Source organism: Pseudomonas solani, from assembly GCF_026072635.1.
Taxonomy (GTDB): Bacteria; Pseudomonadota; Gammaproteobacteria; order Pseudomonadales; family Pseudomonadaceae; genus Metapseudomonas; species Metapseudomonas solani.
In genome coordinates this window covers 4,836,909-4,947,551 of the sequence record NZ_AP023081.1, presented here as the reverse complement: position 1 = coordinate 4,947,551, position 110,643 = coordinate 4,836,909, and the positions used below count along the sequence as shown (strand labels likewise).

Genomic DNA, 110,643 nt, shown 5'->3' with positions numbered 1-110,643 from the left:
CGGTGAGTTTCATGCGGATTCCCCTGTTGTTCTTCTTGTCGTCACTTGTCTTTCGGGAAGACGGTGCCGAGGTTGCGCCAGTCCTGCGAGGAATCCGCGGCGTTGGCGTTCCAGTCCTGGTAGGTGCTCATCATGTCCGGCACCTGGGCCGGCCACCAGCAGGGGTCGGAGCAACCGTAGAGGTCGGCTTCCATCGGCTGGCAGAGCGAGGAGACGCCACCGAAGGCGTCCACTTCCCAGCCCGGGTCGGTGGTGGCGGTGCAGCCGGCCACGGCGCTCATGGCCACCACTTCTTCGACGCGGTCTTCGGCCACGGCCTGGTCCAGCAACTGGGCTTTGTTGTTCAGCGGCTTGAGATGCTTCATGTCAGTGCGCCTTCCGCGGGGTGATGTAGCGGCTGATGAAGGCCGGGTTGGCGGCCATGATCCGGCTGTAGACCTCGATGCCGAAGTCCACCCAGTCGCGCATCAGGTCGCAGTAGTGGTAGGTCGGGTGGGTGGGGTCGCCGTAGCGGGCGTAGCTCTCGTGGTAGCAGCCGCCGGAGCAGAGGTTGCGGATGCGGCAGGTGTCGCAGCCGGTGCCTTGCCGGTCCAGGCGCTGGGAGAGGAAGTCGTTGAGCTCGGCCTGCTTCACGCCGCTGTGCACGTCGCCGAAGGTGGGCAGGCTGGAGCCGGTGAAGCGGTGGCAGAGGTTGAGCCCGCCTTCGTGGTCCACGGCCAGCATCTTCAGACCGGCGCCACAGGGCAGCGCCTTCTTCTGCCCCTCGTGGATGTCGGTGATGAGCTGGTGCAGGTTGGAGAAGCCGATGTTGCGGTGCTCCAGCGCCGCCTCCAGGTAGCGCCGGCCGAGGGCCTTCATGTTGGCGAAGACCTGCACCAGTTCCTCGCCCGTGAGGTTGTAGTCGCTGAGGTCGCCCGAGGTGACCGGGGCGAAGCCGACTTCGGCGAAGCCCATCTCGTTGAACAGGTGGTTCCAGATGGTCTCCACATCGGTGACGCCGCGGGTCAGGGTCACCCGCGCGCCCACCGGGCGGCTGCGGTAGCGCGACAGCAGCATGTCGGCCTTGCGCCGCACCACGTCGTAGGTGCCCTGCCCGCCCACGGTGATGCGGTTGCGGTCGTGCACCGTCTTCGGCCCGTCGATGCTGATGGAGAGGCCGAAGCGATGGGCGTCGAGCCAGTCGACGATCTCTTCGGTGAGCAGCGTGGCGTTGGTGGTCATGATGAACTCCACCTGCTTGCCGGCCGCCGCGAAGCGCCGCTCGCAGTAACCCACCATGTGCTCGATCAAGGCGCGGTTGGAGAGCGGCTCGCCGCCGAAGAACACCACGCTGTAGCGGGTTTCGTCGGGGGATTCGCGCAGCAGCATTTCTACCGAGGCTTCGGCGGTCTCGACGGCCATCTTGCGGCCGGCCGAGGGCTTGTCGAGGTCTTCCTTGTAGCAGTAGGTGCAGCTGAGGTTGCAGCCGGTGTTGACGTTCAGCACCACGGTGTTCAGCGCGGTGCGCTCGACCCGCTTGACGCCGATTTCCGGCGTCAGCGGCGAGCCGTCGCTAACCAGCTCCAGCGCGATCAGCTCGCGCAGGGTCTCGCTCACTTCCTGCCCGGGGAAGCGCCCGGCCAGGCGCTGCACCAGGTCTTCGGGCGAGCAGCCCTGCTGGCGCAGCGTGTCGATGATGCCGCCGGTGACGGCGTCGGTGCTGAACAGCGAGCTGCTGGGGATGTGAAACAGCATGCGGTCCGCGTCCACCTGCACTTCATGCAGGTTGCGCTCGACCAGATTCAAGATTGCGCCCATGGCGACCTCCGGGAAATTTGCCCAATCGTCGATGCGGTTCGCGGCCGGTTCATGGCAGCGGCGGGTTGTTCCAGCGCTGCACGGTGACGATCAGGTGGCCTTCACCCTTCTGGCCGCCCTCCTCCAGCTGGGCGATCACCTTCAGGTTGCCGGCGTTGTTGGTCATCATCCGCCGCTCGGGGTTGGGGCCGGCGGCGCCGGGGACGAACACGCCGTCCTTCTGCATCTGCCCGGCGAACTTCACGTCCTGGTCCTCCTCGGCGCGCTCATCGAAGGGCGCGACCGACCAGGTGGCCGGCAGGTAGCCGATGCGATACGGCTGGCCGGCCGCGTCCTTGCCCCAGGCCTCGGCCTCGAAGCGGCCCTGCACCTTGGGCGTGGAGCCGCCGTTCTCGCCCACGCGGGCGATGGAGAAGGCGGGCACCACCTTCACCTCGGCGATGTCCTTGTACACCGCGAGGTCCACGCCCTTGAGCGCACCCAGGGCCACCGCGCGGGTGCCGACCGCGGCATCGGCGGCGGCCTTGACCTTGACCCGCACCTGCCGGGGCGTGACCTCCAGCACCTTGACCACCTCGACGCCCGGGCCGAACTCGGGGGTGCCGGACAGGCCGCTGCCCACCAGGGTCAGCTCGGCCTCGCCACCCGCCTTGAGGAAGGCCGGCTGCACCGAGAGCAACCGGGCGTTGCCGTCCTTCGCGGCGCTGAAGTCGAGGCCGCGCTCATCGTGCTCGGCCTCGAACATGCGGCCCTTCATCTCGCCGTTCAGGGCGGCGAAGATCTGGCGCATGGGGGTGTCGCCAACCTTCACATTGCCGCGCCATTCGTAGCCGTTGTAGAGGATGGCCGAGCCCGAGCCGGTGAAGGGCGTGCCGTCGGCGTACTGGCCCTGCACCTCGACCTTGAAGGTGTCGCCGCTGTCGGCGCTGACCGTCATCACCCCACGTACATCGCCCTTGGCCAGCATGTGGCCGCTGAAGCTCCATTGCCCCGGCAGCGCCTGCGCCTTGGGCCGGGCCTTCTGCCAGTCGGCCCAGGCCTGGTCCTCCAGCGGGAAGCGCTTGGCCAGCTCGGGCACCATCTGCGTGAGGGCCAGCTCCAGCCAGTCGCGATCACGGGACTGGGCCTGGTATTCCAGCGAGGGCCACTGGCCGAGGTGGAAGTTGACCAGGTGTTCCCACTCCTTGGCCGGGCGGCGTTGCAGGGCCACTCGCGCGCCGGAGTGGCAGCGGCCGCACATCTGCGTCAGCTGTTCGTCGAAGTGCTCGACCGTGTTGAGGCGCCGCTCCATGGCGTAGCGCACGCCGTCGGTCTCGCTGGGGGCCAGGCCCTGCTTGTCGGCCAGGTACTTGACCAGGGTGCGGCGGTCGTCGTCGCTGATGGAGAGGCCGTGCATCACCTGCATGCGCGCGATGCTCATCAGCCAGCCTTCGGGGGTCTTGCGCTGGTGGCTGATGCGGCTGTAGCTGTCGCCGCCTTCGTGGATGTGGCACCCCATGCACTTGCCCTTGAGCAGCGCCGGGCCCTCGTCCGCCGCCTGGGCCTGGGTGCACAACAAGGCGGCTGCAGCCAGGACCAGGCTGCCCGCACGCCACCGGAGTCGAATCGTCTTCAAGGTCAGACCTCCACGGTATTGTTCTTATGGTTCGCACCTGTCTCGCCGGCGGTGCGTCTGCCATGGCAAATACACAATGTGTGCCAGTGGCCGGCAGACCCTTGCAGAACAATGGCTTAGGTCATTTCCAGCGCGATATCCGGGCCCTCGGTAACGGGGCCGGGCGTCTAATTTCGCGACAGCTCGTCACAGGCTGAGACAGGAGCACCCACCGCGCTGACTGGGCCGGGCGGCGGGACTGTCCGGCGGTTGTCTCAGGCCGTCTCAAACTGCAACACGCCGGCCTGGCGGGTGCACGCCAGCCCTCGCACAAATTATCGGCAGATCAACGGGATACCGGCTTTCAGGAGCCTTGGCACGGCGGTTGCGCACGCCTGGGGGACGCCCACAGACAGAGGCCCTGACCCATGCATGCCGAACTGCCCGTACTGCCCCAGACCCAGGCTTTCCTGCAACGCCCGCTGAAGATGCTGATCGGCGCCCAATGGCAGGACGCCGCCAGCGGCGCCACCATGAGCTTCCGCAACCCCGCCACGGGCGAGGTGCTGGCCGATGTGCCCTCCGCCGCTGTCGAGGATGTGGACCGCGCCGTACGCGCCGCGCGCCAGGCCTTCGATGATTCGCCCTGGAGCCGCATGCGCCCCCGCGAGCGGCAGAACCTGCTGTGGCGCCTGGCCGGGCTGATGGAGCGCGACGCCCAGGAGCTGGCGGAGCTGGAGTGCCTGAACAACGGCAAGAGCGCCGCCGTCGCCCAGGTGATGGACGTGCAACTGGCCATCGACTTCCTGCGCTACATGGCCGGCTGGGCCACCAAGATCGAAGGCACCACGGTGGAGCCCTCCCTGCCGCTGATGCCCGACGACCGCTTCCACGGTTTCATCCGCCGCGAGGCGGTGGGCGTGGTGGGCGCCATCGTCGCCTGGAACTTCCCCCTGCTGCTGGCGTGCTGGAAGCTCGGCCCGGCGCTGGCCACCGGCTGCACGGTGGTGCTCAAGCCGGCCGACGAGACCCCGCTCACCGCCCTCAAGCTGGCCGAGCTGGTGCTGGAGGCGGGCTACCCGGCGGGCGTATTCAACGTGGTGACCGGCACCGGCCTCAACGCCGGCGTCGCCCTCACCCGCCACCCGGGCGTGGACAAGCTGACCTTCACCGGCTCCACCGAGGTGGGCAAGCAGATCGGCAAGGCGGCCATGGACAACATGACCCGCGTGACCCTGGAGCTGGGCGGCAAATCCCCCACCCTCGTCATGCCCGACGCCAACCTGCAGGAGGCCGCCGCCGGTGCCGCCACGGCCATCTTCTTCAACCAGGGCCAGGTGTGCTGCGCCGGCTCGCGCCTGTACGTGCACCGCAAGCACTTCGACAACGTGGTCGCCGACATCGCCGGCATCGCCAACGCCATGAAGCTCGGCAACGGCCTCGACCCGAGCGTGCAGATGGGCCCACTGATCTCCGCCAAGCAGCAGGACCGCGTCACCGGCTACATCGACCTCGGCCGCGAGCTGGGCGCCACCGTCGCCTGCGGCGGTGAGGGCTTCGGGCCGGGGTATTTCGTCAAACCCACCGTCATGGTCGACGTCGACCAGAAGCACCGCCTGGTGCAAGAGGAGATCTTCGGCCCAGTGCTGGTGGCCATGCCCTTCGACGACCTGGACGAGGCCGTACGCCTGGCCAACGACAACCCCTACGGGCTGGGGGCGAGCATCTGGTCCAACGACCTGTCGGCGGTGCACCGGATGATTCCGCGCATCAAGTCCGGCTCGGTGTGGGTCAACTGCCACAGCGCGCTCGACCCGGCACTGCCGTTCGGCGGTTACAAGATGTCGGGGGTGGGCCGGGAGATGGGGGCAGCGGCGATCGAGCACTACACGGAAGTGAAGTCGGTGCTGATCAGGGTGTGAACGGAGCAGCAGGCCGGTCGCGGGTACCGGCCTGCGATCGGGCTTCAGCCCTTGAAGCCCTTGCCTACGAGGTAGACCTCGCGGGAGCGCGGGCGCGAGGCTTCCGGCTTGCGGATGAAGACCTTCTCGAACGAGGTGCGCACGTCTTTCAGGAACTCGTCCGAGCCTTCGCCCTGGAAGACCTTGACCACGTAGTTGCCATTGGGCTTGAGCACCTGGCGGACCATGTCCAGGGTGAGCTCCACCAGGTACATGGAGGACGCCTGGTCGGCCGCCGCGACGCCGCTGATGTTGGGCGCGATGTCGGAGACGATCAGGTCGGGCTTGCGGCCGTCGAGCTTGTCGAGGAGCTGCTGGAACACGCCGTCGTCGGTGAAGTCGCCCTGGATGAAGTCGACGTTGTCGAGGCCGTCCATCGGCAGGATGTCGGTGGCGAGGACGCTCCCGCTCTCACCCACCAGCTTGCCGGCCACCTGCGACCAGCCACCGGGGGCGGAGCCCAGGTCCATGACCAGCATGCCGGGGCGGATCAGCTTGTCCTTCTCGTTCAGCTCGATCAGCTTGTAGCTGGAGCGCGAGCGCAAGCCATCCTTCTGGGCCCGTTTCACATAGGGGTCATTGACGTGTTCGTCCAGCCAGCGGCGGCTGCTTTTGGATCGTTTCATGAGAGAGCCAACCACGGAAAATCAGTAGAGGAACGGGCCACCCTGGGCACAGCGGGGAGCTGTACGGGCCCGAAGCGGCGGCAATTATAAGCCGAGAATCCCGCTCAGGTTAAATAAGCCGGCCGGCGGCGCCCGGCGCACCCGCGGCAACGCCCGGCGGAAACCTGCAGGCCAGGCCTGACAAGGGCCCGCGGCGCCGAGTACAATTCGCGCCCTACCCCCTCTGTTACCTCCTTTGCCGGATCGACCGGCCAGGATATCGCCATGATTCGCATCAACGAACTGTCCCTGCCCCTCGAGCATTCCGCCGACGAACTGCGCCAGGCCATCGTCAAGCGCCTGAACATCAGCGACGCCGACCTGCTGGGTTTCACCGTATTCAAGCGCAGCTACGATGCCCGCAAGAAGAACAGCGTGATCCTGTTCATCTACATCATCGACCTCGAAGTGCGTAACGAGGCGGCGATCCTCAAGCGCTTCGCCGACGACAACAACGTGCGCCCGGCACCGGATACGAACTACTACCCGGTGGGCCAGGCACCGACCTACCTGGGCGAGCGCCCGATCATCATCGGCTTCGGCCCCTGCGGCCTGTTCGCCGCGCTGCTGCTCGCACAGATGGGCTTCAAGCCCATCGTGCTGGAGCGCGGCAAGGATGTGCGCAGCCGCACCAAGGACACCTGGGCGCTGTGGCGCAAGAAGATCCTCACCCCCGAATCCAACGTGCAGTTCGGCGAAGGCGGTGCCGGCCTGTTCTCCGATGGCAAGCTCTACAGCCAGATCAAGGACCCGAAGTTCTACGCCCGCAAGGTGATGCACGAATTCGTCCGCGCCGGCGCGCCGGAAGAGATCATGTACGTGAGCAAGCCGCACATCGGCACCTTCCGCCTCACCGGCGTGGTCGCCACCATGCGCGAAGAGATCATCGCCCTAGGCGGCGAGGTGCGCTTCGAGAGCAAGGTCACCGACCTGGTGATCGATGACGGCCAGCTCGAAGGCGTGGTACTGGCCAATGGCGAAACCCTGCGCAGCCGCCATGTCGTCCTGGCCCTGGGCCACAGCTCCCGCGACACCTTCCGCATGCTGCACCGCCAGAACGTATTCCTCGAAGCCAAGCCCTTCGCCATCGGTTTCCGCATCGAGCACCCGCAAGGCCTGATCGACGAAGCCCGCCTGGGCAAGTACGCCGGCCACCCGGAGCTCGGCGCCGCCGACTACAAGGTGGTGCACCACGCCAAGAACGGCCGCGCCGTGTACAGCTTCTGCATGTGCCCCGGCGGCACCGTGGTAGCAGCCACCTCCGAGCCGGGCCGCGTGGTCACCAACGGCATGAGCCAGTACTCGCGCAACGAGCGCAACGCCAACTCCGGCATCGTCGTCGGCATCACCCCGGAGCAGGACTTCCCCGGCGGCCCGCTGGCCGGCGTCGAGTTCCAGGAGCGCCTGGAATCCCGAGCCTACGAGCTGGGCGGCAGCGACTACTGCGCCCCCGGGCAACTGGTGGGCGACTTCATCCGTGGCGTGCCTTCCAGCGAGTTCGGCGACGTGGAGCCTTCCTACAAACCCGGCGTGCGCCTGGGCGACCTCGCCCCCTCGCTGCCGGACTACGCCATCGAAGCCATCCGCGAAGCGCTGCCGGCCTTCGGCAAGCAGATCCGCGGCTTCGACCGCAATGACGCCGTGCTCACCGGCATCGAAACCCGCACCTCCTCCCCCGTGCGCATCACCCGCGACCACGAGACGCTGCAAAGCCTCAACCTGCGCGGCCTGTACCCGGCGGGTGAAGGCGCCGGCTACGCGGGCGGCATCCTCTCGGCGGGCGTGGACGGCATCAAGGTCGCCGAGGCCCTGGCCAAGGCGATGCTGGCCGAACTGGGCAACGCCAACGAGCAGAGCAACTGAGCGCCGCATTGATGAAATTCGATGACATCAAGAAGCTCCACCAGAAGAAGTACCGGGCCGAGTTCGGCCACTTCCTGGTGGAGGGCGAGCACCTGCTGCTGGAACTGCAGAAGGCCGCCGAGCACAACCCGCTGCTGCTGCGCAGCCAGCTGTACGTGACCGGCGCCTACGAGCACTGGCACAGCCCGTTCGAAACCCAGGTCATCAGCGACCGGCAGATGGCGCAGATCGCCGACACCAAGACGCCCCAGGGCATCATCGCCCTGGTGCCGATGCTGCCGGCCGCCGCGCCGGCTGCTGCCGCCAACGAACGCGCCATCTACCTGCACGAGATCCAGGACCCGGGCAATCTCGGCACCATCCTGCGCACCCTGGCCTGGTTCGGCGGCTTCCGCTGCCTGCTCAGCCCCGGCAGCGTTGACCCGTACAACCCCAAGGTCGTGCGCGCCAGCATGGGCGCCATCTTCCACGCACCGATGGAACTGGACGTGGAACTGGAATCCCTTGGCAACCGCTTCCAACGCATCGCCTGCCTGGACATGCACGGCGAGCCCGTGCAATCCGCCGCCTTCAAGACCTTCGACTGCTACCTCTTCGGCAACGAAGCCCGCGGCGTCCCCCGCGACCCACTCACCGCACTCAACGCCCAGCCCTTCACCATCCCCGGCAGCGGCGCCATCGAATCGCTCAACCTGGCGACCACGGTGAATATGTGTGTGTATGAGTTGAATCGGTAGCTGGGCTTGGTGGGAGCCTGGCTGGTTGGGGCCAGGTGATACAGGGCAGCGTGGGTCAATCCGGAATCCTGGTGCCTTGATGGAACTCCATCCGCCAAGCCCCCTGCTGCTGCCGCCACACCGAACTGCGCAATGAGCGCACCGTGCCATCGGCACTGGGCGTGGCGCATACATAGGTGGCCAGCACCACATCGTCGGCCAGCAGGCGCACCCGGAAGTCCTCCAGCGTCCGCTGTACGAACGCCTGCTCGAGCAGGCCCTGGATGACCTCGCTTCGGTTCCAGACAACGCCCCGTGCACCGAACTCGATGAAGCCTTCCGCCAACAGTTGCTCCAGGGCTTCGGCGTCTTGCCGTGTATGGGACTGGAGCAGGCGCTCCTCCAGGGCGCGGATGAGATATTCAAGCTGCGCGTCCATCAATGATGGTCATCCCTTTAGCCGCATTGAACCTAGGTTGTAAAGCGCAAATGTGCAGCCATTCGGGCAGTACTGGCCTGGGTGTATCCAGCCACTCGCCTCAAACTCCCTGGCCCCCTTTAGCTTGCAGCGCCGACCGAACTCGATGATCTCCTCGCGGGTGGTCTTGCCGGACAACGCGAAGAACTGAGGTTCGCCGCATCCCTGGCAATGGGTATCGGAACGGTGGAATTCGACTTCCAGTTTTTCCAGCGCCTGTCCCAGCCCTATGAACCCTCGCTGGCTGATCCGCAAATAGACGCCCCGACCAAACGCAGCCTCGACTTCAGAAGAATTTTCAGCCCACCACAGGTCTAGATCGGACGCAGGCCTGCGGCTCTCGGCGATGGCCAACATGGCTTGAAGCAGCTCCGCTCGCATATGAAATCCCTATCAATGAACTGCCTAAAGAACGAGCCCACCCAGATTTGGTCAATGGCTGAATCGCTACGAATGGCTCGCTGCACGCTGCGCTATTCAAACGCAAGGCCAAGGCTCGCCGGGATGCTCGCGCTCCCAGTGATAGAGGAAGAAGTCCGCGCTATCCCACGGAGAGTCGTGATAGACCCAATTAACGTCACTGACGTAGTTCATCAGCCTCGGCACCGAATACCTGCCGCCCTGAGCCTGGAACCAGTCATTGATAGCGTCTTTGACTTCAACCCATCTCAGGTCCCGCATGCAATACAGAAGGACCCAACTGCAGTGCGTCGTGCTCGTCCCAATTTCGATGAACAACTGCTTGAACAGGACGGTGTGTTCCACATGGCCCTTCACCAGTTGCAAAAGCTTGAGGAGATCAGGCTCGAGTTCAGGTATATCGGCATCATTTTCATATAGAGCGGTGACGCTGTCTGCATAGCGCCAAAACAGAGCCTGGGCTTCTTTGGCCGTCATGAGGGGGAGATCCTTAGCAATTGGAGCGCCGTAATGAGTCTTGGAGCTATCTTGGCAATAGCAATACCTCGGCAACTAGTACCATTAAACGCAACGCCAGAGCTGCAAAGGATAGCCAAGACACCCTTGGCAAGTAGGTTTGCCGCATCAGAACACGAGACCTTGACCGACCATAGGTTCCTCCTCATCTACAGAAAAGATTAGGCAATTATAAAAGCAGAGATGAAAATAGCAATTTTATCCACAAGGAAACCACAACCATCCCACTCAGAATAACTTAGGAGCAAAACACCAAACACCCCACCTCGAAACCGCCCACACTTCAGTCAACATACTTACAACTTAAAATTTTCCAGAAAACATAAACGATCCGCATTAAAATGCATACACCATGCACCAACTCAATCAAAAACTTAATTACTGAATATAAGTCGAAATTATCGTTCTATTTAGCGAGAGTTCTAGTGCAGAGCGTGCTCACCAAAGTTTTACCGTAGGCCTTCCGAGTTATGCACGGGATTTTGCCTTACCACTTTAGTGACACAGCTCACGAAACAAAAAAAAACAATTCATTCTCCTGGAGTTTTTTATTAGCGTGACCCACGCACAAGGAGTGCATCACCCGCGCATAGCACCAAGGACTGGACCATGCTTTCTTCTTACACCGACAAGAAGACCGACCTCCTCTATCTGAACAATCCTCTACCGCCCCGAATCAGAGATTCGGACAGATGGCAGCGCTAGAGGCTGCCCCTACTTCCCTCATCTCGCTTAAGTTCTTGAATGGAGATTCAAGCATATGGAAATACTCAGAAGACTACTGATCACCTTACTTCCTTTTAGTGCTCACGCTATCGCAAACACCGAGCAACCATACGAACCATATAAATGGTACTTAGGATATGGTGGCATCTATTACGATACACTCATCGATGCTTGCAACGCACACACCAACACACTGAATGACAACACAGCGAATATAACGTACAGTTTCTCACGAACAGATGGCTATTACGAAGTAAGAGACGGAGTACTGTCAACCCAATGCTTCCATTCTTACTTGTCAGGCAACCCACCACAAAAATTTGAACTCCCATACTGGGTAATGCGAGTGGGGGAAAACTGCTCCTTAGAGTCTGAATACGACCGAGTCACAGGAAAATGTATTGGCGACGAAGAAGAGGGTCAAACCAAAGGAGACGATACAGATACTTGCACTGCAGGAAACCCTATAAATTTTACAACAGGAAATAAAATTCAGCGCATCACAGAGCTACAACCTAGATCCGTTAGCGATATGGAATTATTTTTGGTGTACAACAGCTCCGACAGAGTATGGAGACACAATTACTCAGATCGCCTAGTTGTTAGCCTAGATCAAATAATTCTAATTCAAGCCAATGGCCGAGAAACCCGTTTCAAAATACCGACCAATCTAAATCAATCCTCATCAAACCCACGCGGTTCAATCACAAAATCCGACACAGGATGGTCATATCGCTCACTGCATAACTCAGTATATGAATTCGATAAAAACGGGCAATTAATAGGCATTAATTACAACGACGGACGAAAGGTAACAGTCAACACTTTCGGTCGAGATATTTCGATACAAAATCAGTACGGAAGCACGCTAAATATTTCACAAGACTTAAATCTTAAAATGACTAGCGCCGGTTATTTAGACATGTCTTTCAAATATAAATACGACAACCAAGGACGCCTGATAAAATCCATTTCGTACAAAGGTGACGGCACAACTTCTGAAAAAAAATACCATTATGAAGCTGCTAATGGACAGTTATTGACCGGCATCACTGATGAAAAGGGTGTTCGATACGCCACCTGGACCTATGACGACCAGAACCGCGCCATTTCCAGCGAGCATGCGGGCGGCGCTGAACGCACTCTGGTGAGCTACAACACCGATGGCTCCTCCACTGTTACCAACGCTCTCGGCAAGCGCACCACCTACCGCTTCCAGACCATCCAGGGCATACGGCGCATCACCGCCATTGAAGGCGAGCCCTCGGCCAACTGCCCCAACAGCAATTCCACCTTCACCTACGACGATCGTGGCTTGGTGAAGACCCGTACCGATAACAAGGGCAACGTCACCGCCTTCGACTACAACGACCGTGGCCTCGAGGTGTCCCGCACCGAAGCCTACGGCACGCCCCAGGCTCGCACCGTCACCACCACCTGGCACCCGACCCTGTTCCTACCGGCCACGGTGACCGAACCCGATCGCATCACCACCTACAGCTACGACGATCAAGGACGACCACTCAGCCAGAGCGTAAGCCAGCGCTGATTCGCACAAGGACTTGCCCATGAAACCCCTGCACCACCGCTTGAGCGTCCTTACGCTCGCCCTGGCCGGCACCCTCGCAGCCGCCAGTCTCCAGGCCGCCCCGCGCAATTGGAGCTACACCTACACCGCCAGCGGCCAGATCGACACCGCCGATGGTCCGCGCACCGATGTCCCAGACATAACCCACTACGAGTACGACGGGGGAGATCACCCGATAACCGTTATAAACGCGCTCGGCCATGTAACACAGCTTTCAAACTTCGATATCTATGGAAATCCTGGAGAAGTAATCGACCCCAACGGCACCATCACCACACTCACCTACACCCAGCAGGGCTGGCTCACCTCGATCAGCGTCGGCGGCGGCACCACAGCCTTCGAGCACGATGCCATCGGCCAGATCACCAAAGTCACCCGTGGCGACGGCAGCTGGCTCGCCTACACTTGGGACGATGCCCGGCGCCTGACCAAAATCACCAACAACCTCGGCGAGCAGATCGAGTTCGACCTCGACGCCATGGGCAACCGCACCGCCCAGCGCATCAAGGATGCCTCCAACAACCTCACCCAGCAGCAACAGTGGGTGTACGACGAGCTCGGCCGCCTGCTGCGCTCGGTCGGCGCCGGTGGCCAGCCCCATAGCCAGCAGTACGACCTCAACGACAACCCCACCACCGACACCAACCCGCGCCAGTTCAGCCACACCCAGGCCTATGACGCCCTCGATCGCCTGGTCTCCAGCACCGACCCGCTGAGCAAGGTCACCCGCCTCGGTTACGACGCCCAGGACAACCTCACACAGGTCGTCGACCCACGCGGCGTCACCACCCGCTACGAATACGATGGCCTCGGCAACCTCACCAAACTCATCAGCCCCGACACCGGCACCACCACATACGAGCACGATGCCGCCGGCAACGTCATCCGCAAAACCGACGCCCGCGGCATCGTCACCACCTACAGCTACGACGCCCTCGACCGCCTCACCGGCCGCCAGTACCCCGCCACTCCTGCGCTCAACGTCCAGTACCACTACGACATGACCGCCAACGGCAACAAGGGCATCGGCCGCCTCACGGCGGTGCAGGACGCCAGCGGCGTGCTCGGCTACAAGTACGACGAGCGCGGCAACCTCATCGAGCAGCTGCGCTCCGTTGCGGTGCTGGGGGCGGATCAGTACGACACCCTCGGCTACGCCTACGACGCCGCCAACAACCTCATCCGCATCGACTACCCGGCCGGCTTCAGCATCCATTACAGCCGCAACGCCGCCGGCCAGGTCAGCCAGGTCGGCTTTGCGGTGGGCAGCGCTACGCCCACCAGCCTCGCCAGCAACATCGGCTACGCCCCCTTCGGACCGCTCAAGAGCCTCACCTGGAACAATGGCATCGTCCTCAGCCGCACCTACGACCAGGACTACCAGCTCACCGCCCAGCAGGTCGGCAACTGGCAGAGCAGCTACAGCCACGATGCCAACGGCAACATCACCGCCCATGCCCACAGCCTGTTCGGCAGCCTCGACTACCAGTACGACGCCCTCGATCGCCTGACCGAGGAAAAGGCCGCCGCCAGCCGCAAGGCCTACGCCTACGACGCCACCGGCAACCGCAGTTCGCGCACCACCTACGCCACCACCAACGGCACCGAAGCGCAGACTGCCAAGCAGACCCTGCACTACGCCACCGACAGCAACCGCCTCAGCCAACGCAGCACCAGCTACGCCGTCGAAGCCGATGCCGCCGGCAACTACACCCGCTACAGCCAGAGCCGCCGCTACACCTACGACGACCAGAGCCGCCTCAATGCCGTCACCGACGAGGCCGGTACGCCCATCGCCCGATACGCCTACAACGCCCTCGGCCAGCGCGTGCTCAAGGACGTGCAGCAAGGCACCGCCCACACGCCCTACACCTACCTCTACGGCCCGGATGGCCAGGTGCTCGGCCAGGTGCGCTACACCAGCAACGGCAAGAAGAGCAAAGCCAGCTACTACGTCTGGCTCGACAGCCTGCCCATCGCCCAGATCGACCTGACCTACGACGCCGCCGGCACCACTATCGCCAGCACCACCCTCACCTACCTGCACAGCGACCACCTCAACACCCCCCGTCTGGCCACCAACCAAGGCGGCAACCTGGTGTGGAGCTGGCAAAGCGATGCATTCGGTGTGGGGCAGCCCAACACCTATGGCGGCAATATCGATGTGATCCTGCGCTTCCCCGGCCAAGTCGCCGATGCGCACAGTGCGCTCTACTACAACTACTTCAGGGATTACGACCCGGAGACTGGGCGCTACGTTGAGAGTGATCCGATTGGGCTTGAAGGTGGAATAAACACCTACGGATATGTAGAGGGCAATCCGCTTTCCTATATCGATCCCACAGGAGAAAGTGCCATTGTTGCCGAAGGTGCGATGGCAGGAGCCGCTGCTGCTGGTGCAATGGGGCTTCTCTGCACGCTAAGTCCAACCCACCCCTCATGCGAAGCTATGAGAGATATCGTAGAAAGGTGTGTTGGCTACTTTAAGGAAAAAGGGAATAAAGAACATACGAAGGGCGCTAGGAATAGCACCAAGGGCAAGCATGAAAAAGGGCGGGCTCGTAATCAAAAAGATAGAGGCGGAGAAAAAGGTGATGCAAATCGCCCATATCAGCGCTAAGGAGCATTTGAAATGACTATTAGGACGTCGTTGGAAAAAGCAATGCAGGATAAGCGCATTGTTTCAATTTACACATCAGATGACTGGAGCAGCTATTCCGTTGGATATGTGGTCAGCATTGACGGCACTCACATATGCCTAGAGTCAATAACTGGCTCGGGAGAGTCCATTGGTTTCGAGATCCGATCTCTAGAGGAAATAACAAAAGTTGAGACCTCAGGGAAATACGAGCAGAAAATCGAGACACTGGCGAACCACCAGGGAGAAGTTATCCACCCTGTTGCACTCCCTGCGCTAGGCGAGGGGATTATTCACGAAACTCTAGCGTTAGCTCTGCAGCGTAAATGCGTTATCACTATATGGGTTCAGGGCTCTGAGGACTCCATTAGCGGGTATGTTTCTTCAATCGAGAATGACACCATTACTATCCAGGCCGTAGATGAGTTCGGCGACAACGATGGTGCTTCGGTAGTCCCCCAAGGAGAGATATCGAGCATAGATTTCTGCACCAAGGAAGAACAGCTGCGTGAGTTCCTTAATAAAAAATCAAGCCATATTCAATAGCCCCGAATATGACATTCAAAAAACACTGGCCTAGTGCCGGTGTTTTTTCTTATGGCCTATGTCCGAACGTGTTGAGACAGCCATTGCCGGCTGGTGGTACGTCTATCGCCAGTCATATCAATTTCCCCAGCAGCCTGTTCAGACCTTTTCGGTTCAGGATGTCAGGTTGTTCCAGCGCGGCGTTCAAGTTGATGCAGCGCCTACAAGTGTGGGAGCCGGAAGATTTAATACGGTCCGCTGGCTAAGGTTGATACCTTGGGCCGAAAAAATCTGAACACCCTGCTGTAAATACGGAAGAGTTGTTGAGCGCAATCTCCTTTCAATTTAAATATTGATGTGATGAGAGGCACCGTCGGCCGATGAGTCTAATTCGGCTCCAATGACGCCAGCTACATTCCCTTCCATGGACTTAACCTACAAAGCTGCGTTCGGTTCGTGGAGCGCACCACTCAGGCATTACGCTCCCGAAGTAGCCAGCGTGAGCTCTGAGGCAGCGTTTCAGGATGCTGCACCATCAACAGATGCTCCGGAGCCTTCTCGCGAACTGGATCAACTGCGGCTCTAAAGGACTGGATAACGTATTGGACTAGCGGTACTCGTACGCTAAACACAACCGCAGCCGTCCCCCCCATGTATTCCTCCCTCACCATTCGAGCCTGCTCAGCTGATAGACCTTCATGGGGGATTAAACGTACCGACACTTTCTGCTGCCACTCCAAGTCTTCATCTTCCCCTGGGAGGCTAATACCGATTTCTGGGATAACAGCGGAGATCCGCCCAAGATTCATATCCCGGAAAGCTGCAGCTTTTGCGCAATACGCTCGAAGGTGCCAGCGTGGTCCGGCCTGAATAAATGAGTGGGGGCGAATTACGCGCTCATGTGGTTCTGGGGTGCTCATTGAGCGGTAAACGATCCGAACACAAAGGCCAAGCCGCATGGCTCGATGTATTTGAGAAAAAAGTGTGTGTCGAATCGCGGTGGCATCGAGCTGTGTGCTTTCGATGGGCACACCTGTCGAGGCCAAGTTTAGGCTTCCAAGCGCACCCACTAAACGTTGGTACTCGGAGAAAACCCCAAGCGTTAGCGTGGGCTCCAGATTCCGCGAGCTTACGTAGCTCTTAGTCGACATCTCTGGCTCACAGACCATCGGATATTGCTCACGGAATCCCGCAATGTCCCGGCTGGCCAAGGTCTCGTGGATATCAAATAGATCAAGTAAACGAGACCTTGAGACTCGTCCCTCCCAGAGAAGCAGTATCTCGATCGCTTCATATCTTTCTTTCGGAGCAGAATTGCGTCGAGGCATAGCTGTAACCAAGGAAGAAAATGCCTGAATGATGATAGCATAGATGCATCAATAGATCTATGCTACGGTCTTGTTGTCAAATTCACGCCGAGTGTTGGGAATGGAAGCTATAACACCACCTCTGTTCGAGCGATTGCCAAAGGACTTGTTCCGACCTCTGGCGGCTGAAAACAATCACCGCTACTGGGACGTTCTGTGCAGACTCATCGCAGAAATGTGGGGTGAAGGGGCCCGATCTCCTGGGGAGGAAGCCCCCAAAGCGACCGTCATTCGGACTATCGAAACATTCCTAGTCGCTGATGATCCATGGGGTGAGCTGGAAAGCCCAATCAACATTCGTGCTCATGGCATTTATCAGGTGCTCCTCACGGCAGGCTGGTTAAGCCAGCGCCGGTGCGGCGTAGTTGAGCAAGTGACCTTAAAACCTGTCATCGCACGCTTCTTCACTGTTCTCGCTGAGTTTTCACATAGCAAACCCGAGTTTCTAGCCGGCAAGGTTCGCTCGATCTTCGTCTCACTGCGCGCTGTCGATACCGAAAACGCCATAGAGCTCTATCACGAGGCGGCCACGCAAGCGAAACGGTGTATGGCTCACATCGCCAATACCAGTTGCCGCATCCAGGACCTTATGGATGTGCTGGTCACCAAAACCACCGCAAGTGAATTTGTCCGGGGGTATTTTGAGGAGTACATCGAGAAGCTCTTCATCGCTGACTACAGCGACTTCCGAACAAACAACCACCCTCTACAGTTTCGCTCACAAATCATCGGCTTGGTCCTGCAGTTTCAGCACGATGCAGGCAAGCGCGCGGCGCTCATCAATTGGTATCTAGATGGTGGCAACGACCTCATACGAGCAGAAGCACTTTATGAGCGAGACACCGCCTTACTTCTTCGACTGCGAGATGTGGAAAAGCATCTTCAGCGCCTGGACGAAGAGATTCGTGATGCCCACCAACGGGCTATGGCCTATTTCGAGTACAAACTCAGATCGCCCGGCAATTTCGACAAGCTGATAAGCCGGGCTCTTAGCGCTGTAGGAGCAATGGAAGAGAACCATCTTGCACTTCCAGAGGTTTCAGGCTTTTTCCATGCTTCTGAATTTGGCCTGGCCAGGCCGCGAGCTGCACAGCGACCACATGAGCCAACGCCTGTCGAACCCTATGTGCCGACGATCGAAGAGCTTGCGATGGAAGCCCTTCGCCAGCGAATGAATGCCGAGCGAAACGTCACGCCAACCAAGCTAGCCAACTATGTCGCTGCCCACCTAGGGCAGGAAACAGAAGTCATTTCCGATGACCTCAAAATCGAGTCGATCAGCGATCTGTGCTGCTACCAGCGTCTGCTCCTAATCGCGTCGCGTGATAGCTGCCCGCCAGCAAAAAGAAAAAACGACCCTCATCTTCAGATGGTTCCGGGGATGCATGTCGTGTTTGTGCCTGATGCAGAAACCAAAAACGACTACCTGGAGCATCAACAATTCGTGATCTATGCGAGGAAGCCATGACAGTGAATTGGGAAAAGCTGGCAGAGCAGACAGAGGGAATGTATGTCAGCGCTGACTTCGAGAAAGCGGGATACCGGCTCATGGTGCAGCAGGTCTTGTACGCGAGCGACCGCTTTAGCCGCGGCTCATACCATCTGGTCGTCAGATACTTCCCGGCTTACCGGGAGGCATTTTCAAATTTTGGTATGGAGATCCAGCACAACCCTCATCACTCCTACGTGGTTGCTATCCCTAACCACAACGTCGCGGAAAAAATGCTCATGGAAGAGACGCGACTTGCGCTCGTACTTCGTCGCCTCTACGACGATCGCATGCAGCTTGCTGAGATCAGTGATGGGGAGGCGGTCATTTCTTTAGAAGAGCTGGAACGGGCCTATAAAGAATGGCTCAGTCGCGACCTCCCGGAACGAAGTGCGTTGCGAGAGCTCGTCAATGCGCTCAAGCGATACGGCTTGCTCAAGGTGCCAGAGGCTGAGGATGGGCAACCTTTCAAGATCGTGATTCGCCCAGGAATTGTGGAGCTGCTTGGAGAGACAGCGCTGCATCAACTAGCGGCCCATGCCCCGGAGTTGGAAGAGGTGATTGATCATGAAACCGCTTGAAACTATCAACCTAGTCCAGTTCTTTCTTTACGAAGCGAACGATATCGAAACAGGCCCAAATACGGCATTTCTCGGCCCTAACGGGACTGGGAAATCTGCACTACTTGATGCAATCCAGGTCGTCATGCTGGCTGCCGATGGCAACAGAACCCACTTCAACGCCTCTAGCGAGGGGAAGCACAATTCCCGAACCCTGCGTGATTACTGTCTGGGTTCCTACATCCCTGGAGGAAACACTTACGCCAGGACATCCGCGAATACATACGTAGGGCTTGTTTTCCGCGATAGCGAGACCGGGGTTCCTTTCACTGCTGGTGTGTCCATAAGGGCCTACTTGGATGAGCCCAAAGCTGAAGTGAATGGATATTTCATTCTTCCCGGCGTAGCTATGACCGCTAAGCAGTACCTTCAGACTGAAGGTGCTCACGAAACGGTGCTCCCATGGCGCGCCTTCCAGCACACCGCGGCTGAGCTGTGCCGGCGTGAATCTACGAACCCTGTTTTTTCAGCCCAGAACCCAAGTGATTTCCTACGGCGTCTTCTGATCGACCACCTGGCCGGTCCCGGAGACAAACCAAATCCCCAGTCCCTTCGCGCAGCCTTCTCTCGCTCACTCAAACTGAACGAGCGAATCGTTAACCTGGATGCGACTCTGCGTCAGCATCTGATAGAGCCGATGCCTACAGGGGTGAAGCAATTCAGAGCAAGGTTGGACGATGTTCGGGATCTACGCGATCTCATCGCACGCCTGAAAGTTCGCATTGATCGAGCAACTGAAGTCGCTGAAGAGTACGCAATAGTTAAACGCGAACGGATATCTGAAGCGAACCTCATGGTTCTCAAGCACACGTATGCGACCGAGCGTCTAGGTGAGACTGTTGACGCCGGCGAAGCCGAAGCTGAAAAACTGGATGAGCAGTTGGCCACTGCAGGGATAGAACTGTCCAGAGCCGCGGCGAACATGACGTTGGCAACTGATGCCAGAGATCGCGCGATCGCGAATCTTCACAGCGACCCCGCTTACCAGGAGCAAGCAGACCGCGCTGAAACACTGAGACGGATAAGTGATGAGCTGCGAGTGAAGCAGAAGCAGCTCGAGTCTGATCTCAAATCGATAATGACCGCGCTCTGCTCTGCCAGCGGTTTACCAGGCATGAATGCCCATCAAGAGCATCTCGAAAGTGCGGCAAACCATGCTCTCTCGTTAGAACAAATGCGCCTCGCCCAAGAGATTCCTCCTGCAGTAGCCATCCAGGCTGCAGCGCAAGCGATGGGGCGGGCCTATGGAGTCATGCGGCGCGAGACCGCTCAGGCAGAAAGCGAAGAAGCTCTGGCGAAAGAGAGGCTGCGTAGTGCGCGTCTTGCTCAAGAACGAGCGGGAAAAGGCTTGTCCTCATTGAATGAATCGACCACCCGCTTAATGGGCGTGCTTTCCGATGCCGGCATCAGTGCAGTGCCCATTTGCGACCTGGTTACGATCTCTGACGCCAGTTGGCAACCTGCTATTGAAGGTTGGCTAGGCCGGCATGCCGAAGCGCTACTCGTCCCAGAGAACCAAGAGCTCGATGCAATTAGGGTCTATCGAGGCAAAGCCGGCAGCAACATTTATGGGGCGAAGCTGGCACTTCCCAGCCGGATCCGTGAATGGAAAGCCAAAGGCGATGATCAATACGCAGCGCAACTGATTCAGGGCCAAAACCTTGATGCTGTCCGGTATCTGCAGGGCGAGCTTGGCCGTACTGTGCTAGCAGAAACTGACGACCAGCTTCGCACTGGAGTCAAAGCGATTTCCAAGGAAGGCATGGTCAGCTCGGGAGGAGGAATAGAGCGCCGACGTCTTCCAGGGACCAGCGAACTACGCCTTGGGCGGAAAGACAGTGGTGCGACACGCCAGCGAGCTGAGATTGAACTCCAATCGGCCATAGCTCAGTTCGGAGCTGCATCTGAGATCGCCAAAAACCTTGTTTCAGGTCTGCAAAAGCTGGCGCCATTTTCAGACCCGGAAGCCCTTCGAACGGACATCGAGGGCCAGTTTGTCTCGGTAACTCAAACCGCTCGCTCAGTGGCAGACCTCCACGCAGCTCTGGAAAGGACGCTAACCGGCGCCCTGGATGAGCTTAACGCGCTGAAAAAACAAGCAGATGAGAATGCTGTTGCAGCCCATAAGCAAGAATTGCACTGGACCACTGAGACTACTCGCCTAAGCGAGAAGAAGCAGAACCTTGGCAAGCAACTCATCGCGCTAAAAGACCAGCTTGAAATCGAGTTGGTACAAGAGCGCGAGAGCCGCCTTGATCCTTTCTACAGTGCGAGTGAAGTAGAGCGCCATCGCACCCGGCTGGATGAAAAACACGGAGACAAGTGGAACGACAAGCTCACGCATCTCGATAACTCGATCCAGCGATCACGCGCTACGGCGTCCAATTCAGATCGCGAGGCCTGGAAGCTATTCGCCAATTTCATCAGCGACTACAACCTCAAGAACAACGACGTCCAAAGTCAGGATTGGCTGCGCGCGTATGAATTTATTCTGGCCGAGCGTAAGCGCATTCAAGACTTTGAGTTGGTTGAACAAGAGCACCGAGCCGAAGAGGCCTACCTCGCGGCCGTGAAGGTGTTTCGATCAGACGTAGCTCAATCGTTGCTAACCGGATTCGATCAAATTGAAGAGCAAATCACCGGATTGACCGCGGTGCTCGGCTCCGCGCCGCCTTTCACGAACGATGAACGATACGAGTTCAAGTACAAGGTCGTCGATGAGCACCGAAATCTTCATGACTTCCTTCGCCGCGTTCGTACGCACGGCGCAGATGACGATCTCTTTGGCGGTCCAGGCGAGATCCCGGAAGAGTTCCGCTTGCTGGTAGAGGGTGACAGCTCTGCATTGCTAGAAGAGACAAGCCCACTTAACGATCACCGTCGTTTCTTCACCTACGACGTCGAGATTTTCCAAGGCGACAAGTCTGTTGGCATGCTTAGCAATCGCTTTGGCTCAGCATCCGGCGGCGAGCATCGCACCCCTGTTTATCTCATTTTTGGCGCAGCTCTTGCCGCTGCTTATGGTCGATCCAAGGGAAGTAGCGGTGGCGGCGGAATCATGCTGCTGGATGAAGCATTCGAAAAGATGGACCCCCAGAACATCAAAGCTACGGTTCAGTTTCTCAATAGCCTTGGCCTGCAGCTCATCATGGCTGGCCCAGAGTCAGACCAGGGCAAGCTTTCGTCCTTCTTAAGCATTTACTACGACATGGCGCGGTACGGTACTCGCACCATCCAGATGAAGAAGAACGTTGTGCTTAATCGAGCGCAGGAGCTACTTCAAAGCGACAATTACCTGCTCAACCCAGATATTTTGACTCAAGAGGTGGCGCGCTTAACCAAGGAGCAGAGAAATGCTGGGTAATTCAGCCCTTGCTCGACTGCTGGCTCGAGCAGAGCGGGCTCGCTTGAGCGGCAGTACCCGTACAATCCGAGAATCGTTCAAGTCGCACGAGTCCGCTTATTGGAAGCAAAGTCTGGATGAACGCGATCAGATGCACGCTCAAATGCAGGCAGCCAGGGCAACTGGAGCCATTGATCTCGAATGGGCTAAACAAGGAGGAAATGATCGCCCTTTGGAGGCAATAGTTCTCCGAGATCTCGATAAGCTTGCGCAGTATCTGGGAGTCCCAACTGCCGGCACTTCTGTAGCCAAGGCAACTGACTTGCTAGCACCGTGGAAGCATTTGCCACGGGTGATGGAGTTGCTCAGCAACTGGGGGAGCCTGAAACAGGTGAGATCACTTGGTCCCGATTCGGCAGCTGACTTCGTAGATGCACTTCAAGTGCTCGATGCGGTTTCCAGTGCTAAGGAAGACCAGGTCCTGCGCCAACTCAGCGTCCAGTTGTTCAGAAACTCAAAACGTCTCGAAGCCCTTTGCAAACACATCGATATTTTGACCGCCGAAGCATCCAATTCCTCGGCACGGCACTGGAGTGAGGTCTTCGGCTCTATAGGGATATCTAAAGAGCCTCAGCCGTTCCTGCTTTCCGGTACCGGAAAGCTGCGGCTGATTGATGGGACTGAATGTCCCATTGTCCGCCCGTTCCTAGGGGTGGCGAACTCGGCGATTGCTGGCTATCAAGGCGAGTCAGAATGGCTTTTAACGATTGAAAATCTGACAACATTCCATCAAGCAGCACGAGCACTCGGAACCGATTTAAAAGGAGTGGTTATTTACACTGGGGGATGCCCTCACCAAGCTGGGGAAAGGCCTACGTACGGATTCTTTCGCAGTTTCCCAGCTCTAGTTGTGTGTACCACTGGGGAGATCATGATGAAGGCGGTTTCAGGATTGCCGCGCGAATAGCGCAGTTCGCCGCACAACTAGGCCTCTCAATCAAGCCGTGGTCAATGGAATCGAATGCCTGGGAGGACAGTGGCCAGATGGCTAGCAAAGAGCAGCTTGGCTCTATGGTGAGAAGCGCAATAAAGGCTGGATGGCAGGATTTGGCCGCTGAGCTAAGACCGATACTTTTGGAACAGGAAGGGCAGCCACTCTCACTTCCCTCTGAGCAGGTCAGGATGTACTAAGTCCTTTCTAGATAAATCCCAAGCCACTTAAACCCCAAAGCATCACAAAGAAGGACTCCGTTTGATGACTATTGCCCGCTAAGCGTGCTTGGCTCATCACTCATGTCGCCAGTGGCCACTTCCATCTTTTCGTTCTGCAAAGGGCGGCCATACTGAAGCAGTGCGGGGAAGGCAAAGCAGGGTGATTACATATTCGTACTGCTCTGACTGAATTTTCATTTCGCGCACGCAAGCACTTCGATCTGCATGGGGGAACCAGAGCGATGCCGGGAGCTCAATCCCTTTGCGCTCCTGCATAACCGTCGAGCATGCAGCTAGCGAGCCCGTAGGAATTTTCACGACCTCCTTGCGCGTGCGAAAGAACGCCCCATTTCGACGTGCTGCCGCACTAGAAAACGCCCACTTCATGAAACCATCGCGGGACAGAATGAGCACTGCACTTTCCTCGGTACACTTGATCCATTTTAACGCAGCGGCGGTTAGTGATACGCCATAACGCACAGCGCAGTGGCGCAACAGTTCAATGTCGACATCCGTTGTGAGCTGGTTACGAAAGTCGTTGAGTGGCATCAACAGAAAGGAGGCAAACAGATCAGCTTCGGCCTCAATATTTTTCTCCTCCCAGGACAGCATGTCATCACTGCTACACCTGAACTCGTCACGCTTAAGACGATGGAGAATGTAATGCCCTAGCTCGTGAGCCTGGGTAAAACGAGTCCGACCTGGAGATGCCAATCCGTTGTTGTAAAGCAGCATCCAGCGATTGCGTGCCTCATTGGCAAATAGCGCTCCGTCGAAGCCTTTAATGTCAACGGATTCCACCTTAGCAATCGGATCCGACCATTTGAAAACCTCCGCCGTGCCTAGCGCAAGCTCGCTGACATCAACGGGGAAGCGCGCAACTCCATGCACCTCGCTGACTCGATCACAAATCTTGGTCAAGCGGATAGCGGCTTTCTGCGGCGTCCATACCTCGAGCTCAGGCATTATCAAAAGTCCTTTTTGAATGTATCCAGAATCCTCCTCAGCTGCGCCTTAGCATCCGGCTCAAGATTCTTGTATCCGCGGAAGAAGGCTTCATCGAGATGCTTCTCCTCTGGCTCTCGTAGGTCATCCTCGAAAAAATAGGCTGTTCCTACTCCGAGGACATCCGCCAAAGCGGTGAGTTTCTCTGCCGATGGGCGTTGGGATTCTCGGTTCTCCAACTCCCATAAGTAGCTCTTGCTCAACCCAGCCATATCCGCGAGCTTTTCCAGGGTCAGCCCGCGCTGCTTGCGCAGGTCGCGGAGCTTCTCGCCGAGACGGGTAGCCATCGTCGTATCTCCTCCATAGGTGCTGAAAATATACCACGACTCCGAACAAATCGTTTGACAATGACGAAAGACACGAGCAGCCTGTCACAAAGTTCGCTATTCCGAACTTTTTGTCTGGCTTGACGACATGCCCCTTGAGCTCATCGCCCGGCCTTCAGCAGCGTACATATCTCCAAAGGGGGATGAGATGTCGAAAGAGCACGTCGATCACAAGGATATAGCGCGGTTCGCCGAAGAAAAGGTGAACCTGCCCAAGGAGAAGGCGAAGGAGTACCGGGAGCAGGCTGGGCGCTTGCAAGACAAGCTGGAGGGGTATCTGTCGGACCATCCCGACTTTTCGCTGAAACGCATGATGTTGTCGGGCAGCTTGGCTAAAGGTACGGCTCTGCGCTCATTGAATGACATTGACGTTGCGGTCTATATCAGCGGTTCCGATGCCCCTCATGACATCCGCGACCTGCTTGATTATCTGGCGGAGCGACTGCGTAAAGCGTTCCCGAACTTCAGCGCTGATCAAGTCAAACCACAGACCTACTCGGTGACCGTGTCGTTCCGAGGCTCTGGCCTGGATGTCGATGTCGTACCGGTTTTGTACTCCGGTTTGCCGCAATGGCGGGGCAACCTGGTCAGCCAGGAAGATGGCTCCTTCCTGGAAACGAGCATTCCGCTGCATCTTGAGTTCGCCAAGGCGCGCAAGCGTGCAGCTCCGACGCATTTCGCTCAGGTTGTTCGTCTAGCCAAATACTGGGCACGCCTGATGAAGCAGGAGCGTCAGGACTTCCGGTTCAAGTCCTTCATGATCGAGTTGATCATGGCCAAGCTGTGCGACAACGGCGTGGACTTCTCCAACTATCCGGAAGCCTTACAGGCGTTCTTCACCTACCTAGTGACCAGCGAATTGCGCGAGCGCATCGTTTTTGAGGACAACTACGCAGTCTCTAAAGTCGGTCCTCTGACCGACTTGGTGCAGATCATCGATCCAGTCAACCCCGCTAACAACGTGGCGCGTTTGTACACCCAGAGCAATGTCGACGCGATCCTTGATGCGGCGATGGATGCCGGCGACGCCATCGACGCGGCGCTCTACGCGCCTAACAAGCAGTTGACGGTGGGCTATTGGCAGAAAGTCTTCGGTTCTTCTTTCCAGGGGTGAGCACGCCATGTCTTCCTACAGCTTTACCGTTGCTGAGACACAGACTTTCACCGTTACGCACGCCCGCCATATGGCTGCCAAGGTAGCGACTGACCTGCGGCGCATGCAGCGCTTCTATGGCTATCCCAGCGATATCTGGATCGAAGAGTACGAGGCAGAGTTAGTTGTGCTGCTTAAGGCTGGTTACCTAGGAGAGGTGACTTACGGCTTCAAACGCGGTGACAACTGGATCGAACCTTCCTTGCGGTACACCGCCGGAGATCTCCTCGGTGTCGGCACTGATGATGACCCAGGACGCGTTCGCCAGGGGCGGGACGTATCCGGCGCGTCTTTCTACAGCTATCTGACCTACAGCGCGAAATACCAAAACGCCTCGTCGGCTGACAAAGAGAGCTCTCTTAAAGATTTGCCGTTCGAGCGCGGCGGTGCATCAGCACCGGGAATCAGCGGATATCTCGAAAGCGACAAGACCTACTCGGCGGGTGGTCGCGCCCTCAGTCGTGCAAGCGTAAGGAGCTTCTGATGAACGTCAAACCGTCACTGGATGAGCTGTTCGAACGACGTGTGTGTTTCCCAGACTTTGAGCCTCAGGAGCGTTTGTCGCGCCTAGTTGGTTTGGACGAGCAGAAGGAGCGACTAGCCAAGGTATTGGGCTTGCTGGTCAATCCCTTTGGCCTGCAGGAGTGGGCAGAGAAACACCATCCGCAAGCACGCGCGGCAATAGATACCGTATTGCGTCGGCCGCCTTTGGCAGTGCTAGCGGGAGATGTCGGCTCGGGGAAAACTGAGCTAGCAGAAACGATCGGAGACGCTGTTGCTCGGCAGGAGGGAATCGATATCACCCTCTACCCATTGAGCCTTGCTACTCGTGGCCAGGGGCGTGTGGGAGAGATGACCCAACTGGTGTCGGCGGCATTCGACTACACCATTGAGGCTGCGGAGAAGCTTAAGAACACAAGCGGTAAGGCGCGTGGTGCTGTGCTGTTGTTGATCGACGAGGCCGACGCATTGGCCCAGTCCCGAGAAAACGCACAGATGCATCATGAGGATCGTGCAGGGGTTAATGCCTTCATTCGCGGCATTGATCGTATTGCCAATCAGAAATTGCCGGCGGCAGTTTTAATGTGCACGAACCGCTTGAAGGCTTTGGACCCTGCCGTCCAACGACGTGCGGCAGAGGTTTTGACGTTTGGCCGTCCGGACGATGCGCAGAGGCGGTATTTGTTGAGCTCCAAGTTGGAGGGGCTGGGCTTGAGCGCTCAGGTGATTGAGGAGTTAGTTAAGCTGACCGGCCCACGTGAGGCTAACGCGCCAGGATTTACCTTCTCCGATATCAACCAACGGCTTATCCCATCGATCATCCTTGCGGCATACCCCCACGCGGCTGTCGCTGCAAGGACGGCATTGCTGACTGCCCAAGCAATGTCACCAACTCCAGCCTTTCAAGATCGCTAATCGCCCTGGCTGAGCAGAAGTCATTTACTCCTGCTCGTCAAACCCTTATGTCGGTTGCCAGCACTTATTTGACGGAGGCTGTATGTCAGCGTGGTCACTTTCAACTCTGCTTGCGTCCTTGCACGATGATATCCAGCTGCGTTTGGGCACAGCACGCAAAGCGTTCCAGCACCCTGGGGCAAAAGGGGATGCCAGTGAAGGAGTCTGGATCGATATGCTCGACACCTACCTACCGAAGCGCTACCAAGCGGCACAAGCTTTCGTAGTGGACAGTCTGGGCAACTTCAGTGAGCAGATTGATGTCGTAGTTTTTGATCGACAGTACTCACCGTTCATCTTCAAGTTTGATGAGCAGATCATCGTTCCGGCAGAAAGCGTTTATGCCGTTTTCGAAGCGAAGCAAACAGCCACAGCAGAGCTTGTAGCCTACGCCCAGCGTAAAGTCGCTAGCGTTCGCAAGCTTCACCGCACCAGCCTTCCAATTCCGCATGCCGGCGGCACGTATCCGGCCAAGCCGCTGATTCCAGTATTGGGAGGTTTGCTCACATTTGAGAGCGACTGGAGTCCGGCGCTTGGCCCATCGTTCGACAAGGCCCTCAAGGTGGACATGTCTGCTGGCCGACTGGATCTCGGTTGCGTGGCTTCGCATGGACACTTTTTCTACGACAGCAGCGACAACACATTCAAGTTTGAACAGGAGAATAAGCCGGCGACGGCATTCTTATTCAAACTGATTGCGCAGCTTCAGTTCAGTGGCACAGTGCCTATGATCGATATTGATGCATATGGCAAGTGGTTGACCAAGTAGCTATACGCTCGTGAGTCGCAGGCCAAGAAAGCAAACCTAGCTAGAATAACCACGAGCGCGTTTAGAATTTTTGAAAAGGACTGGTAATGCTAAAGTCATTGAGACGACTGCTATACAAAACCCAAAACAACCCTACATCAGGGGCTGACTTTAAGGATTATCGTAAAAACTTTGATCAGGCAGTCGCTTTTACGCATGCTTGTGGAGTAGCGGCAAAAAATCTTTCCTGGACTGGTGGTAAATTAGGTGAAGATGAAGGAGGCAAGATTGAAAAGGCTTTTCGCGCCGCCGGGGTGAAGGATCCGTCCAAATCAGCATTTCAGTGCTTAAAATGGTGCCATTACCTAGCCCCATTCATTGAAGTGGAGCTTAAACGCCCTGTACAGGTGACCATTGGTCAGCTGTGGATGAGGGATGAACCGGTATTCAACCCCTCTTGGCAGAATCTGAAGGATTGGAGCAAGTCGGGACTAACATTTAAGCACATTTATGACGAAGGGCGCAGCGGCATAAATTTGCATGCATGGCTTACTGTTGATACGGGTGAAATTATTGAGCTTAGCTTGTTGAGCTCACTAGCCATAATATCGCCAAACAAATATTCTGAGTACAACGGTGGTATAGTCTGGGGAAATCCAAGCGAAATTCTAGAAGGTCATCGTTATTACCCCATGGCAGTAGGTCGAAGTTTTGCTGAGGCACTCAACAAAAATAGCGACCTCGCGCTGATTGCGCATGCGCCAGTGGACTTACACACATATCCCTGTGCTCTTGTGCCGAACTGAGCTTTGAACCTGAGTGGTGCTATTCAGAGAGTTTCCATGCGACTCGATCAAATGCCATATCACTCAGTGCCTACTATAGCACTTCTCCCGTTTCGCCAGTTCGGGAAAGGCTGGAACTGGCAACTACGCGCCTTGAAGCTATTTCCTGATGCTCTCTTGGCTTGGAAGCACCATTTTATTGATAACGGCCAAGGTCATGCAAAAGGCCAGGTATTCAAGACCTATGCGGAGGCGATAGCTGCTGCAGACGAGTTCAACGCGCATATTCACGAGCGGGTGCGTCAGACAGTTGATTCTGTCGATCTCCAGACCTCGACCATCTTGAAGATTGAAAAGGCTCTCACCTCAGGGCGACGGCTTCGCGATGAAGAAGAATTGATGGAGCAAGAGGCCCTTCGCAGAAATGCCTCTCTACCACGCCCTTCTGCTAGTGATCTTAAGCTTCCACGCGGCATGGAAGCACTAAGAGCTCCTTTATCCCAAGAGCTCAGCCAGGCCCCTTACCTGCAGCTGATTGCCCTTCCTAAGTACAACGTCTGTCTTCGGCGTAAAGGCGACTTGGAATGGGAATACTTAAGCAGCCTCGACACTAAGCTTTTGCAATGCTGCTTCCGCGAACGAATTGCTCGAGGTTTTGGATTTTCAGGATCTGATCACTGGGGGCGAACGAAGGCTCAGATTCGCGCGTCTCTGCTTCCGAGAGCAAATCAGCTGCTCCAACAAGCCAGCGTCATGCAACTGCTTGCTGATGCTAGAGCTCGTGGTCAGCGCGTGGTCGTATGTGGTGGTTTCGTCTTCTGGTACGAGGAGTATGGTGTGCCCCGATGGGTCATCAAGAATACCGGCGGCGAATCCAGTAGTGCAGAGGGGATTACCCTTTGGCAAGAAGGAACAATCCTGTCGAAAAATCATGGACGAATTGTGGTTCTTCCCTACATCAAGGAAAACGGTGATCACGTGCAGGGGCATACTAAGAACGCACCGCACGATGGCAAGGCTTTGCCACGGCATCCCAATCAGTACGTCACGCTGCCGTTTGAGGTCCTAGATGGTGATCTCATGATTGGCCTGTTCGGTGAGCTGCCTTATGAATAGACAGGCGGCCATACCTAACTACCGCCGGCTGAAATCGTACCAATCGACAGAAAGTCATCACGAAATTGAACGTGGAAGAGCGATATGAAGGACTACATTGCCGAGATTTTGTATGTGCTTGCTCTGTCCAGGCGAACCCAGGTGGCAATCTTCCTAGGGGTTGCTTTTTCCGTGGGGATTAGTCTTTTCGGGGAGTTTTATGTTTCTAAGCTCCATTTCTCGGGGCCACTTGCGGGATTGGAACAAGCAGTGATCCCAAAGCTGATAAAGTAATATGATAAGGCTGCTCTTGTTGCTCTGGCGTCATTCTGGGCGCTGGCCTTCAAGTTCTACCACCGTGACAAGCGCCGCTTCTTCTGACCTGACTCAGCTATCTCGTGAGCATGATGGCTACGAGGCGGAGACGGCGGACTCACGATGCGTCCCCAGACAATCAGGGGGCGGTTGGTGACGCCAAAGACATGCACTCTGTTCAGGATGGTTTGAGCCAGGAGGTGAGGGATGCAAAGCTACCCCCAGCGCGTTAGAGACAACATTTTGCCGCTGTCGGTGGGCTCGACGCTGCCCGAGGCGTTTGAGGAGTGGTCTTTTACTGAGCGCACCCACGACCATGAAGAGCCAATCGAAACATGCAGACTTTGTGACCAGGAACAGCTGCGCTACCACTTCGAGATCCGAAACGCCCTCACCCACAAGACCCTTTGGGTTGGCTCTCAGTGCATCCTGAAATTCAACCTGTCCGTGTTTGAAGACGGGCGTCGTCTCTCATCTGCTGACACGAAGAAAAAACTTGACCGGCTGATGCAGCAGATGCGGCTGCGCTCGTGCATTAAGGCTTTAGAAGAGCTCGCAAAGAAGGAAGACAACAAAATTCTACTCAGCGCTCTCGATTACTACCGAAAGAACAAGTACCTCACGCCAAAATTCGCATTCGTCGTGCTATGGCGACTACAGACTAATAAAGTTGATCACAGCCCATCGTTCTTCAAGATCAACCTCCAAAAGGCTAAGTACCAACAGGATCTTGCGAAAATGCCTCTGAGCCAAGTACACGTGATTTGGCCGGCGCTGTCGACTGCACAAAGAACAAAGGCCCAATCATTCGGGCATGCGCCGCCGAGCAAACCCTAGTCGCTCCCCAATACACTCAAGGAGTGACAGCCTTTGCAGCGATGCATTAATGATCTCCGTCGTAAGCCAAGATCAAGTTCAGGCCGCAAGGTGACCACCGGTTAGATCTTTAAGTTTCGCCGAACCAGTGCCAGTGGTTATAGGCTACAGCATGTCTTTTTATTTGAATGGAGGCAGTTATGATTTCCAGCGCTGAGCGAGAGCGTCGGCTAGCTGCAACCCGCTATGCCAGGGCGACAACAGCGCTGGAGGGAGCCCCGCAGAGTCCAATTGTCATGGTGCAAATGGAGCGCTTCTTGGCAGGTGAACTCTCGATAGAGCAAGTAATCGAGAACGTGCGAAAAAGCTACGGCCTGCCACTCGATAAGAGTGACTAAACAGGGATAATACAAGGTCGGGATCAAGCCGCAATCACTGGACAAGTCGAAGAGTCCCTGCATCGGCATACTAGGAGGAGCAATATAGATTAAGAATGATATCGTACAGCTCAGTAAAAATCGGCTCAAATTCCTTATTTCGCTTTATCCCTGAAAGGCACTTATACATCTCGCACATAAAAAAATATGACATATTAAACTCATTAAGCCTTTCATGCGCTCGCATCAAAATAAGCAAAGTAGCCAACTCATCCAAGCCATGCCTGCTAATCAACTTTAAAAATGGCGACTCGTCTCTAAGCAATCGCCAATTTCTCGAGTGATCCTGCAGCCATATATTGCCAGTACTTTCGTCGTACTGCAGGATATGCTGCTGAAGGCCTATCTCTATTTCTTGCCCAAGTCTAACCAATTCCTTCTTGGTGAAAATGCCTCCTGATAATAGGACCCATACTGGGTGATGAAGGGTACGGGCCGTGCCTGGCAACAATTCATCGATAGCACTCACAAGCTCTCCGTTTTTTATATTTCCTCCTTTCCAATATCGGAAAAAGTCGTTTCGGTACTTTCTGTACGGCTCATCGCTTGAAAGCCCCGCAAACCCTGCAAGCGCTCTAGGGATGTGAGCAACTCTCTTCACCCGCAGCCGCTTAAGAAGAACGCTTACGTAGTACCTGCTACGAATCGCTATCACCTGGGGCGAGTATATTTTAAAACGATCTAAATCATTCACATTGCCTACAATGTTTCGCGCTGTGGTGCGAAACATTCCTCCAGCAAATGGCCACCCTTATGCCTTGCGGCCGCTAGTGAATAATTTAGTTTCAGTATTCAAAAAATCTGAGATTTTCTCTGTTTGGCGGTGAAATGCAGCCGTTCAAGGCGTGGAATAGACTTCGATAAGTCACGCCATGTGCAATCTGGATATACAGCGATGGACGACACAGAGAAGGCCTTGCTGATTGACGAGCTCGCCAAAAGCCTTGAAAGCGACTTGCTGGGACGATACGGACCAGTGATGACCGGAGAGGAGCTGCAGCGGGCGCTGGGCTATCCGACCAAAGAGGCTTTCCGGCAATCGCTTGTACGCAACACCGTAGTGATCCCTCTATTTGACCTGGAATACCGCCGCGGGAAATTCGCTTTAGTGAAGGACGTTGCACGCTACCTGGCCGAGCAGCGCTTCAGTGCCGCGCTCGGCGTTTCACCCAATCGTGAGAAAGGAGGTGATCCCTGATGAGCTAGCTACCACGCGCGTAACCAACTCAGTGAGGCACGGATAAGAAAAAGCCCCCGGGAGGGCAATCCCAGAGGCCATTTCAAGATAGTCGTTTAGCACCCGACTGCCTTAAGTCTTATCCCCGAAGCCCAACCTGTCAAGACGAGAGCCAATGCACAGGCGTTGGCTTCGGGGCCTCTCTGTACCTCTTTTTCGATTGCGTCTAGCGATGCCGGCCCTGCTCGCCCTAAAGATGGCTGGAGCCGGCTCGCGGAGGGTACAGCTATGCAAGTTCAAACCTACCGTAAGGCGTTGCATCTCCACTGCTGCTCAGCAATGAGCCAGCGACAGATTGCCAGGCTGGCGAGCATTTCCGTCAACACCGTCAAAAGGATTGTGTCTGTCGCACAGGCCAATGAATGGGACTGGGCAGCCGTTCAGGACATGGATGATCGACAGCTGAAAACCTGCCTTCGCGGAGTTCGGCAGCAGGAGAATGGCAAGGTCATGCCGGACTGGGTGGCCATCCATAAGCTGATGCAGGCCAAGCACCAGACCTTGATCCAGCTCTGGGATGAATACCGCGATCAGCTCAAGTCCGCTGCCTACTCCTACTCACAGTTCACCTACTACTACCGCGAGTTCCTGAGCAAGATCGACATCACCATGCGGCAGATCCATTACGCAGGCGACTGCGTCTTTGTGGATTTTGCTGGCCAGACCATTCCGTGGTTCGACGCCACCCAAGGCAAGCAGCGTGATGCCCAGATCTTCGTCGCGGCACAAGGATGTTCCAATTACCTTTTTGCGCATGCCTGTGCCAGCCAGAAGTCACAGGACTGGATTGAGGCACACAACCGCATGTTCCAGTTCTTCGGTGGTGTCCCGAAGACGGTCATTCCGGACAATCTCAAATCTGCGGTGATCACACCAGGCAGCGAGCCGGTGATCAACAAGACCTACCAGGAACTCTCAGAGCACTACGGCTTCGTGGTGGTGCCAGCCCGGGTACGACGACCACAGGACAAATCCAAAGCCGAGCTCGGCGTAAAACTGGCCACGCAGTGGGTGACCATGCCTCTCCGCCGTCGGCAGTTCTTCAGCCTTGAAGAGATCAATGCTGCCTTGGCTGAGCTGCTGGAGAAATTGAATCGACGCTCCTTCAAGCGTCTGCCCGGCAATCGCTTCGAGCGGTTCCAGGAGCTGGATAAACCTGCGCTGAGAGCCCTGCCGCCAACCCCCTACGAATATGGCGAGTGGATGGCTGCTCAGAAGGTCGGTCCGGACTACCACGTCTATGTGCGCAACCATGCGTACTCGGTGCCCTGGCGCTTGGTGGGAGAGCGAGTGGAATCCCGCGTCAGCCCTTCGACTGTCGCCCTGTTCCACCTGAGCAAGCGAGTAGCCATTCACCCACGTGATGACACGCCAGGGGAAGCGACAACTAACCCCAATCATCGCCCAGAAGCTCACCAAGCCTATGCCTCACGAACCGCGCACCACTACCTCGAATGGGCTTATGGTCTTGGTACGGCTACCGCAGAGGTGGTGCAGGCGCAATTTAACGGTAAGGCTGAATTCTCCATCGCCGGCAGCAAGGCCTGCCAGCAGCTGCAGCGACTGGCCAAGAACTACGGCAATGCCAGAGTGGAGGCGGCTTGCGCGAGGGCCTTGGCCATCCAATCTCCGACGATCAAAAGCTTGCGGTCCATCCTGCAACACCGCTTGGATGAGTTGCACCGGCCCGCGCATCCCGCAGCCGCCCTGATCCCACCCCACGCCAATGTGCGCGGCTCCGACTACTACGCCGGGGAGAGCCGCCATGAATGAGCAGCAGACCATCGAACAACTCCAGGCGCTGAAGCTATTTGGTATGGCCAGCGCCATGACTGCACAGCTGGAAAGCCCCGGCATACAGAGCCTGCCATTCAGTGAGCGCGTTGCTCTGCTGGTCGAGGCTGAATGCCACGACCGTGACAATCGTCGTCAGCGACGCCTGATGGCGCAGGCGAAGCTGAAGATGCGCAACGCCTGCCTGGAGGATATCGACTACAGGCCACGGCGCGGCCTGGACAAGTCACAGCTGCTGTCGCTTGGGCAATGCCAATGGATCGAACGTCATCAGCACTTGCTCATCACCGGGCCTACCGGCGTCGGCAAAACCTGGTTGGCTTGCGCCTTCGGCATGCAGGCCATCCGCCGCGGCTGCTCCGTCGCCTATCACCGGGTTAGCCGCCTGCTTGAGGAGACCGAAATTGCCCGGGCGGATGGATCTCTGTCTGGCTTTCGCAGCAGGCTCGCGAAATGTCAGCTGCTGATTCTCGACGATTGGGGCATGTCTCCGCTCACCGATATCGGCCGCCAGGATCTGCTGGAGTTTGTCGATGATCGTACCGGGGCAGGTGCCATTCTGATCGCCTCTCAGCTGCCCGTAGCCAAGTGGTACGAGTACATCAACGAGCCCACGCTGGCGGATGCCATTCTGGATCGCATCGTGCACCGGGCACACAAGATCGAGATGCGTGGCGACTCCATGCGCAAGAAGCACGGTCTCGAAGGTGGGGAGGACTAGCCATGTACGAACCCCATCAGATTCAGCAGCAGGATGTGCTGATCCACCACCCCATCATTCGCTGCGCTTACAACGACGGCGTGGCCGACAGCCTAGTGGTCAGCCAGGTGCTCGACTACTACTCGGAGACCCTGCGCCATCACTTAAAGGCCCAGGCCTTTCTGCAGCGCAGGGGCATCTATCAACCCGATCTCTTGGCCCACTTTCGTCTGGGATTTGCAGACCGCTCTCTGGGTCTTCAGCTGCGCAAACTGGGCCACCTACAGGAGGAGACTGTCAGAGGTGCATTGCAGCGTGTCGGGTTGCTAAGAACGTCGGGGCACGAACTGCTCCGTGGCGCAGTACTGTTCCCGGTGCTCGATCAGCGAGGACAGATTCTCGGTGGTTATGGGCGTCGGATTACACCAAAGCTGACGGCGAACTCGGCCTATCACGTGCATTGGCACCTGGAGCACCGCTGCTTCTTCAACCAGGCAGCGCTGTTTGAGTTTCCAGAGTTGATTCTCTGCAAGAGCCCGCTCGAAGCACTGACCTGGTGGTGCCACGGACATCACAACGTGGCAGCCATCCTCGGGTTCGCCGGATTTGGCGATGAGCACCTGAGCATCCTGCAGAGCAGTTTGGTCAGGTTGGTTTACATCGCCTTTGGCGCCTCACGCTCCGAGCTGGATGCAAGTCGCCGAATCGCCCAACTGCTAGCTGATAACAGCATCGAGGTGCGTCTGGTGTTGTTTCCTCTCGGCTTGGACAGCAACGGTTTTGCTTCGTCGGTGGATGACCCGGCAAAGGAGTTATCGCGCCTGCTAGAGGATGCCTTGGCGCTACCCAAACGCGCGGGAGGTGACCATGAACACTGAGACTTACCCGACGGATCTGTCAGAGTGTGTGTCCTTCTATATCGATGACTGCTTAGCGCTCGGGCAAAGCGATGCGACGGCCAACACCAAGACAGCGTTGCTGAAGATGTTCGTTCTGTGGTGCCAAGCGCAGGGTATTTGTGAGGTCTCGAAGATCGATCTGGACGTACTGGAGCGCTACCGCAAATACCTGTATCGCTACCGCAAGCGCCGCGATCAGAAGCCTTTAGAGCTCTCGACCCAACGTATGCGATTGATGGCGGTGACCGGCCTTCTCAAGCGCCTACACGCCTATGGCATCGTGCACTCGGAGCCATACGCCAGGTTTCCCTTGCCCAGGGTACCGCAGCAAATACCCAAGCAGATCCCCGATGAAGAGGAGATCGAGCCCATCCTGCATCAGACGATGATCAACGGTCGGATGGAGTTGAGGGACCGAGCCATTGTTGAGGTCTACTATGCGACCGGTATACGCCGGGCCGAGTTGGCTGGGTTAGATATCCGGGACGTGGATTTCAAGCACCAGATCGTCACTGTTCGCAAAGGTAAAGGCAGGCAGGATCGGCGAGTGCCCATTGCGCAACGAGCCCTTGATTCGGTTGAGCGGTATCTCACCGAACTCCGTGGCAGGCTGGCGACAGTAGCCAGCGGTGAAGCGCTCTTTCTCGGTGAAACAGGTAAGCGCATCCAGAACAGCAAACTGACGGATCTTGTAGGCAGGTGCATTCGCCGCTCCGGAATCGGAAAGAGCGGCTCCTGCCACGCTCTTCGCCACGCCACTGCGACACACATGCTGCGCAATGGAGCGGACATTCGGTATGTGCAGGAAATGCTCGGTCACCTGTGCATCGAGAGCACCCAGATCTACACCCGCGTGACCATCACGGACCTGCAAGGCGTTTACAGCAGAACGCACCCTGCAGCTCGGGCCCCCGATCGCTGAGGGCAGAACATCCCATGCGACAGAGCCATTAACCAAGTTGCCAAATATAACCTAATAGGTTAGCGTGAGCGATATGGAAAAAAGAACTCCGCACTGCAAGCTAGCGGACGTCAAAGCCTTGGTCGAAGCAGGAAAAGTGCGCTCCACCATGTCCGCCCTGACTGGAGGAGCGGCGTTGGGGTTCGACTTCGAGGGAATCGTCGGCGTTGTCATGGCGCTGGCCCCGGCAGACTTCTACAAAAGCATGACCACGCACGCCGACCACACGGTCTGGCAAGACGTGTACCGGACAAACACGGAAGCCGGAGAGGTCTACCTGAAACTCACGGTCATTGATGACGTGCTCATCGTGTCCTTCAAGGAGCTATGAACATGAAATGTCCATCCTGCGCAGCGGCGGAACTGGTGCACGACACCCGCGACCTGCCATACACCTACAAGAACGAGTCGACCACCATTCCAGCAGTAACCGGCGACTTCTGCCCGGCCTGTGGCGAGGCAGTTCTGGATGCAGGTGAGTCGGCCCGCGTCAGCACGGCGATGCTGGGGTTTAACAAGCAGGTGAATGCTTCGATCGTTGACCCGAGCTTCATCGCCAACGTCCGCAAGAAGCTCGCCCTCGACCAGCGTGAAGCGGCCGAGATTTTCGGCGGCGGCGTCAACGCGTTCTCGCGCTACGAGAACGGTAAGACCAAGCCGCCGCTGGCCCTGGTGAAACTGCTCAAGGTGCTTGATCGCCACCCTGAACTGCTAAACGAAGTCAGGACGGCCTAGCTTCGGCCGGCAGGCTCTTTGGCGTGAAACTCGATTGGGTAGGGATGAATTCAAGCTGCGCGACCAAGGAGTGGCGCGCTGGGGGGGCAGAAAAAACTAACCCCCTGGTGCGCAGTACGGGACGAGTCCCGCCCGAGGCGTGGGGGTTATTCTTGCTGCTAAGGCTAATGGTGACGGGGTGTGCAGTCAACCTTGAGGCTGTACCGGCGGTCAGTTGCATCGATCCTGTTAGCGGGAAAGCAGGAGCCACGTGACCTGGGTGTTAAAGAGAATTAGTTTACAACTACTTCAGGGATTACGATCCGGAGACGGGGCGGTATGTGGAAAGTGATCCGATTGGGTTGGATGGTGGGGTGAACACTTTTGGTTATGTCCGTGGAAACCCTTTGAAATATTACGACCCGTTGGGTTTAGCAGAACTCTCACTTTCCCCCATTGGATATGGCCTAACCGTGGCAGCAGGCTGGGGGCAGGGAAAGAGCTACGGCGTCGATGCTAGTGTTTGCCTTTCAATTAGCATGTCTGGAGTGAAAGCCAGCCTTCAAGTTACCCCGCTCGACAATGTATTTGGAGCATATGTCGGCTACGGCGCGCAATATGGAGGAGGCTACGGCGACAACATAGCTAAAGGAGCAAATATTTCAGGCTCCAACTCCAGCTACATTGGTGGCCAGGCCGCCTTCCGAAATGGCGGCGGGCTTGGAGTTAACTACGGGAAAGGTGGAGTCTCTGTAGGTGGTGCAGGCGCCAGACTACCAACCACTGGCATGGGAGCTTATGTAGGAAGCGGAACCTCCTCCACAGTCGATGTATCAGTAGGATGGAAATAGAGCCTTTAAAATGAATAAAATACTATACATATTCATATCAGCAGGAATCTCCGCGCTGTGCTTATTGCTGTGGAAAATTACAAACGAGAAAGATGCAGAATTCATTGCATTGGTGATATTTTTCTCGCTTTTAGCGGCGAAATTTTTCTCCCCAAATCGAAATTTAATCCTAGGTTTGACCAGCATAAAATCCTACGACTGGATAACTGCAATAGGCTTCTCCGGAGCACTTGCATACATCGCAAGCAACCAATCACTCAAAACAGCTCTGATGCTTTTTGGGGTGCTATTTATTTTCGCCATTTCATGCGTGATTCGGATCAGGAGGTAATCAATAGATCCTGATTAATGCAGCTCAAGTTCAAGAGACAGGATGCATTGAAGAATCTCATGAGAAGGAATGACCACGCGGAAACCCGTTTGATATAGATACTGACTATCCCCTCTTGCCCTTCCGCCCCCTCCTCCCTATCCTGCACCGGCCACGGTAAATCCCGTGGCCGGGTTTGACAGCCCGAAACTAACGGGCGCGAATGCGCCACAAGGTGCGTGCGAGAAACAGCGAATGTTTTTTGCAGGTATCGGCACGCATGCAGCTTTCATAGCTGCTCTGCTCTATGGCAGATCGCGCGGGGAGACCTTCGCGGTCTGCCGGTTCCCGTTAGCCGGTCTGTCAACCCCGTGCGGTCTGCCACCCTTCGATTGACAGCGAATTGGTGCCAGCTCCTGACCTCATAACGGAGAACCACCATGCACGAAGCTTATCTCTCTCTCGCTCATCCCCTCCGCGTATCCTCAAAGGAGACCTCGGCATGAACAGCGCCCCTTTGATCGATTACAAAGAGCAGCGCATCCAGCAGTTGGTCGACCACCTCGATACGCGACTGCACACCACCCAAGTGATGGCGGAGTTGCTCCTGGATTTCGCAGCCTTGCGGGACGGCGCCGACTACTCCTACCTCAGCCGATACCGGGAAGGGGCCTTGATGGACGCGATGGTCCATCTGTCGCGCAACAACTATGAAGACTTCTGCAAACTGGCAGAGTTGGCACAGCTGCCGGGTAAATAGCCGGAGCCCTGTCCCCGTCTACTTGAGGATTCGCCTGGAGCAACCGTGTTGCTTCAGGCGATACAGCCCGTCCGTACATTGAGGTCGCCATGTCACTCGTTTCGCTCAATATTTCCGAGAAGGTCGCCCAGTACCTAGCCAGCCTGGCCAAAGCCAATGGCCGCAGTGAAGACTCCCTGCCTGAGGAGGCGCTGTCGCAATACCTGCGCCGTGAAGCCTGGCAACTGGCGGAAACCCAGCGCGCCTTGAAGGAGGCTGATGCTGGCGACTTCGCCAGCGATAAAGAGGTACAGGCCGTACTGGAGAAATGGTCCTGCAACGCATATTGAGTGGCTGAGCACTTTGCCGACGTTGGACGCCTGGCCATGCTCGGTCCTACCGGGCGCCCATGAATCAGCCTCCAGATGCCCGGTAGGCCACTGCGACAAACACCAAGCCCCGCCGACCACCGGCCTCCCCTCCTCCACGGATTCAGGCCTCTCTCACAGAATTTCCTGCCTGGCTCCCCCGATAATTGCCGCCTCAACACCCCATCCCAAACTCACCCGCTGCCACCGCAGCCGCCGAAACGAGCCCGAAAGGACGCACCATGGCCAACGCCCCGAGCCCCGCTCTTACTGCAATCGATTACGACCGCATCCAGGCCCTGCTGAATTCGGAGTACGTGGAAGAGCACTTCCACGCGTACATCGAAGGCGGCGACAACGACGAGTGGGTGACCCTCGAGCACGGGGATGACGAGGAGACGGAAGCGTTCGTGGTATTCGACCAGCACCGCATCCGCGTTGCGGTGGAGAACTTCAACAGCCCGGGCGCGAAGAACGGCCACAGCGACCACTGCCACTTCATCTTCAAGCTGGTGGACCACGAGACCCGCGAGTACGAGGTGCGCTACCAGCCCTATGAGGTGGACGCGCAGGGTGAAGACCAGCTCGACACCTTCCCCATCGCCGAGCAGAGCGCGGCAATCCAGGAAAGCGCCGTGACGTATTTCGAAGCGCTGGAGGCCTACATCGCCGCCAAGGACGAGCAGCTGACAAACATCAAGGCCAGCCTGCCCCGGCCATGATCCTCAATGTGCTGGGCAACATGGAGTCCTTCGATGCGCTGAAGTCGGAGTTCGAGGAAATGGCCGCCGCAGCCTTCGTCGACACCTATCGCCTGGACCCCGAGTTCAGCGAGCTGGAGAACGACGACCGCATGCCCCGCTCCTACTCGGCCTGCATGGACCGCACCGAGCCCTCGATGACCGACCAGGACTGGGAGAACATCGAGAACCACACCGCCTCCGCCTACTTCATCGTGCGCAACATCTTCTCCGAGCGCACGCGCATCTCCGTGGCGATGGTGACCGCGCGCTGCCTGGGCAACCTGATCGACAAGGGCATGATCACCGCCGCGAAGATCGAGACCGCCGGCCTCGCCCACGGCCTCGTACGCTGGCGCGAGCTGATCACCCAGATGACCGATGCCGTGGAGCAGCGCGACCAGAAATCCATGCTGCTGGCCCTGTACAAGATGTTCGTGCGCAAGCCCATCAGCGATGACGACAAGCTCTACAGCTGCGGCATGCAGAACCTGGGGCTGCCGGACTTCGTGATCGCCTTCGGCGAGGACGAGGAGCCCAGCGAGCAGGAGCAGATCGATTCGGTCGCGCGCTTCGAGAAGGCCTTCCTGGCGACCTTCGGCCTGGAAGACGCCAGCGAGCCGCTCACGCCCTACAAGAAGCGCCCCGACTTCGGTTACCCGCTGGGCGACCTGCGCCACAATCCCTTCGGCTATGTGCTGATCGGCTGAACCGAGCGGCGGTAAAGAACGAAAAAGCCCATTCCCCGGAATGGGCTTTTCTTTGGGCTGATGAAAATATCGGGGCCGAGCAGTGAATGCAGCGCGTACCCGATAGCCATTGCGCTACCCTCTCGCGCCCACTCCCGCTTGCTGAAAGAACAAGGACGAGCTCATGGCGCTGACCAGCCGCATCACCCCCTATGACAGCGAATGGCCAATGCGCTTCGTCACAGCCCGGGAGCAGGTTGAGACGGCCTTCACTGCCGATCTCATCGCCATCCACCATGTCGGCAGCACCGCTGTTCTCGGGCTCCATGCCAAGCCGGAGATCGACCTGCTGGTGGTGGTCGCCGCACACAGGGGCGAGCCCGAGCGCAATGCCATGATGGCCGGCTTCGGCTATGTGCGGGGCAGCGACCTGTCGCCTGGGCATCACTTCTACCGCCGCGACGTCGATGGCGTGCGCACCCACAAGGTGCATGTCTGCCTCCGCGGCCACGAGCAGATCGACAGGATGCTGCGCTTCCGCGACCTGCTGCGCAGCGACCCGCTGATCCGCCAGCGCTACCAGGAGCTGAAACTCGAACTGGAAGCCCTCAATACCGGCGGTATCGGCGAGTACCTCGCTGGCAAGGCCCCTTCATCGACGCGCTCATGGCCTCACCAAGCCAGGCTTCTACAGGGGCCGATAACCCACCCAGCCCCTGAAGGTGAAGCCGGCGTAGAACAGCTCCACACCGTCGAAACCGGCCTGGCGCAGCAAGGCCTCATCCTGCTCGGGCGAGAGCAGCGGCAAACGTTCGCTGATGGCCGCAATCGCATTCTCGGCCTGGGCGGCGGGAACCCCGGATGCCGTGGCGAAGGCCGCGTAGCGCCTCAGCCAGCGCGTACGTTCTGCAAGCGGTTGCGCAACGCTGTGATGGGCGACCACCAGCGGCGCACCGGGCTTCAGGCGCAGCAGCAACTCCCGGAGCGTGCGCAGGCGCTCCGCCTCCGGCAGGAAGTGCAGCGTAAGCAGGCAGGTGGCGCCATCGAAGGGCTCCAGCGCAGTCGATTCGATATAACCCTGGTGCAGCGCCACCCGAGCATCGAGATCCCCCAGGGTCTGGCGGGCCAGGGCGAGCATTTCCGCCGAGGGGTCCACCCCGAGGAAACGCCAGCCGGGTTGCGCCTCGGCGAATACCTTCAGCTCCAGGCCACCGCCGGCGCCGAGCACCAACACCCGCCCCTGCGTGGGCACCTGTTCGGCCAGCAGCAGGGTCGCCATCCGCTGCAGGGCATGGAACCCGGGCACCTGGCGAACAGGCCCTTCCGCGTAACGGGCGACGGCTTGTGGATCGGAAAACGCTTGCATAGGGGCCTCCGCGATCAGTGGCTGTCGAAGATCAGTGACTGATGCGCAGCGGCACCGGCCAGGGTCCCATCGCCCACTGCCAAGGGCACCGAGCCGCCCATCCGCGCCGCATCACCGCAGGCGTAGACGCCCTTGACGCTGGTCGCCTTCATCGCGTCGGTGCGGATGATCCGCCCGTAGAAGCCCTCGTCGAACTCGCAGCCCAGCGACTCCGGCAGCGAGCTGGCGACATCGATGCGGGTGGGCACGAACAGCCCGTCCAGGCTGATCACCCGCCCATCGCGCAGCACCAGATCCAGTTCGCCCTCGACAGCACGTACCGGTTCGCGCTCCAGCGTCACGCCGCGCGCGGCGAGCTTGGCCAGTTGCTCCGCGTCGGGCTCGAAGGCTTGGTTGAGGAACAGCGTCGTGCGGCCCCAATCCGGCAGCAACAAGGCCAGGTGCATGGACATGGCCGAGGTGGCGATGACGCCGATCCGCCCCTGCTGCAGCTCGTAGCCGTGGCAATAGGGGCAATGGAACACCCGGCTGCCCCAGCGCTCGGCCAGGCCGGGAATCTCGGGGAGCTGGTCGACGACACCGCCCGCGAAGATCAGCCGGCGCGCCTCGCGCGGCTCCTCGCCCTCGATCTCGATACGGAAACCCCGCGCCGTCAGCGCAACGGCGACGGCCTTGCCGGTGAGCCACTCGACCGTCTCGTAGGCCATCACCTGCTCGCGTGCCTGGCTGGCGATGGCGCCGGGCGCGTTGCCGTCCTGGGTCAGGAAGCCATGTGAATGGGCGGCGAAGCGGTTGCGCCGCAACCCCTCGTCCACCACCAGGATGCGCCGGCGCGCCCGCGCCAGGGGCATGGCCGCCGACAGGCCGGCATAGCTACCGCCGATGATGATCACGTCGTACTGCATCGCTGCTCTCCTCCGTTGCTCGCCAGCATCCGGGACTCGGAATGGCCGGCCGAAACTCATGAAACTTTTAGAGCTACATGATAGAGCGAGGATTTTTTCTCACGCAACTTATAAAGTGGCGTTATTCGATCCACCTGACGTAAGGCACAACAGAGGCAATGCAATGAGAAAGGACAGCAGGCTCTCCCGCATGCTCCACGTGCTGCTGCACATGGCCCGCCACGACCAACCCTTCACCTCGGAGCAAATCGCCCGGATGCTGGACACCAACCCCGTGGTGGTCCGCCGCACCATGGCCGGCCTGCGCCAGGCGGGCTACGTAAGTTCGGAGAAAGGCCACGGCGGCGGCTGGACCCTGGCCGGTGATCTCGAAACCATCACCCTGCTGGACATCCACAACGCCGTTGGCGGCCCGAGGATCTTCGCCATCGGCATCGAGAACGAAACCCCGGAATGCGCCGTCGAGCGCGTGGTCAACGCCGCCCTGGAAGACGCCCTGAACCAGGCCGAAGCGCTACTCATCGACCGCCTCGGCGCCATCACCCTGGCGGAGCTGGCACGTGATTTCGACGTGCTGTGCAAGGCGAGCGGCTGGGGGATCGACGGGCGGCATGAAGGCTGATGCAGGCGCCCCGAGGTTTGAGTACCGGGAGCATTGTGCGGGACAGGTGACACACGTAGCCTTGCGCGCCCTGAATTCGCCATTTCAAGGAATGAAGCCGTCATGAACGCTGTAAACCTGATCGGGCTGTCGAGCCTGTGTTTCTCGCTGGCCTGCAGTGCATCGGAGCACGCGATGGAGTTCGATGTCCCCTATGGGAACTACGGCACCTTCTTCCAGCAGAACGTCGGGAAACAGGGCAGGTTGTCATGCAACGTGAAAATCGACGATCACCGATACGGCGAGAAATGGAGCCCCGGCGTGATTCTCGCGGCAGCGGAGGATGAGGTGGAAGACAACACCCTGTTTCTCGACAGTGCACCTGCGGGGGAGGGGCAGCGCAGCTTCTCCGTTCGTACCTTCAATGCCGCACAGCCGGTCGTCAGCAGCAACATCCTTACCACCGCGGACCACAAGGGTGCCTATACGCTACGCCTGGCCTGGCACGGCGATGGCTCCATCAGCTATCAGGTCGCCAGCGGTGACGTCTGGTCAAAGGAGATGAAAATCGAACAGCCCGGCTTTGCCGTACGGCATGTCAGCGCGCACGCGACGGGCGTCGAAGGCACCGCTACCTGCGAGCTGAGCGACTGACTGCCAGCGCCCCTACTGCTCATCCTCGGGCCGCAGCGGTGATTTCCACCAATCGCACCACTCCACCACCTCACGGGACATACCATCGAATGCCGCGTGGTAGTTGTGCGCGTGAGGCACGGGGAGCTGAGGCTCGCCCTCAGTGAAACCAAGCTCCCTGAGCGCATTCACATAGTCGTCGAGCGGACCGTAGGCGTAGAGCATGTCGTGTCGGTCCCAGGCCAGCGTGGCCTGTTGCGACGGTGAGTGGACCCACAGATCGAAGCGGCTGTCATTCGCCAGGAACGGCCTGAACTCGCGGATGAACGCCTCGACCTCAGAGCAAGACAGCTCCGGGCTTTGGTAGCGCGCCGGCTCGGCCTCGCCACGAACCGTGTGCAGGATATGAAGCAACAACAACGGTTCTTCCAGGCAACGAGCGAGCCGCAGGATCACCTCCGGATCAGAGCCTGGAACGCCAACCACTACCCGCTGGTGCGCCTCCGCATCGGGAAGCGAAAAAACCGCTGGGTGCCGATACGGCGCCCATTCACCGTCCACCAGATGCCCCAACTTATACATGCACCGCCTCCTTGCCCTTATGCCTGAAGGGCACGGATGGTGCAGCCAGGAGCGACTCAACGCAACCGATGAGAACACCGTTACGGAACCCGCCCCCGGCTATTTCCATACCCAGGTGCGCCCCTCACAATGCCCCTTCCGAGCCACCCACCCAACGCAGGGAATGCCCATGGAATTCTTCAGGAAGCTGTTCGGATCATCGAAACAACCCGCTGCCGAAAACGCGCCAGCGACTCCAGCGCCCGGCAACGCTGAAACCCCTTATGAGATGACCGAAGCCGAAGCGGCCAAGCAGGTGGCCCTGGAAGCCAGTAGCGAGCGCCTGGAGCTGCACTGGCAAAGCATCGGAACCGCCGAACGAGATGTGCTGGCCTACCTCATCAGTCCCAGCTTCACAGGCGGCCCCTACTGGCCCTCCACTCGCCAGGCCTATCGGGTCGTGCGCCGCGCCGGGAGCATCCTCCTCGCCACCGATGGCCTGTCATCGCCATTCGATGACGGCGATGAGCCGGTGAACGGCTTCGAGATGGAACTGTTCATCGACACGCCCGACATCCCCGAGCACGCCCGAGGAGCACTGGGGGAAGTCGACCTGCTCAAGCAGAGCTGGGCTTTCGAGCTGCTGGAAAACGTGGCCAAGACCGTGGCGAACGCCGGCGGCATTACCGCGCAACTGCAACAGCACGGTGCGCTGTCCCTGGAGCTCCCGGGAGTCAGCCAGTCCCATCACCTGGGCGAACAGTTGCCGCCTGCCTTCGTCACCGACGATGACTGCATCGGCGTCCTGCTGGGTGGCCCCGAGCCGGACTTCGCCACCCACCTGGAGGACATGCCTCTATCCCCGGTGACCCTGGTACCCGTTGTGCTGATCACCGCATCCGAGCTCGACTACGTCCGTGCTGGCGGCTACGACGCACGCCAGGACCTGCTGCAACGGCTGAAGACTGCAGGTGTCGGCCACAGAAGCGCACTGGGGCGTGACAGTGTCGTGTAAGCGCTGGCCACTGACACCCACACGCCGAGTCAAGGACGGCCTCATGCAGGAAAGTAACGCCATCCACCCAGCGCCTACCGGTATGACGACACCTCCGAAAGCGGACAGGAGAGCGGCCATCCTGGCCACGCTGTGCCTTTCGCTGCTGCCGCTCCACACCATGGCGGAGCCGGCAATCGTCGAATACGCCAATGCAAGGCTGCCCGAGTGGCAAGCCTCCAACAATGAAATGGAGGCGAGCTACCAGATGCTGCTGGAGCAAGCGAAGCAATCAGAGCAGGAGGATGCAGTCAGATCGCTGGCAGCAGCCAAGGAACACTGGGAACAGTTCCGCGCCGAGTTCTGCCGCTCGATGAGCCAGACCTATGGCGGAGCCTGGGCGAGCACGCACCAATCCGACTGCAGAACCAAGCTGGCTGATCAGTTCAAGAACGCCATGGGCGATTACGGCTGGTAGGCAACCACCGTAATTTCAACGAGGCCTGCAACGGCTCGGAAAGAGTCCGCAAGAACGATCAAATCCCCCCTTTGCACCCCTGCTAACGTCGCCCCGTCTTCAAGGAGCACCCATGCCAAGCATCGAGAAAGTCCTGTGGTTCATCGAAACGGAGCTGGGCTCCGAGCTGGACCTCGGGCACGTCGCGCGCCAGTTCGGCCTATCGCCTTTCGCCCTGTCGCGCTTCTTTTCCCTGGCCACGGGTTGGTCGGTGATGCGCTACATCCGCGCCCGGCGCTTGAGCCAGGCGGCGCTGGCGTTGAGCGATGGGAAGCACGACATCCTCGATGTCGCCCTCGGCGCCGGCTATGGGTCCCATGAAGCGTTCACGCGTGCCTTCTGCGACCTGTTCGGCGTAACGCCCCGGCAGGTTCGCGAACAGGGGCACGGAAACCTGTCACTGGTGGAGCCTTTGCGCATGAAAGAAATGAGCTTCGTGGAACTGTCCCAACCCCGCTATGAAACCCGTGCCGAATTCATCATCGCCGGCCTGGGCGAGCGTTTCACCTTCGACAAGAACGAGGGCATCGTCGGCCTGTGGCAGGCCTTCGTGCCTTACCTGGGCAACATCCCCGGGCAGACCAGCTACGTCACCTACGGGCTGTGCTGCAATCCGGGCGAGGACGGCAGCTTCGAATACATTGCCGGCGTCGAGGTACCCCGTATCGAAGGGCTACCGCCCGCCCTGCGCCACTTCAAGGTGCCTCGGCAGGACTACGCCGTGTTCCGCCACCTGGGCCACATCTCGACCATCCACCAGACCTTCCTCACCATCTTCAACAAGTGGCTGCCCGAGTCCGAGTACACCTTCGCCGACGCCCCGGAATTCGAGCAGTACAGCGCCGATTTCGATCCGATGCAGGGGACGGGGTTCGTGGAGGTATGGGTACCGGTGGTGCGGCGCGGGTAGCGCCCTACCCCACCCGCAACCAGATCACCGAGGCATCGTCGCTGGCCTTGAAGCGCGGGTAGCGCAGGCAGGCGGCGTCTTCGAGCTCGATGCGGCGCAGTTCGGCAGCCAGCGGCAGCAGGCCGCTTTCCAGCACGCGGGCCACCAGGGTGGCGGCGTCGTAGTGGCGGTAGGTGTCGAACAGTGCGGCGAAGCCATCGGTCATCAGCAACAGGTCGTCGCCCTTGGCCAGCGGCGCGCGGGCGTAGTGCATGCCTGCCCTGGCCTGCTCGGCGTCGACGCTCAGCACCGCCTTGGGGCGTTCGCGGGCGGCGCGGCGGTCGGCCAGCACGTGGGCGCTGCGCACGTTGTCGGCGCCGGTGCCCGGGCCCAGCGCGGCGGCTTCGGCCTGCTCGGTGTCGCGGTTCGGCTCGGGGGTGAGGAAGGCGACGCCGCTGGCGCTGCGGTGGATGACGACGCAATCGCCGAGGTGGCCGCAGGCGAGGCTTTCGCCTTCAATGGCCACCGCGGCGAGCGAGGCGCGGGGCAGTTCCCAGTGGGCGACCGGCTCGCGCTGGCGATCACGCCCGTAGTCCGTGGCGACGCGGTCGAACACGCCACCGCACAGTTCCGCCAGCGGGCCCGAGGCGCCGGCGAATGCGCGATGGGCCGCGCCGGCCAGCCAGGCTGCACCACCGCGCTCGCCCATGAGCCCCGGCTCGCCGAGGTCGGTGGCGCCGTCGATGACCCAGGCGTGCTGCTCGGCGCTGCCGATGCGGTCATCGTTCGGAACCGAGTTCTTGCCCGCGAGGCTGAGGGTCTGGATCAGGTCGAAATGCATGGAGTCCCCTTCAATGGCCAGGCTGAATCTGCGCGGCACATTCTAGCCTTCGCACATTCCGAGCAGGGCAGGAAACGCACGAATCAGGGCCGATAACCCTGCCCCAGCAGCCAGCCCTGCACCTTGCGCCGCGCCTCGGGCGCCAGACCCGCCAGCGCCTCGGCCAGTTGCCCGGCGTGCAACGCCTGGATGATGGGTGCGAGTGCAATGCCGTCCAGGTGCCAGATGCCCAGGGGCTGATCGGCGGTGACCACCACCTCCCGTTCCTCGATCAGGTCGCCCTGGATCACCGGCGCGCGCGCCACACGCAGCGGGTTGATATCGGCCGGTACGTGCAGCGGCTCGGCATCGGGCCAGGTGCTGCGCTCTCGCCAGAACGGCTGTGCAGCCCAGCGCTGTTCCATGGCGTAGAAGTCGCGGCCGGTGCGGGCGAAGCGCAGGAACAGCTGCTCCACCCGCTGCTGGTGGAAACGCCGGGCCAGTGCAGTGCGCTCCGGCCGCTGTAGCAGGGTGTTGATCACCGCCGGCGCCTGCAAGGCGGAAGACAGGGACTGGAAGATGCCGTTGCCCGAGAGCGGGTCCACCGCCATGGCGGCATCACCCACCCGCAGCCAGTCGGGGCCACTGGCTTCATTGAAGAGAATGGCGGTGCTGCTGCGGGCGTGCAGCTCGGTCGCCTGCAACGCGGCGTCGCCGAACAACTCACGCACCAGGGTGGATTCGCCGCGCCGCGACGCGCACCAGGCCGGCAGTTGCTCCTTGGGCGGCAGGCCATGGGCGTCGCGGGTGATCTGCCAGTAGCAACGCCCGTCTTCCAGCCGTGCCATCCAGGCCCAGCCGTCGGGCAGGCTTTCCAGCGCCGAGCCTGGGCGGCCCGGCGCATCGCGCCAGGTATTGAGCAGGCTGAGGGTTTCCGGCCCACGCAGGCGCCCCCCGCCAGCGGTGCCTGGCGACCCCGGGCCTCTACCAGGAAGTCCGCACGCAACGGCGCGCCGCCGTCGAGATGCACGAGGTGCCCACGCTCCAGCGGCTCGACCCGCAGCACCCGCGCTTCCTGCACCGCGATACCGGCAGCGGCCAGGTCCTCGCGCAGCGCCGCATCGAAGCGCGGCCGGTCCAGCAGGCATTCGTGGTTGATCGACTGGCTGCCAGCGCCCCAGGCAACCCGCCGTGGCGACGGCGCATCGGCACAGGCCAGCGCATGGGTGAGGCCGGCATGACGCAGGCCTTCGAGCACCCGTTGCGACACGCCCTCCAGCGCCGCGAAACGCCGCCACTCGCTGACCACCCGCACCGGGTAGCCCAGCCGCTTCAGCCCCAGGGCCACCGCCGCGCCCGCCGGGCCGGCGCCGAGCACGACGATCTCAGCCATGGCGACGCTCCGGACCGGTGAAGGCAGCACCCTCGTGCAACCAGTTCAGCACCGCCTCGCGGCTGGCGCCGGGGTGCTCGCGCAGGTGGGCAGCGATGATTCCGCTCAGCGCAGCGCAGGCCATGCTCGCCCCGGCCGCGCCGTTGGCGGCGCTGACAGGGGCACCGAAATCGGCCTGGGGGCTGTTCAGCCAGGACCACTGCCCCGGGGCACAGCGGGCATCGCCGGTGATGCGGATCACCCCCGGGTAGCCGGCCGGGTACACCGGTTCACCCTGGGCGGGGCTGGAGGCGCAGAGCAGCACGCCGGCACTCTGGGCCAGTACGCAGGCCTCGCGCAGCACCGGGCGGTCGTTGCGCAGGCCGAGGCTCATGGTGATCAGCGCCACATCCTGCTCCAGCAGCCAGTACAGGGCGGCAGCCACCTGCAACGGGCTGGTCTGCCAGCGCTCGCCGAACACCTGGGCCATGCAGACGCGCGCGGGCCCGGCATACCGGCCGAAGGTATCCAGCACCAGGCTGCCGTGGCCGAGGATGTCGGGCTGCGCCTCGCCTTCCTGCAGCTCGCCGCCCTCCAGCCAGAAGCGTCGGGCCAGCGTCACCCGCGCGGCCTGCTCGGGGGCGAAGCCGCTGTCGATGATGCCGATGGCCCGCTCAGTGCTCATGGCTCACCGGCTCCAGGCGCTGCAGGCGGCCCTGCTCCAGGCGGAAGGCGAGATCGGCTTCGGCCAGGGTGGAGGCGCGGTGGCTGATGAGGATGCGCGTGCGCCCGGCGAAGAGCTGGTCGATGGCGGCGATCACGTCGCGCTCGGTGGCTTCGTCCACCGCCGAGGTGGCCTCGTCCAGCACCAGGATCAGCGGGTCCTGCAGCAACGCGCGGGCGATGGCGATGCGCTGTTTCTGCCCACCGGAAAGCTGCTGGCCGCGCTCGCCCAGCGGGTTGTCCAGCCCCAGGGGCAGGGACGCGATCAAGCCGTCGAGGCGGGCCAGCCGCGCCACCTGCTCGACGGCTTCGCGGCTGGCATCGGGGGCGGCGTAGGCGAGGTTCTCCGCCAGGGTGCCGCGGAACAGCACGATGTCCTGGCTGACCACGGCGATGCGCCGGCGCAGGGCCAGCAGGTCCAGTTCGCGCAGGTCGGCGCCGTCCAGCAGGATGCGGCCCCGGTCCGGGTCGTAGAAGCGTTGCAGCAGGTCGATCAGGGTGGATTTGCCAGCGCCCGACGCCCCGCTGATGGCCACCTTGAGGCCGGCGGGGATCTCCGCCTCCACACCATCGAGCAGCAGGCCGGCACGCTGCTCATGAGCAAAATGCACGCCCTCCAGGCGCAAGGCACCGCGGCCCTCCGGCATCGGCTGCGGCGCGTCGGGCTGGCGCACGGTCACCGGCTCCTGCTGCAGCTCCATCACCCGGCCGAGGCTCACCGTCATGCGCTGCAGCGCGACGTAGAGCCCGAGCAGGCTCTGCACCGGCCCCACGGCCATGCCCAGGTAGGTGGAGAAGGCGATCAGCGCGCCCAGTTGCCAGGTGCCCTGGATCACCCAGTAGCCACCGATGAGAAAGGCGCAGGCGCGGGACAGCGAGGTCAGCGTGCCGGGCACCGCATGGGTGAAGAACTCGGTGACCTGCACCCGCAGCAGCTGGCGCATGTAGCCCTGCCCCAGCCCCTCCAGGCGGCGCGATTCACGCTGCTGGGCACCGGCGGCCTGGATGAACTTCATCGCCGGCAGCGTTTCCACCAGGAAGGACGACACGTCCGCCGAGCGCTCGCGCAGGCTGCGCACCTCGCGCTCCACCTTGCGCCGCATCCAGCGCAGCCAGAGCACCTCGATGGGGATCAGCAGCGCCAGCAGCAACGACAGCTGCCAGGACAGCATCAGCATCAGCGCCACCGCCCCCACCAGGCCGATGACGCTGGAGACGGCAGAGAACAGCGAATCCACGGCGAAGCGCTGGATCTCCGCCACGTCGCCATCCAGCCGGGACAGGATGTCGCCCAGGCGCTTGCGCCCGAAGAAGGCCGGCGACAGCTGCTGCAGGTGGCGGTAGAGGTCATCACGCAGGGCGAAGAGGACGCGCCCCGAGAGCCGCGTGTGCAGGTAGCGGTTGATGCCCGACAGCGCCGTGCCGAGCAGGCCGACCAGGATCATCGCCAGGGCCACCTGCACCAGGGTGCCGAAGTCCCGGGCCAGCAGGCCGTCGTCGATCAGCGTCTTGGTCAGCCAGGGCTGCGCCAGCACCAGCAGGCTGGCGCAGAGGGACAGCCCCAGCAGCACGGCGATGGCCCGGCCGTGGGGGCGGACGAAGCCGTAGAGCCAGGCCAGGGCGCGGCGCAGCAGGTCAGGGTCGTTGGCGTCGACGAGCTTGAGCAGGAGGCGGGTCATGAGATCACCCGCAGGCCCCTACAAGAACAATGTGCTCCTGCATGGAACAGACTCATCCCCTCAGCTGCTTCAGCTTGCGATACAGCGTCGCGCGGCTGATGCCCAGGGCGTCGGCCGCGGCCGAGACATTGCCCTGGTGGCGCTCCAGGGCGCTGCGGATCAGCTCCAGCTCGTTCTCGCGGATGCTGCCGGGCTGGCGTCGGCTGCTGGTCAGCTCGTCCAGCAGGCTGTCGGTGAGGTGGTCCAGGCCCAGTTCCTTTTCGCCGTTCTCGCGCATGGCCAGGGCCGAGCGCAGCACCATCTCCAGCTGGCGGATGTTGCCCGGCCAGTCGTAGCCGGTAAGCAGTTCGGTCAGGTCCGGGTCCAGGCTCACGGCCGGCTCGCCCAGGCGCACCAACACTTCGGTGATCAGGGTGGCCAGGTCATCGCGCTCACGCAGCGACGGCAAGCGCAGGCTGACGCCGTTGACCCGGTAGTAGAGGTCTTCGCGGAACTGCCCGCCCTGCACCAGACGCTGCAGGTCGCGGTGGGTGGCGCAGATCACGGCGATATCCAGCTCCTGTTCCTCGCCGGCACCGAGGGGCGCGACGCGGCGCTCCTGCAGCACGCGGAGCAGGCGCGCCTGCAGGGCCAGGGGCATGTCGCCGATCTCGTCGAGGAACAACGTGCCGCCCTGGGCCTGCATCACCCGGCCGACCATGCCGCCCTTGCGCGAGCCGGTGAAGGCGCCCTCGCGGTAGCCGAAGAGTTCGGACTCGATCAGCCCTTCGGGGATCGCCGCGCAGTTCACCGCGACGAAGGGCTTGCCCGCCCGCGCACTGGCCTGGTGCAGCGCACGGGCGACCACTTCCTTGCCGGTGCCGGTTTCGCCCAGCAGCAGCACCGGCAATTCGCCGGCCAGCCCCTGGCGGGCCATGCGTAGGGCACGGGCCAGGCGCGCGTTGCCGCCGGCCAGGGCTTCCAACTCCGGCGCGGGCGTGGCGGTCGGCCTGGCCGGTGCCACCGAGGCGACACCGATGTGCCGGGGCAACTGCAGGGCACGGAAGAAGAACTCCCCGCGCGGGGTCTGCACGCTGCTCACGCCGCCTTGCAGCAGGCGCGCGAGGAAGCCCGAGGCGCGGGCGCCGAGCAATTCCTCGCAGCTGTGGCCCACCAGCGCCTGGCGCTCCACCCGCAGCAGGTGGCAGGCCTGGTCGTTGGCGGCCAGCAGTTCGCCGTCCAGGCTCAGGGCCAACAGGCCGTGCCAGGCGGAGCCGAGGTACTGCGGGCGTGAATGGAAGGCCAGCACCAGCTGCTGCGGATAGGTCAGGCCGAACAGGCGGCTTTCGATATTGCCGGCCGCCAGCAGCAGCGTGGCGAAGCTGTCGCGGGGCTCGGCCAGGTGGCCTTCGCGGGTCAGGTCGATGACGCCGACCACCCGGCCGTGGGGGTCCTTGAGCGGCACCGAGGTGCAGGCGAAGCGGCTGAGGCGGTCGAGGTAATGCTCACCGCTGTTGATCAGGGTCGGTCGGCCCTCGACCACGGCGGTGCCCAAGGCGTTGGTGCCGCGCAGGGACTCGCTCCAGCAACTGCCCGGGCGCAGGTCGCGCAGGCCGGCGAGCTGCAGGGCGTCGGTCTGCCCCTCGATGGCCAGCACGTTGGCCTGGGCGTCGCCGAGTATCACCAGGCCGCCCTGCCCCTGCTGGCGCACCAGGTATTCGAGTTCGGGGGTGGCGGCGTCGATCAGCAGGCGGTTGCCGTCCAGCAGCAGCTCGAGGTCGCGCAGCTGCTCGATGCCGGCGCCGTCGCCCTCCAGGCAGTCGAGCCCGTGACCGAGGCTGCGCCGCCAGGAGGCGTCGATCTCCTCGCGCAGCACGCCATCAGGGAGGTCGCCTTCGTTCTGCAAACGCAGGCGGGCGAGGCGGGATTGCCGCAGGACATCGTCATTTCTTGTTATTCGCATGTCATTCGTACTCCAGCGCCCTCCTCGCCTGGCCCCTGTGGAGGGGGTTGGCGGCAGGGTCGCCCAGAATGTCTACACCCGCCTTTCGGCGCCGTAAAGAGTCGTGTCGTCCGTGGGCATGGCGAGCAATCTTCGCGCCAGAAGAGGCCAGCGGAACGACCGTGACGAGCGTTGACAGGCAGGTTCGCACAGGTTTACGTTAACGTAAAGGTAAACACAGCCGAGCCCGCTTCCATGTCCAAGACCTACAGCATTTCCGACCTCGCCCGCGAACTGGATGTGACCACCCGCGCCATCCGTTTCTACGAGGAGCAGGAAATGCTCTTCCCCGAACGCAGGGGCCAGGAACGCATCTACAGCCCCAAGGACCTGGTGGCGCTGAAGCTGATCCTGCGCGGCAAGCGCATCGGCTTCTCCCTCGCCGAGTGCAAGGAGCTGATCGACCTCTATGACCCGAGCAGCGGCAACCGCAAGCAGCTGGAGACCTTCATGGAGAAGATCGCCGCCCGCCGCGCGCAGCTGGAACAGCAGCTGCTCGACATCCAGCAGATGCAGCTGGAACTGGACACCGCCGAGGAACGCTGCCTGGCCGCCCTCGCCGAAACCAAGAAACAGGGCGCCAGCGCCTGACCCGACAACCCGTTTCCCGACAATCACAAGCACAGGTGGAACCATGACTTACCCGAGCCTGAACTTCGCCCTCGGCGACACCATCGACATGCTGCGCGAGCAGGTGCAAGCCTTCGTCGCCGCCGAACTGGCGCCCCGCGCGGCCCAGGTGGACAGCGAAAACGCCTTCCCCATGGACATGTGGAAGAAGTTCGGCGAGATGGGCCTGCTCGGCGTCACCGTGCCCGAGGAATTCGGCGGCGCGGGCCTGGGCTACCTGGCCCACGTGGTGGCCATGGAGGAGATCAGCCGCGGTTCCGCCTCGGTCGCCCTCTCCTACGGCGCCCACTCCAACCTCTGCGTCAACCAGATCAACCGCAACGGCACCGCCGAGCAGAAGCACAAGTACCTGCCCAAGCTGATCAGCGGCGAGCACGTCGGCGCGCTGGCCATGAGCGAGCCCAACGCCGGCTCCGACGTGGTCTCCATGAGGCTGCGCGCCGACCGCAAGGGCGACCGCTTCGTGCTCAACGGCAGCAAGACCTGGATCACCAACGGCCCCGACGCCAACACCTACGTGATCTACGCCAAGACCGACCTGGAGAAGGGCCCACACGGCATTACCGCGTTCATCGTCGAGCGCGACTGGAAGGGGTTCTCCCGCAGCAACAAGTTCGACAAGCTCGGCATGCGCGGCTCCAACACCTGCGAGCTGTTCTTCGATGACGTGGAAGTGCCGGAGGAGAACATCCTCGGCGTGCTCAACGGCGGCGTCCGGGTGCTGATGAGCGGCCTCGACTACGAGCGCGTGGTGCTCTCCGGCGGCCCCACCGGGATCATGCAAGCGTGCATGGACGTGGTGGTGCCCTACATCCACGACCGCAAGCAGTTCGGCCAGAGCATCGGCGAGTTCCAGCTGATCCAGGGCAAGGTCGCCGACATGTACACCCAGCTCAACGCCAGCCGTGCCTACCTCTACGCCGTGGCCCAGGCCTGCGACCGTGGCGAGACCACCCGCAAGGACGCCGCGGGGGTGATCCTCTACACCGCCGAGCGCGCCACCCAGATGGCCCTGGACGCGATCCAGATCCTCGGCGGCAACGGCTACATCAACGAATTCCCCGCCGGCCGCCTGCTGCGCGACGCCAAGCTCTACGAGATCGGTGCCGGTACCAGCGAAATCCGCCGCATGCTGATCGGGCGCGAGCTGTTTAACGAAACCAAGTAAACGAACTAGCTGGAAGCCAGAAGCTGGAAGCCGGACGCATGCACTGCCCTCTTCCAGCCTCCAGCTTCCGGCTTCAAGCTCGCGGAGCCCCGAATGACCATTCTCACTACACAGCTGAATCCGCGTTCCCCCAACTTCGCCGCCAACGCCGCGGCCATGGGCGAGCAGGTCGACGCGCTGCGCGAGCTGCTGGCGCGCGTCCATGAAGGCGGCGGTGCCAAGGCCCAGGAACGCCACACCTCGCGCGGCAAGCTGTTGCCCCGCGAGCGCATCAACCGTCTGCTCGACCCCGGCTCGCCCTTCCTCGAGATCGGCCAGCTGGCCGCCCACGAGGTGTATGGCGAGGACGTGCCCGCCGCCGGCGTGGTGGCCGGCATCGGCCGCGTGGAAGGCGTCGAATGCATGATCGTGGCCAACGACGCCACGGTGAAAGGCGGTTCCTATTACCCGCTGACGGTGAAGAAGCACCTGCGCGCCCAGGCCATCGCCCGGGAGAACCGCCTGCCCTGCATCTACCTGGTGGACTCCGGCGGCGCCAACCTGCCGCGCCAGGACGAGGTCTTCCCCGACCGCGAGCACTTCGGCCGCATCTTCTTCAACCAGGCCAACATGAGCGCCCTCGGCATCCCGCAGATAGCCGTCGTCATGGGCTCCTGCACCGCCGGCGGCGCCTACGTGCCGGCGATGAGCGACGAAACCATCATGGTGCGCAACCAGGCCACCATCTTCCTCGCCGGCCCGCCGCTGGTGAAGGCCGCCACCGGCGAGGTGGTGAGCGCCGAGGACCTGGGCGGCGCCGACGTGCACTGCAAGACCTCCGGCGTCGCCGACCACTACGCCGAGGACGATGCCCACGCCCTGGCCCTGGCCCGGCGCAGCATCGCCAACCTCAACTGGCGCAAGCTCGGCCAGCTCAACCACCGCCAGCCGCTGCTGCCGCGCTATGCGGCGGAGGAGCTGTACGGGGTGATCCCGGCGGACGCCAAGCAGCCCTTCGACGTGCGTGAAGTGATTGCGCGCCTGGTGGACGGCTCCGAGTTCGATGAATTCAAGGCCCTGTTCGGCACCACCCTGGTGTGCGGCTTCGCCCACCTGCACGGCTACCCGATCGCCATCCTCGCCAACAACGGCATCCTCTTCGCCGAGGCCGCGCAGAAAGGCGCGCACTTCATCGAACTGGCCTGCCAGCGCGGCATCCCGCTGCTGTTCCTGCAGAACATCACCGGCTTCATGGTCGGCCAGAAGTACGAGGCTGGCGGCATCGCCAAGCACGGCGCCAAGCTGGTCACGGCCGTGGCCTGCGCCAAGGTGCCCAAGTTCACCGTGATCATCGGCGGCAGCTTCGGCGCCGGTAACTACGGCATGTGCGGCCGCGCCTACGACCCGCGCTTCCTGTGGATGTGGCCCAACGCACGCATCGGCGTGATGGGCGCCGAGCAGGCCGCCGGCGTGCTGGCCCAGGTCAAGCGCGAGCAGAGCGAACGCGCCGGGCAGGTGTTCAGCGCCGAGGACGAGGCGCGCCTCAAGCAGCCGATCCTCGACCAGTACGAGCGCCAGGGGCACCCCTACTACTCCAGCGCACGGCTCTGGGACGACGGCGTGATCGACCCGGCACAGACCCGCGAGGTGCTCGCCATGGCGATCTCCAGCGCTCTCAACGCGCCGATCGAGCCGACCACCTTCGGCGTGTTCCGGATGTGAAAAAACCAGCCGCAAGCTGCCAGCCGCACGCTTCAAGAGACGCGGCTCGCACTTGCAGCTTGCCGCTTGAAACGTGCAGCTGGGGAATCCCATGACCGACTTCGACACCCTGCAACTGGAGTTCGCCGACAACGGCGTCGCCACCCTCTGGCTCAACCGCCCGGAGAAGAACAACGCCTTCAACGCCGGCATGATCCGTGAGCTGATCCTCGCCCTCGAAGCTGTCAAGGCCGCCGCCAACGTGCGCTTCCTGCTCCTGCGCGGCCGGGGCCGGCACTTCTCCGCCGGGGCCGACCTGGCCTGGATGCAGGAGTCCGCCCGCCTCGACTACAACGCCAACCTGGACGATTCCCGCGAGCTGGCCGAGCTGATGTACAACCTCTTCCAGCTCAAGGTGCCGACCCTGGCCGTGGTGCAGGGCGCGGCCTTCGGCGGCGCCCTGGGCCTGATCAGTTGCTGTGACATGGCCATCGGCGCGGCGGACGCGCAGTTCTCCCTCTCCGAGGTGCGCATCGGCCTGGCCCCGGCGGTGATCAGCCCCTTCGTGGTCCAGGCCATCGGCGAGCGCGCCACGCGCCGCTACGCCCTTACCGCCGAGCGCTTCAGCGGTGAGCGCGCCCGCGAACTGGGCCTGCTCGCCGAGTGCTACCCGGCGGAGGAACTGGAGCAGGCGGTGCAGGACTGGACCGCCAACCTGCTGCTCAACAGCCCCCAGGCCATGCGCGTGAGCAAGGACCTGCTGCGCGAGGTCGGCAACGGCGAGCTCAGCCCTAACCTGCGCCGCTACACCGAGAACGCCATCGCCCGCATCCGCGTCAGCCCCGAAGGGCAGGAAGGGCTCAATGCCTTTCTGGAAAAACGTAAGCCGGGGTGGCAAACGAACAGCTAGAAGCTGGAAGCCCGAAGCTGGAAGCAATCGCAGCCAGCATTAGCCCCCAGCTCGCCAAAGGAGCAGAACAATGATTACAACCTTGCTGATCGCCAACCGTGGCGAAATCGCCTGCCGGGTGATGCGCACCGCCAAGGCCCTGGGCCTGAACACCGTGGCCGTGCACAGCGAAATCGACCGCAACGCCCGCCATGTGCGCGAGGCCGACATGGCGGTGAACCTGGGGGGCGCCAAGCCCTCGGAAAGCTACCTGCGGGCCGAGTGCATCATCGCCGCCGCCCAGGCCAGCGGTGCCCAGGCCATCCACCCCGGCTACGGCTTCCTCTCCGAGAACGCCGCCTTCGCCCGCGCCATCGAGGCCGCCGGCCTGGTGTTCCTCGGCCCGCCGGCCAGCGCCATCGACGCCATGGGCAGCAAGTCCGCCGCCAAGGCGCTGATGGAAGACGCCGGCGTGCCCCTGGTGCCCGGCTACCACGGCGAGGCCCAGGACCTGGAGACCTTCCGCACCGCCGCCGAGCGCATTGGCTACCCGGTGCTGCTCAAGGCCGCCGCCGGTGGTGGCGGCAAGGGCATGAAGGTGGTGGAGCGCGAAGCCGAGCTGGGCGAAGCCCTGGCCTCCGCCCAGCGTGAAGCCCAGTCGGCCTTCGGCGACGCGCGCATGCTGGTGGAGAAGTACGTCCTCAAGCCGCGCCACGTGGAAATCCAGGTCTTCGCCGACCGCCACGGCAACTGCCTGTACCTCAACGAGCGCGACTGCTCGATCCAGCGCCGCCACCAGAAGGTGGTCGAGGAAGCCCCCGCTCCCGGCCTGTCGCCGGAGCTGCGCCGCGCCATGGGCGAAGCCGCTGTGCGCGCCGCCCAGGCCATCGGCTATGTCGGTGCCGGCACCGTGGAATTCCTCCTCGACGAGCGCGGCGACTTCTTCTTCATGGAGATGAACACCCGCCTGCAGGTGGAGCACCCGGTCACCGAGGCCATCACCGGCCTGGACCTGGTGGCCTGGCAGATCCGCGTCGCCCGTGGCGAGGCGCTTCCCATCACCCAGGAGCAGGTGCCGCTGAACGGTCACGCCATCGAGGTGCGCCTCTACGCCGAAGACCCGCAACAGGACTTCCTCCCCGCCAGCGGCCGCCTCGCCCTGTACCGCGAACCCGCCGCCGGCCCCGGCCGCCGGGTGGACAGCGGCGTCGCCGAGGGCGACGAGGTCTCGCCCTTCTACGACCCGATGCTGGCCAAGCTGATCGCCTGGGGTGAAACCCGCGAGGAAGCCCGCCAGCGCCTGCTGGCCATGCTCGACGAAACCGCCGTGGGCGGCTTCGCCACCAACCTGGCCTTCCTCCGCCGCGTGCTGGCCCACCCCGCCTTCGCCGCCGCCGAGCTGGACACCGGCTTCATCGCCCGCCACCAGGAGCAGCTGCTGCCCGCCCCCGCCGCGCGCCCGGAGCTGTTCTGGCAGGCCGCCGCCGAAGCCTTCCGCCAGGGCAGCGCCGCACGCCTGCGCGAGGACGACCCGCATTCGCCCTGGAGCCGCAACGACGGCTGGCGCCCCGGCCTGCCCAGCGAGACCGACCTGCACCTGGCCTGCGGCGACGAACGCCATCTGGTGCGCCTGCGCGGCACCGCGCCGAGCACCCTGCGCCTGGACGGCGAACGTCTGTGGCAGGAGCAGGACGGCATCACCCGCCAGCGCCTGGCGATCCGCCGTCGCAACGCCCTCTACCTGGAATGGGACGGCGAGCTGCAACGCGTCGAGCAGGTCGACCCGGTGGCCGAGGCCCAGGCCGCCCACGCCCACCACGGAGGGCTGACGGCGCCCATGAACGGCAGTATCGTGCGCATCCTGGTGGAAGCCGGCCAAACCGTGGAAGCCGGCACCGCCCTGGTGGTGTTGGAGGCGATGAAGATGGAGCACAGCATCCGCGCGCCCCACGCCGGTACGGTCAAGGCGCTGTACTGCAGCGAAGGCGAACTGGTCGCCGAAGGCACCGCGCTGGTGGAGCTGGAAGAGGCGTGAGCCCACCTCCGTAGGTCCGTAGGATGGGTAGAGCGAAGCGAAACCCATCAACTCCGCGATGGGTTTCGCGGGGCTCTACCCATCCTACGTTCATAGCATTCCATGAGTCCGGCACCCGAAACCCATCAGGCCACGAAGACCGATGAATGAGAGAGAAGACGCGATGACGATTCCCAAGAAGGTCCGCCTGGTCGAAGTCGGCCCCCGCGATGGCCTGCAGAACGAGAAGCAACCCATCAGCGTGGCCGACAAGGTGCGCCTGGTGGACGACCTCTCCGCCGCCGGCCTCGACTACATCGAGGTGGGCAGCTTCGTCTCGCCCAAGTGGGTGCCGCAGATGGCCGGCAGCGCCGAGGTGTTCGCCGGCATCAGCTACCGCCCGGGCGTCACCTACGCCGCCCTGGCGCCGAACATGAAAGGCTTCGAGGCCGCCCTGGAAGCCGGGGTGAAGGAAGTGGCGGTGTTCGCCGCCGCCTCCGAGGCCTTCTCGCAGAAGAACATCAACTGCTCCATCGCCGAGAGCCTGGAACGCTTCGTGCCGCTGATGGACGCGGCACGGGCCAACGGCATCCGCGTGCGCGGCTACATTTCCTGCGTGCTGGGCTGCCCCTACGAGGGCGAGGTACCGGCCGAGCAGGTCGCCGCCATCGCCGCCCAGCTGGACGCCATGGGCTGCTACGAAGTCTCCCTCGGCGACACCATCGGCACCGGTACCGCTGGCGCTACCCGCCACCTGTTCGAGGTGGTGGGCGCCAAGGTGCCGCGCGAACGCCTCGCCGGGCATTTCCACGACACCTACGGCCAGGCCGTGGCCAACGTCCATGCCGGCCTGCTGGAAGGCATCGCCGTGTTCGACAGCTCGGTCGCCGGCCTCGGCGGCTGCCCCTATGCCAAGGGCGCCACCGGCAACGTCGCCACCGAAGACCTGCTCTACCTGCTCAACGGCATGGGCATCGAAACCGGCATCGACATGGACCGCCTGGTGGACGCGGGCCAACGCATCTGCGCCGTGCTCGGCAAGGAAAACGGCTCCCGCGTCGCCCGCGCGCTCCTGGCGAAGCGCAGCTGAGCCCTGCCGGCTCCGGTGGGAGCGAATTCATTCGCGATCGGGCTGCCCCAAAAGCATCGCGGTTGAAACCGCTCCCACATCCGTAGCCCGGACTTCAGTCCGGGGACTTGTCCAACACCGCTCCCGGGCTGAAGCCCGGGCTACCGGCCTTCCCACAACCGCAATCCACCGTAGGTCGGGTGCAACCCGGCAATTCCGTGCAGAAGGCGACGCGGGTTTCACCCGCCCTACAGACCGTGCCGCCCCCGTAGGAGCGAATTCATTCGCGATCGGGCTAACTCAAAGCCTCGCGGTTGAAGCCGCTCCTACGTCTCTCCCCTGTCAGGGCATGACCGGCGGCACGTATTCCAGGGTGCTGCCCAGCGCCCACAGCAGCACCAGAACCAGCGGGATGTGCACCAGCAACTGGACGAATGAGAAGCCGATCAGGTCGCGCGCCTTCAGGCCCAGCACGCCCAGCAGCGGGAGCATGTAGAAGGGGTTGATCAGGTTCGGCAGCGCTTCGGCGGCGTTGTAGATCTGCACCGACCAGCCCAGGTGGTAGCGCAGCTCGTTGGCCACCTGCATCACATAGGGCGCCTCGATGATCCACTTGCCGCCACCGGAGGGGATGAAGAAGCCCAGCACGGCGGAGTACACGCCCATCAGCAGCGCGTAGGTGTCGTGGGAAGCGATCTGCACGAAGAAGGTGGAGATGTGGTGCGCCAGGGTCTGGCCGTCGCCGCCGTTCACCGTGGTCATGATCGCGGCGATGGAGCCGTAAAGCGGGAACTGGATCAGCACCCCGGTGGTGGTGGGCACGGCGCGGGCCACGGCGTCGAGGAAGCTGCGCGGGCGCCAGTGCAACAGCGCGCCGGCCATGATGAACAACAGGTTGTAGGTATTGAGCCCGGAGATGGCAGTGATCGCCGGCTTGCTGGCGAACTCCTGGGCCAGCCAGCCGCCGGCCAGCACCACCAGCATGATGATCAGCAGCGGGCTGTGCTCCAGCCATTCACCCGGGCGGGTCGGCTTCGGCTGGGGCGGCGCGGTGAAGCTCGGGTCTACGCCACAGGCCTTGGCATCGCGAGCGCTGGCGGCGCTGGGCGCGGTCATGTAGGCGATGGCCAGGGACACCAGCACCAGCGCCAGCAGCAACACGCCCGACTGCCAGAGGAAGATGGTCTCGGTGAAGGGGATGACGCCGGTGATGGCGAGGATCGACGGCGGCAGGCTGGCCGGGTTGGCCTGCAGCTGCGCGGCCGACGACGACAGCCCCAGGGCCCAGACGGCGCCCAGGCCCAGGTAGGCGGCGGCACCGGCGGCGCGGTAGTCCATCCTGATGTCTTCACGGCGAGCCAGGGCGCGCACCAGCAGGCCGCCGAACACCAGGGACAGGCCCCAGTTGAGCAGCGAAGCGACCATGGAGATCAGCGCTACCCAGGCCACCGCGGTGCGACCGTTCTTCGGCACCCGCGCCAGCAGGTCGATGAGCCGCGATGCCGGGCCGGAGCTGGCGACCACATAGCCGCCGATGACCACGAAGGCCATCTGCATGGTGAAGGGGATCAGGCTCCAGAACCCATCGCCGAAGGCCTTGGCCGTGGAGCTGACGGGCGCGCCCATGGCCAGCACGGCGACGGTGACGATCAAGACCGCGAGTGCGGCGAACACCCAGGAGTCGGGGAACCAGCGCTCGGCCCAGGCTGAGCAGCGCATGGCGAAACGGGCGGAACGGCTTTCTTCGAGTTGCGTGACCATCGGTCTACCTCACTTTTATTCTTGTCGGCATGGCACGGCCGGGGCCGGGCACCGGATAAGGGTTGGAACCAGCACGGAGGTCTTTGCCCCCTGTTTGCCTGAAACGACGACGCCACGCCCCAGGGCGTGGAATGCGTCTTGCCCCGCTCGGTGAGCGGTGCGGTGCGTGATGCAATTCCCGGCGAGGCCTCTATCCGGAGGTCGTCACCGGGCGCAGCGGAGCCCAGCACGGGAGGCTGGGCCGGGTGATGCGTCGGGCCGGGTTCCTCGGCCCGACTGGAGGCTTAACGCTCGATGGCCAGGGCCACGCCCTGCCCGCCGCCGATGCACAGGGTCGCCAGGCCCTTCTTCGCATCGCGCTTGATCATTTCGTGCAGCAGGGTCACCAGCACGCGGCAGCCCGAGGCGCCAATGGGGTGGCCAATGGCGATGGCACCGCCGTTGACGTTGACCTTCTCGGCGTCCCAACCCAGCTCCTTGCCCACCGACAGGGCCTGGGCGGCGAAGGCTTCGTTGGCTTCGATCAGGTCCAGCTCGCCGAGGTTCCAGCCGGCCTTCTCCAGGCAGCGCTTGGTGGCGGAAACCGGGCCGATGCCCATGATCGCCGGGTCGACACCGGCATTGGCGTAGGCGGCGATGCGCGCCAGCACCGGCAGGCCCAGGGCCTTGGCTTTCTCGGCGCTCATCAGCAGCACGGCGGCGGCGCCGTCGTTGAGGCTGGAGGCGTTGCCGGCGGTGACGCTGCCGTCCTTCTTGAAGGCCGGCTTGAGCTTGGCCAGGGACTCGGCGGTGGTGCCGGCGCGGGGCTGCTCGTCGGTGGCGAAGGAAACAGGGTCGCCCTTCTTCTGCGGGATCAGGATCGGGGTGATCTCATCCACGAAGCGGCCGGCTTCGATGGCGGCGGAAGCCTTCTGCTGGGAAGCGGCGGCGAAGGCATCCTGGGCTTCACGGCTGATGCCGTACTTCTCCACCAGGTTCTCGGCGGTGATGCCCATGTGGTAGTCGTTGAAGGCGTCCCACAGGCCGTCCTGGATCATCGTGTCGACCAGTTTGGCGTGGCCCATGCGCAGGCCGGTGCGGGCGCCGGGCATGACGTAGGGGGCGAGGCTCATGTTTTCCTGGCCACCGGCGATGATCACCTCGGCGTCGCCGCAGCGGATGGCCTGGGCAGCCAGGTGCAGGGCCTTGAGGCCGGAGCCGCAGACCTTGTTCAGGGTCATGGCCGGCACGGCGTGGGGCAGGCCGGCGAGGATGGCGGCCTGGCGCGCGGGGTTCTGCCCGGAGCCGGCGGTGAGCACCTGGCCGAGGATGACTTCATCCACCTGGGCGCCATCGATACCGGTCTGGGCCAGCAGTTGGCGGATCACCGCAGCGCCCAGATCGGGGGCGGGGATGTTGGCCAGCGAGCCCTGGAAGCTGCCGACGGCGGTGCGGGTGGCGGCGACTATGACGACGTCTTGCATGTGCGGATCTCCTGCGGGGCCACGCCGCACGGGCATGGCCGATGAACAAAAGACCGCCCCGCGGACGAAGCGTGCGTGGCGTTTCGTCCGCGAGGCGGAAGAGCAATCAGAAGCTCATTTCGATCACGTCGTCCGGGACGATCAGCTTGCCGGCGGTCTTGGCGACGATCTCCTCGATGCTGACGCCGGGGGCGCGTTCGCGGAGGATGAAAGCGCCGTCCTCGATCTCCAGGTAGGCCAGGTCGGTGAGCACCTTGCGGATGCAGCGGCAGCCGGTGAGCGGCAGGCTGCAATGCTTGAGCAGCTTGGACTCACCATCCTTGGAGGCGTGGGTCATGGTGACGATGATGTTGTCGGCGCCGGCCACCAGGTCCATCGCGCCGCCCATCCCCTTGACCAGCTTGCCGGGGATCATCCAGGAGGCGATGTTGCCCTGCACGTCCACCTCGAAGGCGCCCAGCACCGTCAGGTCGACGTGGCCGCCACGGATCATGGCGAAGGATTCGGCGGAGTCGAAGATCGCCGCGCCCTTGCTGGCGGTGACCGTCTGCTTGCCGGCGTTGATCATGTCGGCGTCGACTTCGTCCTCGGTGGGGAAGGCGCCCATGCCCAGCAGGCCGTTCTCGGATTGCAGCATCACTTCCATGCCCTCGGGCACGTAGTTGGCCACCAGCGTGGGGATGCCGATCCCCAGGTTCACGTAGTAGCCGTCCTTCAGTTCGCGGGCCACGCGCTGGGCCATCTGTTCGCGGGTCAGTGCCATTTCAAACGCCTCATCTTGTTCTGTTATCGGAGAGGATGCTCAGGAGCGAGTGGTGCGCTTTTCGATGCGCTTCTCGAAGGTGCCCTGAATGATGCGATCGACGTAGATGCCGGGGGTGTGGATCTGGCTCGGGTCCAGCTCGCCGGGCTCGACGATCTCCTCCACCTCGACCACGGTGATGCGCCCCGCGGCGGCCACCACCGGGTTGAAGTTCTGCGCGGTGTGGCGGTAGATCACGTTGCCGTAGCGGTCGGCCTTCCAGCCCTTGACGATGGCGAAGTCGCCGGTGATGGCCGGCTCGAGGATGTAGGGGCGGCCGTTGAATTCACGGGCCTCCTTGCCTTCGGCGACCGGGGTGCCGTAGCCGGTGGCGGTGTAGAAGGCGGGGATGCCGGCGCCACCGGCGCGCAGCTTCTCGGCGAGGGAGCCCTGGGGCGTGAGTTCGACTTCCAGCTCGCCGCTGAGCAGCTGCTGCTCGAACAGGGCGTTCTCGCCCACGTAGGAGGCGATCATCTTGCGGATCTGCCGGTCTTCCAGCAGCACGCCGAGGCCGAAGCCGTCGACGCCGCAGTTGTTGGAGACCACGGTGAGGTCGCGCACGCCACGGCGGCGGATCTCGGCGATCAGGTTCTCGGGGATGCCGCACAGGCCGAAGCCCCCGGCGAGGACGGTCATGCCGTCGGTGAGCCCTTCGAGGGCTTCCTCGTAGCTGCCTACGCGCTTGTCGAGTCCACTCATGGTGCTGCCTCTTGTGATTGTCGTTGGCCCGGCGCGGGGCCGGTGAGTGGGCCCAAGCTTCTCCTCGTTCGACTCATTTGTTAATTTTGTTTTTCCTCGCTATTGATCGGCAAAACAAATCAATGACCGTCAAGCAACTGCGTGCCTTCCTCGCCGTCGCCCAGAGCCTGAGCTTCGCCCAGGCCTGCGAACGCCTGCACCTGTCCCAGCCGGCGCTGTCCCTGGCGATCAAGAACCTGGAGGAGTCCCTCGGCGGCCAGTTGCTGGTGCGCACCACCCGCAGCGTGGCGCTGACGCCCGAAGGCGAAACCCTGCTGCCCATCGCCCGGCGCCTGCTGGCGGACTGGGATAACGCCGAGGAGCTGCTGCGCCAGCACTTCACCCTGCAGCTGGGCAAGGTGGCCATCGCCGCCATGCCCTCCTTCGCCGGCAACCTGCTGCCGGTGGGGCTGCGCGCCTTCCGCGATCGCCACCCGAAGGTCAACGTGGCGGTGCATGACGTGATCAACGAACAGGTGCTGGAGATGGTGCGCAACCACCGCGTCGAGCTGGGCATCGCCTTCGAGCCGGAATCCCTCGATGGCCTGGCCTTCACGCCCTTCTACACCGACCGCTTCGTCGCCGTGGTGCCAGGGGATTGCCCGCTGGCGCAGCAGAGCGAAGTGAGCTGGGCGGAGCTGCTGGGTCAGCCCTTCATCACCCTGCAGCGCCCCTCCGCCGTGCGCCTGCTGCTGGAGGAACGGGTGGCGGCGCGCCATGGCCGGCTGCCGGTGGCCCTGGAGAGCCACCAGTTGGTGACGGTCGGGCGCATGGTCGCCCAGGGCCTGGGAGTGAGCGCCGTGCCCAGCCTGTGCATCCAGCAGATGGAGGAACTGGGCGCCCGCTGCATCGCCCTCGGCGAGCCGCAGATCGAACGCCGCGTGGGCCTGCTGTGGCTCGCCGGGCACAGCCTCTCCACCGCTGCCCAGGCCCTGGCCGACGTGCTGCTGCACCTGCGCGACTGGAACCGCCAGGTGCCATCGGGATCAAGTGAATGAGGCCCCGCCCCTGAACCTTGCGCCGGGGCGGCCGGCGCCGGCCCGTGCCATTCTGTATGTACTGCCCGCTAGCGCAGCGGGCCCAGCCTTAGGGTCAATAAGAAAAGTCGTCGAGCGCAGGCACTTTTCCTCCAAAACCTAGAAGAAAAGGAATCGCCCGATGAACCAGCCCCTGTGGAGCCCCAGCCCGGAACGCGTCGCGGCCACGCGGATGGACGCCTTCCGCCGCGAGATCAACCGCCGCCACGGCCTCGACCTGGCCGACTACGCCGCCCTGCACGCCTGGAGCGTCGAGCAGCGGGAAGCCTTCTGGCAGGCGCTGGTGGAGCTGTTCGACGTGCGTTTCCATGCACAGCCCCGCACCGTGCTGGAGGAAGGCGCGGCGATGCCCAGCGCCCATTGGTTCCCCGGCGCCACCCTGAACTTCGCCGAGCACCTGCTGCGCCGCCGTGACGACCACCCGGCGCTGGTGGCCGTGGCCGAGGATGGCCGCCGCGAGCAGCTCAGCCATGCCGAACTGGCCGCCCATGTGGCGGGCCTGCAGCAGCGCCTGGCCGCCGCCGGGGTGGGCATCGGCGACCGCGTGGCGGCCTTCATGCCCAACACCTGGCAGACGGTGGTGGGCATGCTCGCCACCGCCAGCCTCGGCGCCACCTGGTCGTCCTGCTCGCCGGACTTCGGCACCCAGGGGGTGATCGACCGCTTCGGCCAGATCGAACCCAAGGTGCTGATCGCCGCCGCCGGCTACCACTACGCCGGCAAGCCCCTGGACCTGACCGCCAAGCTCAATGAAATCCTCCAGCGCCTGCCCGCCCTCGCCCAGTTGGTGGTGGTGCCCTATGCCCGCCCCGAGGCCCGCGCGGAAGACTTCGCCACCCCGGCCCGGGTCAGCCTGTGGAGCGACTTCTACCGCCCCGGCGGCGAACCCGCCTTCGTTCCCGTGCCCTTCGAGCAGCCGCTGTACATCCTCTACTCCAGCGGCACCACCGGAGTGCCCAAGTGCATCGTCCACGGCGTGGGCGGCACCCTGCTGCAACACCTCAAGGAACACGCGCTGCACAGCGATCTGAAGGCCGACGACACGCTGTTCTACTTCACCACCTGCGGCTGGATGATGTGGAACTGGCTGGCCTCCGGCCTGGCCCTGGGCGCCACCCTGGTGCTCTACGACGGCTCGCCCTTCCACCCCGGCCCCGAGCGGCTGATGGACCTGATCGACGCCGAGGGCATCAGCGTGTTCGGCACCAGCGCCAAGTACCTCGCCGCCCTGGAGAAGGCCGGCGCCCAGCCCCGCCAGAGCCATCGCCTGGAACGCCTCAAGGCGCTGCTCTCCACCGGCTCGCCCCTGGCCCACGAGGGCTTCGACTACGTCTACCGCGAGATCAAGGCCGAGCTGTGCCTGTCATCCATCTCCGGCGGCACCGACATCGTCTCCTGCTTCGCCCTGGGCAACCCGGTGCTGCCGGTGTGGCGCGGCGAGCTGCAGTGCAAGGGCCTGGGCATGGACGTGCAGGTGTGGGACGAGGACGGCAGGCGGCTCGCCTCCGGCAAGGGCGAACTGGTCTGCGCCCGGCACTTCCCCTCGATGCCGGTGAGCTTCTGGAACGACCCGGACGGCGAGACATTCCGCGCGGCCTATTTCGAGACCTTCCCCGGCGTCTGGGCCCACGGCGACTACGCCGAGGAGACGGGGCACGGCGGCCTGGTGATCCATGGCCGCTCCGACGCCGTGCTCAACCCCGGCGGCGTGCGCATCGGCACCGCCGAGATCTACCGCCAGGTGGAGAAGGTGGAAGAGGTGCTGGAATCCATCGCCATCGGCCAGGACTGGCAGGGCGACGTGCGCGTGGTGCTGTTCGTGCGCCTGCGCGACGGCGTGGCGCTGGACGAAGCGCTGCAGGCGCGCATCCGCCAGGTGATCCGCGCCAACACCACGCCGCGCCACGTGCCGGCGAAGGTGATCGCCGTCGCCGACATCCCCCGCACCCTCAGCGGCAAGATCGTCGAGTTGGCGGTGCGCAACGTCGTCCACGGCCGCCCGGTGAAGAACACCGACGCCCTGGCCAACCCCCAGGCGCTGGAACTGTTCAGGGACCTGCCGGAACTGGCCGAGTGAACACGGCGAGGCCGTAAGCCGGGGGGGCAGACCGACGGTTCCCTGGCACTTGCGCGCGTCACCCGCCCTGCGAACCCCATCACGCTTGGACCAATGGCCAAGGGAATGGCCGGGGCACCGGCGCTACCATGGCCGCTTCACCCCACCTGGAACCCGAGATGGATCTCATCCCCCGTGCCCTGCTCTGCCTGGGCCTCGCCCTGCCCTCCATCGCCCTGGCCACGCCCTGCCAGGAGTTCGAACCCGCTACCGCGCGCCTCGAAGGCAAGCTGGAGCGCCAGACCCACCCCGGCCCGCCCAACTTCGAAAGCGTCGAAAACGGCGACGAGGCACGCACCGGCTTCTACCTGGTGCTGGCCGAGCCCGCCTGCGTGAAGGGCAACGATTACGAGACGGACATGGGCGCCGAGCAGGACGTGCGCCTGGTGCAACTGGTGCTGGACGAAGCCGGCTACAAGAAGCTCGAACCGCATCTGGGCCAGCAGGTGACCCTCGCCGGCCACCTGTTCTCCGCCGAGACCGCCTTCCACTACGCGCCGCTGCTGATGCAGGACGTGCAATGGCTGGAGGACCAGCCGACCGCCAGCGCCGACTGCGAAGCCCTGGCCGCCAAGGCCAACGACGCTGTCGGCTTCCACCCGCCCTGGTGGGGCACGGTGAAGGGCGAAGGCCGGCTGCACTTCCACAGCGCGCCGGACAAGGCCTGCACCATCCCCGGCCTGTTCATCATCCCCGGCGACGGCGTGACCATCTACGCCGCCGAGAACAGCTGGATGCAGGTGATGTACATCAACGCCAAGGGCGAGGACTTCAGCGGCTGGGTGGAAGAAAACCGCCTGGACGCCGCCGCGTCGCGCAGTGAAGGCGACGACCAGCCCGAACCGGCCGCCAGCGGCCAACCCGAGGACGTCACCACCTTCGCCGACCGCTACGCCAACTGCGAGCACTTCCTCGGCGAGGAGCCCTACGACGCAGAGCGGGCCAAGGAGCTGGCCCAGGCCGTGGAAGAACTGTGCACCGGCATCGACGCCCAGCTCGACGCCCTGCGCCAGCGCTACAAGGACGATGCCAGCGTGACCCAGGCCCTGGCCGGCTACGAGAAGGTGGAGTGACCCCTCCGCCGCGCCACCCCGACGCGGCGGCAGCCTCTCCTATACTCCTGGCGTCGCCCTGATACGGACCCCACCGTGCTCGCCAGAACCCTGTGCTTCGCCGCCCTGCTCTGCTGCGCCCTCCAGGCCACCGCCCGGCCCCTGCAGGTCGACCTGTACCTGCCCGATGCGCCGCCGCTGACCATGCTGGAAGCCGGCAACAGCCACGGCATCGTCGGCGACGCCACCCTGCTGGCGCTCAAGCGCGCCGGTTACCAGGTGCGCATCCTCGTCGCGCCCTGGGCACGGGCGCAGAAGCGCACCATGGAAGGCCGCGACATCCTCGTCATCCCCCTGTCGCGCACGCCGGATCGCGAAGCCTCCTACACCTGGGTCGCACCGATCATGGAGTTGCAGCGCGCCTTCTTCACCCTGGACGAGCCGGTGAAGGACTTCGCCGAGGCTCGCGCCCGCTACCGCCAGGTCGGCGTCGGCCTGGGCACCGCGCAGAACGAGATCCTCCGCCGCGAAGGCTTCGACGGCGGGCAGATACGCTCCCTGGTACTGGGCGACAAGCCTGCGCAGCTGCTGGAGATGGGGCGCATCGACGCCTGGTTCACCGGCGTCCCCGAGGCGCTCTACATCTGGCCCAAGGTCTCGCACCAGCGCCTGCGCATGAGCCCGCCCCTGGCGGCCACCGACCTCTACCTCGCCTGCTCCCTGGCCTGCAACCCGCAACTGTTGGACGACCTGCGCAAGGCCATCGAAGCCCTGCGCACGGACGGCAGCCTGAAGCGCATCCAGGCGCGGTACCTGAAGGACGCGCAGGTGCAACGGGAATGACGACGGAGGATTTTCTGCCACCCCCTCGACAGCGCCTCGCCACGCCTTCTATGATTCGCCACCGGCCAAGCCGGTACCCGCTCGCCAGGTTCCCTGGCCATTGCGACACCCTCTGTTTGCCGGTGATGGCCGGCCCGCTCCATGACCACTCAATGTGTCACCTCGCTGATCGACCGCCTCAACCTCCAACACCTTCTTGAATCGCTCGACGAGCCCGAGAACGTCCGCAGCCAACCACCGCTTCCTCCCCTGGGTCCGCTCTATGAAGGACGCAGCTACGCCTTCGAACGCCTGTTCGACGCCGTCTGGCTGGAGCCCCATCGCCTGAACAAGCTGCTCGCCGCCGAGCGCAGCCTGGTGATGGCCACCAACTGGACAGGCGAAAACGTATTGCACTGGATGGCGGTGGAGAACCGGGTACGGGAGATCGAACTGCTCCGCGCGCTCGGCTCGCCCATACCGCCCTATGCGTTGATAGAAGCAATGGATCTGGGCCACTGCGAGACGGTGATCCTGCTGCTGGAGCTGGGTGTGGAGGTCAACCTCACCAGCTGTCGCAACGCCTTCGCCGTCAGCAGCTACCTGCCGCCCCACAAGCGCCGGCTGATACGCAGCTACTTCCAGCAGTACGGCTACGACCTCGACTCGCCCTCCCCGCTCAAGCCGGGCCGAAGCCAGGGGCGGGAGGAAGGTGAGCGACGCCGGAAGACGCTGCGCACCCAAGCGAAACCCTCGGCACGCCGACCCAACCGCCACAAGCAGGCCCGGCGGCCGATGAACCGCCTGCACCGGCAACTCCAGGCGCAGGACGCCTGATCGCCCGGCCCTTTCCCTTGCGGAAAGGGCCGCCCTCGATTGAACGTCCCGGGCTGAAGCCCGGGCTACGGTCCCGAAACGAAACGCATCGACGACCCTGTAGGTCGGGTGCAACCCGACATGACTGTGCAGGTGCATCGCGGGTTTCACCCGCCCTACGAAGCGCCAGCCACAGCGGGGCTGTGATTGCGGGGATCAGTAGTGCTTGCCCGGGTCTTCCGGCGGCGGATCTTCTTCGGGCAGGTCTTCGAGCTTGAGCTCCAGCCCCCAGTTGGCGGCATCCTGGGTTGGCGTGGCCTGGGGCGTCGGTGCGGGGGCGGGGTCGGTGCGGCGGCGCTGGGCCGGGTGCCGGGGCCGTCGCGGTGCAGCTTGAGCTTGAGGCGCAGGTTGTTGGCCGAGTCGGCGTTCTTGATCGCCTCCTCTTCCTGGATCGAGCCCTCGATCACCAGGTCGAACAGCGCCTGGTCGAAGGTCTGCATGCCCAGGGCCTTGGATTTCTCCATGATTTCCTTGATCGAGCTGAAATCGCCGCGCTTGATCAGGTCGCTGATGGTGGAGGTGCCCAGCAGCACTTCCACCGCCGCGCGGCGCTTGCCGTCCGAGGTGCGCACCAGGCGCTGGGAAACGAAGGCCTTGAGGTTGTTGCCCAGGTCGTTGAGCAGCTGCGGGCGGCGTTCCTCGGGGAAGAAGTTGATGATGCGGTCCAGCGCCTGGTTGGCGTTGTTGGCGTGCAGGGTGGAGATGGCCAGGTGGCCGGTGTCGGCGAAGGCCAGGGCGTGCTCCATGGTTTCGCGGTCACGGATCTCGCCGATCAGGATCACGTCCGGCGCCTGGCGCAGGGTGTTCTTCAGGGCGGCGTGGAAGCTGCGGGTGTCCACCCCCACCTCACGCTGGTTGATGATGGACTTCTTGTGCCGGTGCACGTATTCCACCGGGTCTTCGATGGTGATGATGTGCCCGCCGCTGTTGCGGTTGCGGTAGTCGATCAGCGCCGCCAGGGAGGTGGACTTGCCCGAGCCGGTGCCGCCGACGAAGAGCACCAGGCCGCGCTTCTCCATCACCACCTTGAGCAGGGTCTCGGGCAGCTTCAGGTCTTCGAACTTGGGGATGTCCAGCTTGATGTTGCGCGCGACGATGGAAACCTCGTTGCGCTGCTTGAAGATGTTGATGCGGAACCGCCCGATGTTGGGCAGGGAGATGGCCAGGTTCATCTCCAGCTCACGGTCGAATTCGCCGCGCTGCTCCGGGTCCATGATGGATTCGGCGATACGCGCCACGTCGCCCGGCTTGAGCGGGTCGGTGCCCAGCGGCTTGAGCACGCCGTTGAACTTGGCACAGGGCGGCGCGCCGGTTGAAAGGTAAAGGTCCGAGCCATCCTGGGAGGCCAGAACCTTGAGCATCGAGGGGAGATCCATGGGAGCGAACGTCCAAAGGGCATTTCGAATAACGGTAGGCGAATTTCGCCCGGCTTCCTGCGCAGGAACGCGCAACCGATGAACTGTATGGGCGCGCCGTGCGCTGGCACAATGAACGGCTCCACAAACCACGAGGAAATCCCATGGCCAAGGCCCTTGCCCGCCACATCCTGGTCAAGACCGAGGCGGAAGCCGAACAGATCAAGCAGCGCCTGGCCAAGGGCGAGGACTTCGCCGTGCTGGCGAAGAAGCACTCGCTCTGTCCCTCGGGCAAGCGCGGCGGCGACCTGGGCGAAGTGCGCCCCGGGCAGATGGTGCGGGTGATCGACCAGGTGATCTTCAAAAAGCCGGTGCGCACCATCCACGGCCCGGTGAAGAGCCAGTTCGGCTACCACCTGGTGCAGGTGTTCTTCAGGGAGTGATGGGCGGTACACCGCGCGGGCGGGTGAAAACCAGCGCTCGCCCGCTAAACCGACGCGCCGCCGACAACCGACTCCCCGCCCCGCCCGCAAAACCGCTACAATCGCGCCCTTTTGCGCGTCAGCGCCCCAGCCAGCCCAGGATTCAACCGTGATCTCCACCGCCAACATCACCATGCAGTTTGTGATGCTTCCGGTGGAGATTAAGAAGCCCGGTTTTACTGGGCTGTAGCCTGGTCCGAATCTCACCGAGACGCTCTAAAAAGCACCCGAAAGCGGAAATCGGTATCGGAATTGGTATCACCGCCCCCCTCTCGCCCGTTCTGGGCAACCTTTCCCCTCCCCTGATCTACCCTTCCACCCACACCCACCACCAGCAGGACGCCGACCATGTGCGGCCGCGTTGCCCAGTACATGAGCTGGGCAGAGATTCACTACCTCCTGAACATCCACAGCCTGCCCCGGGCACGCCGCTTGATCCGCGCTACAACGTCGCCCCCACCACCCAAGTGCAGGTGGTGCTGCCGCTTGAGGACGACGCGCGAGTGGCGCCGGTTCGCTGGGGTTGGCGGCCTCATTGGGCCACCGATCGCGCTGCGCCGATCAACGCCCGCGCCGAGAAGGTCGCGCATGGGCCGTTCTTCCGGGCCATCTGGCCGCATCGCATGCTCTGCCCGGTGTCTGGGTGGTTCGAGTGGGTCGACGAAGGCGAGAAGCGGAAACAGCCTTACTTCATTCGGCGGCGGGATGGCGCGCCAACGCTGTGCGCCTCGATCGGCCAGGTGCATGACGAGCCGCAGGACTCAGACGGTTTCGTGATCATCACCGCCGACAGCCTGGGCGGCATGGTCGATGTGCACGACCGCCGGCCGGTAGCGTTCTCCCCTGCCCTCGCCCGGGAATGGCTGGACCCGGCCACGCCTCGCGAGCGCGCCGAGGAGATGCTGGCGGCCGGCGAGGGGCCCGAGGTGTTCGAGTGGTACCGAGTGGACCGCGCCGTGGGCAACGTGCGCAACCAGGGCGAGCACCTGGTCGAGCGCGTACCCTGACAGCTCGTCTGCTGGAGTTGGCAGAGCGTGCCGCAGGATAAATACTGTACGTATAAACAGTATTTATGGACTCACCATGTTCCACGCCCCCACCGATCGCGACTCGTTCCGGTTCGCCCTTTCCTACCATCAGCAGATCTACGGCATGCCGGGAACCTGGCGCACTGATCAGCTACGCAAGGCCGCCGAGCTGCTGAAGGCCGGCGCGGTCGATGAGGTGGAATTCCTGGAGATGCGGGACCTGGTCATCAGCATGCACGCGCACGCGATTGAGCGCGTGGCCAGTGACAGGGTGCACGCCCTCGGGTTCTATCACGTCATCGACGAGAGCAACGGGGCGGTGGTCGGTGTACTGGAACGTCGCCATCTTGCTGCGAGACAGCACCCACATTTGGATGCATTGCGCGCTGACCACGACGCCGACGGGCAGCTACGCATGATGGAGGCCCGAATCGTCGATCGCGGCGCGATTGACGGCCTCACCTGGACCGACGCTAAAGGCGGCGGCGCGTACCGCTTCCACCTGGTGGGCCACCTGCAGAACGGCCGGATAACGCCCAGGATCATCGACCCGGACCATTACCGCCTGGTGCGCGACCTGGCCAGGGAGGCGCTTGCCGCTGGCGACCAGGCCCGGGCGGACCAGCTGAAGGGGCGCCTGCATTGGGCGGCATGGGCCAGGTGTCCAGTCTGTCGCGAACGGTTCGACCTGGTGGACGACTGCGAGGCCTGCGCCGGCCAAGGCCTGGTGCCGGCACCTGTTCCGTCGCCTGGCTGGTGATCTCGGGTGGTCTAATCGGTATCATTGTATCCGCTTCGATACATTCAATGACCTCGGACTCTTCGGGCAACCAAAATGCCCAGCCACAGGATGGCCATTAATGCTCAACAGGTTCACTTCTGACTATCTTCTGCTACTTCGAGTTATCGCCTCTCACATAGTCGTAGCCGGGCATGCCGCCTCTTACTATGGACTGATGAGCTTCACACAGTGGCCAAACTCTCCGTACATACAGTCTTCAGCCGTAATTATATTTTTCTTTTTATCTGGATTCACGATCGCTTGGCTATGCGACAGCCGCCGGACAAATTCGGGATATAGCTATCAAAACTTCCTATTTGACAGAGCCTGTAGAATATTCATCCCACTTATCCCCGTCCTAATTCTCTATGCGGTGCTAGAGTATTTCTTCTACCGATCCACCGAGCATCCATACCCAAAGAGCTATGATGTAAAAACATTCTTTGAAAATATATTTCTGCTGCTGCCTGAGCCTTTCTCAAATGATACGTTTGGAACAAACCGACCACTGTGGTCAGTAGCGCAGGAGTGGTGGCTCTATATTTTCTACGGTGTGCTCGCCTTGACTATCAGCAAGACCAATCGCTATCTGAAATGGGGCCTGATAGGTCTTTTCGGTGCGTCACTATCGTTTGTAGTTCTTGATGTGATCGGTAAAGGCAAGGACCTAGGGATTATTTGGTTTATCGGCGCAGGAACTTGGTTTTTAGTAAAAAAAGGTGTCACCAACTCAATCAAAAGCTATGTTCTTATCATTGCAACAGCAATATCAATTTCTATAATGTTTATTTCCTCTATATGGCCAGAGGATGGAACTTATTCCATTATCTGGAACCTAGTTGTGACATTGCCGTTAATATTGACCACGATACTTGCAGGCAGACTCAACAGAGAATTAATCCCAAAACCAGCAGTCGGCCCAATTGAGTATATGGGGCAATACTCTTATACGCTGTATCTTTGCCACTACCCTCTGATGGAATTCATATCCAGAGCTGGGTTCTTTAAAGATGCTCCATGGATGGGCTTCTGTGTAATGTGCTGTGGAAGTTTAGTGCTGGCGCTAGCCATGGCTACTATTTTCGAGTTCCGTTACAAGATATATCGAGATGCTCTTTGGGGAAAACTAGCTCACTTCTCCCAGAAATATGCACCGGTACGTACTAGCGAGACTTGACCTCGCTACCGGCAGGACTGAGCCGAACCGAGCAGCTCCCTCTCATAGCCAATCCGCTGGCGGCGCTCAGCCAACAGCGCACGCACCTTCACCTCCAGCGAGTCGCCCGCGCGCAGCGTAGATGCTGCCCAGGGCGGCACAGCCACTTCCGGTACCCGGCAAGGCACCGCCACCGGAACCTCCACGCGCACCAGGCGCGGCTCGGCTTCCTGCCGGCCGGCGCACCCCGCCAGCGCAATCACCCCCACCACCACGATTCCCAGCCTCATAGCCCCAGCTCCCGGTCGATCACCGTCGCGGCCGCGGTGCACTGGTCACCGCCGATCCGCTCCTGCTGCAGGCGTTGGGCGGCCGCGTAGTCGACGGCGGCGACCTTCCGCGCCTCCTGCTGGGCCTGGGCGGCGACCTGCTGCCGCTGTTCGGCCTCCGCGCGCAGCTGGGCCACACGCGCGTTCTGCTCGGCGACGGCGCTCTCCAGGGCGCCACGGGCGAGACGGCACTGGGCGGCCAGGTCCTGGGCCTCGTCCAACTGCGGCTTATAGTGACCGGCAGCCAGCCAGGCGCCGAGGGCGCCAGCGGCCAGCAGCGCCACGCCGGACAGCACCAGGCGCACAGGGATAGCGCCGATCATGACAGCGCCCCCTTCGCCCGCTCCCAGAGCACGCGGCGCTCGGCCAGGCCGGTGAGGCCGCCATTGATGCGCCGGGTGATGCCCTCGAAATCACCCTGGTCGGCCAGCTCATTGAGCCCGCGCGAGGCCCAGAACCAGGCTGCGGCCATGGCTGCGTGCTCCGGCTGTTCGAGCAGTTCCGGGTGCGCCACCAGGTCGACGCCGAGATCCGCGCTCGCTGCCTCGTGGTTGGCCTTTCCGGTCAAATGGATCAGCCCCCGCCCGCGGTACCGCCAGCCGTCGCCGGAGACCGCCTGGCCGTTGCCCATCCGGCCGCCATAGACGGCGTTCGCGATCGCCTCGGGCTGCCGCTGCAGGCGAATGGCCAGGCCGTTCGGTGTCTTCACCCGCGCCTGCGGATCTTCGGCGAATCGAGCCGGCCAGGTGTTGGCCAGGGCCTGGGCGCTGTAATTCAGGTTTTCCACCAGCCGGGTGAGCTCGCCGCTCTCGTGGCCGACCTGGGCCAGGAAGGCCGCCAGGCGCACCGGCGACGTGATGTTGAACCGAGCGGTGGCGCGGTTGATGGCGGAAACGAAAACGCCCGCGCGGCGGCGGGCGTTCGGGAGGGCTTGCAGCAGCTGCTGCTCCGTAATCTGCATATCGTGCTCCAGAAAGAAGAAGCCCAGCGGGATGCGGGGCTTCAGGTGGTGGGTTCGGCCTCGGCCTTCGGGGGCCATTCCATCGCTGGCAACATGGCCAGCAGCTCCGCCTCGGTTGGGACATCGGCCGTGCCGGCGCGCACCCTGGCCACCAACTCATGACCCAGCGCCCAGCAGGCATCCCGCCACACGACACCGGCCTGGCCCTCGGCCCTGAACTGCTCGTTCGTGCTGGTGGCGTAGGTGCACAGGCTCAGGATGCTGTCATAGCTTCGCTCGTGCGCTACCTCATCCATGTGGAGTTGCACCACAGCCGTGAGCCGCCCGATCACCTGCTCTTCTGTTTCCAGGGCCATATCGTCCTCGATCGAGAACCTGCCCAAGTCATACCCGTTGAACTCAGCGAGTTCTTCCAGCGTCCCGCCCCACTCGGCGAAAAACTCACCATCACAAAGAACTCTCATAGTTAGGTACTCATTTCGTTAATAGTGGCAAGCGGTGAAGTGTGAAAGCCTACATCGACTATTCCGCCATACACGGCCATGCAACCGATGTTTACCGAGGCTCCAGAAATTCCGCACAAGTTCGGCCAGGAGTTGCTGTAGCCCACGCCGGACTGCGAAACAAACCGAACGTGAACCCATCCTTCGGCGACCGTAATTGGGGTGTTGGCCGGAGTCAAAACTCCATTTTTGTAATACTCAAACTGGAAGTGAAACGCGCTAACTCTTGCCCTAATCCACATAACCATTGTGGCGTACTGTTGGGCTTGAAAAAGCGCCCTGGTCAAGTTGGTAGTAGCCAGATAGCGAGTAACTGAATCAGTGCCCGCCCCCGGATTGGCGGTGCCACTGCCGAAGCTATAGGTGTCGACGAAGAATTCGATCCCGTAGCGGGCGCCTGTACCAGTGCGCCCCATGGCAGTAAGCAGAGTGGAAACCGGCTCTGTTAGTGCCCCCGCCGCCCCGCCATTGGTGCTGTTATCGCTGATGAATTGGCCGCCCGACGCGTGCGACCCGCCGTTGTATGGAGACAAGAACGTGGAGGCCGCGAAAGTCGTAACGCTTGGCTGCAGGGGGTTAATCCGCCCAGCAAAGCGGCCGCTATCGGGCATTAAGTTAATGAATGGCATGGTGTTAACAATTGGGTCTGGCGCCCACATACTCCAGGGACCATTAGTTCCGTAACAGTTGCGGCGGTACTTTCTTCCTAGCGAACTTCCTGTAGATGTTTCCCAGAAGACCTGAACAACCATATCCCCGGTAATTCCGAACGTCTTGAAAACACCGCCCTGGATGCCAGGAGGTGCAACTCCAGGGACCGTATTATTATAGAAACGGAAGCCCCTAATAGTTCTGTCATCAATATTGGTAAATCCAGTAACTACGGGCACATCGCCCATCCATCCGCCATCTCCTGCCTTTAGTACCCTACCGGGTGTTACATCAATAATTGATGCGGTCAGCGTAGCGAATGCCGCTGTACCCAAATCGTTCAAGTACTTCTGCACTTTCTGGAAGGCGACAAGTACCGAATCTGCCGCAGTAACAGCAGCGCGTGAGGAGGCGACAGTGAATCCGGACAAAAGGGTTCCGATAGCAGCAGTCCCGAAGTTGCTGATGGACGAGGCGAGTTGAGTACCTGTATGGGTCGAACGGTCCCGGAGCTGCGCGTCGGTGGCGTTGGCGGTGGCATTCGCCGCAACGCCGTCCAGCTTCGACTTCATTGCGGAAGCGTTCCACCAGGCCGCGATCGCCTGCCAGATCCTCTGGCTGGTCCAGGAGCGAATCACCGTACCTGTCCCCGCCTCGGCCTCAACCTGAGATGCTGCAGCAGGGTTCGCCTGGGCGCCGGCGTCAATGCCGTCCAGCTTCGTCTTCATAGCCGACGTCGCCCACCAGGCCGCGGCAGCCTGCCATACGCGCTGAGCAGTCCAGGCCCGTCGAGTGGTAGACGTGCCGGCCTCCGCCTCGGGCTGAGGCACCGTGGCCGCCGTCCACTCTCGAGAGTCGGAAAGGCGCGGGTCACTCGTGCTGACCTTGCCGCTCTCCAAGTTGGCCATTCCCTCGTACAACTCGGCCGTCATCTGGTTGACTCGGGTGAAGGCTTCACGCGCGTTGTCGCCGCCCTCGCCAGTCGGCGCATCGCCGAGCAGGATTTCTTGTCGTGCCATGTGGGTTCTCTCTGAGGTGGGCGGCAGCGCCGCCACTGGTCAAGCGTCGTAAGGGAAAGGCAGGTCGGTGACGTCAATCACCTGGGCCGCCGGCAGGCGGGTGGGGACGTTGTAGAAACGCTCGGTGACGTACTCATAACCGAACTTTGTGCCTGGGAGTGTGGTGAACCAGAACGACATCGACCCCACGTTGCCGTAGGCGCCCTCAATGACGTTCCACGCCCGGTTATAGGTGTATTCACCTCCGACCATCATCGCCCCGCGGCTCCACTGAAGAGACGCCGCGTAGAGCCGCCCTGGCGTCATCTGGTAATGCCAGCGGCTGACAATCCACTCGAACGTAGAGGACTGAGCCGCCAGCACCTCGAAGGTGCCGCCCGTGTAAGCCGGGTAGTTCCTGCCCCACGGCGGGGTCGGGTTGCCAATCGGCGGCGGAGGAACTGCTGGCACGACATTGGCCACGACGTTCATGGGCCACTGCCGGGAGTTGAACGTGACCGCGCCCTCCGGCGTTCTGGTGATCAACGCCGGTCCGGTGCCGGTGTCGATCATGAAATCGAACATGTAGAAGCGTGTTTCAACGCTGGCGCCCGCGAAGTAGAAGGTCCACTGGTTGCCGTTGCGCGTCATGTAAGCGCGGGCACCGGGGCCGTGCAGAAACAGAACCGGAGCCACCGCCTCGAAGGTGCAACTGTAGACGTCGTCATACTGCGTCCAGGGAATCCACACGTCGCCGCCAATGGAGCGCTGGATCAGCTTGTAGTCACGGTATGCGAACACCAGGTTTCCGGACTTGCGCAAGCCGAACGTCACCCGCGAGGAGTCCATCTGGAGCGCCCCGCTGGGCAGGTATGTCAGTAGTTTCGCGGTCATCAGAAGTACCCATACCAAACCGTTGAATCGCCGGTGCCACCTTCTGGGATGAAGGCGCCGAACTCCCAGGTGATCCCGGCCTCCGTCAAATCGATTGCCGCCAGCCGGGTGCCCTTGGGGTGCGTCGATAACTTCGGGATCTGGACCCAGAAGGGAATGCGACCCGCCGGCCACTGGACAGCAAGCGACCCGGCGGAGAAGCCGGTGTCGAAGCTGCCCATGACCTGGGTGACGTTCGAGGTCCAGTCCATCCGCAGCTTCCCGTCGGGGCTGTAGATGCGAAAACCAACACTCATAGGAACAGCCCCATTTCCAGGCCGATCTGGCCGTTCGGGTAGTAGATCCGGAGCGCGTCGTTGACGATCTGCATGCGCCCGCCGTCAGCCGTCGCGCCGTTGATCTGCAGCCCGCCGGCCTTGGCCAGGCGCCAACCGCTGGTGTTGGGCACGTAGTTGTCGGACTGCACGCTGTCGGTGATCTTGGCGAAGGAGATGGTGGCGTTGCCGATGACCGCCGAGTTGATGAAGACCTGGCCGCCCTGGACCACGAACGGCGCCACGAGGCTCGACGACCCAGTGTTGGGGTCGATGATCGCTACCCGGCCAGCAGCCAGCAGGATCTGGCTCTCGATCACCCCCTCATCGTTCTCGACGCCCACGCCGATGCCGGCCATGTAGGTCCGCCCGTCGACGGTCAGCTGGGTCTTGATCGTGTACATCGCGGCCAGCGCGTTGGCCAGCTGCTCCACCGCGACCATCGCCCCCCCGCCCGAATCGATCTTCGTGAGCAGCGCCTGCGCCAAGGCCGATTCGCTGATCCGCTTGTTGAAGTAGGCGTCGTAGTCGGATTGGTTGGCGGACGATTGTCCCCGCGTCCATGCCGTCCAGGGCCCGACGTTGCCGAGCCGATCGACCAGGCGGGCCTTGAACCAGAGTTCAACGCCGGCGGCGAGCTGAACCAGGGTGTGCTCGGCGATCGGATAGGCGTAGTGCCCGAGAAGCGTGGCGCCGGTGTCATTGTTCACGACGTTCTGCATGATCTCGGTGTAGGCCGTGTCGCCGGCGCCGGCCGGGAAGCCCCAGCGCAGATGCATGGCGAACACCGCAGGCGTCGCGCTCAGGAAGGCCAGCGCCGGCGGATTGCCGACTTTGCCGTCGAGGTTGGTCAGCACCGAGGTCGCGGCGACGGATACCACATCCATCACGTTGACCGCGCGCACCCGGGCCAGGTACGCGCCGGCGTAAATGCCGACGATGTCCACGTTCGTGTTGCCGGTGCGCGGGAGCTTGGTCCAGTCGCCATCATCACGGCGCCATTCCACGTCGAAGGCCACCGCGTGCTCCGGGGCCACCCAGCGGATGGTCGCCGTGGTCACCGCCAGCCCCTGGGACACCGCGCTGCTTGCGACGATCTGCACATCCGTCGGCGGCGCCTGGCGGCTTGGTGGGATAACGGTAATGGGGCGGTCCTCGATCCGGGCCCCGGTGTCCACCTCCTCGAACTTGTTCGGGTCGTGCTGAGTGGCGGTGATCGTGAACAGGTGCATATCGTCCCGAGCCACCCCGGTGACCCGGAACTGCTGGACGGCCAGGTCATCAGCGTCGACGGACCACTGCAGCTGCGCCTGCGGCACCTCGCTATAAGCGGTGGTGACGGTAACCACATTGCCTTCGACGGTCTCGATCGTGCGCGCCTCGGCCTTGCCGCTGGGCAGGTTGATGAGCAGTCGGTCGCCGGGCTTCGCGGCGGGCTTGCGATCGAGCGTCAACTGCCGGTTCGCCTGGAACGAGCTGATGCGCCCACCGATAGGCCGCCCGGCCAGCAGGGGGTCGGCGATACCGATGATGTAGCCCGGCATCGGGATCTGGCCGTCGAGCCCCACCTGGAAGGTCACCACACGGTCCTTCGCATTGGTGAGGAGCGCCCAGACGCCGCGCCGCTGCGCCTCGGACTCCGAAGTGCAGCCGATTGCGCTGAGTTCCAGAAGGTTGACGCCATAGCGGCGGATGAGGGCCAGGTCCGGTGGCGGTGCCGTGGTATCGGATTCGTAACCGTTCGCGGGGTTGTCGTAGCTGACCAGCGCCCGGGTGAACCTGGTGCGCTCGCTGCTGCTCGAGTAGGTGAACTTCCCGTCAATGACGTTGGCGCGGGTGTAGAGGTAGTCGATGTCCCGCGGCATGTCGGCGATCGACACCATCTGGCCCTGGGCCCAGTAGGTCATCCCGCGGTAGATCGCTGCCAGGTCGCGCAGCACCGTCCAGGCCTCTGCCTTCGACTGGATGTAGATGTTGCAGGTGTAACGCGGCTCCTGGCCGCCCTGTCCGTCTGGCACCAGCTGATCGCAGTATTGGCCGATCCGGTAGAGCTCCCATTTGTCGACCATCCAAGCCTTGACCCGCTTGCCCAGGCCGAAACGCTCGTTGGTGATCACGTCGTAGGTGATCCAGGCCGGATTATCGGTCCAGGCGGGCTGGAACGTGCCGTCCCAGGGACCGGAATAGGTGCGGGTGGCGGCATCGTAGTTGCTGGGCACCTGCACGATGCGCATCTCGGGCTCGCACGACACCTGGGGGATGTTGGTGAACTGCGAGGCGTCGAACTCGATATAGAGCAACGCGGTGTTCGGATAGCGGAGCTTGCTGTCGATGATCTCGGTGAATGCGGTCACGGTCATGGTGTCCGCAATCGTGCCGGTGCTGCTGTTCGGCGTGAGCCGGCGGACGCGGATCTGCCAACCGCTGGTGGCCGGAGGGAGGTCAACCCGGTGGCTGCGCTCATAGCCCCCGGTGGTCTTGCCGCTGGCAGCCGTGCTGACCACGGTCTGGTAGGCGCCGCCGTCGGTCTGCACGTCGATGGCATAGGCCACGGTGTAACCGGTGATATCGCCGTTGGTGTGCTGTTGCTGGAGAGCAGGCCAGCGGAACCGCAAGCGGATAGCAGAGAGCTGCAGATTGGTGACCGCGCGCACATAGGGCGTGCCGTTACGCAGTTCAACGTTCTGGGCAATCTCGTTCTCTACCGCGGCCATGCCCTGGATGTAGCTCTGGTGTTGGCTGCCCGGGCGAAACTCCCATTTCACATAGGGGAAGTTACTGCTACCGGTGGAGTCGATCAGGGGCGTGCCGTCGAGGAAGATGCGGGTGCCATCGAGGCGGCCGTTGAATTCACCTTCGCCCAACGCGAGCAGCATCTTTGCCTTGGCCACCGAGCGCAGGCTGTCGGGGGACTCCACCGGCTGCCTGGCTTCGCTTTCGCCGCCCTTCCTGCCATGCAGTTGGACGCCCTGGGCTGCGAGCATGTACTCGTCGAAATCGATCATGGGTTTCCTCTGGGCATGAAAAAGCCGCCCGGAGGCGGCTTGCGTTGTTGCGATGGCGCCGTCAGGCGATGTCTTCAGCCCAGATTCCGGCGGAGACGATGGCGCCGCCGATGCGCCGCTTGCCGTAACCCAGCCCCACCGGATTGCCCATGGCCGTTGTGTTGACCGGGCCGCCGAAGGCGTAGCTAGGTTGGTTTTCGGTGTCCCGCCGCCCTTTCAGGCCCTTGGCCTGGGGGCTGAGCATCTGGATGACGCCGCCAATCATCAGCGCGGCGCCGATCTGCGTTAGAAACATGGAGCCGCCTCCTGTGAAGGGCGACATAACAACACCGATGACAATCAGAACAGCGCCGATGATGGTCTGCAGCACGCCGCCGCGCTTGCTGCCAGCGAGCACTGGAACGATGCGAATCTCGCGTGTCCCAGCCAGGTCGAACTCGCCCTCAGCGACATTGCGACGGTTGCGGAAGATCGCGTAGCGCTGGCCGCTCCTGGCGGCCCGCTCAATCTCCTGCCGGAAGCCGGGAATGGTATTGCGCAGCGCGCTGAACGCCTCCCAGGTGGTGCCGCCATCGAGCTGGCGGTGGTGCTCTCGCCCAAACAACCGGGCCAGTCGCCCGGACAGCAGAATCGTGCACATTGGCGCGTAGTGAATTGCGGTAGCCATGTTTCCTCCAGGCATAAAAAAACCGCCCGAAGGCGGTTGTGTCTGTGGGGGTATTAGGTGGAGCTGGGCCGGATATCAAGCCCATTGGTGTCGCCCGAGATCCGGAAGCGCTGCACCTCCCCTGAATCTACTCGAGTAGAAGTTTCCTTCAGGGGCTGGCCAACCTGCATAGCGCACAGCCCTTGCCCAGATGCATCACCGGACATCCCAATGATGCGACGACCGGCAGGAACGTAGAAGACAGCGCGCTCGCCGACGTCGATTCGCGCGGACAGCTGCCCGTCGATGAGGACCGCGACATAGCAGCCACCGCCGGCAAACCACCCTTCGTCCCGCGTAACAACTATTTCGGCACTGCCAGGCAACTTCTGGCCGTAGGCGAGCTGCCGATCACTAGGGATAGCGCTCACGTTCGTACCCGGTTGACTGGTTGCGCACCCGGCGAGCAAAGCTGCAGCTGCGAGGAAAATGATGGACCGCATTGGTGGACTCTCCTTTTCTACTGGATGCGCGTAAGCCGCAGATTGCCGTCAGACGGGAGCAGGATTCGATAGGTGACAGCCGAACCAGGCTTCAAGGTGATGTCCTGGGAAGTGGCAATGTTAGGGCACATGCCCGCCCCCGTTTCCAACCGGAACGAGTATTCGCCAGGCTGAAGCCTTAACGAAACTCCCTCACCCTGACGGATCGCAAACGCCTTTCGATTGTTCACGTAGATGACGTGGCTGCAGCCCGAGCCGAAATATCCTTCGTCACGCAGGAAGGTCGCCTTGGCACTCTCGGAATCTGCTCTGCCCACCAGGTCCGGCGCGTACACGCGATCGCTCGAAATTGCCTTTGCCTGCCCCTCCGTCACTGGGCTTGTGGAGCAGCCAGCAAGCAATAGGACAGCGAGAACAACACCCCCTAGATCCCTCAGTTTCATGCGTCACTCCTTGGCTCAATTCGGCGCAGTGTAACGCACCACCATTCGCGTCCGCTCCTGCCAGTAGCCGCCCCAGACGTCGCGGCAGGAGGGCCTGCCGTACAGGTGGTGGAGGATCTGGCCATCGCCCAGGTATATAGCGCCGTGGTTGATCTGACGCGCCTGGATCTGCATCAGGATGACGTCACCCGCCAACAAGCTGCCGTCCAGCACCTGCTCGAAACCGGCGTCGCGGTAGTGCTTGACGTAGAGGTCGGCCCCACCCTCCCACCAGTACCAGTCGTGCGGGAACCGAGGGAGCTCGATGCCGCGCTCCTGCCGATACCAGGCCCGAATCAGCCCGTAGCAGTCGTGGTCGGTGCCGTGCACAAAGTGCCGCCCGATCAGCGGCGCATCCTCGGGGACGATGGTGCGCAGGTCGCCCTCGGGCCAGCTGATGATGTGCCAGGGCAGGTCGCCCGAGTTGCAGGCGGCCACGTCGCGCGGCGAGGGCTGACTGGTGCCGTCGGGATGGCTGTGCACCACCCCGATGACCTGGCCTTGGTCTTCGGCGGCTGCATACGCCTCTGGGGCGATGCGGAACTCCTCGGCCGGATCCGCCGCAGTGTTCTCGCACGGCACGTACACCTGGCGCCGACCGATGGCCACCACCAGGCCGCAGCACTCGCGCGGGTATTCGGCCGCGGCGTGCTGTTGCACGGCGGCCAGGATGTGTTTTCGCATGGTCAGTTGCTCCGAAGGAGAGAGGCGCCCGGGAACCCGCCGAACGGCAGTTCGTTGTTCTCCCCCACCGGGGTTTACAGCCGGTGGAGAGCAGCCCCGAGCACTGGTCCTTCTCGGGGTCGTCGGTGGGGTTGCCGTCATCGTCGAACATCGCCGCTCCGGTGTAGCCGCACTCTGGCCCGCGGTAACGCCCCCGAACACACCACTCGCAGATGCCGGAGATGATCCGGGCCGGGATTGTCTGCCCTTGCATGTCGGCCGGGCTGGACAGCTCCCACTGAACCACCTCGTTGGTCTCCAACGACTTGCGGTCGGCGTACCAGATGTCGATCGATTCCTGGGTAGGGTCGGCATCCGGGTTGCCGCCTTCGAAGTTCTCGGCGTCCAGGTAGTGGGCCATGGTGTGCCGGACGGTCACCTGGGCCTGTAGAAGGTCTTCGAAGTAGAGGCATGCGGCGCTGATGGACCCGTCGATGTTGCCAACGGACAGGGTGGGCGTGGCCGGCGAGCCGGTCCCGTTCGCCTCGATGCCTTCAACCTGGCAGGGCCAGGCGCCATACTCCTCGCCCTGCCACCAGATGGAGCGCGCGGTAATTTCGGTAGTGCGCCCGATGAGCAACGACGTGTCACCGGCCAGCCAATGCAGGGAGCCGGCATAGAGCGGGTTCCGGGCGGTCTCTACGTCCTCGGGACGAATCACTATGGTGTGCCCGTGAAATCGAAGGACGTCGCCGCCGAACGCGCTGCAGTCGACTTCAATCAGCTGCACCAGACTACCCGGCTCCAGCTTCTGGATATCGGTCCGAATCATGGATGAAACGCCTCTTCAAAGGTCGCGGTGAACACCGCAAAGCCACCGCCGACAACACGGGAGGTCCATGTGGACGATTGGTAAAGGCCCAGCTCGCCGAACGGGTTGCGCCAGGCGAAGGAGCGGCCGAGGTTGCGCCGCATGAAGGCGCGCATCTCGGACACCACCGCCAGCGGCTCGGTGCAGGTAACGGTCCAGGTCTGGCGCGTCGAGTTGAGGCCGTCGCCAGAGGTCTGCCGGTAGCCATCGCCGAACTGGGCAGAACGCACGGTGCCCTCTTCCTGCCCTTCATCTCCCCGCTGGATACGCCAGCTGAAGGTTTCAAGTGCCGCCATCACGCTCTCCCGTTCACGTTGCGCCAGCTCGTGCCGCCGGAACGCCAGGAGTCGGCGACCACCTTCTCGGCAACGGCCTTGAACTGGCTCTGTAGATTGGCCGCCATGGCCTGCTGGTCCAGCTCACCACCCTGGGCGGTACGGTCTTGGGTGATCACGGTCACCGGCGCGCTGATCGACACATTGACCCCGCCGGCGGCGGTCGCCATGCCGGCACCACCACGGCCGAGCGGCGTGATGCTGCCCCCCTGCTCCCCGGTCATGAGGTAGGTTTTGCCGTTCTGGTTCAGCAGCTCGGGGCCGAGCTCGTTGACCTGGTAGAGGGAGTTCGGCGCCACATCGCCACCACCTGCCCGCTGGCCTGCGACCCAGTTGTCGAAGGACGACCCGGTGTAGCCGGAAGTGGTGGCGCCGGCGCTGGTACTGCCCGCGGCTGCCCCGCCGCCGAAGTAGCCGCCCACCATGGAGCCGATTGCGCTGGAAGCGATCGACGAGAAGATCCCGGTGACGGCCTGCCGTGCTGCAATGCGCGCCAGGTCGGCGAGGATGCTCTTGGTGAAATCGGCGAAGGACATCTTGCCGGTCACCGCGAATTGCGTGATGGCGTCCTCCATGGTGCTGAAGCTGCTGGTGACGAAGGACTTCGCCTGGCCTGCGGCATCCCGAGCGCTCTCCATGTAGGTCTCGAAGCCCGCGCGGACGCCGTTGGTCCAATCACCCTGGGCGGCGTCCAGCTTCTCGTAGTAGTCCTCCTGCATGGCCAGGCGCTGATCCAGAGCACTGCGCAGGGCCTCGGTTTCCTGGTCGTACAGGCCCTGGCTGATCTGGCCCTGGTTGAACTGCTCCTGAAGGCGCCGGCTCTGCTGCTCGAAGTCCTGTTGGATGCGCAGGGCTTCCTGGGCGCGCTGCCGCGCCTGGTCGCCCATGCCGATGCCAGCGAGCTGCAGCCGCATGCCGTCCTGTGCCTGGCTCTGCTGGGCGTCGAGACTGGCCTGGTAGCTGGCCAGCTTGATCGCCTCGCTGCGCAGCCGCAGCTGCTCCTGCAGCACGACTTGCTTCTGGATCTCGGTGCGGATCTCGTCCTCACTCGCCAGCACCTGCTTCTGCTGGGCGGTGAGGATGTGCCGCTCCTTGAGGTCGGCGATCTCCTGATTGAACTTCGCCAGGGCGCGCTCGGCAGTGCTGAGCTTTTCGGTGCTGCTCAGCTGCTCGGTGAGCGCGGCATTCTCGCGGGCGATCGCCGATATACGGGCGTCTCCAGCATCCTCCCGCACGGCGCGGGTGCGCGGGGTGCGCTCCTTGTACTTCTCGCGCAGCTGCTTCTCCAGGGCAGCCTCTTCTTCGGCAGTGATCTGATAGTTGGCGGCACGCGCCTTGTTGATCTTCAGTTGGCTATCCAGCAGCGCCTTCTGCAGCTTCTGCTGCTTGGAGGCTGTGCTTTCCAGCGTCTTCTGGATGTCCTCGTAGGCTTTGTGGCCTTCGCGGCGAACCTTAGCCCAGTAACTGTCAAGCTCAGCGTTCTCCTTCTCCGCTTCCTTCCGCGACACCAACATGTCGCGCTCTTCGCGAAGCTGGTTGATGACCTGGTCGCGGTCCTTGAACCAGCCCACCGAGTCGCCGCCGGCGATCGCCGCGAGGCGGTTGTCGATCCAGCCGATCTTGTCGTCCAGCGTGTCGGGCCGGCCGATGTCGAGCATCGCGTCCCAGGCGCCCTTTGCGGTATCGGTGATGCCCTGCCAGCCGCGCTCGATGCCTCCCAGGTTCTCCTGGATACGCCCGGCACGCTCGTTGAAGGTGTCGCTCAGCTCGGCCCATGCCACGCGGGACGCGCCGATGGTGTCGCCCTCCTCCTGCAGCGCGCGGATCTGCTCGAACACGCTGGCGGTGAGGAAGTTGTACTTGTCGTTCAGCTCCAGTACGCCCTTCACCGGGTCTTCGCCCAGCTTTGCGAATTCGGCGACGGTCGCGGACGCGGACTGGACGCCAGCCTTCTCCCAGGCGACTGCCGAAGTTGCCAGCCGCTCAAACACATCGGAGGTCACCTTGCCGGTGCCTGCCAGCTCCGCCAGCACCGCCGAGGCCTTGCCGGTGGTGCCTACGGTGTCGCCGACCCGCTGCGCCATGCTGGCCAACTGGTCGACGGTGGTGCCGGCCGCGTTGCCGGTGCTCTCCAGGGAGATGCGGAACTTGTCCTGCTCCTCGCTGCCCTGGTAGTAGGCCAGCGCCAGCGCGCCGACTGCAGCCGCTGCCAGGGTGTAGGGATTCACCAAGCCGAGGATGTAGCCACCAAGAGCACGAGCTGCGGGGCCGATCCCGCCGAACATGTCTTTCAACTGGCCGCCCTGTTGCAGGAATACGGTCAGCGGCGATTGCCCGGCCTGGAGCGACACGACGATGTCGGTCAGCTGGGCCGGCACGTTGCGCAGAGCGGCGGCGGTGGCCTTTGCGGTCATGCCGGTCTTTGCCAGCTTGTCGTCGAACTGGCCCAACGCGGCGCGAGACTGGTCGATCCGTGCGCTGTAGTCGGCGAATTCCGCCGGGCTCAGCACGCCAGCCGCCTTGAACCTGCCCAAGCGCTCTTGCATGTCGTCCAGGCGACCATAGGCGGCCACCGTGGGGTCGATTTGCCCGAGCAACTTCTGCAGGTCTGCGGCCTGGTCGGTAAATGCGCCGGATGCCTTTGCAGTCTGGGCGGCGACTCGTTCTTCCGACATCGCCAGGGCGCGGCCACGGTTGACCATCTCGCCCTGAAACCGAGCCCAGTCCGTGGACTCCTTCGAAACCCGCGCCATGGACCCGGCAGCGGCCTCCAGGTTGGTCGACAGGGTCTTGGCGTAGTCGCTGCTTTCCAGCGACGCCGCGACCATGGCTTTGATGCGCGCAGCCGCAGCCTCAGCCGATTCCCCCACCCGCTTCGTCGCCTGCTCGGCACCGGCGCCGGCAGTCGTCAGGCGGTCAAGGTTTTCGGCCGCTTCGGCGGCATCCGCCGAATCGACGCGAATACCCAGCGAAGCGAGGGACGGAGTGGTCATGAGGATTCCTGGATGCGTTGCTCTGCCATCACGTCCAGCGCTTCGAACTCCATGACACGGAGGTCACCGAAGAGCTGCCGGCGATCGGCGGGGATGTTGAGGAGGTCAATAACGGCGGGGATGGCGGTGTAGTCGAGACCGGTCGCACCGCACATACCGGTGCGCCACTGCGTCCGCATCGTCTCGAAGACCCGGAAGGCGTCCCAGTTTTCCGGGTACACCTGCAGGGTCTCCTCGGGGATGTCGGCCAGCGTCAGCCCCAGAAGGCCGAGGGATTCGGCATCGATCGGGGGCTGGTAGAGCTGGGCCGCCGCCGCCCTCAGTTTCCCAGGCGGGCCGGGGCGTAGCCGCCTTCGAAGGCTGCCAACACCGCGTCGGGCACTGCGGCCAGGCCTCCCACCAGGGCGGCCAGGTTCTTCGCGTTGTAGGGCTCGTCGAAGCCCCAGTCCTTCACCACCACCTTCAACTCCTGCAGCTGGAAGGCCGTGGAGCGCTTGGTGATATCCGCAACGGAGACGCTGCCGTCTTTGAGCAGCTCGAAAACAGCGCGCCGCTCTTCATCCTTGCGGTCGACATAGGCCGCGAACTTGATGCGATCGAGGAAATGGAAGGTGAACGGCACCTGGATCGGCTCACCGCCGATGCGCGGGATGGTCACGTCCAGGGTAAAGGTCGGTTCCTGGGAGATACTGTACTTGGCCATGCTGGCTCCTTACGCGGCGTTGATGCGCACCGGGCGGCCCGACAGGCCGACGGTGATGGTTCGGGTCATGAGGTTGTTCCGCTCCATCGTCGGGGTGCTGGTGATGCTCACGTAGCCCGGGTAGAGGAGCTGGTCACCGTTGGGCAGCTTCAGGCGAAGCACCGTCAGCTCCTTGGTGTCGCTGTAGTCCTCCACCACGCCGACGTAGCCGGCGGCCGGCTGGTCCTCAACGGTCACGGACACCGTGATGGGGTTTCGGTTGGTGGGCGCCTGGCGATCGTCGTCGTCCTCCAGGTAGCCGACGGTGAGGAAGTTCTGGTCGCCACCGGTGACGGAGAAGGCGGTGACTTTGGAGATCTGCATCCAGGTGGAGACCGGGATCAGGTTGCCGAGGCCGGCGCCAGCGGTGAACTTCTGCGGGTTGGTGGTCTTCAGCCCAGCAAGCGCGAGAGTGTCAGCGGTGACGCTCGCGGCGGCGGTGGCGCGATCGGTAATGCCCGCCCAGCCGGATTCGAGCATGACGACGGCGCCGTTCAGCAGGCCGTGATCGTCGGAAGTGACCACCGGGGGAGCGGCGTTGGTGATGGCGGTGAAAGCGATGGCGGCGCTGAATGCGGAAGCGATTTCCAGAACAGCGCCGTTGGGCAGCGGGAAGCGTGCGGCCATGGTGTGTTTCCTCGTGGTTGCCCGCCCGGGGGCGGAGGGTTCGCCCGGACGGGCTATTTGTCGGCCGCACCTTGGTAGGTGAAGCTGGTTGGAACGGTGTAGGTGGTGCCCTCGACGATGCTGGGCCCAGGGTGAACGGGGGTGAGCACCAGGCCCTCGAACCCGCCATTGCTGAGCGCCATGTCGACGGGGAACAGGTCCGCAAGCTCGTCCACCAGCTGCTCGGGCTCAGCTGCTGGGCGCCCGTTGGGCACCACGATGCTGACCTGGTAGACCCCGGTGAACTCGTAGGCCTCACCGCCCAAGTAGCGGCTCAGGGTGCTGGCTGGAAGCAGGAAGGCGCGCAGGTAGATCTCGCCCTCTGGTGGCGTAAAGGGCTCGGCGCCGAAGGCAACTTCGATCGGCCGGGCCTCAGCCCAAGGCGCCAGAAGCGCCTCGATAGCGCGTCGTGCGCGTGCGTGGCTCATGACGTGACCTCTCGGATTGCCTCGTCGACAAGGTGCTGGAAGATGGCCAGGGTGATCCGCACCATGCCGGTGGGCGCCTGGCTGCTGTGCCCGTACTCGAGCGGGATCGCGTAGACCAGGTTATTCACCAGGTAAGCGGTCTGGCCGAAGCTGAGGTGCTGCACGTCGGCCACGAGGCGGGCGATGGTCTCGTGCCCCTCCTTGTCGAAGGCGTTGAGGCTGGCGGCGGCCGGTTGGTCGATGGTGAACTGCCAGTTCCCCCGGAAGCGCCCGGTGTCCACCGGCGACAGGCGAATCACCGTAGTGCCGATCTCGATCACCACGCGGCGGAACACCTCGTCCATGTCGTCGAGGGTCTGCTCGGCGAACCGTTGCAGCTGTTGGGAGAAACTGCCCTGCAGGCCGGCATAACGGCTGGCCATTACAGTTCCCTCGCCTGCACCTCGTACCCGCAGGCAAGGCCGGCGTAGTCCCAGGCCTTGCAGTGCTCGACGTTGTAGGTCGTGCCCGCGAAGGTGATGCGGTCCTTGGTCTTGGGTTTCGGCAGGTCGCTGCCGTCGAGCTTCACCGGCGACACCAGGAACTTGACGTCTCCAACCCTGATGGCTGTGCCGTCGATATCGCGCTGGTCGTAGTCGGCGCGCACTGCTGAGCCGTTGTGGTCGACGCTGACCTGGCCAGCGCCTCCTGTCTCGGGGTCGTATTTGCCAGCGGGCCCGGTGACCCGCAGGACCATCTCCAGGCCCTTCCCGCCCTTACTGCGGGGCGCAAGCATGCGCGCAGCCATCTCGCGGCCGCGTTCGTAGATGTCAGCCATGTTCAGACCTTCAGTTGGTAGATGCAGATGCAGCGGCAGCCCGCTGTTTCGTCCTCGCCGGCGCCGAGGGAGGTATCGCCGGGGTACATCAGCAACGCACCGCTTGGCGCGCGGAAAGGTTCGTGCAGGTGCACTACCTGGCCGCGCATCGCGCGATGGCTCACCCGGACCTTCTCGTCCGCGCGGTCCGACCAGTCCTTGGTCACCAGGTCCAGAGGCAGGCCCTGCTCCACCAACTGCTCCCACGCCCGTTGGCGGCCGGCGTTGAACGACTCGTGTGCGAGCCCCTTCGACAGCTGGTCAACGTGGGTGCGCATCAGGCGATCGGCGTAGCGGCCAACGATGCGTTCGGTGTCCGCGGCACTGACCGGCTTGCCCGCCTTGATGGCGCGCTTGACGATGCCGTCCTGGCGCCGGTCGCGCCTGGAGCGCTTCAGGAAGGCCGCGAGCTGGGCCGGGTCACCGCTAAGCAGTTGCTCCCGCGCCTTGGCGACATAGCGCGCCATGTTCCCCGGCAGGCCGACGGTGCCGCCGGTTCGCTGGCCGGTCTGAGCGCTCACACGCCCCAGCAGGTCGAGGGCGGCCTGGCGAGCAGGTAGCGTGCCCGAGATGGTCCGGCGGGACGATATCGCGGCGCGGATCGCTTCACGGACACCATCGGCAGCAGCCTGCCGGACCTCGCCAACCTGGCGGCCGACCCAGGCGTCGACCGGTCGCAGGGTCTGGTCGAACTCGGCCCGTCCAACCACAGAGCGAACGCTGCGCGGCAGCACCAGCATCGCCATTTCGTAGCGGCCGCCGGCAACGTAGGCGGCTCGCACCAGCTCCACCAGCAGCGCCAGGGCGCCGAGCGCCAGCAGCGCGACCAGGCCTTCCTCGTCGTCATCCGCCAGCAGCTGCTCGACCTGTGCGACGGTGGCCGCGTCCACGGTGCGGCGGACGCTGTCCAGGTAGGCGCGCTCCAGCCCGGGCTCAAGCGCTTCGATCTGCCGCAGGATTTCCTGGGCGGTCATACGACGCGCACCGCGGGCGCCAGGCTGCGCCGCACCATCAACGGGGCCAGCAGCTGGTCCACGGTGGCCAGCACCGGTAGCACCGCATCGGCGCCGGCTTCGGAGTTGTCGAAGAACTCGGTTTCCAGCGGGCCCACCTTCTCGCGCTTCACCGCCCCGGCGCGCACGAAGTCCGGCCGCAGGCTGCCGGGGGCGGTCAGTTCGCGTAGAGCCGCCTCGTAGGTGGCGTATTCCACTTCGACCGGCACCTGGCCGGGGTCGATTGCATCGCCGTTGCGATCGATCGCACCAGCGCGCGGCCACTGCAGCAATTGCGAGCGCCCGCCGACCTTGTGGCCGGGGAACGCCAGCACGGCCTTGCCAGGCTCTGGCAGCCTGGTGCCGAGCCCGTCAACGAACGACGACGCGCGCACCAGAGCGGCGTGCCGCAGCGCATCTTCGCCGGTCCACGCGGCATTGCCGCGCGCAACATGGTAGGCCTCGGCGCCGGCAAGGGTTCCGTAGAAGTCAGGCATCGTCGTGTCTCGAATAGGTGGCCATCCATGGCCTGGGGTCGCCGTCCTGGCTGGTGGGGTATTACGAGTCCGCTTTGGTGATAGCGGTGGTGTAGGCGGCGTCCAGCTCCGCCAGCGAGACACCCTCGTCGGCCACCGGCACCCCCAGCTCCTTGAGCTTGGCGGTCAGCAGCTCGGCGAGCTTCTTGCGCAGGGTCTCGTCCTTGGAGGTGGGCCCCGGGGTGGTGCCAAGCTCCACCAATCGAGCCACCAGCTGCTCGCGGGTGTAACCGTCAGCAGAGCCCCCTTCCGAAGATTTCGCCACCAGGACGCCGCGCTCCACGTAGAACGCGACATTCTTGCGGTTCTTCACCTGGTCCCAGTGGTCGACCTGTTCGGAAGCGCCCGGCGCGATCAGCGGGCCGCCAGGCAGGCCAATGGGGGTGATCTTGCTCATGTTGGTTACCAGTGCCATGTCATGTCCTCCTTACAGGCCATCGACGTAGATCATTTCTTTCGGCCGGCGAACGTCAGTGCCACCAAGACGGAAGATGCCGGGAACCTCCCAGCGAATGGGGCCGGCCTGCCAGACAGGCAGAAAGCGGTGCGGCATCGGGATATGCAGCTTCACCACGTTCGGGTCACGGCGATAAGCCACCATCCGCGCAGTGCCGCCAGCGCCTGCGGTATCCAGCCCGCGCATGGCGCGAACAGTCAGGGGCGCCCGGTCTGCGCGGTGTACACGTTCTTGGTCAGCAGCCAGGACAGGATGGTGTCGGTGCTGTTGTCGTTCAGCGGCATGGTGCTGACGTGCAGGAATGCGCTGTAGGGCATCAGCAGAGTGTCCGCCAGGCCGGTGTAGAGGGTGCCGGAGAACTGCCCCGACAGTGCGCTGTTCACGTCCTTGAGGATCTGCCCCGGGGTGGCGTTCGCCCAGTCGCCTTGGTCTGCGGAAGCAGCGGTGACGGTCGGGGTGTTAACCATGCCGTTGAAGCCCTTGGTGGCGTCGCCGTACAGCGCAACGCGGTCGACCATCTCCTCGTAGGCACGTCGGGCAGCCAGAGCATCGGCCGCCGGCAGGTCGATCCCCAGCTGCTGCGCCTGGCTGATCTCCTCCAGGCCGTAGCCGTAGCCGATACCCGCCATGTGCACGGAGGTCTCGTGCTTGGCCAGTTCGGTGCCGGCGATCGGGATGTCGTCGGCATTGCCGTTGATCCAGGCCGCGGCGCCGAACATGTCGGACGAGTAGTAGGTAACGGTCTTCGCCCAGGGGTTGGCACTGGTATCCACCGGCACCAGGGCAGCGTATTGGATATCGGGGTAGACGGTCTGGTTAACCTCGCGCTCGACGTGGGTGGTCTGCGAGGTCACGAAGCCCAGGGCGGCCTGGGCGTCGATCAGTCGGTATTTCATATTGGCTCCTTAGCCCAGGCGAACCTGTGCAATCTGGTTGGCGGCGGTGGTTCGGGTATCCCAGCTCGCGCCAGGGACCAGGATGTTGTCGACGCCGGCTACGTTGGAAAACGCACCAGTCGACGGAACGAGATAGACCGGATCGCGCGGTGCTACGGCGACGGTGGGAAGAACCCAGACCGCGCCCTTGGTGATCAGGCGCACCGAGTCGTATTGCTTGAAGCCGTCGGCCTCGGCATTGAGCGAGCGCTCGCGGACGGTGATGCCGACGAACTTGCCCACGAAGTCGCCGCTGAACTTGCGGACGCTCTTGTCTTGGGTGCCCTGGCAGACCGCGATGCCGAAGCCCACGCCTGCGCTGTCTTCGATGGTGCGAGAGAGCAGGGTCTTCGGGATCATGTCCACGATCATGCCGGGCACGGCACGGCGGATGTTCTCGCTGTAGTTGGTTTGAACGGCCATTACTTGCTACCCCCTTTCCAGGCGTCCCGCAGATTGGTTTCGTATGCCGATTGACCGTTGTCGCTCGGGTTGTTGGGCTTGCTGTCCTGGGCGCGGAAGTGATGGCGGACGGGGTCCGGCCCACCGGCGTCTTCGAGCAGGATGTCGAAGCGGGCGGAGATGTAGGCATCACCCTTGTCAGCGATCGCCGCATCGCCGAGCTTGGCCACCACCGCGGCCTTGCGGATCTCGTCGGCCGACTTGCCGGTGTAGTCGCCGTCGGCGATCTGCTTCGCCTTGGCGATCAGGTCGGCGCGTTCTTGAACGCGCTTGTCGATGTCAGCGTCGCTGAGCTGCTTGGTCTTCAGGGCGTCGATTTCGGCGTCCTTCTTGGCCAGCTCGGTGTCCTTGGCAGCCAGCACGGTTGCGTGGCTGTCGTTGACGGACTTCAGTTGGAATCCGGCGTCGCTGAGCTGCTTCTTCAGCTTCTCGATCACCTGTTCGCCCTGCTCGGTTACCTCGATGGTGAGACCGTCGACCAGGATTTTGCGGAGTGCTTCAGCCATGTCATGGCCTCCTGTTGGGGTTGATTGCGCGGGGGAATCAGCGACGGGGGCGCGCTGATCCCCGATGCGCAGTTGCTCGCCGCCCCGAGCGCGATGCTCAAGGCTCAAGTGGTTCATGGTCATGGGCCCCAGCGAGACGTCGAAGGGCTCGCCGGCTGGGGTGACGCCGTCCTGGAAGATCACTTCGGCGCTGTAGCCCATGGAGAGCTCGCGCTTGCCGGCTTCGTAGTCGCGAATTGCTTTCGCATCCATCAGCACCAAAGGCACGCGCACGAAATCCCCATCGCGCAGCACCTCCCCGCCGGTTTGCCCAACTGCCAGCTCCTTCCAGTTCTCGGCATTGACCTCTGCACCCTTGGGATGGCCGTTCGTCATGGGCCGGTAGGCGTACGAGTGCATGGCGTCCTTGTGGAACACCGACTCAGGCGGTCGATACAGCCGGACGATGGGCTTGTCGCGCAGGCCGTGCTCGTTGTCCGGGTCGACCTCCGAGCCCAGGTATTCCTGGATGCCAGTGCGCGCTACCCGGGCATCGGCCACGAGGTAGCCGTCAGCAGTCCGGCGAACGCCAGACACCGACACGGAATCGGTCAGAAGCATGTCAGTCCTCTTTGGCGGTGTACGCCTTGGCGGGGTTGAGTTCCTCGAACACCTCGGGGCCCAGCAGGATGCGGCCGCGATACGGCACGACCTTGGCCAGGTCCAGCTCGCCGGCGTCGTAGGTGATGGTGATGTGGGGCTGGTACTCGGCGTAGTCCCAGGAGGCGCCAGCCTCACGGATAGTCATGTGGCGCCAGGTCAGTTCCGAGCAGTTGAACAGCAGAACGACCGCGCCCTCGCCGCCCAGGGGCTCGACCAGGCGCGCCCCGCCGGGTTGCACCAGCAGCTCGCCGTTCTGATCCCCCCAGGAGCTGCCCACGGCCATCCAGTTCACGGCCTGCCGGCTGTAGGCGATCGTCACGTGCAGGTCATCGGCGGCCAAGGTGGTGCCGAAGCCCTGCCCCGCAGCCCATGCCAGCAGCTCGTCGGCGTTGAGCACCTGGCGCGAGACGTAGAGCGATCGGGGCGCAGCGTCGGTGACTGCTGTCCGCCGCTGATTCGGCAGGGCCTCGACCTCCTCTTCGCCTTCCTCCTCGTCGGGCAGTTCATCGCCGAACTCGTCCAGGGCGGCTTCCAGGCCCGGTAGCACACTCTCCTCGACCAGCACCGTCGCGGCCGCCTTGCTCAGCGCGTCACCGGGGAACAGCTTGGTTTCGGCCAGAATCTTGATCGTCTCGGCGGTGCGCTTGCCGTTCTCGGATCGCTCGGTAGCCGTTGGCTGCCACAGCGGTGCCCATACGTAATGGACCTCTGCCGGGCGCGTGCCCAGCGAGGAGCGCAGCAGACACTCGTCGAGCACCGTCATGCCCGGGCCAAGGTCCAGCTCCTGGGCGGCCTGGATGCGGTCGTAGTAGTTGCGCAGGTCCGCTTCCCCCGTCGCGTTCAGTCCGGCCGGTGCTTGGCCGAGCAGCCGCGTGGCGGGGATGTCAGCGGCGCCCGACACCTGTTGCAAGAACCTGTCGATCACATCGGGGAGGCCGCTGAAGCTGGCCTGCTTCGTCTCGTAGTCCTCGTCGGCGTCGAGCAGCAGCGTGCCGTTGATGCCCTTCGCCGTGGCGGCCAGGTGGATGCGCTCCATCACCCGCCGCTCAAACTCGGGGTCTTGGAGCTGATCCATGAAGTCGGGAATCTTGATGACGTCGACCTTGGCCTCGAATACCAGGCTGGCGACGTTGCCCATGGTGCTGTCGGACTGCTTCACGGCCTCGAACAGCGCCTGCAGCACCGAATCGCCCCACCCGTAGTGGCTGGCCTCGCACATCTCCGGGTCGGGATGCTCGGCGCCCTGGAACAGCACCAGCCGCGACGGGTGGATGTCGACCGCGCTGTCGGCCAGGCGGTAGGCCTTGGGCTTCCCGAACAGGTCCGAAGCCGGGTCTTTCTCGATCTCCGTCGGGGTGAGCTGCCGCCTGTTCATGACGGTGAGGTACTTCAGCCCACCCGGGCCAATGCGCGAGGGGTCCAGCGGCAGCGAGGTGTCGCGGTCACCGGTCCCGATGAAGATCGCCGCCCCGCCGAACAGCCGCCCCCGAATCATCGCAGTGCGTACCTTACTGCGCAGATGCAGGCGGGTTTCGGTGGCCTCGATCTTCTCGATCTGAGACTTGTCGGCCTGCCATCTGCGCCACTTGCGGGTGGCGTCAAGGGCCGGGATATCGACGATCTTGCGCGGCAGCCAGGCGCCCCGGTAGGCGTTGACCAGCTCCTGGTCGGAGAGGAACGTCGGCGCATACACGGAGCCCGACGCCTTGTCGCGGCCGGTGCCCAGGTTCGCCACCAGGTTGACCAGCTTGTCGGTGAGGAAGCGGAACGCGCCCATCAGGAGACCCCTGCGAGTGAGTACCGCTTGATGGGGTACTCGTGGTGGATGAAGTAGCCGCCGGCGTCAGGCCGGTGGTCGTTGCCGGCCTTCTTGTCCGGCTCGCCGTTGTCGCCCCACACCTGCTGCTCCAGGTCGTCGGCGTAGGTCGGGCATCGATCGGCGTTCACGAGGTAGCGCCGCTGGCCCTGTGCGTTGCGGAACATGGCGTTCATGCAGTTGATGCGGTCCTTGACCGGGGGGTTGGCGTCCGGGGCGTGCACGCTGAAGCCCGCCTGCTTCAGCAGGGCGATGTCGGTGAGGCTTGCATTGACCGACTTGCGCGAGTCGCCCGAGGCGTCGGGGTAGATGCGGATCTGCCGCGTGTTGCGGTAGTCCTTGCCGTCGAAGAGCCAGTAGCGCTCCTTCAGCTGGCGGACCATGTCCGGGGTGTCGTAGCCGTTCACGATCTCGTCGACCGCATGGGGCAGGCCCAGGCGCTTCACGTGGACGATTGCGGACATCTTCCCGACGTTGAAGTCCATGCCGACGAAAATGGGCTCGCCGGCCTGGACGGTCTCCTTGCTGGCGTTCAGGGCCCTGTCGTAGGCGGTGTAGATGGTCCCCGCCGTCAGGTTGACGAACTGGCCGTTCAGGTAGGCCCTGATCAGCTGCTCGGGGTAGGACTCCATCAGCGATGGGATGTAGTCCGCCGGCAGGTTGAGTTCGTTCTGGAACGTGGAGGCCTGGACCAGCCCATACAGGTTGGCCAAGTGCGGCTTCTCGCGCAGCTGCTTGACGAACTGCTGGTAGACGAACTTGAAGCCCTCGGGCGTCGTGGTGACATCCACGCCGTTCTTCAGTCCGTCGACCTTGAAGCGCATGCGCGCAATGATCTTGCGCCAGGCGTGCTGGGCCTTCGCCAGCGCAAGCACGTCCAGCTCGTCGACCAGGGCGTGCCCGATCTTGAAGCCGACGATGGTCGAAGGGTTGTCCATCGACCGGCATATGGTGGTGCTGCGGTAGCGGCCGCCCCAGTAGTAGTCGACCTCCTTGTCGCTCACCTTCACACGGACCTTCACGCCCCAGTCGTGCGCCACCTCCTCGATGGTGGGGAAGAAAATGTCGCGGATCTGCGGGTAGGTCGGCGCGAAGTAGCCGCTGTCGATGCCCGGCCACTTCAGCACGTGCTGCAGGAGGCCCGCGCACCCTACCCAGGTCTTGCCCGAGCCAAACCCGGCGACGAAGCCGCGGAACTTGTGCGGCAGCTGCAGGAAGCGACCCTGCGGGACGTTAAGCGTCGGCATCGTCTGGCTTCCTCGCGCTCGCGTCGACGATGGTCACCTCTACGGACGACGGGGGCACATCGTCAGGAGGCGTCTCGGCCCGGGCCTGGCGGTTCACGTACCTGTCGCCGCATTCCTTGGCGGCCTGCTCCAGGGCCTGCATGGCCAAGGAGATGTTGCGCATGCCCTCGGCCTTCTCGACGAAGCGCCCCAGCGCGCGCAGCCGGTAGGCGCGGTTCGCGATCGCAATGTCTGCGGTCTGCTCCCGGAACTGCTGCCGGCAGTGGTGGAACAGCTCGGCCCACTTCTTCGCCAGGCCTCGGCCGGCGTACTTGGTCGGGTCGTGCGACTCCACCTGCTGGCGGCTGACCTCGATGCCGTAGTCCTTCTTGACCTGCTCGGCCACCTGCGTTGGCGTATCGAAACAGGCGAGCGCCTGCACGATGAACGCTTTCACCTCGCCGTTAAGCGCTGCCATAGGGGGGTCGTCCGTCAAAACCTGTCAGGGGATCAGGCCGACTTGAGGAGACAGGTTCCGCAGGCCCTCGCGATGTTGGTCAAACCCACCTCGGGCGGGTTGCCGGCGGCATCGATGAGCCGCTGGACTTCGTGGGTGGGGCCGTAGCGCCGGACAACGCCGACGAACTCCTCCACATCGTGGCCGCGCAGCGTGAGCTTCGGCAGGCCGGCGTCGGTGAACTTGGGTGCGCCGTATTCATCCAGCGCCTGGGCGACGTGGTACAGCTCGTGCTCCACCAGGGCGCAGAAGTCGGCGTCGGAACAGATGGAGCTGTAGTCAGCGGCCAGGGTGATGACGAAGTCGGGCACTCGCCCGAACCATTCCCCCATCTGCTGCTCGCCCCGGGCGCGCTGCCAGCCCCCAACACGGAACGCCACCTGTTCGGCCTGGCCCAGCACCATGCGGCCGGCCTTGCGGTAGGCCGTGCTGGCCCACATGAATTCAAGGTCTGCCTCTGCCAGGTGGGCGTGGTCTTCGTTGAACAGCCTGGCCCCTTCGCGGATGAAGGTGGCCATCACCCACTCGCGCAGCTCAGGCGCTGGCACCAGGTCGGCCGGCCAGCGGCCACCGTCGGGGATGTGCCCTATGCGGGCAGGCGGGAGAGGTCGCCGGGTTACAGCGTCTGCCCCTTGCGGCGTTCGATTCCGGACCATGGCCGCTCCCACTCCACACGAAGAAGGGCAGCGACGTTGCCGCGTGCCCGGTACAGCTGGACGGTCAGCACCACCAGCAGTCCCACCAGCAACGGCGACACCGGATCAACCGGCATGCCATAGAGCGAGTGGAGCAGCACCGACAGCCCGTAGCCGCCGGAGAGGAAAGCCAGCACCCAGGCCATCAGGGACGGGACCAGCTTGTACTGGTGCCCCTCGGGTCGCCAGAACACGATCCGCAAGCAGAAGGCGCCGCAGGTAACCGCAGCAGTTGCTGCCCAAGGGTCGAGGGGGATGCTAGTCATTGGTGCCTCCGGAGCCAGGACGGCCCAGCGCGTGGCGGGTCCAGGCCAGAACCGCGCGTATCCAACTCGGCATCTGCCCGCCCTTCACCCACTCGGCCACGCTGATCAGCAGCGTAACGATCAGGGCTGCGGCGACCAGCGCCGGGAGCCCGCTGAAGGTGGTAACCCCTCGCCCGACCATCTCGGTCGCAACGAAGTAACCACCGATCCAAGAGACCACCAGGTAGCCGAGTCGTGCCCAGATGGACAGGTCACGAGCCCAGGTCACGAAGAAGAGTGCGCCGCCGCAGGCGCCGATCACGGCGCTGATGTCGACGCCGGGGATCATGGAAGCCGCAGTAATGCCGAGGAGGCTCGGTACTGCAGAGGCTGCAATCGAGCTCGGCTCGGTCATGGAATTCTCCAAAGCGGTCGTGTGCGCATAAAAAAACCCCGCGAAGGCGAGGTAAGTTCAAATAAAAAAGCCCAGCATTTCTGCTGGGCCCTGTCGAAGCTAAAGAACTATTTCTGTATCGATCGTCGGTTCAGGTCTTTCGGCTGTTGATCCTGCGGAGGCAGCTGCTCCTGCACTTTCGTGGGCCCTTGATGATTCCCACTTGTTGCAGCCCCTTTATTCTGGGCCTGCTGATTTTTACCTTGATTATCACTATTTCGGCTGTTCATTCTTTTTCTCCGTTGATGAGGTTGTACATTAAGCCTCTCGCGGGAAATAGATAGTCAATGTAGACCGCCGGTAATAGTGGCTCAATGACTTGTAGAGCCGTTCTACAGTGAAGACCAGCAGGGCCGGCACCTCAATGCACTACAAGAGCTGCCTCACCTTCAATGTGTGGCATGTACTTATTCAACTCTTCCAAATTAACGAAAGCAGCTTCAAGCTTTCGCCCAACAAAGACACAAAACATCGAGTCATAACCCCCGTCACGAATTCGCTTGGGGACATCCGAACCAATTAATTGCGAAATACTGATTCGCTTACTTTTCATACTCACCTCTTCTGATAAATATCAGTATGACAGAGAAGAGTGATTAAAATATTTCGAAAGAGAACAAAAAAGCCCGACATCTAGTCGGGCCTTGATATTTAATACATTTCTTTCGAGCGATGAATCGCAAAGTGACAAAAATCTATCAAAACACTCGTCAAATGGTCAAGCGGCCTTGTGCTGCTTGACCACAGCCGCCACCGGCCGAAGGGCTTTTGCATCGAGTTCGTCGATGGTCTTCGCCAGTGTCTCCCACACCACGGCCCAGTCCCTGGACCAGTTGCTGGCGTCGACGCGGTAGCCGTACCAGTCCTGCACGAACATGCAGACGCGACCTGGTCCCCACCCTTCCCCGCCCCACACCATGCCGCGGTGCGAGTTGAACGCGGCCATGGCCATCCAGTAGGCCACCGCCTGGCGCCTGGGCGACATCGCCTGCATCTCGGTTGTGAACCAAACCAGGGCGTGAGCGATGTTCAGGTCTTGGCCGTTGCCCACCGGAGAGTAGAGCGCGTGTCCAAAGTGCTGCAGCGGCTTCGGTAGCGTGGCGATGGCGCTCTGCACCAGCCCCGAGGCCAGCATGTGGGCGCATCGCCCGTTGGTTTCCTGCCGCGACGGGAAAGTCTCGTTGGCCACCCTGCCCCGCTTCCCAAGCGTCGCCTTGTCGGCAGCGACGGCCAGGGCCGACGGGGTGCTGTCGTGGAATGCATCGTGCCATGCCTGGCGCGCTCCAATGAGCCTCATACTGCCTCCTGGTGATCTGCGGTGAAGAGCGGCACAACGCGCACCCTCACACCTGGTGTTTCCGCGTAGCGCTTGCGCACCACGGTGTCCACGACCTGGACGTCGTCAACCCACACGGCTCCGTTGAGCCCGTCGAAAATGCTCTTGATGACGTTATCCACGTCCGGCTTCTTGGTGGGGAAGATGCGCCCGGCAACCGCAAGGGCTCTCCGCTTCTTGGACATCGACTGTGGGATGCTCAAGCCCATGTGCAGCTCCACCAGCACTGGTCCGGCGATCAACTGGCGCGCTTGCATTGCCTTGCAGCCGGTGCTCGCCACCAAAGCCTCGTAGTCCTCCGTGCGCTGGGGCGTGATATGGGCGATGTAGCTGCCCATCTGCCCCGTCGACTTCTCGCGCCGCTTACGCGAAACGGCACGGTGCCGCATCTTCCCCACCGGCTCGCCAGGCACGAAGAACTCCACGATCTGCCACAGCTCACGCATGGCGGCCCTCCCGGCGGATACCCATCTTGGCCAGCAGCAGCTCGCGCGCCTGCTTGGCGTCCATGGGCAGATTCTGCGCCATGATCAGGTCGCGGGCCTGCTGGTGGCTGTGCGCGAACTGCACCTGCATCGGCGTCTTGACCTCATAGCCGATCGCCTCGGGGATGTGGCCATCAAGCGGCTTACCCATCACCGCCCTGGCCCGGACGATTGCGTAGTTGCGATTGAAGCGAGCGCGCAGGCCTTTGTCGTTGAGCTTGGCGCCCTTCAGGTCGTAGGTGCCGGTGGCCTTGGCCGCGATGCGGACTGCCTCGTGCTGGTACTCGCCACGCAGCGCCTGGTCCCAGGCCTCGCCCTCGGTTGGGAGGCCAGGCACCTGCAGGCAGAGCGCGCGGAAAGCGTTGGCCGGCGGAGGCCAGTCGAACTCCTCGCCGCGGTCGACCAGGGCGCCGAGGCCGATGGCCAGCTGCGCGCCGGTGAGGCCTGCGAGCACCTTGCCCCACACGCTGTCGGGCTTTGGCGTGTCGCCGTAGTTCGAGATCCAGCGGTGCCCGTACATCTCAGTCATCCGGATCCAGAATTGATCCAGCAACCGCGTGGCCAGCGTCTCGGGCTGCGATGGCTTGCTGGACTCGGTCGATGGCTGAGCCAGCGCCTTTCCCACCAGCGCCGTTTCCACGCGGGGGCGGTGTGGATTGGTATTTGTTTGAAGTGGTCCGGCACCTGTTCCTGTGGACTGTGCATAGCGGGTCTTCCTCTTGAGTTCCTGGGCCAGTGCGTGTTCCCACTGGCCCTGGGATTGGTGTTTGTCGGGGCAATTGATCCAGTACGAACGGAACTCGAGCAGGACGTCGTCGCTGAGTGCGGCCGCTTGCATGCCGTTGCGCAGCAGCGTCGCCTTCCAGCCCTTGGGGCTCGGTATCCAGTGGTCATGCATGGCGAAGCGGCCAGCGACGCCGATGGGCTCGCGCGGTAAATCAGGGGGGTAGGAAGAACTCCGGAGGTGGGCCCCACCTCTGGCCCCACCTCTTCCGAACCTCCGTTCCCACCTACGGCCCCACCTGCCGCGTCGTAGTCGCTGAAGCCCACGTGATCCGGGGCTTCCAGAGTTTCCGGCTTGGCCCCAGCTAAGGCCCCAGGTCTGGCCCCACCTGCGCCGGAAATACGGCCCCACCTCTCCGAGGCGGATTTATCGTGTGCGGCGTGGGGGAGCTGGAACACGAGAGGGCCAACGGATGGCAGAGGCGCGAGAAGGCCCAGGCGGGCCAGGCTGTCCAGGGCGTAGCGGATTTCCTTGCGGGTGGCGGTGTACGCCGGCCGGCCAGGTGACGCGGGGATGCTCAGCAGTTCGCGCAGCATCTGCTCGCTCAAGCGGCGTTCGACCCCAGCAATGCCGGTGGCGAAGTCCATGGCTCGGCGGATCGCGCAGTACACCTTGAGCAGGTGGTGCGGCTCGTCGAAGAGCGCATTCCACTCGTCGTCGTTGATCTGGAACGCTGGCACTTCAGTCGAACTCCAGCTGGTCGACGCCCTGGATGTGCTCCATGTAGCGCTTCGCCTGGTGGAGGATCGTTTCGATGTCGCGCTCGTGGAAGCAGCGCATTTCCTTGGGAACGATCTTCAGGTCCAGCACCGCCAGGATCTCGGCGAACTGCTGGAACTTCTCCGGCTTCATGCGGCTGATGGTCGCTTCGTCGCAACCCACTGCAAGCGCCACAGGCCCATTGCCTATCGACGCAAGGCGCTGCATGAGAACGGCGAAGTTCTTGCGGGCTCTTACCGTCTGTTCCTGGCTCAATTGCTCCGTGGACATGGCTATGCCACCGACTTGGAAGCTTCAGGGTCGGGCTGCGGGAATACCTCGTCCAAATCGCAGACGACGCCGAGCCCGGCAAGGGCGGCGATGATTTCGCGAGCCTCATTCAGGCCTGGTGTGCGGTTTCCGCTTTCGTAGTTGGCGAGGCGTGACTGCCTCCAACCCAGCTTCTTGTAGAGGGCTGCCTGGCTGATGCCGGCGCCCTCTCGGGTCTCGCGAATACGGTTCATTGAATCGGCTCCTTATGAGTCACCGATCAGAGGATAAACACGTATCGTGATATTCGCAAACACATTAAGTGAAAACACGACATTGCAGAGCGTGATTACAATCTGCAGCATGAATACTCTTGGCGAACGCATCGCCCATTACCGCAGCCTCAAACGACTCTCCCAGAAGGCCCTAGCCATGGCCTGCGGGTGGGGTTCTCAATCGCGCGTGGGGAACTACGAGAAGAATCTGCGAGAGCCGGGCCTGGATGACCTTGAAAAAATGTCTTCGGCCCTGGGCGTGTCGATCGCCGTGCTTCTCGGCGAAGGCGACTCGAAGGAAGCAGGAGGCAACGCACAGGTCGTCGCCCCGGCTGATCGCTCGTACCGCTACCCTGTCCTTAGCTCCGTTTCGGCCGGCCTGTGGGGGGATGCAGTCCAACCCTTCGAGCCAGGCGCGGAAGACGAGCACATCGTCAGCGACTACATGGGCAAGGGGCCCTGCTTCTGGCTCCGCGTGGATGGGGACTCGATGACCGCGCAATATGGGGAGAGCTTCCCGGAAGGCAGCATGGTCCTGGTGGATACTGGGATCGAGCCCCGGCCAGGACATCTGGTGATCGCCAAGCTCGTGAACGACGACAAGGCGAACTTCAAGCAGCTGGTGCGCGATGGCGGCCGGTCCTTCCTAAAGCCCTTGAACCCCACATACCCGTTGATCGAAATCAACGGAAACTGCCGCCTTGTGGGCGTTGTCGTCGAGTCCAGGCGCAGATACATCTGACATCGAGACGCCCGAAAGCCCCGCTCTTGCGGGGCTTTTTCGTTCCTGCCTATTGCCATCGGCTATTATAGGAAATACTGTTTATTCATACAGTATATGGAGATCCCTATGTTGCATGCGCAGTACCAGCATGAGCCCGACTACCAGAGCTATCTCGACCTTGCGCGGCGCGTACAGGCTCTGGTGAGCACTCCCCGCGCCAGGATCGAGCACCAAATAGTGATTTCGCGCGAGCCCGCAGACACCCAGATCGCCTGGGAGCAACTGATGGAAGAAATCCGCGAGGCTCCGGGTGTTCGCCTGACCCCTCGCGCGGATGGAAGCGTGCATGTGGGTTGGTTCATCGAACGACACTGATCCCTCAGCCCTTTCCAAAGCCCGCCCACTGCGGGCTTTTTTTCGTCCTGGCGAAAATAAATCACGAAACGTGTTTGACAGATCAAACACATTACGTGATTATTTAACCACGGTCTGAACACGGACCGTGACAAGCCGGGTAATCGCCGGCTAGCCCGGGACTCAGCGAATTGAGTGGGCTCACGAGATGAGCTCTCTACCCCCTGCCCCGCAATGGTTTGTCCAGCGGGACCGACAGGAGCACAGCGCCCAGCCGCAGGTGGCGCAGGAAGTAACAGCGGCCAGATTCACCAACCCTGGCGCTACGGCGCCGGGGCTGTATCGGTGGGCGGTTCGGCGGCGCACCTGCGCCACGGCTGAGAGCCGGACCGTCCACCGATGCGGCCCCTCCGCATCACCTGCTGCTCCACACCTTGCCCCGCTCACACCGGGGCTTTTTTTCGCCTCCAGTTGAGAGCACTCACCCCCGCGCCCACCGGCACCAAGCGGGGCGCACGAGTGCTGCCAACTGCAGGCACACCAGCGAGGACACGACCATGGCCATGACCGCCATCGCTCACCAGCACCAGATCAACCGCGACTACGACCGCCGTCTGGCGCAAGACCTGCGCTCCGACCAGCTCCGCGACGACATCGACTGGGAGCGCCTGGAGGAAATCATGGCCGATGCTCCGAAGGCTCAGCGCAAGGAGTTCTGGAGCAACCTGCTGCCGCTGCTGGACACCTACCCGCGCTTCCTCGGCAAGCAGAGCGTCCAGCTGATCGCCGAGCCCCTGCACGACGCGGTCGCCGAGGCGATCGACGCCCAGGTCCGCAAGGAGACGGACCGGTGAGCCTCCAACACAACAGCCTGGCCCTGCTGATGGCCACTGCAAAACGTCGCGGCGCTTCGGCGCCGGCCGACTTCATCCGCTTCCCCATGCGCATTGGTGGGGTCTGGTATTGCGAGGTGCGTCATGGATAAGCGCGACCTGGAAGCCCTGGCCGCGGCCCGCCGAAAGCGCGAGAGCCGCATCGAGCGCAACCTGCGAAACGAGTACCTGCAGGGTCGTGGGCCCGAGGGCCTGGAGCTAATGAAGGACGGCAGCTGGTCCGCATGCTGCCGCCGCTGCGAACAGCCTTACGAATGGCCGGCGATGGCGGGGGAGTACTCCGAAGAAGGCAACTACTGCGGCGGAAGCGAGTGGTGCACCCCATGACCCGCTACCAACGCGCCCGGCGCTTCGTCATCTGGCGCGGCGCTCTGGCCGCCCTCGCCCTGTTCACCGGCCTGCTGGTCGTCATCTCCCTCGGCGGCGAGATCACCGCCGAGCAGCCGGCCACCGCTTATACCCGGCAGAGGTAATCCAATGTCCATCACCACCGTGCGGGCCTCCTCGTGGGGCTCGCTGTTCGACTGCGCCTACAAATGGGAGGGCGTGCACCTGCTGGGCATGCGATCGCCGAGCAGCCCGCGCGCCCTGCTGGGCACTGCGATTCACGCCGGCACCGCCGCGTTCGATATCGCCCGGGTCACCGGCCAGCCGCTGACGCCCTTCGACGCCGCCGCCCACCTGGTTGACGCGCTGCAGAACCCGGACCGGGAAGTCGACTGGCGCGGCGCCGACATCACGCTGAAGCAGGCGGAAAGCACCGGCCTCGCCCTGCTGACTAGGTACTGCACCGACATCAGCCCCCGCTACGACTTCGTGGCCGTGGAGTTGGAGACGAAGCCGCTGGAGATCGATTGCGGCGGCGGGGTCATCGTCCGCTTGACC

General features: G+C 62.6%; 114 protein-coding genes and 7 pseudogenes (2 of these 121 running past the window's edge). 59 read left to right on the top strand and 62 right to left on the bottom strand.

Going from position 1 to position 110,643, the window contains the following annotated elements; all coding sequences use genetic code 11:
- The 4 genes in view from peaD to peaA are tightly spaced (at most 49 nt apart) and all read right to left on the bottom strand, a layout consistent with a single transcriptional unit that may run on beyond the window.
- Positions 1-13: the start of a quinohemoprotein amine dehydrogenase subunit beta gene (peaD, locus tag PSm6_RS22665; RefSeq protein ID WP_043245717.1), read on the bottom strand. The gene continues 1,112 nt to the left of window position 1, outside the view; the window shows 13 of its 1,125 coding nt (coding positions 1-13); it begins with the start codon at positions 11-13; the stop codon falls past the left edge of the window.
- Between the two features lie 28 nt (positions 14-41).
- Positions 42-365: a quinohemoprotein amine dehydrogenase subunit gamma gene (qhpC, locus tag PSm6_RS22660; protein ID WP_021218108.1), complete on the bottom strand. Its 324-nt coding sequence runs from the start codon at positions 363-365 to the stop codon at positions 42-44.
- 1 nt (position 366) lies between these two features.
- The gene (peaB, locus tag PSm6_RS22655; protein WP_021218109.1) at positions 367-1,797 is read right to left on the bottom strand and encodes a quinohemoprotein amine dehydrogenase maturation protein; all 1,431 of its coding nucleotides are present in this window, start codon (positions 1,795-1,797) and stop codon (positions 367-369) included.
- Between the two features lie 49 nt (positions 1,798-1,846).
- Complete coding sequence (gene peaA / locus PSm6_RS22650; protein ID WP_043245714.1) at positions 1,847-3,412, bottom strand: quinohemoprotein amine dehydrogenase subunit alpha; 1,566 nt, start codon at positions 3,410-3,412, stop codon at positions 1,847-1,849.
- Between the two features lie 407 nt (positions 3,413-3,819).
- On the opposite strand from peaA, the gene PSm6_RS22645 reads away from it, so the two are divergent.
- The gene (locus PSm6_RS22645) at positions 3,820-5,313 is read left to right on the top strand and encodes an aldehyde dehydrogenase family protein (RefSeq protein ID WP_265168320.1); all 1,494 of its coding nucleotides are present in this window, start codon (positions 3,820-3,822) and stop codon (positions 5,311-5,313) included.
- A gap of 44 nt (positions 5,314-5,357) precedes the next feature.
- On the opposite strand, the gene rlmE is transcribed toward PSm6_RS22645, so the two are convergent.
- Complete coding sequence (rlmE, locus tag PSm6_RS22640; protein WP_265168319.1) at positions 5,358-5,978, bottom strand: 23S rRNA (uridine(2552)-2'-O)-methyltransferase RlmE; 621 nt, start codon at positions 5,976-5,978, stop codon at positions 5,358-5,360.
- Between the two features lie 264 nt (positions 5,979-6,242).
- Between rlmE and PSm6_RS22635 the strand changes: the two genes are divergently transcribed.
- Together PSm6_RS22635 and PSm6_RS22630 are read left to right on the top strand one after the other, a co-directional pair.
- On the top strand, positions 6,243-7,880 hold the full coding sequence (locus tag PSm6_RS22635) for an NAD(P)/FAD-dependent oxidoreductase (protein WP_265168318.1): 1,638 nt from the start codon (positions 6,243-6,245) through the stop codon (positions 7,878-7,880).
- 11 nt (positions 7,881-7,891) lie between these two features.
- On the top strand, positions 7,892-8,617 hold the full coding sequence (locus tag PSm6_RS22630) for a TrmH family RNA methyltransferase (protein WP_265168316.1): 726 nt from the start codon (positions 7,892-7,894) through the stop codon (positions 8,615-8,617).
- A 55-nt stretch (positions 8,618-8,672) separates the two neighbouring features.
- Here the strand turns inward: PSm6_RS22630 and PSm6_RS22625 are convergent, their stop codons facing one another.
- The 3 genes from PSm6_RS22625 to PSm6_RS22615 form a co-directional block, all read right to left on the bottom strand.
- Entirely contained in the window at positions 8,673-9,035 is a 363-nt protein-coding gene (locus PSm6_RS22625) for a nuclear transport factor 2 family protein (protein ID WP_265168314.1), read from the bottom strand.
- A gap of 9 nt (positions 9,036-9,044) precedes the next feature.
- Entirely contained in the window at positions 9,045-9,431 is a 387-nt protein-coding gene (locus PSm6_RS22620; protein ID WP_265168313.1) for a hypothetical protein, read from the bottom strand.
- A gap of 120 nt (positions 9,432-9,551) precedes the next feature.
- Positions 9,552-9,971, bottom strand: a complete 420-nt coding sequence (locus tag PSm6_RS22615; RefSeq protein WP_265168312.1) for a hypothetical protein — start codon at positions 9,969-9,971, stop codon at positions 9,552-9,554.
- A gap of 799 nt (positions 9,972-10,770) precedes the next feature.
- Between PSm6_RS22615 and PSm6_RS30595 the strand changes: the two are divergent.
- The 4 genes and pseudogenes from PSm6_RS30595 to PSm6_RS22600 form a co-directional block, all read left to right on the top strand.
- Positions 10,771-11,379: pseudogene (locus tag PSm6_RS30595) on the top strand (DUF6531 domain-containing protein); the annotation flags it as partial.
- Positions 11,380-11,775: 396 nt separating this feature from the next.
- The gene (locus tag PSm6_RS22610; RefSeq protein WP_265168311.1) at positions 11,776-12,285 is read left to right on the top strand and encodes an RHS repeat protein; all 510 of its coding nucleotides are present in this window, start codon (positions 11,776-11,778) and stop codon (positions 12,283-12,285) included.
- A gap of 19 nt (positions 12,286-12,304) precedes the next feature.
- The gene (locus tag PSm6_RS22605; RefSeq protein WP_265168310.1) at positions 12,305-14,944 is read left to right on the top strand and encodes an RHS repeat-associated core domain-containing protein; all 2,640 of its coding nucleotides are present in this window, start codon (positions 12,305-12,307) and stop codon (positions 14,942-14,944) included.
- Between the two features lie 12 nt (positions 14,945-14,956).
- A complete protein-coding gene (locus PSm6_RS22600; protein WP_265168309.1) occupies positions 14,957-15,508 on the top strand; it encodes a hypothetical protein in 552 nt (183 codons plus the stop codon).
- A gap of 449 nt (positions 15,509-15,957) precedes the next feature.
- Here the strand turns inward: PSm6_RS22600 and PSm6_RS30590 are convergent, their stop codons facing one another.
- Complete coding sequence (locus PSm6_RS30590) at positions 15,958-16,815, bottom strand: WYL domain-containing protein (RefSeq protein ID WP_503827116.1); 858 nt, start codon at positions 16,813-16,815, stop codon at positions 15,958-15,960.
- A 100-nt stretch (positions 16,816-16,915) separates the two neighbouring features.
- Here PSm6_RS30590 and PSm6_RS22595 point away from each other — a divergent pair, with 100 nt between their 5' ends.
- The 4 genes from PSm6_RS22595 to PSm6_RS22580 are packed head-to-tail and all read left to right on the top strand — an operon-like array spanning position 16,916 to position 23,273.
- Positions 16,916-18,322, top strand: a complete 1,407-nt coding sequence (locus PSm6_RS22595) for a Wadjet anti-phage system protein JetA family protein (RefSeq protein ID WP_265168308.1) — start codon at positions 16,916-16,918, stop codon at positions 18,320-18,322.
- The gene (locus tag PSm6_RS22590) at positions 18,319-18,924 is read left to right on the top strand and encodes a DUF4194 domain-containing protein (RefSeq protein ID WP_265168307.1); all 606 of its coding nucleotides are present in this window, start codon (positions 18,319-18,321) and stop codon (positions 18,922-18,924) included. Before PSm6_RS22595 ends, PSm6_RS22590 begins: the two co-directional genes overlap by 4 nt.
- Positions 18,911-22,327 (top strand): SbcC/MukB-like Walker B domain-containing protein, encoded by a 3,417-nt coding sequence (locus tag PSm6_RS22585; RefSeq protein WP_265168306.1) that lies wholly within the window; start codon positions 18,911-18,913, stop codon positions 22,325-22,327. Before PSm6_RS22590 ends, PSm6_RS22585 begins: the two co-directional genes overlap by 14 nt.
- Entirely contained in the window at positions 22,317-23,273 is a 957-nt protein-coding gene (locus tag PSm6_RS22580) for a DUF3322 domain-containing protein (RefSeq protein WP_265168305.1), read from the top strand. Before PSm6_RS22585 ends, PSm6_RS22580 begins: the two co-directional genes overlap by 11 nt.
- Positions 23,274-23,593: 320 nt before the next feature.
- Here PSm6_RS22580 and PSm6_RS22575 read toward each other — a convergent pair whose 3' ends face one another.
- Positions 23,594-24,484, bottom strand: coding sequence for an ImmA/IrrE family metallo-endopeptidase (locus PSm6_RS22575; protein ID WP_265168304.1), 891 nt, complete (start codon positions 24,482-24,484; stop codon positions 23,594-23,596).
- A 2-nt stretch (positions 24,485-24,486) separates the two neighbouring features.
- Positions 24,487-24,810, bottom strand: a complete 324-nt coding sequence (locus PSm6_RS22570) for a helix-turn-helix domain-containing protein (protein WP_160347873.1) — start codon at positions 24,808-24,810, stop codon at positions 24,487-24,489.
- A 187-nt stretch (positions 24,811-24,997) separates the two neighbouring features.
- Between PSm6_RS22570 and PSm6_RS22565 the strand changes: the two genes are divergently transcribed.
- The 21 genes and pseudogenes from PSm6_RS22565 to PSm6_RS22465 all read left to right on the top strand — a co-directional run.
- Positions 24,998-25,963, top strand: a complete 966-nt coding sequence (locus tag PSm6_RS22565) for a CBASS oligonucleotide cyclase (RefSeq protein WP_265168303.1) — start codon at positions 24,998-25,000, stop codon at positions 25,961-25,963.
- A gap of 7 nt (positions 25,964-25,970) precedes the next feature.
- Positions 25,971-26,486: an HORMA-1 domain-containing protein gene (locus tag PSm6_RS22560; RefSeq protein ID WP_265168302.1), complete on the top strand. Its 516-nt coding sequence runs from the start codon at positions 25,971-25,973 to the stop codon at positions 26,484-26,486.
- The gene (locus PSm6_RS22555) at positions 26,486-27,418 is read left to right on the top strand and encodes an AAA family ATPase (protein WP_265168301.1); all 933 of its coding nucleotides are present in this window, start codon (positions 26,486-26,488) and stop codon (positions 27,416-27,418) included. Before PSm6_RS22560 ends, PSm6_RS22555 begins: the two co-directional genes overlap by 1 nt.
- 82 nt (positions 27,419-27,500) lie before the next feature.
- A complete protein-coding gene (gene nucC / locus PSm6_RS22550) occupies positions 27,501-28,226 on the top strand; it encodes a CBASS effector endonuclease NucC (protein ID WP_265168300.1) in 726 nt (241 codons plus the stop codon).
- Positions 28,227-28,312: 86 nt separating this feature from the next.
- On the top strand, positions 28,313-29,011 hold the full coding sequence (locus tag PSm6_RS22545; RefSeq protein ID WP_265168299.1) for a hypothetical protein: 699 nt from the start codon (positions 28,313-28,315) through the stop codon (positions 29,009-29,011).
- 36 nt (positions 29,012-29,047) lie between these two features.
- Positions 29,048-30,106 (top strand): hypothetical protein, encoded by a 1,059-nt coding sequence (locus tag PSm6_RS22540; RefSeq protein WP_265168298.1) that lies wholly within the window; start codon positions 29,048-29,050, stop codon positions 30,104-30,106.
- An 84-nt stretch (positions 30,107-30,190) separates the two neighbouring features.
- A complete protein-coding gene (locus tag PSm6_RS22535; RefSeq protein WP_265168297.1) occupies positions 30,191-30,379 on the top strand; it encodes a hypothetical protein in 189 nt (62 codons plus the stop codon).
- A gap of 228 nt (positions 30,380-30,607) precedes the next feature.
- Positions 30,608-31,237 carry a hypothetical protein gene (locus PSm6_RS22530; RefSeq protein ID WP_265168296.1) on the top strand — a complete coding sequence of 210 codons (630 nt, stop codon included), beginning with the start codon at positions 30,608-30,610 and terminating at the stop codon, positions 31,235-31,237.
- Positions 31,238-32,548: 1,311 nt separating this feature from the next.
- A complete protein-coding gene (locus PSm6_RS22525; protein ID WP_265168295.1) occupies positions 32,549-32,851 on the top strand; it encodes a hypothetical protein in 303 nt (100 codons plus the stop codon).
- A gap of 267 nt (positions 32,852-33,118) precedes the next feature.
- A complete protein-coding gene (istA, locus tag PSm6_RS22520) occupies positions 33,119-34,663 on the top strand; it encodes an IS21 family transposase (protein WP_265168294.1) in 1,545 nt (514 codons plus the stop codon).
- Positions 34,656-35,405 (top strand): IS21-like element helper ATPase IstB, encoded by a 750-nt coding sequence (istB, locus tag PSm6_RS22515; RefSeq protein ID WP_265168293.1) that lies wholly within the window; start codon positions 34,656-34,658, stop codon positions 35,403-35,405. Before istA ends, istB begins: the two co-directional genes overlap by 8 nt.
- 2 nt (positions 35,406-35,407) lie before the next feature.
- Positions 35,408-36,262 (top strand): hypothetical protein, encoded by an 855-nt coding sequence (locus PSm6_RS22510; protein ID WP_265168292.1) that lies wholly within the window; start codon positions 35,408-35,410, stop codon positions 36,260-36,262.
- Positions 36,252-37,205: a tyrosine-type recombinase/integrase gene (locus PSm6_RS22505; RefSeq protein WP_265168291.1), complete on the top strand. Its 954-nt coding sequence runs from the start codon at positions 36,252-36,254 to the stop codon at positions 37,203-37,205. Before PSm6_RS22510 ends, PSm6_RS22505 begins: the two co-directional genes overlap by 11 nt.
- Before the next feature lie 73 nt (positions 37,206-37,278).
- Positions 37,279-37,575 carry a type II toxin-antitoxin system MqsR family toxin gene (locus PSm6_RS22500; RefSeq protein ID WP_265170557.1) on the top strand — a complete coding sequence of 99 codons (297 nt, stop codon included), beginning with the start codon at positions 37,279-37,281 and terminating at the stop codon, positions 37,573-37,575.
- A 2-nt stretch (positions 37,576-37,577) separates the two neighbouring features.
- Positions 37,578-37,979 (top strand): type II toxin-antitoxin system MqsA family antitoxin, encoded by a 402-nt coding sequence (locus tag PSm6_RS22495; RefSeq protein ID WP_165666555.1) that lies wholly within the window; start codon positions 37,578-37,580, stop codon positions 37,977-37,979.
- A gap of 272 nt (positions 37,980-38,251) precedes the next feature.
- Positions 38,252-38,395: pseudogene (locus PSm6_RS22490) on the top strand (RHS repeat-associated core domain-containing protein); the annotation flags it as partial.
- A 1,226-nt stretch (positions 38,396-39,621) separates the two neighbouring features.
- Entirely contained in the window at positions 39,622-39,879 is a 258-nt protein-coding gene (locus PSm6_RS22485) for a hypothetical protein (protein WP_173180033.1), read from the top strand.
- A gap of 89 nt (positions 39,880-39,968) precedes the next feature.
- Positions 39,969-40,208, top strand: coding sequence for a CopG family ribbon-helix-helix protein (locus tag PSm6_RS22480; RefSeq protein ID WP_265168290.1), 240 nt, complete (start codon positions 39,969-39,971; stop codon positions 40,206-40,208).
- Positions 40,209-40,468: 260 nt separating this feature from the next.
- Positions 40,469-40,948 (top strand): hypothetical protein, encoded by a 480-nt coding sequence (locus tag PSm6_RS22475; RefSeq protein ID WP_265168289.1) that lies wholly within the window; start codon positions 40,469-40,471, stop codon positions 40,946-40,948.
- Entirely contained in the window at positions 40,945-41,676 is a 732-nt protein-coding gene (locus PSm6_RS22470; protein ID WP_265168288.1) for a hypothetical protein, read from the top strand. Before PSm6_RS22475 ends, PSm6_RS22470 begins: the two co-directional genes overlap by 4 nt.
- A 163-nt stretch (positions 41,677-41,839) precedes the next feature.
- A pseudogene (locus PSm6_RS22465) lies at positions 41,840-42,247 on the top strand (GrpB family protein); the annotation flags it as partial.
- A 96-nt stretch (positions 42,248-42,343) separates the two neighbouring features.
- Here the strand turns inward: PSm6_RS22465 and PSm6_RS22460 are convergent.
- Positions 42,344-43,021, bottom strand: coding sequence for a class I SAM-dependent methyltransferase (locus PSm6_RS22460; RefSeq protein WP_265170556.1), 678 nt, complete (start codon positions 43,019-43,021; stop codon positions 42,344-42,346).
- 14 nt (positions 43,022-43,035) lie between these two features.
- Complete coding sequence (locus PSm6_RS22455; protein ID WP_265168287.1) at positions 43,036-43,926, bottom strand: NAD(P)/FAD-dependent oxidoreductase; 891 nt, start codon at positions 43,924-43,926, stop codon at positions 43,036-43,038.
- 163 nt (positions 43,927-44,089) lie between these two features.
- On the opposite strand from PSm6_RS22455, the gene PSm6_RS22450 reads away from it, so the two are divergent.
- Both PSm6_RS22450 and PSm6_RS22445 read left to right on the top strand, forming a co-directional pair.
- Positions 44,090-44,548, top strand: coding sequence for an Rrf2 family transcriptional regulator (locus tag PSm6_RS22450; RefSeq protein WP_037021380.1), 459 nt, complete (start codon positions 44,090-44,092; stop codon positions 44,546-44,548).
- A gap of 102 nt (positions 44,549-44,650) precedes the next feature.
- On the top strand, positions 44,651-45,181 hold the full coding sequence (locus tag PSm6_RS22445; protein ID WP_265168286.1) for a hypothetical protein: 531 nt from the start codon (positions 44,651-44,653) through the stop codon (positions 45,179-45,181).
- Positions 45,182-45,193: 12 nt separating this feature from the next.
- Here PSm6_RS22445 and PSm6_RS22440 read toward each other — a convergent pair whose 3' ends face one another.
- Positions 45,194-45,742: a hypothetical protein gene (locus tag PSm6_RS22440; protein WP_265168285.1), complete on the bottom strand. Its 549-nt coding sequence runs from the start codon at positions 45,740-45,742 to the stop codon at positions 45,194-45,196.
- 169 nt (positions 45,743-45,911) lie between these two features.
- Here PSm6_RS22440 and PSm6_RS22435 point away from each other — a divergent pair, with 169 nt between their 5' ends.
- The 3 genes from PSm6_RS22435 to PSm6_RS22425 all read left to right on the top strand — a co-directional run bounded on the left by PSm6_RS22435 (position 45,912) and on the right by PSm6_RS22425 (position 48,142).
- Positions 45,912-46,736, top strand: a complete 825-nt coding sequence (locus tag PSm6_RS22435) for a suppressor of fused domain protein (RefSeq protein WP_265168284.1) — start codon at positions 45,912-45,914, stop codon at positions 46,734-46,736.
- Positions 46,737-46,779: 43 nt separating this feature from the next.
- Positions 46,780-47,193, top strand: a complete 414-nt coding sequence (locus tag PSm6_RS22430) for a lysozyme inhibitor LprI family protein (RefSeq protein ID WP_265168283.1) — start codon at positions 46,780-46,782, stop codon at positions 47,191-47,193.
- Between the two features lie 112 nt (positions 47,194-47,305).
- Positions 47,306-48,142, top strand: a complete 837-nt coding sequence (locus PSm6_RS22425; RefSeq protein WP_265168282.1) for an AraC family transcriptional regulator — start codon at positions 47,306-47,308, stop codon at positions 48,140-48,142.
- A gap of 4 nt (positions 48,143-48,146) precedes the next feature.
- Here PSm6_RS22425 and PSm6_RS22420 read toward each other — a convergent pair whose 3' ends face one another.
- The 5 genes and pseudogenes from PSm6_RS22420 to PSm6_RS22400 all read right to left on the bottom strand — a co-directional run bounded on the left by PSm6_RS22420 (position 48,147) and on the right by PSm6_RS22400 (position 54,657).
- Positions 48,147-48,962, bottom strand: coding sequence for a protein phosphatase 2C domain-containing protein (locus PSm6_RS22420; protein WP_265168281.1), 816 nt, complete (start codon positions 48,960-48,962; stop codon positions 48,147-48,149).
- Between the two features lie 83 nt (positions 48,963-49,045).
- Positions 49,046-50,334: pseudogene (gene qhpG / locus PSm6_RS22415) on the bottom strand (flavin-dependent monooxygenase QhpG).
- The gene (qhpE, locus tag PSm6_RS22410; protein WP_265168280.1) at positions 50,327-50,998 is read right to left on the bottom strand and encodes a subtilisin-like serine protease QhpE; all 672 of its coding nucleotides are present in this window, start codon (positions 50,996-50,998) and stop codon (positions 50,327-50,329) included. The pseudogene qhpG and the gene qhpE overlap by 8 nt, the downstream one beginning before the upstream one ends.
- Positions 50,988-52,715, bottom strand: a complete 1,728-nt coding sequence (locus PSm6_RS22405; RefSeq protein ID WP_265168279.1) for an ABC transporter ATP-binding protein — start codon at positions 52,713-52,715, stop codon at positions 50,988-50,990. Before PSm6_RS22405 ends, qhpE begins: the two co-directional genes overlap by 11 nt.
- 52 nt (positions 52,716-52,767) lie before the next feature.
- Complete coding sequence (locus PSm6_RS22400; protein WP_265168278.1) at positions 52,768-54,657, bottom strand: sigma-54-dependent Fis family transcriptional regulator; 1,890 nt, start codon at positions 54,655-54,657, stop codon at positions 52,768-52,770.
- Between the two features lie 234 nt (positions 54,658-54,891).
- Between PSm6_RS22400 and PSm6_RS22395 the strand changes: the two genes are divergently transcribed.
- The 6 genes from PSm6_RS22395 to PSm6_RS22370 all read left to right on the top strand — a co-directional run bounded on the left by PSm6_RS22395 (position 54,892) and on the right by PSm6_RS22370 (position 62,167).
- A complete protein-coding gene (locus PSm6_RS22395) occupies positions 54,892-55,287 on the top strand; it encodes a MerR family transcriptional regulator (RefSeq protein ID WP_021218137.1) in 396 nt (131 codons plus the stop codon).
- A gap of 43 nt (positions 55,288-55,330) precedes the next feature.
- Positions 55,331-56,494, top strand: a complete 1,164-nt coding sequence (locus tag PSm6_RS22390; RefSeq protein WP_265168277.1) for an isovaleryl-CoA dehydrogenase — start codon at positions 55,331-55,333, stop codon at positions 56,492-56,494.
- A 93-nt stretch (positions 56,495-56,587) separates the two neighbouring features.
- Positions 56,588-58,195, top strand: a complete 1,608-nt coding sequence (locus tag PSm6_RS22385) for a carboxyl transferase domain-containing protein (protein WP_265168276.1) — start codon at positions 56,588-56,590, stop codon at positions 58,193-58,195.
- A gap of 91 nt (positions 58,196-58,286) precedes the next feature.
- Complete coding sequence (locus tag PSm6_RS22380) at positions 58,287-59,084, top strand: gamma-carboxygeranoyl-CoA hydratase (RefSeq protein WP_265168275.1); 798 nt, start codon at positions 58,287-58,289, stop codon at positions 59,082-59,084.
- Between the two features lie 70 nt (positions 59,085-59,154).
- Complete coding sequence (locus PSm6_RS22375) at positions 59,155-61,098, top strand: acetyl/propionyl/methylcrotonyl-CoA carboxylase subunit alpha (protein ID WP_265168274.1); 1,944 nt, start codon at positions 59,155-59,157, stop codon at positions 61,096-61,098.
- Positions 61,099-61,261: 163 nt separating this feature from the next.
- Positions 61,262-62,167, top strand: coding sequence for a hydroxymethylglutaryl-CoA lyase (locus tag PSm6_RS22370; protein WP_265170555.1), 906 nt, complete (start codon positions 61,262-61,264; stop codon positions 62,165-62,167).
- Positions 62,168-62,488: 321 nt separating this feature from the next.
- Here PSm6_RS22370 and PSm6_RS22365 read toward each other — a convergent pair whose 3' ends face one another.
- From PSm6_RS22365 to PSm6_RS22350, 4 genes are all read right to left on the bottom strand, one after another.
- The gene (locus PSm6_RS22365) at positions 62,489-63,907 is read right to left on the bottom strand and encodes a short-chain fatty acid transporter (RefSeq protein ID WP_043246633.1); all 1,419 of its coding nucleotides are present in this window, start codon (positions 63,905-63,907) and stop codon (positions 62,489-62,491) included.
- Positions 63,908-64,191: 284 nt separating this feature from the next.
- Positions 64,192-65,370: an acetyl-CoA C-acetyltransferase gene (locus PSm6_RS22360; protein ID WP_265168273.1), complete on the bottom strand. Its 1,179-nt coding sequence runs from the start codon at positions 65,368-65,370 to the stop codon at positions 64,192-64,194.
- Positions 65,371-65,476: 106 nt separating this feature from the next.
- A complete protein-coding gene (locus PSm6_RS22355; RefSeq protein WP_021216613.1) occupies positions 65,477-66,133 on the bottom strand; it encodes a CoA transferase subunit B in 657 nt (218 codons plus the stop codon).
- 39 nt (positions 66,134-66,172) lie between these two features.
- Complete coding sequence (locus PSm6_RS22350) at positions 66,173-66,871, bottom strand: CoA transferase subunit A (RefSeq protein WP_265168272.1); 699 nt, start codon at positions 66,869-66,871, stop codon at positions 66,173-66,175.
- Positions 66,872-66,993: 122 nt separating this feature from the next.
- Between PSm6_RS22350 and PSm6_RS22345 the strand changes: the two genes are divergently transcribed.
- From PSm6_RS22345 to PSm6_RS22325, 5 genes are all read left to right on the top strand, one after another.
- Positions 66,994-67,908 (top strand): LysR family transcriptional regulator, encoded by a 915-nt coding sequence (locus PSm6_RS22345; RefSeq protein ID WP_021216615.1) that lies wholly within the window; start codon positions 66,994-66,996, stop codon positions 67,906-67,908.
- A 160-nt stretch (positions 67,909-68,068) separates the two neighbouring features.
- Positions 68,069-70,024 carry an acetoacetate--CoA ligase gene (locus PSm6_RS22340; protein WP_021216616.1) on the top strand — a complete coding sequence of 652 codons (1,956 nt, stop codon included), beginning with the start codon at positions 68,069-68,071 and terminating at the stop codon, positions 70,022-70,024.
- Between the two features lie 158 nt (positions 70,025-70,182).
- On the top strand, positions 70,183-71,136 hold the full coding sequence (locus tag PSm6_RS22335) for a DUF4431 domain-containing protein (RefSeq protein ID WP_021216617.1): 954 nt from the start codon (positions 70,183-70,185) through the stop codon (positions 71,134-71,136).
- Between the two features lie 75 nt (positions 71,137-71,211).
- On the top strand, positions 71,212-71,958 hold the full coding sequence (locus PSm6_RS22330; RefSeq protein ID WP_021216618.1) for a substrate-binding periplasmic protein: 747 nt from the start codon (positions 71,212-71,214) through the stop codon (positions 71,956-71,958).
- Positions 71,959-72,099: 141 nt separating this feature from the next.
- Positions 72,100-72,774: an ankyrin repeat domain-containing protein gene (locus PSm6_RS22325; RefSeq protein WP_265168269.1), complete on the top strand. Its 675-nt coding sequence runs from the start codon at positions 72,100-72,102 to the stop codon at positions 72,772-72,774.
- 195 nt (positions 72,775-72,969) lie between these two features.
- On the opposite strand, the pseudogene PSm6_RS22320 reads toward PSm6_RS22325, so the two are convergent.
- Positions 72,970-74,189: pseudogene (locus PSm6_RS22320) on the bottom strand (PilT/PilU family type 4a pilus ATPase).
- Positions 74,190-74,332: 143 nt separating this feature from the next.
- Here PSm6_RS22320 and PSm6_RS22315 point away from each other — a divergent pair.
- From PSm6_RS22315 to PSm6_RS22300, 4 genes are all read left to right on the top strand, one after another.
- A complete protein-coding gene (locus tag PSm6_RS22315; protein WP_021216621.1) occupies positions 74,333-74,611 on the top strand; it encodes a peptidylprolyl isomerase in 279 nt (92 codons plus the stop codon).
- A 515-nt stretch (positions 74,612-75,126) separates the two neighbouring features.
- Positions 75,127-75,657 carry an SOS response-associated peptidase gene (locus tag PSm6_RS22310; RefSeq protein WP_371876958.1) on the top strand — a complete coding sequence of 177 codons (531 nt, stop codon included), beginning with the start codon at positions 75,127-75,129 and terminating at the stop codon, positions 75,655-75,657.
- 76 nt (positions 75,658-75,733) lie between these two features.
- A complete protein-coding gene (locus tag PSm6_RS22305) occupies positions 75,734-76,438 on the top strand; it encodes a hypothetical protein (protein ID WP_265168268.1) in 705 nt (234 codons plus the stop codon).
- Positions 76,439-76,538: 100 nt separating this feature from the next.
- Complete coding sequence (locus tag PSm6_RS22300; RefSeq protein ID WP_265168267.1) at positions 76,539-77,636, top strand: acyltransferase family protein; 1,098 nt, start codon at positions 76,539-76,541, stop codon at positions 77,634-77,636.
- Positions 77,637-77,641: 5 nt separating this feature from the next.
- On the opposite strand, the gene PSm6_RS22295 is transcribed toward PSm6_RS22300, so the two are convergent.
- The 38 genes and pseudogenes from PSm6_RS22295 to PSm6_RS22110 all read right to left on the bottom strand — a co-directional run bounded on the left by PSm6_RS22295 (position 77,642) and on the right by PSm6_RS22110 (position 107,766).
- A complete protein-coding gene (locus PSm6_RS22295; RefSeq protein ID WP_043246838.1) occupies positions 77,642-77,905 on the bottom strand; it encodes a hypothetical protein in 264 nt (87 codons plus the stop codon).
- Positions 77,902-78,267, bottom strand: coding sequence for a hypothetical protein (locus tag PSm6_RS22290; protein WP_265168266.1), 366 nt, complete (start codon positions 78,265-78,267; stop codon positions 77,902-77,904). The genes PSm6_RS22295 and PSm6_RS22290 overlap by 4 nt, the downstream gene beginning before the upstream one ends.
- Complete coding sequence (locus tag PSm6_RS22285; protein WP_265168265.1) at positions 78,264-78,905, bottom strand: glycoside hydrolase family 19 protein; 642 nt, start codon at positions 78,903-78,905, stop codon at positions 78,264-78,266. Before PSm6_RS22285 ends, PSm6_RS22290 begins: the two co-directional genes overlap by 4 nt.
- Before the next feature lie 41 nt (positions 78,906-78,946).
- Positions 78,947-79,369: a hypothetical protein gene (locus PSm6_RS22280; protein WP_265168264.1), complete on the bottom strand. Its 423-nt coding sequence runs from the start codon at positions 79,367-79,369 to the stop codon at positions 78,947-78,949.
- A 2-nt stretch (positions 79,370-79,371) separates the two neighbouring features.
- Entirely contained in the window at positions 79,372-81,078 is a 1,707-nt protein-coding gene (locus PSm6_RS22275) for a hypothetical protein (protein WP_265168263.1), read from the bottom strand.
- A gap of 39 nt (positions 81,079-81,117) precedes the next feature.
- On the bottom strand, positions 81,118-81,951 hold the full coding sequence (locus PSm6_RS22270) for a hypothetical protein (RefSeq protein WP_265168262.1): 834 nt from the start codon (positions 81,949-81,951) through the stop codon (positions 81,118-81,120).
- Positions 81,951-82,247, bottom strand: coding sequence for a hypothetical protein (locus PSm6_RS22265; RefSeq protein ID WP_265168261.1), 297 nt, complete (start codon positions 82,245-82,247; stop codon positions 81,951-81,953). Before PSm6_RS22265 ends, PSm6_RS22270 begins: the two co-directional genes overlap by 1 nt.
- Entirely contained in the window at positions 82,244-85,270 is a 3,027-nt protein-coding gene (locus PSm6_RS22260; RefSeq protein ID WP_265168260.1) for a TipJ family phage tail tip protein, read from the bottom strand. Before PSm6_RS22260 ends, PSm6_RS22265 begins: the two co-directional genes overlap by 4 nt.
- 61 nt (positions 85,271-85,331) lie before the next feature.
- Entirely contained in the window at positions 85,332-85,937 is a 606-nt protein-coding gene (locus PSm6_RS22255) for a tail assembly protein (protein ID WP_265168259.1), read from the bottom strand.
- 53 nt (positions 85,938-85,990) lie between these two features.
- Positions 85,991-86,419 carry a DUF2846 domain-containing protein gene (locus PSm6_RS22250; RefSeq protein WP_265168258.1) on the bottom strand — a complete coding sequence of 143 codons (429 nt, stop codon included), beginning with the start codon at positions 86,417-86,419 and terminating at the stop codon, positions 85,991-85,993.
- A 17-nt stretch (positions 86,420-86,436) separates the two neighbouring features.
- Positions 86,437-86,862 carry a hypothetical protein gene (locus PSm6_RS22245; RefSeq protein ID WP_265168257.1) on the bottom strand — a complete coding sequence of 142 codons (426 nt, stop codon included), beginning with the start codon at positions 86,860-86,862 and terminating at the stop codon, positions 86,437-86,439.
- Positions 86,863-86,877: 15 nt separating this feature from the next.
- Positions 86,878-87,585 (bottom strand): C40 family peptidase, encoded by a 708-nt coding sequence (locus PSm6_RS22240; RefSeq protein ID WP_265168256.1) that lies wholly within the window; start codon positions 87,583-87,585, stop codon positions 86,878-86,880.
- 2 nt (positions 87,586-87,587) lie between these two features.
- Positions 87,588-88,396: pseudogene (locus PSm6_RS22235) on the bottom strand (phage minor tail protein L).
- On the bottom strand, positions 88,393-88,731 hold the full coding sequence (locus PSm6_RS22230) for a phage tail protein (RefSeq protein ID WP_265168255.1): 339 nt from the start codon (positions 88,729-88,731) through the stop codon (positions 88,393-88,395). The pseudogene PSm6_RS22235 and the gene PSm6_RS22230 overlap by 4 nt, the downstream one beginning before the upstream one ends.
- Positions 88,731-91,763: a phage tail tape measure protein gene (locus tag PSm6_RS22225; RefSeq protein ID WP_265168254.1), complete on the bottom strand. Its 3,033-nt coding sequence runs from the start codon at positions 91,761-91,763 to the stop codon at positions 88,731-88,733. Before PSm6_RS22225 ends, PSm6_RS22230 begins: the two co-directional genes overlap by 1 nt.
- Positions 91,760-92,014, bottom strand: coding sequence for a DUF1799 domain-containing protein (locus tag PSm6_RS22220; protein WP_307735145.1), 255 nt, complete (start codon positions 92,012-92,014; stop codon positions 91,760-91,762). The genes PSm6_RS22225 and PSm6_RS22220 overlap by 4 nt, the downstream gene beginning before the upstream one ends.
- A gap of 68 nt (positions 92,015-92,082) precedes the next feature.
- Positions 92,083-92,466 (bottom strand): phage tail assembly chaperone, encoded by a 384-nt coding sequence (locus PSm6_RS22215; protein WP_265168253.1) that lies wholly within the window; start codon positions 92,464-92,466, stop codon positions 92,083-92,085.
- Between the two features lie 9 nt (positions 92,467-92,475).
- Positions 92,476-93,132 (bottom strand): phage tail protein, encoded by a 657-nt coding sequence (locus tag PSm6_RS22210; RefSeq protein WP_265168252.1) that lies wholly within the window; start codon positions 93,130-93,132, stop codon positions 92,476-92,478.
- A gap of 53 nt (positions 93,133-93,185) precedes the next feature.
- Positions 93,186-93,599: a phage tail terminator-like protein gene (locus PSm6_RS22205; RefSeq protein ID WP_265168251.1), complete on the bottom strand. Its 414-nt coding sequence runs from the start codon at positions 93,597-93,599 to the stop codon at positions 93,186-93,188.
- Positions 93,596-94,021, bottom strand: coding sequence for an HK97 gp10 family phage protein (locus PSm6_RS22200; RefSeq protein WP_265168250.1), 426 nt, complete (start codon positions 94,019-94,021; stop codon positions 93,596-93,598). The genes PSm6_RS22205 and PSm6_RS22200 overlap by 4 nt, the downstream gene beginning before the upstream one ends.
- Positions 94,021-94,416: a hypothetical protein gene (locus PSm6_RS22195; protein ID WP_265168249.1), complete on the bottom strand. Its 396-nt coding sequence runs from the start codon at positions 94,414-94,416 to the stop codon at positions 94,021-94,023. Before PSm6_RS22195 ends, PSm6_RS22200 begins: the two co-directional genes overlap by 1 nt.
- A gap of 2 nt (positions 94,417-94,418) precedes the next feature.
- Positions 94,419-95,429 (bottom strand): putative phage head morphogenesis protein, encoded by a 1,011-nt coding sequence (locus tag PSm6_RS22190; RefSeq protein ID WP_265168248.1) that lies wholly within the window; start codon positions 95,427-95,429, stop codon positions 94,419-94,421.
- On the bottom strand, positions 95,426-95,944 hold the full coding sequence (locus PSm6_RS22185; RefSeq protein WP_265168247.1) for a DnaT-like ssDNA-binding protein: 519 nt from the start codon (positions 95,942-95,944) through the stop codon (positions 95,426-95,428). Before PSm6_RS22185 ends, PSm6_RS22190 begins: the two co-directional genes overlap by 4 nt.
- Positions 95,945-96,005: 61 nt before the next feature.
- Positions 96,006-96,398 (bottom strand): hypothetical protein, encoded by a 393-nt coding sequence (locus PSm6_RS22180; protein ID WP_265168246.1) that lies wholly within the window; start codon positions 96,396-96,398, stop codon positions 96,006-96,008.
- A gap of 12 nt (positions 96,399-96,410) precedes the next feature.
- A pseudogene (locus PSm6_RS22175) lies at positions 96,411-97,159 on the bottom strand (DUF2184 domain-containing protein).
- Positions 97,160-97,345: 186 nt separating this feature from the next.
- On the bottom strand, positions 97,346-97,798 hold the full coding sequence (locus PSm6_RS22170; protein ID WP_265168245.1) for a structural cement protein Gp24: 453 nt from the start codon (positions 97,796-97,798) through the stop codon (positions 97,346-97,348).
- Complete coding sequence (locus PSm6_RS22165; protein WP_265168244.1) at positions 97,798-98,943, bottom strand: DUF2213 domain-containing protein; 1,146 nt, start codon at positions 98,941-98,943, stop codon at positions 97,798-97,800. Before PSm6_RS22165 ends, PSm6_RS22170 begins: the two co-directional genes overlap by 1 nt.
- 1 nt (position 98,944) lies before the next feature.
- Positions 98,945-100,762, bottom strand: a complete 1,818-nt coding sequence (locus tag PSm6_RS22160; RefSeq protein ID WP_265168243.1) for an anti-CBASS protein Acb1 family protein — start codon at positions 100,760-100,762, stop codon at positions 98,945-98,947.
- The gene (locus tag PSm6_RS22155; protein WP_265168242.1) at positions 100,762-102,048 is read right to left on the bottom strand and encodes a terminase large subunit domain-containing protein; all 1,287 of its coding nucleotides are present in this window, start codon (positions 102,046-102,048) and stop codon (positions 100,762-100,764) included. The genes PSm6_RS22160 and PSm6_RS22155 overlap by 1 nt, the downstream gene beginning before the upstream one ends.
- Positions 102,035-102,505: a DUF2280 domain-containing protein gene (locus PSm6_RS22150; protein ID WP_265168241.1), complete on the bottom strand. Its 471-nt coding sequence runs from the start codon at positions 102,503-102,505 to the stop codon at positions 102,035-102,037. The genes PSm6_RS22155 and PSm6_RS22150 overlap by 14 nt, the downstream gene beginning before the upstream one ends.
- Positions 102,506-102,537: 32 nt before the next feature.
- Positions 102,538-103,200, bottom strand: coding sequence for a putative metallopeptidase (locus PSm6_RS22145; RefSeq protein WP_265168240.1), 663 nt, complete (start codon positions 103,198-103,200; stop codon positions 102,538-102,540).
- Positions 103,161-103,505 carry a phage holin family protein gene (locus PSm6_RS22140; RefSeq protein ID WP_265168239.1) on the bottom strand — a complete coding sequence of 115 codons (345 nt, stop codon included), beginning with the start codon at positions 103,503-103,505 and terminating at the stop codon, positions 103,161-103,163. The genes PSm6_RS22145 and PSm6_RS22140 overlap by 40 nt, the downstream gene beginning before the upstream one ends.
- On the bottom strand, positions 103,498-103,899 hold the full coding sequence (locus PSm6_RS22135; protein ID WP_265168238.1) for a putative holin: 402 nt from the start codon (positions 103,897-103,899) through the stop codon (positions 103,498-103,500). Before PSm6_RS22135 ends, PSm6_RS22140 begins: the two co-directional genes overlap by 8 nt.
- Positions 103,900-104,656: 757 nt before the next feature.
- On the bottom strand, positions 104,657-105,235 hold the full coding sequence (locus PSm6_RS22130; RefSeq protein ID WP_265168237.1) for a hypothetical protein: 579 nt from the start codon (positions 105,233-105,235) through the stop codon (positions 104,657-104,659).
- Positions 105,232-105,720 (bottom strand): RusA family crossover junction endodeoxyribonuclease, encoded by a 489-nt coding sequence (locus tag PSm6_RS22125; protein ID WP_265168236.1) that lies wholly within the window; start codon positions 105,718-105,720, stop codon positions 105,232-105,234. The genes PSm6_RS22130 and PSm6_RS22125 overlap by 4 nt, the downstream gene beginning before the upstream one ends.
- A complete protein-coding gene (locus PSm6_RS22120; RefSeq protein WP_265168234.1) occupies positions 105,713-106,657 on the bottom strand; it encodes a DnaT-like ssDNA-binding domain-containing protein in 945 nt (314 codons plus the stop codon). The genes PSm6_RS22125 and PSm6_RS22120 overlap by 8 nt, the downstream gene beginning before the upstream one ends.
- 567 nt (positions 106,658-107,224) lie before the next feature.
- Positions 107,225-107,533, bottom strand: coding sequence for a CII family transcriptional regulator (locus PSm6_RS22115; protein WP_263154035.1), 309 nt, complete (start codon positions 107,531-107,533; stop codon positions 107,225-107,227).
- Between the two features lie 2 nt (positions 107,534-107,535).
- On the bottom strand, positions 107,536-107,766 hold the full coding sequence (locus tag PSm6_RS22110; protein ID WP_265168233.1) for a helix-turn-helix transcriptional regulator: 231 nt from the start codon (positions 107,764-107,766) through the stop codon (positions 107,536-107,538).
- A 109-nt stretch (positions 107,767-107,875) separates the two neighbouring features.
- Here PSm6_RS22110 and PSm6_RS22105 point away from each other — a divergent pair, with 109 nt between their 5' ends.
- From PSm6_RS22105 to PSm6_RS22075, 7 genes are all read left to right on the top strand, one after another.
- Positions 107,876-108,529: a LexA family protein gene (locus tag PSm6_RS22105; protein ID WP_265168232.1), complete on the top strand. Its 654-nt coding sequence runs from the start codon at positions 107,876-107,878 to the stop codon at positions 108,527-108,529.
- 108 nt (positions 108,530-108,637) lie between these two features.
- Positions 108,638-108,886 (top strand): DUF1654 domain-containing protein, encoded by a 249-nt coding sequence (locus PSm6_RS22100; protein ID WP_265168231.1) that lies wholly within the window; start codon positions 108,638-108,640, stop codon positions 108,884-108,886.
- A 536-nt stretch (positions 108,887-109,422) separates the two neighbouring features.
- Positions 109,423-109,719: a hypothetical protein gene (locus PSm6_RS22095; RefSeq protein WP_265168229.1), complete on the top strand. Its 297-nt coding sequence runs from the start codon at positions 109,423-109,425 to the stop codon at positions 109,717-109,719.
- Entirely contained in the window at positions 109,716-109,850 is a 135-nt protein-coding gene (locus PSm6_RS22090; protein ID WP_265168228.1) for a hypothetical protein, read from the top strand. The genes PSm6_RS22095 and PSm6_RS22090 overlap by 4 nt, the downstream gene beginning before the upstream one ends.
- The gene (locus PSm6_RS22085) at positions 109,843-110,085 is read left to right on the top strand and encodes a hypothetical protein (RefSeq protein WP_265168227.1); all 243 of its coding nucleotides are present in this window, start codon (positions 109,843-109,845) and stop codon (positions 110,083-110,085) included. The genes PSm6_RS22090 and PSm6_RS22085 overlap by 8 nt, the downstream gene beginning before the upstream one ends.
- A complete protein-coding gene (locus tag PSm6_RS22080; RefSeq protein WP_236209870.1) occupies positions 110,082-110,231 on the top strand; it encodes a hypothetical protein in 150 nt (49 codons plus the stop codon). The genes PSm6_RS22085 and PSm6_RS22080 overlap by 4 nt, the downstream gene beginning before the upstream one ends.
- A 4-nt stretch (positions 110,232-110,235) precedes the next feature.
- Positions 110,236-110,643 carry the 5' portion of a RecB family exonuclease gene (locus PSm6_RS22075; RefSeq protein WP_265168226.1) on the top strand. Its footprint extends 396 nt past the window's final position, so 408 of the gene's 804 nt are visible here — the first part of the coding sequence; its start codon is at positions 110,236-110,238; its stop codon lies beyond the right edge, outside the window.

Excerpts from the sequence above, each read along its gene's own strand:
- PSm6_RS22350 (WP_265168272.1), bottom strand. The coding sequence starts at position 66,871 with ATGAGTGGACTCGACAAGCGCGTAGGCAGCTACGAGGAAGCCCTCGAA.
- PSm6_RS22420 (WP_265168281.1), bottom strand. The coding sequence starts at position 48,962 with ATGCATTTCGACCTGATCCAGACCCTCAGCCTCGCGGGCAAGAACTCG.
- PSm6_RS22200 (WP_265168250.1), bottom strand. The coding sequence starts at position 94,021 with ATGGCCAGCCGTTATGCCGGCCTGCAGGGCAGTTTCTCCCAACAGCTG.
- PSm6_RS22455 (WP_265168287.1), bottom strand. The coding sequence starts at position 43,926 with ATGCAGTACGACGTGATCATCATCGGCGGTAGCTATGCCGGCCTGTCG.
- PSm6_RS22245 (WP_265168257.1), bottom strand. The coding sequence starts at position 86,862 with ATGAAACTGAGGGATCTAGGGGGTGTTGTTCTCGCTGTCCTATTGCTT.
- PSm6_RS22580 (WP_265168305.1), top strand. The coding sequence starts at position 22,317 with ATGCTGGGTAATTCAGCCCTTGCTCGACTGCTGGCTCGAGCAGAGCGG.
- peaB (WP_021218109.1), bottom strand. The coding sequence starts at position 1,797 with ATGGGCGCAATCTTGAATCTGGTCGAGCGCAACCTGCATGAAGTGCAG.
- rlmE (WP_265168319.1), bottom strand. The coding sequence starts at position 5,978 with ATGAAACGATCCAAAAGCAGCCGCCGCTGGCTGGACGAACACGTCAAT.
- PSm6_RS22270 (WP_265168262.1), bottom strand. The coding sequence starts at position 81,951 with ATGACCGCGAAACTACTGACATACCTGCCCAGCGGGGCGCTCCAGATG.
- PSm6_RS22645 (WP_265168320.1), top strand. The coding sequence starts at position 3,820 with ATGCATGCCGAACTGCCCGTACTGCCCCAGACCCAGGCTTTCCTGCAA.
- istB (WP_265168293.1), top strand. The coding sequence starts at position 34,656 with ATGAATGAGCAGCAGACCATCGAACAACTCCAGGCGCTGAAGCTATTT.
- PSm6_RS22140 (WP_265168239.1), bottom strand. The coding sequence starts at position 103,505 with ATGACTAGCATCCCCCTCGACCCTTGGGCAGCAACTGCTGCGGTTACC.
- PSm6_RS22500 (WP_265170557.1), top strand. The coding sequence starts at position 37,279 with ATGGAAAAAAGAACTCCGCACTGCAAGCTAGCGGACGTCAAAGCCTTG.
- PSm6_RS22595 (WP_265168308.1), top strand. The coding sequence starts at position 16,916 with ATGGAAGCTATAACACCACCTCTGTTCGAGCGATTGCCAAAGGACTTG.
- PSm6_RS22115 (WP_263154035.1), bottom strand. The coding sequence starts at position 107,533 with ATGTCCACGGAGCAATTGAGCCAGGAACAGACGGTAAGAGCCCGCAAG.
- PSm6_RS22255 (WP_265168259.1), bottom strand. The coding sequence starts at position 85,937 with ATGGCTACCGCAATTCACTACGCGCCAATGTGCACGATTCTGCTGTCC.
- PSm6_RS22300 (WP_265168267.1), top strand. The coding sequence starts at position 76,539 with ATGCTCAACAGGTTCACTTCTGACTATCTTCTGCTACTTCGAGTTATC.
- PSm6_RS22125 (WP_265168236.1), bottom strand. The coding sequence starts at position 105,720 with ATGCGTGAGCTGTGGCAGATCGTGGAGTTCTTCGTGCCTGGCGAGCCG.
- PSm6_RS22585 (WP_265168306.1), top strand. The coding sequence starts at position 18,911 with ATGAAACCGCTTGAAACTATCAACCTAGTCCAGTTCTTTCTTTACGAA.
- PSm6_RS22365 (WP_043246633.1), bottom strand. The coding sequence starts at position 63,907 with ATGGTCACGCAACTCGAAGAAAGCCGTTCCGCCCGTTTCGCCATGCGC.
- PSm6_RS22395 (WP_021218137.1), top strand. The coding sequence starts at position 54,892 with ATGTCCAAGACCTACAGCATTTCCGACCTCGCCCGCGAACTGGATGTG.
- PSm6_RS22370 (WP_265170555.1), top strand. The coding sequence starts at position 61,262 with ATGACGATTCCCAAGAAGGTCCGCCTGGTCGAAGTCGGCCCCCGCGAT.
- PSm6_RS22430 (WP_265168283.1), top strand. The coding sequence starts at position 46,780 with ATGCAGGAAAGTAACGCCATCCACCCAGCGCCTACCGGTATGACGACA.
- PSm6_RS22130 (WP_265168237.1), bottom strand. The coding sequence starts at position 105,235 with ATGAGGCTCATTGGAGCGCGCCAGGCATGGCACGATGCATTCCACGAC.
- PSm6_RS22400 (WP_265168278.1), bottom strand. The coding sequence starts at position 54,657 with ATGCGAATAACAAGAAATGACGATGTCCTGCGGCAATCCCGCCTCGCC.
- PSm6_RS22120 (WP_265168234.1), bottom strand. The coding sequence starts at position 106,657 with ATGCATGACCACTGGATACCGAGCCCCAAGGGCTGGAAGGCGACGCTG.
- PSm6_RS22440 (WP_265168285.1), bottom strand. The coding sequence starts at position 45,742 with ATGTATAAGTTGGGGCATCTGGTGGACGGTGAATGGGCGCCGTATCGG.
- PSm6_RS22180 (WP_265168246.1), bottom strand. The coding sequence starts at position 96,398 with ATGGCACTGGTAACCAACATGAGCAAGATCACCCCCATTGGCCTGCCT.
- PSm6_RS22325 (WP_265168269.1), top strand. The coding sequence starts at position 72,100 with ATGACCACTCAATGTGTCACCTCGCTGATCGACCGCCTCAACCTCCAA.
- PSm6_RS22145 (WP_265168240.1), bottom strand. The coding sequence starts at position 103,200 with ATGGTCCGGAATCGAACGCCGCAAGGGGCAGACGCTGTAACCCGGCGA.
- PSm6_RS22540 (WP_265168298.1), top strand. The coding sequence starts at position 29,048 with ATGCGACTCGATCAAATGCCATATCACTCAGTGCCTACTATAGCACTT.
- PSm6_RS22450 (WP_037021380.1), top strand. The coding sequence starts at position 44,090 with ATGAGAAAGGACAGCAGGCTCTCCCGCATGCTCCACGTGCTGCTGCAC.
- PSm6_RS22445 (WP_265168286.1), top strand. The coding sequence starts at position 44,651 with ATGAACGCTGTAAACCTGATCGGGCTGTCGAGCCTGTGTTTCTCGCTG.
- PSm6_RS22260 (WP_265168260.1), bottom strand. The coding sequence starts at position 85,270 with ATGATCGATTTCGACGAGTACATGCTCGCAGCCCAGGGCGTCCAACTG.
- PSm6_RS22275 (WP_265168263.1), bottom strand. The coding sequence starts at position 81,078 with ATGGCACGACAAGAAATCCTGCTCGGCGATGCGCCGACTGGCGAGGGC.
- PSm6_RS22165 (WP_265168244.1), bottom strand. The coding sequence starts at position 98,943 with ATGCTTCTGACCGATTCCGTGTCGGTGTCTGGCGTTCGCCGGACTGCT.
- PSm6_RS22355 (WP_021216613.1), bottom strand. The coding sequence starts at position 66,133 with ATGGCACTGACCCGCGAACAGATGGCCCAGCGCGTGGCCCGCGAACTG.
- PSm6_RS22485 (WP_173180033.1), top strand. The coding sequence starts at position 39,622 with ATGAACAGCGCCCCTTTGATCGATTACAAAGAGCAGCGCATCCAGCAG.
- PSm6_RS22475 (WP_265168289.1), top strand. The coding sequence starts at position 40,469 with ATGGCCAACGCCCCGAGCCCCGCTCTTACTGCAATCGATTACGACCGC.
- PSm6_RS22510 (WP_265168292.1), top strand. The coding sequence starts at position 35,408 with ATGTACGAACCCCATCAGATTCAGCAGCAGGATGTGCTGATCCACCAC.
- PSm6_RS22435 (WP_265168284.1), top strand. The coding sequence starts at position 45,912 with ATGGAATTCTTCAGGAAGCTGTTCGGATCATCGAAACAACCCGCTGCC.
- PSm6_RS22380 (WP_265168275.1), top strand. The coding sequence starts at position 58,287 with ATGACCGACTTCGACACCCTGCAACTGGAGTTCGCCGACAACGGCGTC.
- PSm6_RS22620 (WP_265168313.1), bottom strand. The coding sequence starts at position 9,431 with ATGTTGGCCATCGCCGAGAGCCGCAGGCCTGCGTCCGATCTAGACCTG.
- istA (WP_265168294.1), top strand. The coding sequence starts at position 33,119 with ATGCAAGTTCAAACCTACCGTAAGGCGTTGCATCTCCACTGCTGCTCA.
- PSm6_RS22625 (WP_265168314.1), bottom strand. The coding sequence starts at position 9,035 with ATGGACGCGCAGCTTGAATATCTCATCCGCGCCCTGGAGGAGCGCCTG.
- PSm6_RS22565 (WP_265168303.1), top strand. The coding sequence starts at position 24,998 with ATGTCGAAAGAGCACGTCGATCACAAGGATATAGCGCGGTTCGCCGAA.
- PSm6_RS22135 (WP_265168238.1), bottom strand. The coding sequence starts at position 103,899 with ATGACCGAGCCGAGCTCGATTGCAGCCTCTGCAGTACCGAGCCTCCTC.
- PSm6_RS22205 (WP_265168251.1), bottom strand. The coding sequence starts at position 93,599 with ATGAGCCACGCACGCGCACGACGCGCTATCGAGGCGCTTCTGGCGCCT.
- PSm6_RS22535 (WP_265168297.1), top strand. The coding sequence starts at position 30,191 with ATGAAGGACTACATTGCCGAGATTTTGTATGTGCTTGCTCTGTCCAGG.
- PSm6_RS22460 (WP_265170556.1), bottom strand. The coding sequence starts at position 43,021 with ATGCAAGCGTTTTCCGATCCACAAGCCGTCGCCCGTTACGCGGAAGGG.
- PSm6_RS30590 (WP_503827116.1), bottom strand. The coding sequence starts at position 16,815 with ATGCCTCGACGCAATTCTGCTCCGAAAGAAAGATATGAAGCGATCGAG.
- PSm6_RS22250 (WP_265168258.1), bottom strand. The coding sequence starts at position 86,419 with ATGCGGTCCATCATTTTCCTCGCAGCTGCAGCTTTGCTCGCCGGGTGC.
- PSm6_RS22295 (WP_043246838.1), bottom strand. The coding sequence starts at position 77,905 with ATGAGGCTGGGAATCGTGGTGGTGGGGGTGATTGCGCTGGCGGGGTGC.
- PSm6_RS22480 (WP_265168290.1), top strand. The coding sequence starts at position 39,969 with ATGTCACTCGTTTCGCTCAATATTTCCGAGAAGGTCGCCCAGTACCTA.
- PSm6_RS22525 (WP_265168295.1), top strand. The coding sequence starts at position 32,549 with ATGGACGACACAGAGAAGGCCTTGCTGATTGACGAGCTCGCCAAAAGC.
- PSm6_RS22290 (WP_265168266.1), bottom strand. The coding sequence starts at position 78,267 with ATGATCGGCGCTATCCCTGTGCGCCTGGTGCTGTCCGGCGTGGCGCTG.
- PSm6_RS22215 (WP_265168253.1), bottom strand. The coding sequence starts at position 92,466 with ATGGCCAAGTACAGTATCTCCCAGGAACCGACCTTTACCCTGGACGTG.
- PSm6_RS22570 (WP_160347873.1), bottom strand. The coding sequence starts at position 24,810 with ATGGCTACCCGTCTCGGCGAGAAGCTCCGCGACCTGCGCAAGCAGCGC.
- PSm6_RS22280 (WP_265168264.1), bottom strand. The coding sequence starts at position 79,369 with ATGAGAGTTCTTTGTGATGGTGAGTTTTTCGCCGAGTGGGGCGGGACG.
- PSm6_RS22575 (WP_265168304.1), bottom strand. The coding sequence starts at position 24,484 with ATGCCTGAGCTCGAGGTATGGACGCCGCAGAAAGCCGCTATCCGCTTG.
- PSm6_RS22305 (WP_265168268.1), top strand. The coding sequence starts at position 75,734 with ATGTTCCACGCCCCCACCGATCGCGACTCGTTCCGGTTCGCCCTTTCC.
- PSm6_RS22085 (WP_265168227.1), top strand. The coding sequence starts at position 109,843 with ATGGATAAGCGCGACCTGGAAGCCCTGGCCGCGGCCCGCCGAAAGCGC.
- PSm6_RS22390 (WP_265168277.1), top strand. The coding sequence starts at position 55,331 with ATGACTTACCCGAGCCTGAACTTCGCCCTCGGCGACACCATCGACATG.
- PSm6_RS22230 (WP_265168255.1), bottom strand. The coding sequence starts at position 88,731 with ATGGCGGCACTTGAAACCTTCAGCTGGCGTATCCAGCGGGGAGATGAA.
- PSm6_RS22190 (WP_265168248.1), bottom strand. The coding sequence starts at position 95,429 with ATGACCGCCCAGGAAATCCTGCGGCAGATCGAAGCGCTTGAGCCCGGG.
- PSm6_RS22225 (WP_265168254.1), bottom strand. The coding sequence starts at position 91,763 with ATGACCACTCCGTCCCTCGCTTCGCTGGGTATTCGCGTCGATTCGGCG.
- PSm6_RS22210 (WP_265168252.1), bottom strand. The coding sequence starts at position 93,132 with ATGGCCGCACGCTTCCCGCTGCCCAACGGCGCTGTTCTGGAAATCGCT.
- PSm6_RS22555 (WP_265168301.1), top strand. The coding sequence starts at position 26,486 with ATGAACGTCAAACCGTCACTGGATGAGCTGTTCGAACGACGTGTGTGT.
- PSm6_RS22360 (WP_265168273.1), bottom strand. The coding sequence starts at position 65,370 with ATGCAAGACGTCGTCATAGTCGCCGCCACCCGCACCGCCGTCGGCAGC.
- PSm6_RS22425 (WP_265168282.1), top strand. The coding sequence starts at position 47,306 with ATGCCAAGCATCGAGAAAGTCCTGTGGTTCATCGAAACGGAGCTGGGC.
- PSm6_RS22265 (WP_265168261.1), bottom strand. The coding sequence starts at position 82,247 with ATGAGTGTTGGTTTTCGCATCTACAGCCCCGACGGGAAGCTGCGGATG.
- PSm6_RS22340 (WP_021216616.1), top strand. The coding sequence starts at position 68,069 with ATGAACCAGCCCCTGTGGAGCCCCAGCCCGGAACGCGTCGCGGCCACG.
- PSm6_RS22600 (WP_265168309.1), top strand. The coding sequence starts at position 14,957 with ATGACTATTAGGACGTCGTTGGAAAAAGCAATGCAGGATAAGCGCATT.
- PSm6_RS22635 (WP_265168318.1), top strand. The coding sequence starts at position 6,243 with ATGATTCGCATCAACGAACTGTCCCTGCCCCTCGAGCATTCCGCCGAC.
- PSm6_RS22155 (WP_265168242.1), bottom strand. The coding sequence starts at position 102,048 with ATGCCGACGCTTAACGTCCCGCAGGGTCGCTTCCTGCAGCTGCCGCAC.
- PSm6_RS22560 (WP_265168302.1), top strand. The coding sequence starts at position 25,971 with ATGTCTTCCTACAGCTTTACCGTTGCTGAGACACAGACTTTCACCGTT.
- nucC (WP_265168300.1), top strand. The coding sequence starts at position 27,501 with ATGTCAGCGTGGTCACTTTCAACTCTGCTTGCGTCCTTGCACGATGAT.
- PSm6_RS22345 (WP_021216615.1), top strand. The coding sequence starts at position 66,994 with ATGACCGTCAAGCAACTGCGTGCCTTCCTCGCCGTCGCCCAGAGCCTG.
- PSm6_RS22110 (WP_265168233.1), bottom strand. The coding sequence starts at position 107,766 with ATGAACCGTATTCGCGAGACCCGAGAGGGCGCCGGCATCAGCCAGGCA.
- PSm6_RS22105 (WP_265168232.1), top strand. The coding sequence starts at position 107,876 with ATGAATACTCTTGGCGAACGCATCGCCCATTACCGCAGCCTCAAACGA.
- qhpE (WP_265168280.1), bottom strand. The coding sequence starts at position 50,998 with ATGAGCACTGAGCGGGCCATCGGCATCATCGACAGCGGCTTCGCCCCC.
- PSm6_RS22315 (WP_021216621.1), top strand. The coding sequence starts at position 74,333 with ATGGCCAAGGCCCTTGCCCGCCACATCCTGGTCAAGACCGAGGCGGAA.
- PSm6_RS22080 (WP_236209870.1), top strand. The coding sequence starts at position 110,082 with ATGACCCGCTACCAACGCGCCCGGCGCTTCGTCATCTGGCGCGGCGCT.
- PSm6_RS22630 (WP_265168316.1), top strand. The coding sequence starts at position 7,892 with ATGAAATTCGATGACATCAAGAAGCTCCACCAGAAGAAGTACCGGGCC.
- PSm6_RS22605 (WP_265168310.1), top strand. The coding sequence starts at position 12,305 with ATGAAACCCCTGCACCACCGCTTGAGCGTCCTTACGCTCGCCCTGGCC.
- PSm6_RS22170 (WP_265168245.1), bottom strand. The coding sequence starts at position 97,798 with ATGGCCGTTCAAACCAACTACAGCGAGAACATCCGCCGTGCCGTGCCC.
- qhpC (WP_021218108.1), bottom strand. The coding sequence starts at position 365 with ATGAAGCATCTCAAGCCGCTGAACAACAAAGCCCAGTTGCTGGACCAG.
- PSm6_RS22150 (WP_265168241.1), bottom strand. The coding sequence starts at position 102,505 with ATGGCAGCGCTTAACGGCGAGGTGAAAGCGTTCATCGTGCAGGCGCTC.
- PSm6_RS22160 (WP_265168243.1), bottom strand. The coding sequence starts at position 100,762 with ATGGGCGCGTTCCGCTTCCTCACCGACAAGCTGGTCAACCTGGTGGCG.
- PSm6_RS22545 (WP_265168299.1), top strand. The coding sequence starts at position 28,313 with ATGCTAAAGTCATTGAGACGACTGCTATACAAAACCCAAAACAACCCT.
- PSm6_RS22385 (WP_265168276.1), top strand. The coding sequence starts at position 56,588 with ATGACCATTCTCACTACACAGCTGAATCCGCGTTCCCCCAACTTCGCC.
- PSm6_RS22495 (WP_165666555.1), top strand. The coding sequence starts at position 37,578 with ATGAAATGTCCATCCTGCGCAGCGGCGGAACTGGTGCACGACACCCGC.
- PSm6_RS22100 (WP_265168231.1), top strand. The coding sequence starts at position 108,638 with ATGTTGCATGCGCAGTACCAGCATGAGCCCGACTACCAGAGCTATCTC.
- PSm6_RS22185 (WP_265168247.1), bottom strand. The coding sequence starts at position 95,944 with ATGCCTGACTTCTACGGAACCCTTGCCGGCGCCGAGGCCTACCATGTT.
- PSm6_RS22615 (WP_265168312.1), bottom strand. The coding sequence starts at position 9,971 with ATGACGGCCAAAGAAGCCCAGGCTCTGTTTTGGCGCTATGCAGACAGC.
- PSm6_RS22405 (WP_265168279.1), bottom strand. The coding sequence starts at position 52,715 with ATGACCCGCCTCCTGCTCAAGCTCGTCGACGCCAACGACCCTGACCTG.
- PSm6_RS22470 (WP_265168288.1), top strand. The coding sequence starts at position 40,945 with ATGATCCTCAATGTGCTGGGCAACATGGAGTCCTTCGATGCGCTGAAG.
- PSm6_RS22335 (WP_021216617.1), top strand. The coding sequence starts at position 70,183 with ATGGATCTCATCCCCCGTGCCCTGCTCTGCCTGGGCCTCGCCCTGCCC.
- PSm6_RS22095 (WP_265168229.1), top strand. The coding sequence starts at position 109,423 with ATGGCCATGACCGCCATCGCTCACCAGCACCAGATCAACCGCGACTAC.
- PSm6_RS22530 (WP_265168296.1), top strand. The coding sequence starts at position 30,608 with ATGCAAAGCTACCCCCAGCGCGTTAGAGACAACATTTTGCCGCTGTCG.
- PSm6_RS22240 (WP_265168256.1), bottom strand. The coding sequence starts at position 87,585 with ATGCGAAAACACATCCTGGCCGCCGTGCAACAGCACGCCGCGGCCGAA.
- PSm6_RS22590 (WP_265168307.1), top strand. The coding sequence starts at position 18,319 with ATGACAGTGAATTGGGAAAAGCTGGCAGAGCAGACAGAGGGAATGTAT.
- PSm6_RS22285 (WP_265168265.1), bottom strand. The coding sequence starts at position 78,905 with ATGCAGATTACGGAGCAGCAGCTGCTGCAAGCCCTCCCGAACGCCCGC.
- PSm6_RS22505 (WP_265168291.1), top strand. The coding sequence starts at position 36,252 with ATGAACACTGAGACTTACCCGACGGATCTGTCAGAGTGTGTGTCCTTC.
- PSm6_RS22375 (WP_265168274.1), top strand. The coding sequence starts at position 59,155 with ATGATTACAACCTTGCTGATCGCCAACCGTGGCGAAATCGCCTGCCGG.
- PSm6_RS22195 (WP_265168249.1), bottom strand. The coding sequence starts at position 94,416 with ATGGCTGACATCTACGAACGCGGCCGCGAGATGGCTGCGCGCATGCTT.